We start from the raw sequence: 114862 nt of genomic DNA, 5'->3' as shown, positions 1-114862 counted from the left end.
GACAAGATCCTGCAGAACCAGGAGATCCAGGCGCTGATCTCGGCGTTCGGCACCGGGGTCCACGAGGACTTCGACATCGCGAAGCTCCGCTATCACAAGATCATCCTGATGGCGGACGCCGACGTCGACGGCCAGCACATCAACACCCTGCTGCTGACCTTCCTGTTCCGCTTCATGCGCCCGCTGGTCGAGGCCGGGCACGTGTTCCTGTCCCGTCCCCCGCTGTACAAGATCAAGTGGGGCCGCGACGACTTCGAGTACGCGTACTCGGACCGCGAGCGCGACGCGCTGACCGAGCTGGGCCGCCAGGCGGGCAAGCGGGTCCGCGAGGACTCGATCCAGCGCTTCAAGGGTCTCGGTGAGATGAACGCCGAGGAACTGCGCATCACCACGATGGACCAGGAGCACCGCGTCCTCGGACAGGTCACGCTCGACGACGCCGCCCAGGCCGACGACCTGTTCTCGGTCCTGATGGGCGAGGACGTCGAGGCACGCCGCGCGTTCATCCAGCGCAACGCCAAGGACGTCCGTTTCCTCGACATCTGAGTCGGTCTCAGCTGACCGCACCAGGAAGGATCTTCACCAGCAATGGCCGACGAGAACACTCCCGTGTCGCCCGAAGAAGGCGGCGAGATCACTCTGCGCGTCGAGCCCGTCGGGCTCGAGACCGAGATGCAGCGCTCCTACCTCGACTACGCGATGTCCGTCATCGTGTCGCGCGCGCTGCCCGACGTGCGGGACGGCCTCAAGCCCGTCCACCGGCGCGTCCTGTACGCCATGTACGACGGCGGCTACCGGCCCGAGAAGGGCTTCTACAAGTGCGCCCGCGTCGTCGGCGACGTCATGGGCAACTACCACCCGCACGGCGACTCCTCGATCTACGACGCGCTGGTCCGCCTCGCGCAGCCGTGGTCGATGCGGATGCCGCTGGTGGACTCCAACGGCAACTTCGGTTCACCGGGCAACGACCCGGCCGCCGCCATGCGGTACACCGAGTGCAAGTTGATGCCGCTGTCCATGGAGATGGTCCGCGACATCGACGAGGAGACCGTCGACTTCACGGACAACTACGACGGCCGCTCCCAGGAGCCGACCGTCCTGCCCGCCCGCTTCCCGAACCTCCTGATCAACGGTTCGGCCGGCATCGCGGTCGGTATGGCGACCAACATCCCGCCGCACAACCTGCGCGAGGTCGCGGCCGGCGCCCAGTGGTACCTGGAGAACCCCGAGGCCTCCCACGAGGAGCTCCTGGACGCGCTGATCGAGCGCATCAAGGGCCCCGACTTCCCGAGCGGCGCCCTGGTCGTGGGCCGCAAGGGCATCGAGGAGGCGTACCGCACGGGCCGCGGGTCCATCACGATGCGCGCGGTCGTCGAGGTCGAGGAGATCCAGAACCGCCAGTGCCTGGTGGTCACCGAACTCCCCTACCAGGTCAACCCCGACAACCTGGCCCAGAAGATCGCCGACCTGGTGAAGGACGGCAAGATCGGCGGCATCGCGGACGTCCGCGACGAGACCTCGTCTCGTACGGGGCAGCGCCTGGTGATCGTCCTGAAGCGGGACGCGGTCGCCAAGGTCGTGCTGAACAACCTCTACAAGCACACCGACCTCCAGACGAACTTCGGCGCCAACATGCTGGCGCTGGTGGACGGTGTGCCGCGCACCCTGTCGCTGGACGCGTTCATCCGCCACTGGGTGGCGCACCAGGTCGAGGTCATCGTCCGCCGTACGCGCTTCCGGCTGCGCAAGGCCGAGGAGCGCGCGCACATCCTGCGCGGCCTCCTGAAGGCCCTGGACGCCATCGACGAGGTCATCGCGCTGATCCGGCGCAGCGACACCGTGGAGATCGCTCGGGAGGGCCTGATGGGCCTCCTGGAGATCGACGAGATCCAGGCCAACGCCATCCTCGAGATGCAGCTGCGCCGGCTGGCCGCGCTGGAGCGGCAGAAGATCGTCGCCGAGCACGACGAGCTGCAGGCGAAGATCCGCGAGTACAACGCGATCCTCGCCTCACCCGAGCGCCAGCGCGCCATCATCAGCGAGGAACTCGCCGCGATCGTCGAGAAGTTCGGCGACGACCGGCGCTCCAAGCTGGTGCCCTTCGACGGCGACATGTCCATGGAGGACCTGATCGCCGAGGAGGACATCGTCGTCACCATCACGCGTGGCGGCTACATCAAGCGGACCAAGACCGAGGACTACCGCTCGCAGAAGCGCGGCGGCAAGGGCGTCCGGGGCACGAAGCTCAAGGAAGACGACATCGTCGACCACTTCTTCGTGTCGACGACCCACCACTGGCTGCTGTTCTTCACGAACAAGGGCCGGGTCTACCGCGCGAAGGCGTACGAGCTCCCGGACGCCGGACGTGACGCGCGCGGTCAGCACGTCGCGAACCTGCTGGCCTTCCAGCCCGACGAGGCGATCGCCGAGATCCTCGCGATCCGCGACTACGACGCGGTGCCCTACCTGGTGCTCGCCACCAAGGGCGGCCTGGTGAAGAAGACGCCGCTGAAGGATTACGATTCGCCGCGTTCCGGCGGTGTCATCGCGATCAATCTCCGTGAGACGGAGGACGGATCCGACGACGAACTGATCGGTGCCGAACTGGTCTCGGCAGAGGATGATCTGCTTCTGATCAGCAGGAAGGCCCAATCGATCAGGTTCACTGCGACGGACGACGCGCTGCGGCCCATGGGCCGTGCCACCTCGGGTGTGAAGGGCATGAGCTTCCGCGAGGGGGACCAGCTGCTCTCGATGAATGTTGTTCGACCCGGTACGTTCGTGTTCACTGCCACAGACGGTGGGTACGCGAAGCGGACCGCCGTCGACGAGTACCGCGTCCAGGGTCGCGGTGGCCTGGGTATCAAGGCCGCCAAGATCGTCGAGGACCGCGGCTCGCTCGTCGGCGCGCTGGTGGTCGAGGAGACCGATGAGATCCTCGCCATCACACTGTCCGGTGGTGTGATTCGTACGCGAGTCAACGAGGTCAGGGAGACGGGCCGTGACACCATGGGCGTCCAACTGATCAACCTGGGCAAGCGCGATGCCGTCGTCGGTATCGCACGTAACGCCGAGGCCGGTCGAGAGGCCGAGGAAGTCGAGGGCGCGGACGGCGCCGACATCGACGACTCGGACGAGGTCGAGACGGTCGCCGGCACGGACGAGGGCCAGCAGTCCTCGGACGAGTAGCGAGGAGTAGTCATCGTGAGCGGAGCCACGGGCGCCGGCTCGACCGGTACGGACAAGGATGGCGGCCGTGGCCCCGCCACGGAGGCGAATGACTCTCATGGATCCCAGGGGGGAACTGTGACGGACACCCGAGGCGCGCACACGCCGCAGTACGCGGCCGGTGCGGCCCCAGGCTCGGCGGTGCCCCAGGGCCCGGCGGGCCCTCCCGGCGCCGCGGCGCCGCCGGCACCGGGCTCGCCGCTGCCCGGTGAGCGGCAGCAGCAGCCCGCGCAGCCGTACCACCCGCCGCAGGCGTACCCGGCGCAGCAGCCCCCCTCGGGGGCGGTCCGCAGGCCGCGCACGGGGGCGCGTACGACGCCCCGCACGCGCAAGGCACGCCTGCGGGTCGCCAAGGCCGACCCCTGGTCGGTGATGAAGGTCAGCTTCCTGCTCTCGATCGCGCTCGGCATCTGCACGATCGTCGCCGCCGCGGTGCTGTGGATGGTCATGGACGCCATGGGCGTCTTCTCCACGGTGGGCGGCACGATCTCCGAGGCCACGGGCTCGAACGAGTCCAACGGCTTCGACCTGCAGTCGTTCCTGTCGCTGCCGCGCGTGCTCGTCTTCACGTCGATCATCGCGGTCATCGACGTCGTCCTCGCCACCGCGCTCGCCACGCTCGGGGCGTTCATCTACAACCTCTCCGCCGGCTTCGTCGGCGGCGTCGAGCTGACGCTCGCCGAGGACGAGTAAAACGTTGTCTTCACCGCTCGGGCACGGGAGCGCCTCCCCCTCCGGGGAGGCGCTCCCGTGCTGTTCGGGCAGGCGGGACCGGGGCGCGGATACCGATTTTGGGACTGACGCCGTCGTGCGCTAATCTTCAGAGGTCAGCGCGCGGGACATACACCGCAGAGCGCGGCGGGGCTATAGCTCAGTTGGTTAGAGCGCATCCCTGATAAGGATGAGGCCACAGGTTCAAATCCTGTTAGCCCCACCAGTTCGAAGACCCCCGGTCCAGTTGGGCCGGGGGTCTTCGGCGTTCGCGGCCCGGATCGGCGGCCGTCAAAGGCCGTTCGCGGTGGGCGGCCGGGGCCGTTGCTGCCCTCGTCATCGCCCGCCTTCGCGGAGGAGGCCGGGATGTGCCTGCTTGCAGAAAGCCGCGGCTCACAGGGCCGCTCCGGGCAGCCCGCGCGGGGCACCGGAGCCTTGTTCCGCCCGACCGTGGGGCGCAGCCCGTGACTTGGCCCTCCAGGGCCCTTCCGTGACCTACGGGGAGGCACTCCAGGGGCCCTCCCCGGCCTTCGGCGAAGCGGCCGGTGGTTCGGCGCCCGGGTGCGGCCGGACGGCCTTCGGGGAACGCGCAGCGCCCCCCTGCTGTCGATGTGCAGGGGGGCGCTCACAGTCCGGTCGACGTGCCTCCCGAGCGTGTCGGCCGGAGTTCGGGGGCCGGGGTCCGAACCCGGTCAGTCCTCGCGCCGGAGTTCCTCGACGACGCGGGCCATGTCGTCCTCCAGCGCCAGCATCCGCGTGTGGCGGTGGATGTGGGCGTACTGAGCCTCGATCTCCTCGAGGTCCCGCCACGCGCGCGTGTCGGGGTCCCTGGCCCAGCGCACGTGCTGGAAGAGCGGGACCTCACGGGGAGCCAGCGTCCACGACAGCGGCCTGCCGCCCGCGACGAGGGTCAGGACGTGCCAGCCGCCCGCCGTGCCGTCGGGGGCCGGTGCCTGCGACACGACGGCCGACGACGGGTGCAGGGCGGCCAGCCAGGCGAGGAGGTGGGCCCGCTCCCGCGCCATGTGCTCGCGGTCCCGGGCGTACGCGTCGGCGTGCCGCTGCCAGCGCGCGGCCTCCGTCCTGGACGTGTGCAGTTCGTCGCCCAGGCGCTGCAGTCGGTGGACCAGCCGGTCCGTGGCGTCGGGGCCGCCGGTTGGCGTGGGCGGGTCCTCGGGTGCGTCCGCGTCGGGCACGGCGGCCGCCTCGGCTGCGGGGGCCGCGGGGGCCGTGGCGGTCCCGACGGTCCTCGGAGACCTGGAGAGCGGGAAGCCGGGGGCCGTCGGCAGGAACGTGCCGAGGAGCCCGCGGGAGCGGCCCGACCGGCCCGCCGACGCGTGGGAACCGCGTCGGCGGAAGCGCCGGCGCCGGGGCTCGGCCACGGCCGCGAGGGCCGTCACGGGGGGTGGCGCGACGGGCGGCTCGGCGGACTGGACCGGAGGCGGTGCGGTGGCCGGCGCCGGGGGTGCCACGGTCGGTGCCAGGGCCGGGCGCGGGGGTACGCGGGCCGTCGGGGGCAGGGGAGGCAGTGGCGGGGGCGAGTCCGGGGAGGCGGCGGAGGGGGCCATGGAGTGCTCCGGGGTGAGGTGGGTCGGGGCGGTGGGACGGGCGGGCGCCGGGCCGGTGGGCGGCGGACCTGGTCCGCAGGCGGGCGTCCTGCGACGGGCTTCATGAGGGCTCCGGTGGGGCCGTGGGCGGCCTATCCGGTCGCGCGGAGGAGCGTGGTGCCCGTCCGCCTGTAGTGGCTCACGCTGCGGGCGTTGGCGACCCGGCAGGCGTCGTCCACGGGCTCACCCCTGCGTACGTGCCGCTGGTACGCGGCCCGCGTTCCGCAGGGAGCCGGTTCGCCGGGGAGCCGGGAGGGCCCGGTCTGCGACCTGGGTTCGGGCGGCAGCACCGGCGCCCGTCTGCGCCGTTTCTCCAGCGCGTGGCGCTGGGGGCCCGTCAGTCCCGCGACGATTCCCCCCCGGTCGCACTCCGGCAGGCCCTCCTCCCGGCGCATCACGGCCGCCCGGCACTCCTCGAGCACCTCGCACGCGTGGCACAGCGCTCTGGCGACGGCCCTGGTCCGGTTGGAGAACCACAGTTCCGGGTCCTCGTTGCGGCACAGCGCGTACAGCTCCCAGGCCCGGCTGCGGCCGTCGGCCCTGCGGTCCACGCTCCGCCACGACTGGTCGCGGTTCCGGCCGAGGGTCCCGCCCCCGGTGGTCGACGTGTTCATTCCTGTCGCTGTCCCCATCGTCATCGCCGACTTCGCCTGTCCCGTCCGTTCCGGCCACCGGTCATGTGTCGCTCCGCGCCGCCGCCCGTTCGGCGGCCTCCCAGGTGGCCGGGCCGGTCCGTACGAGCCGTACGCGCCGGGCGTTCGGGACGTGCGGCCCGGTCGGCGCGGACGCCAGGGCGGCCGCGGCGGGAAGGGCGGCGGGCAGGGCGCGTGCGGTCAACTCCCTGGGCGCGGCGGGCCTTCCGGCCGCGGCCGGCTCGGCCGGCGGGACGGGCGCGGCGGGTGCGACGGGGGTATGCGGCTCGGCCGGTGCCGGTGCCGGTGCCGGTACCGGTCGCCGGGACGGACGCGTGGCTTCCGGCAGGGCGGTGGGCCCGAGGCGGACGACCGCGAGGGCCTTGGCGGCCGGGGGGCCGGCGGGGGCCGTGACCGGACCGTCGGCCGGCGGAGCCGCAGCGGACGCGGCGGCCGGTCCGGAGGCGGGCGCGGCCACCTCTGCGGCCACCTCTGCGGGCGCCACAGCGGGCAGCTGTTCGGCGGCCGGGGGGACGGACTCCGTCGTCGGAACCGTCGCCGGAGTCGTGGCCGGAGTCGTGGTCGGAACGCCCGTCGGAGCCGTCGCCGGAACGCCCGTAGGAGCGGTCGGCAGCGCGGTCGGCGTCGGAACGACGGTCAGCCGCGCGGCGGTCAGCCGGATGGCCCGCGACCTGCGCGCCGCGGGCAGCGACGGGAGGGTGGCGGCAGCGGCGGCCGGAACAGCGGGAACGGCCGGAAGGGCCGGGACCGGCGGTGCGGCGGCCGGAGCGGCCGGGGGCCACGTCGCCGAGGGAGCCGAGAGGGCCGAGGGAGCCGAGGGAGCGGCTGGCCGCGCCGGGGCTGCCGTGGCGGCCTCCGGCCGGGCCGTCCCCGCCCTGTCGGCCGACCACGGCGCCGGTGGCTCCAGCGCCGTCAACGGCCCGAGCAGGGAGGTCACATTGGCGAGCGAGCACCGCTCGGAGCGCCCGTCCAGCGAGAGCAGGGGCATGCCCCCCGGCGTCCGGCGGCCGTGGAAGTACCAGACGTCTCCCTGTACGTCCCGCTGCGGCAGCGTCAGGTCGTACGTGACCCCGTCGTACTCGTACACCCGGGAGTCGAAGCCGGCCACGGCGCCCGTCCCGGCCCTCGCGCCCGTCCCGGCACGGACGCCGGACGCGGCGGCGGGAGTCCGGACCGGGGCGTGAGCCGTACTCGCGGCAGCGGCGGGCGCGGTGGCCGCCGGAGCGGCGGGCCCCGGAGCGGCGGCCGGAGGCACGGGGGCCGACCGCCGCTCGTGCGCCAGGACCGAGACCCGCACGCCGGCGTGGCGGCTCTCCCCGATCACCGCGTGGGGCAGGGGCGCCTCGGCGTCGCGCCTGATGCCGAAGTGCGCGCGCCACCGCCTCCACTGCTCCTGGTCGGTGACGTGGAGTTCGATGCGTACGCAGTCCCCGTCGGCCCGGATGCTGTGGAAGTCGGGGTGCCTGCCGATGTTCTGCTCGATCGTGGCGGCGACCAGCCTGGCCCGCTCGCACGAGTGGTCCCAGGCGAAGGCCTGCTGCTCCAGTTCCGTCAGTTGTCCGGGCACACGGGCCCAGCCGCCGCTCGGGGTGCGGTGCAGGACGAACCCGAACGTCCGCTCCGGGTCGACCAGGAGGCGTGCCACGTCCAGCGCGTGGGCGACCGCCCTGGCCTGGTTCGAGGTGCTCACGGAGAGCGCCGTACGGATGACGCGTTCGGCGTGGGGCAGGTTCCTGTTCATGCCGCGGCCTCTCTCTCCGACGCCGTGCGCAGCTTCTGCATCGCCCGGAAGGTGAGGGCCTTGACCGCGCCGACGGTGCGCCCCATGGCGCAGGCGGTCTCCTCGGGCGACATCTCGCCGATGAACCGCAGCTCCATGCACTGCCGCTGATGGGCGTTCAGCGTGTGCAGCGCGTTCCACACGGCCTCGTGGGTCTCGACCGCCTCCAGTGCCCGCAGGGCGGCGAACTCGGCGCTGCGGTCGTGCGCGTCGCTGTCCCGCAGCTCGGAGACGAGCGTCTCCACCCGGGAGCGTTTGGTCTTCACCTCGTCCAGGTGCAGGTTCCTGGCGATGGTGAGCAGCCACGCGGTGAAGGCCGAGCCCTGCCAGGTGAAGCTGTCGATGTGGCGCAGCGCCCGTACGAAGACCTCCTGGGTGAGGTCCTCGGCCAGGTGCCGGTTCCGCGTGCGGAAGAGGAGGTACCGGTACACGAAGCGCTGGTGATCGACGTAGAGGGCCGCGAACGCCTCGCGGTCGCCGGCCCGGGCGCGGTCGACCAGGTCGTACTCGGCCGTCTGCCGGGGCGGGCTGGTCTCTCGTCTGATCTCTGCGGACACGGGCGGGGTGCTCCTTCTGTGCGTGGGCGTGCGGGTTTCGTCGTGGGCTTCCGGGTGACCGGGCTGCCCTGCCGGGGTGTCCTCCCGGCTGCGATACTCAATATTCATGTAGATGTAGATTCTTGAGGCGGAGTGGGGTGCGGGAAGGTGCGGAGGGGGCGGCGCGTGGCTGCCGGATTCTGCGGAACGGTGACCGGGTGACCGGCGTACTGCTGATGTGCTGCGATCGGTCCACCCGGCGGCCCGTGCGGACGTTCCGTCCTGCGGGCGCTGTGGGGTTCCAGGGGGGGCGAGTGATCGATGTTATCTACAGTATGCATGTAGATGTAGATTAGTCAAGCCGCGGTGTCAACGGCGCTGAAGGCGTGAATCGGGGGCGCGTAGTAGCACTGGAATGTGACGGGATGCTTCCTGTTTGCGGAAATTCGACCTATCGATCTGCGATCTACTTGCGCATGTAGATGTCCATGGCCGATGCTTGATCGTGTGACCAGGAACCTTCAGCCGAGCGGTGAGCCCGAGGCGGGCGAACCGGAGTCCGGCGAGGCCTTCGCCGTCGAGGGCGAGGATCTGCCTGTGCTGCTCGAGCGCCTCCTCGGTGAGTCGGGGGGCAGGACCCAGAAGGATCTGGCCGCGGAAGCGGGCATCTCCTATCCGACCCTCAACGCCTGGATGAACCGGACGCGCGGCACTTCCCGCATCGATCCGGAACGGCTGCGTGCGATGGTCGAGGTGTTCCGCCGCTGGGGGGTCCGCACCACGCCGCGGGAGTTCTTCGCCTCCGTCGGCCGGCCGGTGCCCGGACCCAGTGGGGACGAACGCGAGGCCCAGTTGCTCAGGCTGTACCGGCAGTTGCCCGAATCGCGGCAGCGCGCTCTGGTCAAGAACGCCGAAGCGATGCTCCAGCTCAGTCGCGCCACTTGACGGTCCCGCCGGTTCACCGGCGGATCGGGGTGATTCGTCCCTCTGGCCCATCGGGCGGAGGGGCGGTTTTCGGACTGGCAATTCTCAACGGAATATCCCAACAACCCTCACGCAGCGAATACACACGGGTACGATCGGTATGCCGCTGGCCTCCCGGAGCGGGATTTCTGCATGCCCTCATGCGTCCCTGGGGAGATTCCTGTGTGCATCGTGATTTCTGTGGCTGACGATCTTCCGAAGATCGCCATCTGGGACCCCGACGAAGTGAGCATTCTCGTGGCTCGCGGCGCGGCCGTCGGAGAGTTCCTTCGCGAGGTCGAGGCGATCCTGACGATCGACCTCGGTGCGCCGGCCGCGTCCGACGACCGCTTCGTCTGCTTCTGCGGTACGCGGGTGGAGCTGCCGGGTGAACTGGCGTCCCTGGTGGCCGTCACCGCCTGCGAGTCCGTCTGACCCGAGTCCGGATCCGTCTCCCGTGGCCGTCGGGGGGCGCCGGACGACAGGTCTTCGAACTGCTGACCGTCGAACCGCCGGCCGTCGAACCGCCGGCCGTCGAAGTCCGGATCGCCGGGGTGCCGGACGCGGGCCGGGTCGGGTGCGATCGGTCCGGGACGGAGTGCTCGTGCGGGGGGCCGGTGTGCCGTGATCGCGTGCGTGCGCCGGTGGCGGCACCGGAGGCCGGGGGTCGTCACAGCGCCGCTGTGCCGGTGGCGGCGAGGGCCGGCGCCGGGGCCGGGACACGGGCCGGGGCCGAGGCCCTGACCGGAGCCGGAGCCGAGGTCTGGGCGGGGAGGACGACGGCGCCGAGGGGCGGGGTGGCCGTGCCGTGGGCGGTGGGGCCGGCGGACGTCGACGCTGCCGTGGAGGCGCACGGAACGGCTGCCCGGTGAGCGGGGAGACCACCGCCGGACGCCGTGGCCGGCCGGGCCGCGGTGATGCCGTCGTGCAGGACGCCCGTGGCCGCGCGGGTGGTGCCGGAGGGGTCGGCGGGGGCCCCGACGGCGGTCTTCGGGATGGAGGTCCTCGGGGCGGTACCGGGGTCCGTCGCGCCTACGAGCGCCGCCGCGGAGGCTGTCGCGCCGAGGACGGCCGCGGACAGGGCGTCGTTCGCGTCGACGGCTGCCGGGGGCACGGTCTGCGCGGTGGCGACGGGGCTCGCGCCGCGGGCGGGGGCCGGGACGCTCTCCAGTGCGGCGGCGCCGTCCGTGGCCGTGGTGTCCGTGGGGCGGCGGTGCCGGCAGGACGGTGAGGAGCCGTGCGCCTCGGCGTGGATGCGCTGCTTCATCGTGGGCGGCAGCGAGCGCTTGTGGGGCCGTCCCCAGTCGGGCTCCTCCTTGGCCGTCGCGTCCTGCGGGACGGCGTTGCCGCGGGTTCCCTCCGCCTCCGTTCCGGAGTCCGCGCCGGGTACCGCCGCGGCGGCGGTCGTCGTGATGAGTCCGAGCGACGTGCACAGCGCGAGGAAGGCGGTGACGATCGCGGTCCACAGGTTCATGACCGGATTGCGGGTCATGGTCCCTCTCTTTCGGTCGGGTCTTTCAGTTGGGTTGATTTGCGTACTTTCCTCATGATGTGTATGTCGGCTGCGGCGTCAGGGACCGACGCCCGTGGCGCGGCGATCTTCTGATGAACACCACTCAGATGGGTGCAGGGCCCGGGAAAGGGGCCTGCGGGTGGCGGGAAAGGGGCGAAAGAGGGGCGAAGCAACCATCCGTGAGGATGTGATCACCCTCCGATCGGAGTGGATCGCTCCGGTCCTACTGCGCCTTTCCGGAGGTCAGTTGGGGTCCCGACGCAGGTCACTGATCGGTATCGGCCGGTGTGTATAGTCGGGCGCCAGAAGTCCCCTACGCCAAGGAAAGACGAGGTCGCGCGGTGAAGAAGCTTCTCCTGGTCGCACTGGCCGCCATCGGCGGGCTCCTCGTGTACCGCCAGATCCAGGCGGATCGCGCCGAGCAGGATCTGTGGACGGAGGCGACCGACTCGGTGCCCACGGGTTCGTGAGCGTCGACGACAGTCCGAGTACAGACCCCGGCCGCCTCGCGGTCGGGGTTTTGTGTTGTCCGGGCCCCGGAGACCCGGACCGCCGTGCGGAAGCCGTACGGGAGTGGTACGGGGTGCACCGCGCCTGAGGCGGGCCCTTGTTCCGCGCCCTGCCGGGGCCCGGGCGGCCCCGTAGGCCCCGATCGGCCCCGTGGGACCTGCCGGACGAGGTGCGGACCCCGTGCCGCATCCGGTACGGACTCCTGCCCGGCCGCCCGCCGCCCGCCGCCGGTCGCCCGCCGCCGGGCGGAGGCGAAGTAGAGGACGTCACAGGAAGCGCTTGCGTCCTCGAACACGTGATGGCGCGGCGGCCGGCGGGGCAGGATGGTCGCACGCTCGCGTGGTCGGTCGACGCCGGACAGTGAGGGCGTGCGCCGGGCGGGACGACGGGCAGGGCGACGGACGGATGGCGGGACCGCTGGTGGGCCGCCGGTCCGGCCGTGGGCGACAGGGCTCTCCCGGGACCTGGACGGAACCGATGGGATCGGTCCGTACGGGATCGGTCCGTACGGGACCGGCTTGCACGGGTCCGGACGGTCCGTACGGTCCGGAGGGTCCGCGTGGTCCGGAGGGTTCGGACCGTCCGGGCAGGGAGCCGGTCCTGCGGGACCGGCGTGAGCCGGACCAGCGGCGGTCCGCGGCTCGGTATCCGGCGGTCCGGTGCGTGACGGCGGCGGTTCGCGGAAGCCCGGTGGGCACGGCCCGGGCACGACGACGAGGGGGGCGCGTGATGGGGCGGCGCACGGGAGGACGGGGCGCTCGTACGGTGACGGCGGGAGCCGCCCTGCTGCTGGCCGCGGTGCTGCCGGGGCGGGCCGTGGCGGCGGACGCCCCCGCTCCGTACGGCTTCGCCGCGGGCGCGGAGCGGATCGAGGGCGCGGCCGACGCCGCCGACGCCGTACCGCTGGCGCCCGGCAGGACCTACCGCAGCTCCATCGGCGAGAACGCGAAGATCCACTACGGTCTGCGGCTCGACGGCGCGTCGACCGCGTACGTGTCGGCCACCGCAGTGCCCCGGGCGGGCGCGAAGGTCGTGTACTCCGACGGGATCAAGGTGTCCCTGCGGGACGCGCAGGGCAACAAGTGCTTCTCCGGGGACGCCGGTTCGGCCCGTTTCGGGCCCACCGAGAGCCCGCGCCCGCTCACCGCCTGGGCCTCGCGCGGGACCGGTCCTGGCACCTACACCTGCAAGCGCGCGGGGACGTACTCCGTACTCGTCGAGCGCATCAGCGGCGCCCGGTCGTCGCCCGGCGACTGGGACCTGGAACTCCAGTACGTGTCGGAACCGGCCCTGCGGAGGGCCGCCCCGACCGGCGCTCCCCGGTCGTGGGACTCCGCCACCCCTGAGGCTGTGGAGGGCACGGCCCGTACCCGCAGGGGCGGCACGAGCTTCAACGAGGCGCGCTCACTGGAGCGGGGCGTCTGGAAGGACGGCATAGGGGCCGGGCAGACGCTCTACTACCGCGTCCCCGTGGACTGGGGGCAGCGGCTGCACGCCACCGCCGAACTGGGTCCCGCGGACGGCGACGGCTACCTGGGCACCGCGCTCGTCATGTCACTGCACAACCCGGCGCGCGCCCTGGTGGACGACGTGGACACCCCGTACGACGGGAGCAGGAGGACGGCGGTGCTGGAACCGCTGCCCGCGGTCGCCTACGAGAACCGGTACGCGGTCGACGACCAGGTCGGCGGCATGCGCTTCGCGGGCTGGTACTACCTGGCCGTGCACCTCGGCGCCGGGACGAGCGGCAAGTTCGGTGACGGTCCCTTCGAGCTGACCCTGCGGGTGCGGGTGGACGGCACTGCCGCAGCCGCGCCGGAGTACGCGGGTTCCGCCGCCCCTCGCGAGGTCTTCGCCGTGACCGCGGGGGACAGGGCCGAGGCGGCCGACGGAGCGGCGGCGACCGGGGACGGCGGCGGGGCGGGCGGGAGCACCGCGATGAAGGCCCTGGCCGCGGGCGGGATAGGGACGGGCTGCGCGCTCCTTCTCGGGCTGGGGGTGTGGACGTTCGCGGCGCGGCGGCGGGCGGCCGCGGCTCCCGTGGCGTCGGTGCCCTACGCGCCGGGGGCCGCGACGGCCGGACGGCAGAGCGGTGCGCCCGGGCAGGCGGTCGACGGCACGGATCCGGGGGGCCACGGCCCCCCGCGGGCCTGGTAGCCCACTCGGCGCGGGGCGGTCGACGGCACGCCTCAGATCCGCGTCAGCGCCCAGAACCCGACCGCGAGGCAGACCAGCGCGAGCACCAGGACCGGCACCGCGACCTTCGCGGGCGGGCCGGGGCGGCGCCGTGCCCGGCCGGCGCGGTGCCGTGCGGCCGGCTGCCCCCGGGAGGGAACCCGGACGTCCTGAGCGGTGTATGAAGCAGTGGAGGACGATTCGTCCGGGTTCGGCGAGGTCCGCTCCCGGGGCCGTGGGGGGAGCGCGGGGGCACGGGCCGGCGGGTACGGGCCCGGGAGGGAGGGCGCGTGCGGGGGCGGGGAGGACGGCGACGCGAAGTGGGCGGGAGGTGCCGGCAGGCGCGAGGTGGGGGGAGTGGGCGGCTGCTCCGGTTGAGGCTGGGCGTGCGGCCGCGGGTGGGGCTGCGGGGAGGCCTGGGCCTGCTGGACCTGCTGGACCTGTTGGTCGGCCGGGTGCCGGTCGTGCCTCGGGGTGGTGGTGGCGTCCCCGGGCGGCGGCGGGAGGTGGAAGCTGCCGGTGTCCGACATGCCGGTGTCCGAGATGGCGGAGTGCGGGGAGGAACCGGGGGCCGAGGCGGGGGGAGGAGGCGTCCGGCCGGCTGCGGGACGGCCCGGGGCGGAACCGGTGCCGTGACCGGAAGGGTCCCCGGCGCCCTCGCCGGGGACGGACCGAGGCGGCGTGCCGTCGGTGCGGCCGTACCGGGGAGCGGGTCCAGGAGCGTCCGGTCCCGTGGAGTGCCGTGCCGCGGCTGCTCCCGTGGGGGCGTCCGGCGGGACGGCGGCCCTGGGGTCCGGAGGCGTGGCCCCTGTACGGGTCCGGGGCCGGGCCGCGTCCGTATGGGCCCGCTGCCACCCGTCGCCTTCCAGGCCCGCGTGGCCCGCGTGGCTCTCAGGGCTCTCAGGGCTCGCAAGGGCGTTGCCGTCCGCCGACGGCGGAGGTGTCGGCGACTGCGGCGCCCCGGCTCCATGTATTCGGGCCTGCGCCTGCGCCTCCGCCTGCGCCCGTGCGCGGCCCGAGGCGGACGTGGGGGGTGCCGCGTCGGGCCCCTCCGGACCGAAACCCGTGGGGAGCGGGCCGAGTTGGTCGAATATCTCGATCAGCTCGTCGTCCGGTCCGGGCTCGGGGAGCAGCTCCACGGCCGAGGCGAGCGCCTTCCGGGCGCCGGTGGCGGTACGGAACCGGGCCTGCGGGTCCGGCTGAACCAGCGTGGCGACGACCTGCCACAGGGGCTCGGGGACCCCCTTCGGCGCACCCGGCGTGCCGTGCGCCTCGAAGTGCTCGACGAGTGCCTTCGCGTCGGGCTTGGCGCCCTCCAGGAGGTACAGGGCGACCAGGCCCACGGCGAAGAAGTCGGCGGGGAAGTCCGGCTCGGTGCCGAGCAGTTGCTCGGGCGCGAAGTAACCGGGCGTGCCCACCACGTAGTTGGTCTCCGTCAGCCGTGGTTCGCCGAGCCGCATGGAGATGCCGAAGTCGGACAGCCGAAGCCGTGGCCGGGCCGTGCCGGTCGCCTCCAGAAGGATGTTGGCCGGCTTGATGTCCCGGTGCACGACGCCCTCCGCGTGCACCGCCGCGAGCCCCGCCAGGAGCTGGTCGAGGAGCGTGCAGACGAAGGCGGGCGGCAGAGGGCCGTAGTCCCCGACCAGGTGTACGAGGGAGCCGCCGCCGACGAGGTCCATCGTGAAGAGGACCTTGTCGTCGTCCGCGGCCCAGCTCGCCGGAGCGAGCACGTGGGGATGATCGATCCGCAGTGCCTGCTCCCGTACGAAGCGCAGCAGCGAGTGCGCGTCGCGCTGCTGGAGCACCTTGGCCGCCACGTACCGGCGCCGCCGGTGGTCCCAGGCGCGCCAGACGGCACCGACTCCCCCGCGTCCGATCGGGTCGACCAGTTCGTACCGGCCGGCGAAGACCTCACCCATGGTCGTACGTCGCTCCCCCTTCGGCGGTCGGTGCGGCTGCCTCTCCGAGGTGCCCGGCCGCCGCGCCCCCGGTGGACCGGAGGCTCAACGGGCCTCCTTCGCCGGGATGTTCAGCTGCCGGGCGGCATGCTCAGTTCTGGTGGGACTGGTAGTGGGCGACCGCGTCGGACGTGCGACCCGCGCCGTACACCCGGAGGAACTCTGCCAGTTCCGGGTGGGTCGGGGCGAGAGTGTCCGCAGCGTCGATGATGTCGCCCGCGGCGGCCACCGAGCGCAGCAGCGACTGGATCTCGCGGACCACGCGCTTCACGGTGGGCGCGCCCGAACTGGTCGTCGTCTGCGTGGTGTTGCTGAGCACCGAGCCCCCTTGCGACTTCTTGATCTCGTCCATGCGCTCGGTGGCCTCGGCGGCGCTCACGCTGCCGTCGGCGACCTGGCCCGCCAGATCCTGGAGCAGCTGGACGCGCTGGACCACCGCGGGGTTGCCGATCTTGGCCCGTTGGCCGCTCATCAGCTGCGACAGCATGGGCGCGGACAGACCGAGCACCCCGGCGAGGCGCGCCTGGTTGAGACCCAGGTCATCTATGAGTCTGCGGAAGAGCGCCCCCAGCGGCTCCCCATACCAGTTCCGCTGCAGCTCCCGTGCTCTCGCGGTCGCTTCCTGCTGTGCGGCGTCCATCGCGTCTCCCCATCGCTTCCCCAAGTACCGCGGTTCGCTGTAGCGAACCACGTCGAGCATCTTACGGAGCGTGGTCGTGCGCCGGGACCCCCCATCTTTTTGCGGGATACCGGGGGTGACCCGGTACTCTGGTCTGCGGCACTGGCCATGAGGGCGTCCTCACGGTCGCAGCCACCCTTCCGGGGCCTTAGCTCAGTTGGTAGAGCGCTGTCTTTGCATGGCAGATGTCAGGGGTTCGACTCCCCTAGGCTCCACGTCGCGAACCCCCTCCGATCGCCTTCATGGCAGGTCAGAGGGGGTTTTCGTATGCGGTGCGGGCGGGTGCGGCGCGGTCGGGACGGCCTCCCCTCGCCGCCGGCGGCCCCTCGGGCGCGCAGGTCGGGCGCCCCGCCCTGCGCACGTCGCGGCCCTCCGCTCCCGGGTGCGATCCGGGCGTCGCGACGCCGCTGGGCGAGCTTCAACGCATCTTCGGCGAGGGGGACTTGGGCCGGAGTGTCCCCTGACGTGCCCGCATCAAGATCGGCGTCCGCGGCCCTCCGGGGTGCCGGGCCGAATCGGGACACGCCCGGTGACGTGCGTCACAGGAGGGCGTTGCGATGTTTGCGATTGTTTGCGCAAAGAGTTGGCGTCCGCCGGTGCGAAACGGTCGCTCCGCAGGTCGCCGCGGGCGCGTGAGGGTCCCGGGCGGGATACGTGAAGGCTTGTGTGAGCTGCTGTGAACGAAGATACGTAACCAGAACACTGCGCTCCGTTAAGAAAGTGTGTGCGGTGGTTGCACGCCTCGTCCGTTGCAAACGTCATCGTGAACGGAGGGTGTGAAGAGGGCGTCCTCCCGAGGCCGCCCCGGACGGGACCAGGCCTCGTCCTCCGCGGGGAGAGGCGGCACCGCACGTGGAACCGGACGACGCCGGCGATGTGGTTCCGGCGGTACCCGCCCCGAGGATGTTCGGCGGGGCAGCGTCCGGGACGGAGCGCCGGACATGAGCCAGGACCTCCCCCGCCACGCGACGGATGCCGGACCGACGGGGCAGCTGCCGCTGGACTTCGAGGCCTTCCACCGGATGTACCGGCCGATCTACGTCCATTGGGCGGAGGTCAGGCTCGGCAGCCGGGCCGACGGGGAGGAGGCCGTCGACGCGGCCTTCGAGAAGCTGCTCAAGGCCTGGCCCGCCGTGCTCACCAAGGAGAATCCGACCGCGTACGCCTGGCAGGTGCTCAGGCACGCCGCCATCGACCTCTCCAGGGCACGCGACCGGCGGCCCGCGCTGATGGGCGAGGCCGCCTTCGAGACGGTGGCCCTGAGGCAGGCGGTCGACCCCATCGCCCAGTTCGAGGAGAGCCTGAGCCTCTACGAGGCGATCGGGCAGCTTCCCCCACGTCAGATGGACGTCATGCTCCTGCAGTTCGGGCAGGGCTTCACCGTGGAGGAGGTGGCGGCCGCGCTCGGGATCACCCCGGCCGGTGTGCGGTCCACCGTCCGTCACGCCCGGCGGAGGCTGGAGCAGGCGTACGGAGTCCGCAGGCGGGTCGGGGCCCCGAGGAGCGGGAGCGAGGAGGGCCGTGCCGATGACCTCGCCCATTGACGAGCTCCTCGCCCGGGCCAGGCTGCGGCGCAGGCCCTACACCGAGGCCGACATCGAGGGGGCGGCCGCCCGTCTCGCGGCCCGGGCGGCGCTCCCGCGGGAGGTCCCGGGCGATCTCCCGTGCCGTGCGTACCGCCTGCGCCCCGACCCCTGCTCCGGCTCCGGGGTCCTCGACGGCCCCATGCCCCGCGGGGGAGCCCCGTGGCGGCCCGGCGCCCCGGCCAGCGGGGGAGCGGGCGAAGGCCTCCCCGCATCGGGGGGACCAAGGCCGGGTGGTGCGGACCGGCCGCTCGAAGACCTGCTCCCCGAGGGCGCGGAGCGCGGCGGCTCACCGTACGAGGGGTCCGCCGCCGCGGAGGATCTCCGGACTCTCTGCGAGACCGTCGTCACACACGCCGGGGCCTTGGCCGACCTGGGGTTCTTCCTCGCCGGGGCCCTGCCCGAACCGGCCGGGGCGCGTGTTCTCGGATGCATGCTCCACATCGCCGGGAGCGAGGAGTCCGCACGCTTCTGGTGGCAGTACGCGGGGGGAGCCGGGGACCCGGTCGCCGGCTACTGCCTCCATCTGCACCACCGGGCCCTGGGCGAGCACGGTGCCGCCGACTGGTGGCACGCCCAGCACGTGCAGGCCGGCTTCCCGGGCGGCGGCGCCGCGCCCTTTGGCCTCGCGATCCCCACCGTGCTGCGGATTCTGAGGGCACTCAGGCCGGACGGCTCACCCGTGTCCGAGGCCGTCGAGGCGGTCCTGCACTACGTGCCCGCCGCCGTCGCCTTCGTGGACGACGACCTGGACCTTCCCCTGCCCGACCCCGACTTCGCCGACCGCGTACGCGCGCTCGCCGCCACGTGCCCCGCCGAGGACGCGGCCGCCGATCTGCCGGACGGGCCCCGCCGCTCCCGACGGGGCAGGCCGTTGCCGGAACGCCGGCGCGTCGACCGGGCGCACCACGACAGGCCCGACCGCTCTCCCCCGCGGAGACGTTCCACGTGAAACATCGGTGTGGGGCGGAGGACAACTGTCCTCCGCCCCACACCGACGGTTCCGCCCGAGGGCGCGTCAGGCACGCTCGTCGCGTTCGGCGGCCTCCGCCTCGGCCTGCTTGGCCTGGACCTCGGGGTCGAGGGCGTCCTGCCCACTGCCGTCGACCGAGGTCAGACGACCGTTCTCCGGCACCTCGGTGGCGGCCGGCGGCTCCACCAGCCAGTCCGGATTGGCCTGCTTGTCCCACCACTTCCACACGGCGTACGCGCCACCGGCCACGATGCCCACAACAGCCAGACCCTTGGCGAGGCGGCCGGCCCTGGCCCGGCGGCGGTGCTTGCGGGCCAGCTTCTCGACCTCCTTGGCCGTGACCTGGCCGCGCAGCGCCGCGATCGCGGCCACACTGCGCGAGGCGGCCTCGTCGCGGACCGGTCCGGCGGCGGCCCTGGCCTGTTCGATCCTCGGCCGGGAGTAGTCCGCCGCCTGGCGGGCAGCCTTGCGGGTACGGAGGGCGGCCTCGTGCGCGGCGGAGTCGACCTTCGGCGGTACATGGGTGAGCGCCTGCTCAAGACGCGGGGCGAGATGAGCGTCGTACTGAGTGCGTGCTTGTTCGGCGGCCTGCAGAGCGGCGGCCGACACCTTGGGCGCGATCTTGACGCGCGCCTCCTGTGCGTAGTGCGTGGCTCGGTCCATCGTCGTGTCGGCGTAGGGCGCCACCACTTCCGCGGCGTGCCGCACGCTGTCCCTCGCCGACTCGGCCGCTGCGCGCACGCTTTCCTTGCGGGTCACGGGATCCTCCTCCTCGGTGGCGTACGTGGGCTTCAGGGGCATCCCCCAGAAAGTCACAGTTCACCTTTCCACCCTTATCGGGATCATGCCTGCCGGAGCGATTCGGGGCATGCGAGGCAGGGCATCCGGGGCATACGTACCGGTTTCAGGCATGCTCGGGCGATAGATGATCAATGCGATGGAACGGGAACTTGCGACGACAATGCCATGGATCGGCACGGCTGCGCCCTTGTTCGGCACGAAGCGTCCGAAGAAGCTCCGAACGGCGGTGACGGGCGGTCGCCGAGGCGGACCGTGCGAGGATCGGGGCCTCACAGTGGACGAAAGAAGGCACACCGTGGCCGAGCAGCTCTACGCCACCCTGAAGACCAACCGCGGCGACATCGAGTTGCGGCTGCTGCCCAACCACGCGCCCAAGACGGTCCGGAACTTCGTCGAGCTCGCGCGGGGCGAGCGCGAGTGGGTCAATCCGGAGACGGGCGTGAAGTCCACGGAGAAGCTCTACGACGGCACGGTCTTCCACCGGGTGATGAGCGGATTCATGATCCAGGGCGGTGACCCCCTGGGCACCGGCATCGGCGGCCCCGGCTACCAGTTCGAGGACGAGTACCACCCGGACCTGGCCTTCACCAAGCCCTATCTGCTGGCCATGGCCAACGCCGGCCCGGCCACCAACGGATCGCAGTTCTTCATCACCGTCTCCCCGACGGCGTGGCTGACCCGCAAGCACACCATCTTCGGCGAGGTCGTGGACCCGGCCAGCCAGAAGGTCGTGGACGACATCGCCTCCTCCGAGACCAACCCGCGGACCAAGCGTCCGGTTGTCGACGTGGTCATCGAGTCGGTGGTCGTCGAGACCCGCTGAGCGGGCCTTTCCGCAGTGAGCCGGGCGGAGGTCGCCGGGGGAACCAAACGCCCCGCCCATCCGTAAGGATGAGCGGGGCGGCGCGTTGCGTTCCCCATGCGTACAGAGGATGAGGGGACCCCATGGACCAGGCGCCAGGCAGCCCGCAGGGACCGCAGGGTGCCGCGAGCCTGCCCACCTGCTACCGGCACTCGGACCGCGAGACCGGTATCCGCTGCACCCGCTGCGAGCGGCCGATCTGTCCCGAGTGCATGATCAGCGCCTCGGTCGGCTTCCAGTGTCCGGAGTGCGTGCGGAACGGGTCGGGGACGGGGCACGCGCCGAACGCCTCCCAGCCGCGCACCCTCGCCGGCGGCACGGTCTCGGCGGACCCGCGTCTCATCACCAAGGTCCTCATCGGGCTCAATCTGGCGGTCTTCCTGGTCCAGCTCACCGTGGGCGACCGGTTCACCGACGCCTTCCATCTGCTCGGCCGTGCGTACGTGCCGAGCCTCGGAGGGGTCGAGGGCATCGCCGAGGGGCAGTGGTACCGGCTGGTCACCGCGATGTTCCTGCACAGCGGCTATGTCCACCTGGCGTTCAACATGTTCAGCCTGTGGTGGATCGGCGGTCCTCTGGAGGCCGCGCTCGGCCGTGCCCGCTACCTCACGCTGTACCTGGGGTCCGGGCTCGCGGGCAGCGCGCTCACCTATCTGATCGCGGAGCCGAACCAGCCCTCGCTGGGCGCCTCCGGCGCGATCTTCGGCCTGTTCGGCGCGACGGCCGTCCTGATGCGGCGGCTCAACTACGACATGCGCCCGGTGATCATCCTGCTGGTGATCAACCTGGTCATCACCTTCGGCTGGAGCAACATCGCCTGGCAGGCCCACATCGGCGGCCTCGTCGGCGGCTTCCTGATCGGGTACGCGATGGTCCACGCGCCGCGCGAGCGCCGGGCGCTGATCCAGTACGGAGTGTGCGGGCTGGTCCTGCTCGCGGTGGTGGTCACCACCTTGCTGAGAACCGCGCAGCTCACCTGAGCCGTCTCCGCCCCGCCCCCCCGCCCGGCACCCCTTGGGTTGGGCCCTGAGCCTGTCCCCGGCACCCCCCTGCGGGCAGCCTGAGCCGGGCCGGGAAACGAACACAAGCGCACGTTGTCCACAGACCGTGGCGGATCTTGTGCATGCTGTGCGTGAACAACTGTGCCCCCTGTCACTGACCTGGGTTTTCCCAGGCAGGACAGGGGGCGAACAGGCTTCCGGATCCCGGTAGGTCAGTCACACCGGCGTCAACATCGAGCGGGTTATCCACAGATCTTCTGACCTTTTCCCCACTGTGGAAATCGCTGTGGATAACTCAGTGGAGAACTTGGGCCAGGGCTTGCGGACAGAGGCCCGTGCGGGGTCCGCGCGGACCCCGTACCCCCTGGAACCGCGCTACTTCCACTGAGTGGAGACGCCGAACCCCGCTGCGATGAAGCCGAAGCCCACCACGATGTTCCAGTTGCCCAGGGCGTCGATCGGCAGCGAGCCGTCCGTCACGTAGAACACGACGATCCAGGCCAGGCCGATCAGGAACATGGCCAGCATGACCGGGGCGACCCAGCCGCGGCTGTTCAGCTTGATGTTGGTCGCCTGCTTCGCCGGGGGCGGCGTGTAGTCGGCCTTCTTGCGGATACGTGACTTCGGCACGAGGGTCTCTCCTGTCGATGCGCTGCGTGGCCGCGCAGGGTACGTGGGCTGGCTCCGGGGCAGCGTACAAGGGGAGTCTCAGCGCTCCCCCGGGCGTCCGTTAGCGTAGTGCTTCCGAGGCGCCGAAGGAGATAAGGGTACGTTGAGCAATTCTGCCGACTCCCCACAGCCGGGTTCCAGCCCTGCCCGTATCCGGCGATTCCGGCCGGTACGGCTGCTGACCGTGGCCGTGTTCGCCCTGGCCGGGCTCATCTTCTTCACCAGTTTCGACACTGCCAAGGGTACGAACATCCGCACGGACGCGTCGCTGCTGAGGCTCTCCGACCTGATTCAGGAGCGCAGCCACAAGAACGGGCAGCTCGACGAGACCAACGGCACCCTGCGCGAAGACGTCGAGTCGCTGGCCGAACGGGACAACGGCAGCACCGACGCGGAGGCGGCCGAACTCGCCGCCCTGGAGAAGAACGCCGGCACCCGGAAGCTCAGGGGCGAGGCCCTCACGGTCACGCTCAACGACGCCCCGCCGAACGCCACCGCCAAGCTGCCCGGCTATCCCGAGCCGCAGCCCGACTACCTGGTCATCCACCAGCAGGACCTCCAGGCCGTCGTGAACGCGCTGTGGCAGGGCGGCGCCGAGGGCATCAAGGTGATGGACCAGCGGCTGATCTCCACGAGTGCCGTGCGCTGCGTCGGCAACACGCTGATCCTCCAGGGCCGGGTCTACTCGCCCCCGTACAAGATCCAGGCGGTCGGCGACCCCGAGAAGCTCCAGAAGGCGCTCTCGGCCTCCGCGGCGATCCAGAACTACATGGTCTACGTGAACGTGTACGGGCTCGGCTGGAAGGTCGAGGAGGACGGGGCGGTGACTCTTCCCGGCTACTCCGGCACAGTGGATCTCCACTACGCGAAGCCCGTGGAGTAGCGGCTCTGGACCGGCGCGCCGCGGGGTAGGAGCCCCCGAGTGGGGGAGCGGCTGCCGCTGGGGGGCGTTGTGTCGGTACGAGTGGTCGTCAGGACGGTCAGCGAACTGTGCATCACGGTGGGGATGCTGATCGTCCTCTTCGTGGTCTACGTGCTCTTCTGGACGGGCGTGAAGGCCGACACCGCGATGGACGACCAGATCGCGATGCTCCAGGACCAGTGGGCGAGGGGCCCGGTCGCGACCGGGTCGCCGGCCCCGGGTCCGTCGGCCGCCGCGGGACCGGACGAACCGGAGGGTCCGGGGAGAACGGGCCCCTACCGGGACGGAAAGCCGTTCGCCGTGATGTACGTCCCACGGCTCGGTTCCTCGTGGCACAAGCCCGTACTCGAGGGGACGCGGACCGGCACCCTCAAGAAGGGGCTCGGCCACTACGCGCACACCGCCCGGCTCGGGGAGCGGGGCAACTTCGCGGTCGCCGGCCATCGGCGCACGTACGGGGACCCGTTCAAGGATTTCCCCAGGCTGCGGCCGGGGGACGCGGTCGTGCTGACCGACGGAACGACGTGGTTCACGTACCGCGTCGACAGCAAGCCCTATCGGACGACCCCCCGTGACACCGCTGTCGTCGACCCCGTACCGAGGAAGTCCGGGTACACCAGGCCGGGCCGGTATCTCACGCTGACCACCTGCGAACCGGAATGGGGACACAGCCACCGCTTGATCGTCTGGGCGCATCTCGACGGAACTCAGCCCGTGGAGGCTGGGAAACCGGAGGCTCTACGCCGTTAGTCTGGTTGGGTACGGCGTGAGTCTGGCGCCGTGGGTGCGACGGAAGGGACGGCATGTACGGCTTTATCTGGCGGCTTCTGCCGGGGAACGCGTTGATCAAGGCGCTGCTCTCCATCGTGCTCGTCCTCGCGGTGGTCTACGTGCTCTTCCAGTACGTCTTCCCGTGGGCCGAACCACTGCTGCCCTTCAACGATGTGACGGTGGACAACCAGTGAGCCCACGGATTCTCGTCGTCGACAACTACGACAGCTTCGTCTTCAACCTGGTCCAGTACCTGTACCAACTGGGTGCGGAGTGCGAGGTCCTGCGCAACGACGAGGTGTCCACGGCGCACGCCCAGGACGGTTTCGACGGCGTGCTGCTGTCGCCCGGTCCCGGCGCTCCCGAACAGGCAGGCGTCTGCATCGAGATGGTGCGGCACTGCGCGGCGACCGGAGTGCCGGTCTTCGGGGTCTGCCTCGGCATGCAGTCGATGCAGGTGGCCTACGGCGGAGTCGTGGACCGCGCCCCCGAACTGCTGCACGGCAAGACGTCCCTCGTCGAGCACGGCGGCCGGGGCGTGTTCGCCGGCCTGCCGTCCCCCTTCACCGCGACCCGCTACCACTCGCTGGCCGCCGAGCCGGACACCGTGCCGGCCGAGCTGGAGGTGACGGCCCGCACGCACGACGGGATCGTCATGGGTCTCAGGCACCGTGAACTCCCCGTCGAAGGAGTGCAGTTCCATCCCGAGTCGGTGCTGACCGAGCACGGCCACCGCATGCTGGCCAACTGGCTGGCCGAATGCGGGGACCAGGGGGCCGTGGCGAGGTCGGTGGGGCTCGCCCCGGTGGTGGGCAGGGCCACGGCGTGACCGCCCTGCGCCCCGAGCGCGACAGTGCCGCCCCGTACGGCGAGGACGCCTGGTACGGGGGTGCTGCGGCGTTCGAGGCGCCGGGTGCCGGGCGCACGGGCGGTTCGATGCAGGCGGCCGTCGACGGGCTCGCCGACCCGCTGAGCGATCCGCTGCCCGGGCAGCGGCCGCCCGCGCCGCCGGAGCAGGAGTGGTACGACCCGCAGGGCTACCAGCGGGACTGGGCCGCGCAGCAGCCCGGCCAGGGTGCCGCGCCGTACGCGGAGCCGGTACGGCGGGCCGACACGGACCCCGTCCACGGATACGCCCAGCCGCAGCCGCAGCCGCCGTACGTCGACCCGCTGCAGCAGCGGTACCAGGCACAGCAGATGTACCAGCAGCAGGCCCAGGCGCAGGCCGAGGCGCAGGCCCAGGCGCGGTCGGCGGCGTACGGGGCCCAGGGGTACGCGCAGCCCCCCGGGACCCCGGTGGCCGACCCCTCGTACGGGACGGCCCAGCCCTCCTACGGCACGGCGCCGCAGCCGTCGTACGACGAGCTGTACGCGCGCCCGCAGCAGCCCGCCCCCGACACCCGTCCGTCGGCCCCCCGGTACACCCCGCCTCCCGCGGACGACGAGACCGTGGGACTGCGGCTGGCCGACACCGCGTTCATACCGGGGTCGCCGCGTCCGGGGACCCGCCCGGCCGCCGCGTCGCCCACGGGAGCCCCAGGAGCCCCAGGAGGCGCCGACGTCCCGGCCGGTGGCCGTGCGGCCCGGCGCAGGGCCACGAGGGGCCAGGGGCGCCACGGAGGGCCCGCGGAGGACGTCGAGGGGTACGAGGAGCAGTCGGGGTCCGGAGCGGCCCTCTCGCGGGTCGCCGCGCGGCGGGCGGCGCGGGAGCGGAAGCCGGGCGCCGCCGTGGTGGCCAGCCGGGCCGTCGGCGAGGTGTTCATCACCGCCGGCGTGCTCATGCTCCTGTTCGTGACGTACCAGCTCTGGTGGACCAACGTCCGTGCCGAGGCGCAGGCGGGCAGCGAGGCGAGCAGCCTGCAGAACGACTGGGCGAGCGGCAAGGGCAAGCCGGGCACGTTCGAGCCAGGTCAGGGCTTCGCGCTGCTGCACATCCCGAAGCTGGACGTCGTGGTGCCCATCGCCGAGGGCATCGACAAGAAGAGCGTCCTCGACCGCGGCATGGTCGGCCACTACTCGGAGGACGGTCTGAAGACCGCCATGCCGGACGCGAAGAAGGGGAACTTCGGGCTGGCGGGGCACCGCAACACGCACGGCGAGCCGTTCCGGTACATCAACCGTCTGAAGCCGGGCGACCCGATCGTGGTCGAGACGCAGGACAAGTACTTCGTCTACAAGATGTCGTCGATCCTCCCGGCCACCTCGCCGAGCAACACGTCCGTCCTGCTGCCGATCCCGAAGGGCTCGACCTTCACCGAGGCGGGCCGGTACATCACCCTCACCACGTGCACGCCGGAGTTCACCAGCAAGTACCGGATGATCGTCTGGGGCTCGATGGTCGAGGAACGGCCGCGCAGCAAGGGCAAACCGGGCGTGCTCGTCAACTGAGGGCGCGTCGGGACGCCGGCCGCGCCGCAGGGCGCGGGAGGCCGGGCCGACGCGTGTGAGACTCCCCGGGACAGCCCGGGCCGCGCAGACGTGCAGGACGCGCGAGACGGGCAGGACAACGCAAGACATCCCAGATTCCAGAAGAGACCAGACGGGGCGAACGCAGTGGCAGCGACGACCGACCACGAAGAGCACACCGACGCGCCCGCGTCCTCGCGCCCGCGGCGGCGCCGGGGCGTCGGCCCGATCGCGGCGGCCGTCAGCGTCTTCGGGGAACTCCTCATCACGGCCGGTCTGGTCCTCGGCCTGTTCGTCGCCTACTCGCTCTGGTGGACGAACGTCGTGGCGGACCGCGAGGCCGGCAAGCAGGGCGACAAGGTCCGCGACCACTGGGCCGAGGACCGGGGACCGATCGGCCTGGACACCAAGGACGGCATCGGCTTCCTGCACGTCCCGGCGATGAGCGGCGGCGAGGTGCTGGTCAAGAAGGGGACCTCCGCGAAGCTCCTCAACGACGGTGTCGCCGGCTACTACACGGACCCCGTCAAGTCCGCGCTCCCGCAGGACAAGAAGGGCAACTTCTCGCTGGCGGCCCACCGTGACGGCCACGGCGCGAAGTTCCACAACATCGACAGGCTCAGGAAGGGCGACCCGATCGTCTTCGAGACCAAGGACGACTGGTACGTCTACAAGGTCTACGCGATCCTCCCCGAGACCTCGAAGTTCAACGTCAAGGTCCTCGCGCCCGTACCCCGGGAGTCGGGGAAGGAGAAGGCGGGCCGCTACATCACGCTGACGACCTGCACGCCCGTCTTCACCTCCCGCTACCGGTACGTGGTGTGGGGCGAGCTGGACCGCGTGGAGAAGGTGGACGACGAGCGCACCCCTCCGGTGGAACTGCGCTGACCCGGCACCCGGGGCGGCGCGTGGCGGGCTCGGGCCCGGCGTGACCGCCGGCGCACGCCCCGGCACCGAGGTGCGGCGCCCGCCCTCGAGGACGGCCGGCCCCCGGCGCCGTGAGGCCGCGGACCGACGACGAAGCCCCGGCACCCTTCCAAGGGTGCCGGGGCTTCGTTCAGGGCCCTGCGGGGCTCCGTGGACCGGGCTTCGGCCTCCGCCCGGTCCGCGGTGCGGAAACGGCTAGTCCTCGCTCCGTACCGTGCCGCCGGTGCCGCCTCCGAAGAAGCCGCCGCCGTTGTTGCCGCCGTTGTTCTGTCCTGCGTCGACCGTGACCAGGTTGACCCTGTCGCCGGCCTTCACTTCGGAACCCTCCCGTGGGTCGCTGGCCAGGACGATGGAGTTGTCGTCCTGCGAGCCCTGGACGTTGCCGAGCTGGAGCTGGCTCTGTGCGAGCACCTGCTTGGCCTGGCCGAGAGTCATCTGGGTCACCTTCGGCATGGCGAACTTCTGCTCCTCCGCCTTCTTCTTGCCGATCTGGATCGTGACCGTGGAGCCGGGGTCGACCGCGGAGCCGGCCTGCGGGCTGATGGAGACGACCTTGCCGACGAGGTTGGCGTCGTCGGTCTCCACCTCGGTGCAGTTGCCCGTGAGGTCGTTCTGCTCCATCTGCGCCTTGGCCTGGTCGCAGTTCTTGCCGCTGACGTCGGGAACGGTGGCCTGTTCCTTCTCCTTGGCGACGGTGAGGGTGATCGTGGAGCCCTTCTCCACCTCCTCGCCGGAGCTCGGGTCCTGGTCGAGGACCGTGCCGGCCTCCACGCTGGACTCCTTGCGCTTGATCTCGACCTGGAACTGGTACTTCTCGGCCTCGAGCTTCTTCGTCGCGGACTCGATCGAGTCGTCGATGACGTTGGGCACGGCCACCTTGGGCGCTCCCGTGGAGACCGTCAGCGTGATCGTGTCGCCCTTGTTTACCTGGGTCTTCGCGGCCGGCGTCTGCTCGCAGACACTGTTCTTCGGAGTGTCCTCGCAGGGCTTCTTGTCGATCGTCAGCTTCAGCTCGACGTTGCTCGCCATCCGCTCGGCCTCGGCCTGCGTCCGGTTCACGAAGTTCGGCGCGGGGAACGCCTCGTTCCCCGTACCGCCGTTGCCGCTGAAGGCCCACTTGCCGATGAGGATCGCGCCGATGAGCACCAGCACGCCCGCGACGACCAGCAGGATCGTCGAGGTGTTGTTCTTCTTCTGCTGGCGACGGCGCCCGGGTCGGTCGTCGTAGCCGTAGCCGCCGTCGTCCGGGTTCATCGGGGGCAGCATCGTGGTGTGCTGGCTGTCCGACGAGCGCAGGGCCGTGGTCGGCTGGTCGTCCGGGTAGCCGCCGTAGCCGACGGAGCCCATGGCCGCGCTGGCGGCGACGGGCTGCCCGTCGAGGCACGCCTCGATGTCGGCCCGCATCTCGTCGGCCGACTGGTAGCGGTAGTCCGGGTCCTTGGTCAGCGCCTTCAGGACGATGGCGTCCATCTCGGGCGTGATCTCGGGGTCGAAGACGCTCGGCGGCTGCGGCTCCTCGCGCACGTGCTGGTAGGCGACCGCGACCGGGGAGTCCCCGATGAAGGGCGGGCGGACCGTCAGCAGCTCGTAGAGCAGGCAGCCGGTGGAGTACAGGTCGGAACGGGCGTCGACCTGCTCGCCCTTCGCCTGCTCCGGCGACAGGTACTGCGCCGTGCCGATGACCGCCGCGGTCTGCGTCATCGTCATGCCGGAGTCGCCCATGGCGCGGGCGATGCCGAAGTCCATGACCTTGACCTGGCCGTTGCGCGTCAGCATGACGTTGGCCGGCTTGATGTCACGGTGCACGATGCCCGCGCGGTGGGAGTACTCCAGCGCCTGGAGGATCCCGATGGTCATCTCCAGCGTGCGCTCGGGCAGCAGCTTGCGCCCGGAGTGCAGCAGCTCGCGCAGAGTGGACCCGTCGACGTACTCCATCACGATGTACGGGATGGAGATGCCCTCGATGTAGTCCTCACCCGTGTCGTACACGGCGACGATCGCGGGATGGTTGAGCGAGGCGGCCGACTGGGCCTCCCGGCGGAACCGGGCCTGGAACGACGGGTCACGCGCGAGATCCGCACGCAGCGTCTTCACCGCCACTGTGCGGCCGAGCCGTGTGTCATGGGCGAGATGTACCTCCGCCATGCCACCACGGCCGAGCACATGGCCCAGCTCGTACCGGCCGCCGAGGCGACGCGGCTCTTCCATAGCTACCTACCAGCCCTCTCCGACGGTCCCGACCACACCACGTGTGGTCCGGCGGTGTGCTGTCCGGGCATACCGTACCCGGCTCGCCTTCACTGACCTGGCCACATTCGTCACCCGATACAGGACCGGTATCGCAACGTGCACCGATGTGTGGGAGACGTGAGCGGCATCACTGCTTTTTACGGATGAGGGTGCGCCGCACGCTCATCACGATCCCGACTTGCCGTCGAGGACCGCCTTCATCACGTCCCTCGCGATCGGAGCGGCCAGGCCGCCACCGGAGATGTCGTCGCGGTTGGCGCTCTCGTCCTCGACCACCACGGCCACGGCGACCGGCGAGCTGCCGTCCTCGACCTTGGCGTACGAGATGAACCAGGCGTAAGGATTCTCACTGTTGTCGACACCGCGCTGGGCGGTGCCCGTCTTGCCGCCGATGGTCACGCCGCCCTCGTTGATCTGGGCGTTGGTGCCGGTGCCCTTCTCGACGACGGTCTCCATGATCGACTGGAGGATCTGGGCGTTGTCCTCGGAGAGGGGCTTGCTCATCTCCTCCGGATCGGTCTGCTCGATGACGTCGAGGTTCGGCGCCTGGAGCTTGTCGACCATGTACGGCTTCATGAGCGTGCCGTCGTTGGCGACGGCCGAGGCCACCATGGCCATCTGGAGGGGCGTCGTGGCCGTCTCGAACTGGCCGATCGAGCTGAGCGCGGTCTGCGGCCGGTCCATCTTCTCGGGGAAGATCGAGGCACTGGAGCGGATCGGCACGAACTGCTCGGAGTTGAAGCCGAACTTCTTCGCCGTCTCCAGCATCTGCTCCTTGCCGACGTCCACGCCCAGCTTGCCGAAGACCGTGTTGCAGGACACCCGCAGCGCCTCGCGCAGCGTCGCGTCCTTGCAGGGGATGTTCCCCTCGTTCTTCAGCTCGGTCGTGGTGTCCGGCAGGGTGTACGGCAGCGGGGAGTCCGTCTTCTCGTCCGCGCTGTCGACCACACCGTGCTCCAGCGCCGCGGCGGCCGTGACGACCTTGAAGGTCGAGCCCGGCGGGTAGATCTCGCGCAGCGCCCGGTTCAGCATCGGGTCGTCGGGGTTGTTCTTCTTCTGGAGCTTGGTCCAGGCCTTGCCGTCCACCTTCGTGGAGTTGCCGGCGAAGGTCGACGGGTCGTACGACGGGGTCGAGGCCAGCGCCAGGATCGCGCCGGTCTCCGGGTTGATCGCGGCGACCGCGCCCTTGCCCTGCTTCAGCAGGCCCTTGTACGCGGCCTTCTGCGCGGCGGCGTTCAGCGTGGTGACGACATTGCCGCCCTCCTGCTTCTTGCCGGTGATCATGTCGAGCGTGCGGCGGAAGAAGAGCCGGTCGTCGTTGCCGGTGAGGATGCCGTCCTCGATGTTCTCCAACTGCGTGGCACCGAAGGCCTGCGAGGCGTAGCCCGTGACGGGGGCCCACATCGCGCCGTCCTTGTAGGTGCGCTTGTACTCGAAGTCGTTGTAGCCGTCGCCGTTCGTCTTGGTCGACCCGGTGATCGGGTTGCCGTCGACGATGATGTCCCCGCGGGGGGTGCCGTAGCGGGCGATGGCGACCCGGCGGTTCTTGGGGTCGTTCTTGAGGTCGTCGGCCATCACGTACTGGAGCCAGTTGTCGCGGATGAGCAGGGCGAGTACGAGGAGCCCGCAGAAGATCGCGATCCGGCGCAGGGGCTTGTTCACGGGCGGACCACCTGGGTCATCTCGGCGTCGGGGTTCGGGGCTGGGGCCGGGGCCGGGCGGCGCGCGGTGTCGCTGATACGGATCAGGATGGCGATCAGCGCCCAGTTGGCGATCACTGAGGAACCGCCCGAGGCAAGGAACGGCATCGTCATGCCCGTCAGCGGGATCAGGCCCATGACGCCGCCCGCGACGACGAACACCTGGAGTCCGAAGGCGCCGGACAGACCGACGGCGAGGAGCTTGCCGAACGGGTCGCGGGCGGCCAGGGCGGTGCGGATGCCGCGTTCCACGACCAGGCCGTAGATGAGCAGGATCGCCATGACACCCGCCAGGCCCAGCTCCTCGCCGAAGGTGGCGAGGATGAAGTCGGAGTTGGCGGCGAACCGGATGAGTTCGGAGTGGCCCTGGCCGAGGCCGGTGCCGAGTGTGCCGCCGGAGCCGAAGGCCCACAGCGCCTGCATGGCCTGCTCGGAGTGGACCACGCCGTCCTGCACACCGGCCTGGCTGAGCGTGTACTCGTGCATCGGGTCGAGCCAGGCCTGGACACGGGTCTGGACGTGCGGCTCGAAGCTGGCCACACCGACGGCGCCGGCCGCGGACATCAGCAGGCCGAACACGATCCAGCTGGTCCGCTCGGTGGCGACGTACAGCATGATCACGAACATGCCGAAGAACAGCAGGGAGGTACCCAGGTCCGTCTCGAAGACGAGGATGAGGATCGAGATCGCCCAGACGACGAGGATCGGGCCCAGGTCGCGGCCGCGCGGCAGGTAGAGGCCCATGAAGCGGCGGCTGGCCAGGGCCAGCGCGTCGCGCTTGACCATCAGGTAGCCGGCGAAGAAGACGGCCAGCACGATCTTCGCGAACTCACCGGGCTGGATCGAGAAGCCGGCGACCGAGATCCAGATCTTGGCGCCGTAGGTGAGCTCGGCACCGAGGCCGGGGACCAGCGGGAGCAGCAGCAGGACCAGCGCGCCGACCATGGAGATGTACGTGTAGCGCTGCAGGACGCGGTGGTCCTTGAGGAAGATCAGCACGACGACGAACAGGGCGATCGCCAGCGCGGTGTACAGCAACTGGCGGGGAGCCGCGTTGCCGGCCTGGTTGATCGACTGGAGCAGCTTCGACTGGTCGAGCCGCCAGATGACCACGAGGCCGAGCCCGTTGAGGAGCGTGGCCAGCGGCAGCAGCAGCGGGTCCGCGTACGGCGCGAACTTCCGTACGACGAGGTGGGCGACGCCGGCCAGCAGGCCGAGGCCCAGGCCGTAGCTCAGCAGGCCCGTGGGCACCTTGTCGTCGATCGCCAGGCCGACGTTGGCGTAGGCGAAGACCGGGATGACGACGGCGAAGACCAGCAGGGCCAGTTCGGTGTTGCGTCGGCTGGGTGCGCCGATCGATCCGATCGTGGACGTGTGGTGCGTCGGCGTGTTCGTACTACTGCTCATCGTGTGACAGGGCCCCTCACGGCTGCTTACTGCTTACCGCACAGCGAGACCAGCTTCTGCTCCTCGTCGGAGAGGCTGGGGCCGGGTGTCGGAGTGGGTGCGGTCGTGGACTTGGACGGGTCGGCGGACGGGGAAGACCCGGACGGTGTCGGCGTGGGTGTCGCCTTGGACGCGGCGGAGGTCCGGGTGGTTCCCGTGACGCCGCCGGCCTCGCCCTCGCCGGTCTTCGCGTTCTGCTCGCTCTCGGCCCTGCGGCGCTCGGCGTCCTTCTTGCACGCGGACGCCTGCGTCTCCAGCTCGGCGATCTTCGATTCGGCGTCGTTCAGGCCGCCCTCGGTGATCGTGGCCTTGACCTGCTTCTGCTGGTACGGCGGCAGGTACTTGAGTTCGATCTTCGGGTAGTCCTTCTCCACCTTGGAGAGCGAGACCCAGGCCAGGTCCTGGCTGATCCCCCGGTACAGCGCGACGTGCTCGTCGTTGGTGCCGACGTAGTACTGCGTCTGCGTCCAGCGGTAGCCGCCGTACAGCCCGCCGCCGATGACGCCGAGCGCGAGCGCGATGTAGAAGGATCTCTTCAGCCACTTCCGGCCGGTGCGCGGCTTGACGAAGTCGTCGTCGGTGTAGTCGCCGAAACTGTCGGTCGACACATAGCCCGTGGTGTCGCCGCTGCCGGGCGGGCCGAACTCCCCGCCGCCGCCCTGCCCCGGAACCTGCCGGCCGAGGCTGGAGGCACGGCCCGCGGGCGTCTGCATGGCGCCGTTGTCGTGGAGCTGGTGCTGCTGGTTCTCGGCGACGGCCCCGACGACCACGGGGGTGTCGGAGAGCTGCGCGGCGAGCGTGTCACCGGAGTCGATGTCGAGGACGTCGGCCACGATGACCGTGATGTTGTCCGGGCCGCCGCCGCGCAGCGCGAGCTGGATCAGCTCCTGCACGGTCTCCTGCGGGCCCTGGTAGCTGGCGAGGGTGTCCTCCATCGTCTGGTGGGAGACGACCCCCGACAGCCCGTCGGAGCAGATCAGGTACCGGTCGCCGGCCCGCACCTCGCGGATGGAGAGGTCCGGCTCGACGTGGTCGCCACTGCCCAGCGCGCGCATCAGCAGGGAGCGCTGCGGGTGGGTGGTGGCCTCCTCCTCGGTGATGCGCCCCTCGTCCACGAGTCGCTGCACCCAGGTGTGGTCCTGCGTGATCTGCGTCAGGACGCCGTCCCGCAGCAGGTACGCGCGCGAGTCGCCGACGTGCACGAGACCGAGGCGCTGACCGGTCCACAGGAGCGCGGTGAGGGTGGTCCCCATGCCTTCGAGCTGGGGGTCCTCCTCGACCATCATCCTGAGCTGGTCGTTGGCCCGCTGCACGGCGGTGCCCAGCGAGGTGAGGATGTCGGAGCCGGGCACGTCGTCGTCGAGCGCGACGATGGTCGAGATCACCTCGGAGGAGGCGACCTCGCCGGCGGCCTGGCCGCCCATTCCGTCGGCGATCGCGAGCAGACGGGGCCCGGCGTAGCCGGAGTCCTCGTTCCCCTCGCGGATCATGCCTTTGTGCGATCCGGCGGCGAAGCGCAGTGACAGACTCATGCGCACCTCGCCCGTCGGCTCCGGGTACATCCGCACGGTGCCCACCCTCCGGTCGGGAGCGCGCCGGGGTCCCTCGTGTGGACCGCCGCTGCTCGCTCGCTCCGCTCGCGCTCATTCATGACGTGGTACTACTTCCGCAGCTCGATGACGGTCTTGCCGATGCGGATCGCTGCGCCCAGCGGGACCGGCGTGGGAGTCGTCAGTCGGGTCCGGTCGAGATACGTGCCGTTCGTGGACCCGAGATCCTCGACGATCCACTGGCCGTCACGGTCCGGGTAGATCCTGGCATGCCTGCTGGAGGCGTAGTCGTCGTCCAGCACGATGGTGCTGTCGTGCGCGCGGCCCAGGGAGATGGTCTGCCCCTGGAGGGCGACCGTCGTGCCCGTGAGGGTGCCCTCCGAGACGACCAGCTTGGTGGGCGCACCGCGGCGCTGGCGGCCGCCGGTGCTCGGTGCCGCCTGCTGGCGCTGCGGCGGGGGCGCGGTCTGGCGCGCCGCCTGCTGCGGTCGGTTGGCGTCCCGGCGCGAGCCGCGCTGTGTGACGCGCGTTCCGAACAGGTCGCTGCGGATGACCTGCACGGCCACGATCACGAACAGCCACAGTACGGCCAGGAAACCCAGCCGCATGACCGTGAGGGTCAGCTCTGACATTGCCCCCGCTTCACCCTTCGGCTTGCCGGTAAATGATGGTGGTGCTGCCCACGACGATCCGCGAGCCGTCGCGGAGCGTAGCGCGGGTGGTGTGCTGCCCGTCCACCACGATGCCGTTGGTGGACCCCAGATCCTGGATCGTCGAGGGCGTTCCGGTCCGGATCTCGCAGTGCCGGCGCGAGACGCCGGGGTCGTCGATCCGCACGTCGGCTTCGGTGCTGCGCCCCATCACCAACGTCGAGCGGGAGATCTGATGGCGGTTGCCGTTGACCTCGATCCAGTGCCGCGTACGTCCGCCCGCGCCCGGCTGCGGGGCGGCCGGGGGCCGCTGGCCCATGGGTGCGGCACCGGGACGGCCGCCCGGCGGCGGCGCGGCGGGCATCGGAGGAGCGGCGGCGGGCGGGTAGCCGTAGCCGCCGGCCTGTCCCCGGCCCCCCGGCGGCGGACCGCTCGGCGCGCGGTCCGGAGCCCCCTGCTGGTTGGCGGAGGAGGCGAGCGTACGGCTTCGCACCCGGTACAGACCGGTGTCGAGGTCGTCGGCCTTCTCCAGGTGCACCTTGATGGTGCCCATGAAGGTGTACCGCTGCTGCTTGGCGTAGTCGCGGACCATGCCGGCCAGCTCGTCGCCGAGCTGGCCCGAGTACGGGCTGAGCCGCTCGAAGTCCGGTGTGCTCAGTTCGACGATGAAGTCGTTGGGCACGACCGTCCGGTCGCGGTTCCAGATGGTGGCGTTGTTGTCGCACTCGCGCTGGAGCGCTCCGGCGATCTCCACGGGCTGGACCTCGGACTTGAACACCTTGGCGAAGGTGCCGTTGACCAGACCTTCGAGACGTTGCTCGAACTTCTTCAGGACTCCCATGGGGCACCTCCTCCTATGTCGTCGCCCTGGTACTGCTTACTGATCGTATCCACGCGCCGGGAAATCGGCTGGTTCCCCCTGTCGGCACGCTCGACAGGTGTCGATGCCCACTGAAGTCCTCCCGCACGTTCCCTCCGGAGCGCCTCTTCGAACTCCCCCGCGACCACTCCGTACGGGATGGATCGTAGAGGTGGCTTCACCACAGTGTCCCGCACCCGGCTGCGGACCTCTGCCTCCTCGTGGGGAGAAGGCCGTGACCGGTACGAGGTTGATACGTGAACCGGTTCTCGCTGATACGTGGAACGCGGGGACCGTGGGGCACGGGCGCCCGGCGGGGTGTTCCCACGGGTTCCGCCGGGCCTGCGCGAAGGTCCGCTGCCCTGCGGTTGCCCCTCGGAAACGGATGTGAATCCACCCGCGGCACCGTGCTAATCTTCTGCATGTCGAGAGGCGCTCACCCCCACGGGGCGGGAGCCCGGGACACACCCAATGCGCGGGTGGCGGAATAGGCAGACGCGCTGGATTCAGGTTCCAGTGCCCGAAAGGGCGTGGGGGTTCAACTCCCCCCTCGCGCACCATACGGAAGACGGGTCTCCGTCAGGACGAAAGTTCTGACGGAGGCCCGTTTCTCGTTGTCCTGGTCCGCTTCGGGGGCGGGTCCCGCGGGTGCCCCGCGGCTGTGGCGGGTCTCTCCAGGGACGGGGCCCCGTGGTGAGGTATCTCACGATGGATCATGGGCCGGCCCAGGGCGGGAGGCGGCGCCGCGGTTCCCGGCGCCGGCCCCCCACGTGCCGCTCAGGTCCTGGCGGCCGCCCGGTTGATGTCCGCGGTCTCCAGGACGGTCGCCGCGGCCCGGGGCGTCCCGCACGCGGCCCCGCCCCGGGCCGCGGCGACCGTCGCCGGCCCCGGCCGCGCGGTCGTGGCGATGCGGTCGCCCGACCCGGGTTTCCGGGCCGCGTGCGGGACGCCCCTCACCCGCCCGTGCCGTGCCGCTTCCTCATCCAGGCCAGACAGGCCCACCGGGCGAGCCCGCCGACCAGGGCGGCGAAGACGACGGCGCCCCAGTCGAAGACGTGGGGAAGCCCGGGAAAGACGGCGAGGAGGACGAGCGTGGCCACCAGCCCGAGGCCGAAGGCGGCGCCCGCGGCCCGGCGCAGCCGCTCCTCCCGGGCGGCGTCCTGTCCCTGCTGCTGCTCGACCATGGGGCGGCTCACTTCGTGATGTGGTGGCACTGGCTCACGCGACGTACGCCGTTGACGTACAGGTGCGCACACGCCTTCCCGAAGCGGGGCAGCTTCTGAGGCGCGTTGTTCCGCATGGGGTCGATCTTGCATTCAGGGTGCGTCCGCCCTCGGGACGTCCGGTACGTCCTGTTGCTGGTGTTGGCGTAGGTGAAGTCGATGCGCCAGTTGCAGAAGCCCGTTCCGAGGGCCGCCACGAAGGCGCAGTCGACGCCGGCGTTCTGGTAGGTGATCTTCTTGCCGCCGCCTCGCACGACGTGCGTGAACATGCAGCCGGTGGGGATCTTCATCGGCATGCCGCCGATGCTGTACTGGAAGCTCTGGACGGGGGTCGACCCCACGGCACTGGCTTCGGCCGCCGTTGAGTTCGACAGCACGAGCGCTCCGGCGGCGGCAAGGGCGACGAGGTACCTGGACCCGCGCATGACCATGATCGGAATCTCCTTCGATATGGCTTGGGTTTCAGTCGCACCAACCGGGAACACCGGGTCATGGTTCTGCCGGAGCAGATGGTTCACTGCCTTGAGTGATCATGGTTGCGATGCGCTGACCTGCGGATTCGTTTCCTCAGGTTCACTCTTCGACGGGGCTTCCCCTTGAACGCTTCCGGAAGCCGTGGAGGCCGTCCGGAGTGCTCACCGGAACCCTCCGGGGTGGTCGCGGGGGGCTCGGCCCGGGGCTGCGGGGCCTTCCTTGCTGAGCTGCGGGTTTTCCACAGCCGTGGAGTTGTCCACAGGGGCTCACGCGAATCGGTGCCCGGTTGTACGGTCGTCACGAGTTTGATGTTCGTGCGCGGGGGAGGCGGTTCGGATGAGCGGGAGCGGTGGCGCGGCGGCCGGGACGACAAGGGTTCCGGGGGTTCGCGGGTTCGGCCAGTGGCCCGAGGAGGGCTCACCCAAGGAGGAGGGCAAGGCGCTGCGGGATTCGGTCCCGCGCGGCGCGCACGCCTCCATCGAGACGAACGGCGGCCGCCCGGGTGCCGTGAGCGCGGTCGAGGAGTCCAACCACGGCCGCATCCCCGGGCTCACGGCCATGCGGGTCGGGAGGATGGCCGCCACGCCCTTCGCCTTCCTGCGCGGTTCCGCCGGCCTCATGGCCTACGACCTCACCCGCACACCCGTCACGGGCGTGGGCGCGCAGATCTGCGGCGACGCGCACGCGGCGAACTTCGGCCTGTACGGAGACGCGCGCGGCGGCCTCGTCATGGACCTGAACGACTTCGACGAGACCGTGCACGGGCCGTGGGAGTGGGACCTCAAGCGCCTCGCGGCCTCGCTGGTGCTCGCGGGACGCGAGGCGGGGGCGGACGAGGACACGTGCCGCAAGGCCGCGCACTTCGCGACCGGCTCCTACCGGCGCACGATGCGGCTGCTCGCCAAGCTTCCCGCCCTGGACGCGTGGAACGCCATCGCGGACGAGGAACTGGTCTCGCACGCCGACGCCCACGACCTGCTGGGCACCCTCGAACGGGTCTCGGAGAAGGCGCGGGGCAACACCAGCGGGCGGTTCGCGGCGAAGTCGACCGAGGTCGTCGAGGGAGGCGGGCGCCACTTCGTCGACGCCCCGCCGGTGCTGCGGCGGGTCCCCGACGCGGAGGCCGCCGCGGTCGCCCTGTCGCTGGAGGACTACCTGGGCACGCTCTCCGAGGACCGCCTGCCCCTGCTCGCGCGCTACACGGTGCACGACGTGGCGTTCCGCGTGGTCGGCACCGGAAGCGTGGGCACCCGGTCGTACGTGGTGCTGCTGCTCGACCACCGCGGTGAGGCGCTCGTCCTCCAGGTCAAGGAGGCCCGGCCGTCGGTCCTCGTGCCGCATCTGGAAGCGGTCGGACTCACGACCCCCGACATGGGGCACGAGGGGCGCCGGGTCGTTCTCGGGCAGAAGCGCATGCAGGTCGTCAGCGACATCCTGCTCGGCTGGACCACCGTCGAGGGGCGGCCCTTCCAGGTGCGGCAGTTCCGCAACCGCAAGGGCAGCGTCGATCCGGCGGCGCTCGCCGCGGACCAGATGGACGACTACGCCCGGATGACGGGAGCGCTGCTGGCACGGGCGCACGCCCACAGTGCCGATCCCCGGCGGATCGCCGGGTACTGCGGAAAGAGCGAGGAGCTGGACGAGGCGATCGCGGACTTCTCCGTGGAGTACGCGGACCGGACCGAGGCGGACCACGCGGAACTGGTGAAGGCCGTGCGCTCGGGCCGGATCGCTGCGGAACTGGGGGTCTGAAGGGGCTGACGGACCGGCTGGCCCCGTCGTGGCGGAGCCGCTTCGGGCCGGCCGGTGTCCTCGCGCATCCCGTCCGGGCCGTCCATGCGGCCGGAAGGTGGCGTTCCGGCCACCTGGAGAGGATGGGGGAGGCCCTTGTTCCGGTGCTTCGAATGGGCGGCCGGAGTGTGGCCTAGGCTGAGTGGGTGACGACCCCGGAAGCTGAGCAGTCCCCCTCCGAGCCCACCACGGAGCCCGGCGCCGACGAACCGCGCGTCGACGAGGTCCCCGCCCCCGATGCGAGCGCCGTTTCGGGCGCCGAGCCGGGCGTGCCGGACGCCGAGGCGTCACAGGGCGCCGCCCCGGACGGGGCGGACGGTACGGAGACGGCGACCACCGCCGCGACGGACGGGCCGGCGGGTGCGCCGACCGACGCGCCGACGGACGGACCGGCGGCCGGCACTCCCGGAGAGGGCTCCGCGCCTCGGGCCGAGTCCGACTCCGAGCCGCAGGCCGAGGAGCGGCCGGAGGAGCGGCTGGAGCGGGCCGTACGGGCTGCCGAGCAGGCGTTGATCGAGTTCGAGATCGCGGTGGAGACGTTCCGCGTCGAGGTGGAGAACTTCTCGCGGCTGCACCATCAGAAGCTCGGACCGATGTACTCGCGGCTCGACGAACTGGACGCCCAGATCGCCGAGGCCCGCGCCGCCCGGACCGGCAACCCCGACGACGTGCGCGCCGCCAAGGAGGCGCGGGCCCGGGTCATGCCCATGCCGGGCATCGAGGAGCTGTTCCACGACTGGCTCGACTCGGACGGGCTGTCCCCGGAGGCGTCGGCGATGCTGACCGAGCAGCCGGTGCGGCCGCCGCAGCGGGTCCGGCCCAGCGACGAGGCCCGCAAGCTCTACCGGGACCTCGTCCGCAAGGCGCACCCCGACCTGGCACCGGACGACACCGAGCGGGCGCGGCGGGACGAGTTCATCGCCCGGGTCAACTCCGCGTACGGGCGGGGCGACGAGGCACTGCTCCGCGAGCTGACCGCGGAATGGGCCGCGGGCCCCGTGCGTGAGGAGTGGCGGCCCAGCCGCGGCGAGGAGCTGTACGCCCGCCTCGAATGGCTCGCCCAGCGCAAGGAACTGCTCGCGTTCGTGGCCCGTGACCTGGAGGAGAGCGCGATCGGCGCGATGCTCAAGATGGCGCCGGACGACCCCGACCGCCTCCTGGAGGAGATCGCCGAGCAGCTGCTGGCGCAGGTGAGCGAGCGCGAGGCCCACCTCATGGGCCTCCTCGGCGGTGATGCGGGAGCGCAGGCGTCGGGCTGAGCCCCTGCGCGCCGAGCCCTCGCGCGCCGAGCCTCTCGCGGCTGAGCCCCCCGCGAGCCGAGCCCTGAGTCCTGGGGCCGAGCCCTCGGGCCGAACCGCGGCACAGCCCCCGGCATCCGGAGTTCCTGGACGGCGGGCGGCCCCGGTGCCGAGGGCCCGGTCGAGCGGGCGGGCCCGGGTGGGGGCCGCGCGTCGGGTAGCGTCGGGGGCATGCATTTCGGAGCTGGTGTGCCCACGGTCGAGGTCGGGGATCTCGCGGACGGAGACTTTCTGCTGGACGTCCGGGAGGACGACGAATGGCAGGCGGGTCACGCCGAAGGGGCACTGCACATCCCCATCAGTGATTTCGTCGCCCGTTACGGCGAGCTGACCGAGGCGGCGCCGCAGGACGGCAGGGTGAACGTGATCTGCCGTTCCGGCGGACGTTCGGCCCAGGTCGCGATGTACCTGGTCCAGCAGGGCGTCGACGCGGTGAACGTCGACGGCGGCATGCAGGTCTGGGCGGCCGCGGGGCGCCCCGTGGTGAACGCGGAGGGCAAACCGGGCTTCGTGCTGTAGCGCGCCCGGCCGGGGCTCCGGCCGGGTTCAGCCCAGGGGATGGGCCGCCAGCAGGTCTCCCAGCGCCTCCTCGTGCGCCGCCGCCGGACCGAGCGAGAGCTCCAGGTGCTTGGCCCACGCGTGGTAGCGGTGCAGGGGGTACTCGACGTCCGCGCCGAAGCCGCCGTGCAGGTGCTGTGCGGTCTGCACGACGCGGCGTACGCCCTCGGAGGCCCAGATCTTGGCGACGGCGACGTCGCCCGACACGGGCAGCGCCCCGCCGGCCCCCGTGCTGATCCGCCACGCGGCCTGCCAGAGGGTCGCCTCCATCGCGCGCAGGTCGATGTAGCGGTCGGCGGCCTGCACGGCCACGGCCTGGAACGTGGCGATCGGATGGCCGAACTGCTCCCGCTTGCCGGTGTAGTCGCTCGTCATCCGCAGAACGCCCTCCCCCAGGCCGAGCGCCAGCGCGCAGGTCCCGGTGGCGAGGAGGTCGCGCAGCGACTCCCAGGCCCCGTCGGCGTCGATGACGTCACGGGCGGGGATGCGGACGGAGTCCAGCCGGAGTTCGCCGAGCCGTTCCCCCGTCGTCGAGACCTGCTCGGCGAGTGACGAGCCCTCGTGACCGCGGGGTACGAGGGCGAGCACGGGGCGGCCCGAGCCGGTGCTCTGTGCGGGCACGAGAACGAAGTCCGTGCCCTGGGCCCACGGGACGGCGGTCTGGACCCCGTCCAGGACCCATGTGTCGTCCTCGCGCCGCGCGGTCACGGCGAGTTCGGCACTGTCGTGGCCGGTGCGTCCGCCCGCGGCCACGGTCAGCACCGTCTCGCCCCGGCCGGCCCGGGCGAGCAGGTCGGCGGCCAAGTCCTCGCCGCCGTAGGCCTGTACGGTCACCGCCGCGGCGGTGTTCTCCAGGAGCGGTACCCGCGCGAGCACCCTCCCCGCCTCGCGCAGCACGAGGCACAGCGCGACGGCGTCCAGGCCCGCGCCGCCGTGGCGGGCGTCGAGCAGCAGGCTCAGCAGGTCCGCGTCGGCCAGTCCGGCCCACAGGGCGCGGTCGAAGTCGTCCGCGACGGCTCCCGCGGTGAGCGAGGGGCTCGGCACGCCGTCCGGCGCCACCCCGCCGAACACCGCCTTCGCCGCCTCCACGGCCGCCTGCTGCTCCTCGGTGAAGGTGAAGTCCACGGTCCTGTCCTCCCGGCCCGGCGGATCCGTCGGTCTGACGGAGCGTCAAGATAGAACAGGTTCTACAAGAAGGGAACGGTCCGGAGGGCGCCGCGCCCGTGCCGGACGCGCCCGTCGGAGGCTCCGGGGCGTTCGGTACGTTCGATTCGAGGGCTGGACAGTGGCCGTAAGGTGTCAGCCGCTGTGGACAACCTTGTGACCGCCGGGTCTGCTGGGGCTGTGCCGGGCGGGTGGGTCTGAGTACGGTTCCCCTGCGACGCCCGTGGTGCGGTGCCCCGGGGTGTCGCAGCCCCGCGGAGCGGCGGGTGGGATCGGCAGACATCGGGGAACGGGGCGGAATGGACGCGTACGACGAGGGCTCGGCCGCCCTGCCCGTGCCGGGCGGGCCCGCTGCCGCCGCCCCCGACGCCGCTGCCGTGTCCGGCGACGACGCCGAGACCGACGCCGGCGCCGACACCACTGTGGGGCCTGACGCGGACACCGCCGCCGTGACCGCCGCCGACGATGCTGAGACCGACGCCGGTGCAGATGCCGGCACAGACGCCGATGCCGATGCCGACGCCGTGAGTCCGATCGCGGACGCCCCCGCGGAGGGTGCCGCCGGTCCCGCGTCCGCCGCTGGGCCCACGCCCGCCGCCGTGTCGGCCGCCGTGCCCGCCCTCGTCGCAGCCGCCGCTGTCGACCCGGCCGACCTCGACTCGGTCGACCCCCACCCGCTCGCCCCCCGCCCGCTCGCCCCCCGCCCGGTCGGACCGGACCTGTTCGACGAAGCCTCGGTGCGGGTTCCGCGGCAGCCCAGCGCTGCGGTGCTCGCCGGGGCAGCGTTCCCGGGGGACCCGCCGCAAGGTCGCCGTACCGGCATCGCCGCCCTCTCCCTGCCGTACCAGATCGCCGCCGCGCTGGCCCTCGCGCTGGTCGCGGTCGCCGCGTGTGCGCACGTCCTCCTCGTCTTCCTGCACGTCGCCCCGTCGAACACGGTCAGCAAGGAGCACGGGCGGACGATCGACGAGTGGGTCTATCCCGAGTTCGAGCAGAACTGGAAGCTCTTCGCGCCCAACCCGCTCCAGCAGAACATCGCCGTCCAGGTCCGCGCCGAGGTGGCGACGGCGGACGGAGGCGTCTCCACGACCCGCTGGTACGACCTCTCGGCGCTGGACGGCGCGGCCATCGACGGCAACCTCCTGCCGAGCCACACGGAGCAGAACGAGTTGCGCCGCGCCTGGGACTTCTTCATGGCCACCCACGACAACGAGAACCGTCCGAGCGGCCTGCGCGGCTACCTCTCCGAGCGCTATCTGCGCCGGATCGTGGTCTTGCGCCTGGACCGGGAGGAGGCGGGCGGCCGGGGTGCCGTGGTGCGCCAGGTCCAGGTGCGTTCGCGTACGACCAACGTGCCGCCGCCCCAATGGAGCGAGGAGCAGGTGTCGGACAAGCCCATCGTCCGGCAGCTTCCCTGGTGGCAGGTGACCTCGGCGGACCGGGCGGCCGGTACGCGGTCCGCGGAGGCCGACCGGCCCGCAGGGTCCACGGGGGCGGCCGGGCCCGACGGAACCACCGGAGCGACGCGTACGGAGGCGAGTGCCCGATGAGCAGCCCCGACCCGAGCCGGGGGCACGGCACGGCGGGCGGCCCCGGACGGGACCGGCTCGCAGGCCGGATCCGCCGGTTCGACCGCAGCCACCGCGTCGACCGGGTGCTCGCGCGGGCGATCACCCGCGTCACCGGCGAGGCGCTCGGCCCCTACCAGGCCGCTGTGGTCCGCATCGGCTTCGCGGGCACCTGGCTGCTGTTCCTGTTGCGCGAGTTCCCGCACCGGCAGGAGTTGTACGGGCCCGACGGCCCCTGGAGCTGGGACCTCGCCCAGCAGCTCATCGCGAGCAACCACGCCTTCACCGTCCTGATGTGGGCGGACAGCCAGGTGTGGTTCGAGATCGTCTACGCGCTCGCCGTGCTGTCCAGCGCCCTGCTCCTGCTCGGCTGGCACACCCGGGCCGTGTCCGTGGTCTTCATGGTCGGGGTGCTCTCCCTCCAGAACCGCAGCATCTTCATGGGCGACGGCGGCGACAACGTCATCCACCTGATGGCGATCTACCTGGTGTTCACGCGCTGCGGCCTCGTGTGGTCACTGGACCGCCGCCGTGCGCGCCGGGAGCGCGAGGCGGCGCACTCCGCGGACGCCCACGACGCCGACGCCCACGACGCCGACGCCCACGACAAGGGAGCCCACTCCGGCGAAGTCCGCCCGGTCGTGCGCCCTGACCGTGCCGGGCCCGTGCTGTGGGGCGTGCTCGGGTTCGTCCTCGCCTGCGCCTCGCTCGCGGGGAAGGTGGACGGCGGCCTGCTCGGCGGCTGGTGCACGCTCTTCTGGGGGCTGTGGGCCGTGCACGGACTGTGGTGGCTGGCCGGCCGGTCCGCCCGGAGCGCCCAGCCGCGCATCCTGCTGGACGTCGTCGCCAACCTGGTCCACAACGCGGCCCTGTTCGTGATCATGGCCGAGGCCTGCCTGATCTACGCGACCGCGGGCTGGTACAAGATCCAGGGCTCGCGCTGGCAGGACGGCACCGCCGTGCACTACCCGCTCCACCTGGACTACTTCTCCCCCTGGCCGGCCCTGTCCGACGCGCTGGCCGCGCACGGCACGCTCGTGATGATCGTGACGTACGGGACGGTGTTCGCCCAGGTCGCCTTCCCCTTCACGCTGTTCAACCGGCGTGTGAAGAACGTGCTGCTGGCGGGGATGATCACCGAGCACGCGGTGATCGCCGTGGTGCTCGGCCTGCCGTTCTTCTCCCTCGCGATGATCGCCGCCGACGCCGTGTTCCTGCCGACGTCGTTCCTGCGCCGCCTGGGCCGATGGGCGGCACGCGCGCGCGGCCGGCTGGTCCCGCGCACCCGCCGTACGCCGCCGGGGCCGCGCGCGGGGGCCGAACGCGTCCCGGAGCCGGCCGGGCGGACGCACGTAGGCTTCACCGCATGACGGACTCCGTGAGCGACTGGCACCGGCTCGCCGGCACCTCCGTGCTGCTCGACGGCTTCCACGCCGTCAAGCACGCCGTACGGTTCGGGGCGGACATCCCGGTGGCGGTCTCCGTCGACCGCGCGGCCGCGCTCGCGCTCGCGGACGAGCTGGCCCCGGACGTACGGGAGGCACTGGCCGGGCTCCTGGTGGAGGTCCCGCAGGACACCTACCGGGCGCTCGTCCCGCGTCCGCACCCCACCGCGGTGGCCGCCCTCGCCGTGCGGCCGGCCAGGGAGGCCAATCTGCGGGCGCTGGCCCGCACGCCCCGTACCGCGCCCGTGATCGTCCTCGACCAGCCGCGCAACCTCGGGAACGCGGGTGCCGTGATCCGGCTCGCGGCGGGCTTCGGGGCGACCGGGGTCGTGACGACCGGGACCCTCGACCCCTGGCACCCCACCGTGGTGCGCGGCGGGGCGGGGCTGCACTTCGCGACGGCCGTGGAGCGCCTGACGGTGGACGAACTGCCCCCGGGGCCCGTGTTCGCCCTCGATCCCGAGGGCGAGGACATCCGGGGGCTCAAGCTTCCGGACGACGCGGTGCTCGCCTTCGGCTCGGAGCGCACGGGACTGTCCGCCGAGCTGCGCGAGCGCACCGACCACCTGGTGTCCCTGCCGATGAGGCCCCAGGTCTCCAGCTACAACCTCGCCACCAGTGTCGGCATGACGCTGTTCCACTGGAGCGCCTCCTAGGGTGACGCGGCCGGCCGCGCGCTCGGCGGCCGGCCGCGTCCACACCCGTCCGGGGACTCAGACCTCGCTGCGGACCTCCACCACGCGGAAGCGGTTGGCGACGAACGCCCCGTCGCACAGGGCCGCGTTGGCCGCCGGGTTGCCGCCCGAGCCGTGGAAGTCCGAGAAGCCGGCGGTCTGGTTGACGTAGACCCCGCCGGTCAGGTTCAGCGAGAGCTGGGCGCACTCCTCAAGGCAGGCCTCCCGCACGGCCTCCTCGACCTCCTCGGAGGTCGTGTACGCGCCGACCGTCATCGCACCCTTCTCACGGATGGTCCTGCGCAGCAGCTCCACCGCGTCGGCGGCCGAGTCGACCGCCACGGCGAACGCCACCGGGCCGAAGCACTCGTTCATGAAGGCGGTCTGGTCGTCGGGCTTGGCACCGTCCAGCTTCACGATGACGGGCGAGCGCACGACGGCCCCGGGGAACTCGGGGTTGGTGATCTCCCGGGAGGCGAGGGCGACCTCGCCGAGCGCGGAGGCCGCCTCGACGCGGGCCTTCACGTCGGGGTTCACGATCGCGCCCAGCAGGGCGTTCGCCCGTGCGTCGTCCCCGAGGAGTCCGCCGACCGCGGCGGCGAGGTCGGTGACCACCTCGTCGTACGACTTGGGGCCCTCGTCCGTGCGGATGCCCTGCCTCGGGACGAGGAGGTTCTGCGGGGTGGTGCACATCTGGCCGCTGTACAGGGACAGGGAGAAGGCCAGGTTGGACAGCATCCCCTTGTAGTCGCCGGTCGACTCGACGACCACCGTGTTGACGCCGGCCTTCTCCGTGTAGACCTGCGCCTGGCGGGCGTTGGCCTCCAGCCAGTCGCCGAACTCCGTGGAGCCCGTGTAGTCGACGATCCTGATCTCGGGGCGGGTGGCGAGCGTCTTGGCGATGCCCTCGCCGGGCCGCTCGGCGGCCAGGGCCACCAGGTTCGGGTCGAAGCCCGCCTCGGCGAGCACGTCGCGGGCCACCTGGACGGTGAGCGCGAGCGGGAGCACCGCGCGCGGGTGCGGCTTCACGAGCACCGCGTTGCCGGTGGCCAGGGAGGCGAACAGGCCCGGGTAGCCGTTCCACGTCGGGAAGGTGTTGCAGCCGATCATCAGCGCGATGCCGCGCGGCACCGGCGTGAACCGCTTGGTCAGCGCGAGCGGGTCCCGCTTGCCCTGCGGCTTGGTCCACTCCGCCGTCTCCGGGGTGCGGACCTGCTCCACGTACGCGTACGCCACCGCCTCCAGGCCGCGGTCCTGGGCGTGCGGTCCGCCGGCCTGGAACGCCATCATGAAGGCCTGGCCGCTGGTGTGCATGACCGCGTGGGCGAACTCGTGCGTGCGGTCGCTGATCCGCTTGAGGATCTCCACGCACACCAGCGCGCGCGTCTCCGCGCCCGCGTCGCGCCACGCGCGCTGACCCCGGCGCATGGCGGGCAGCAGCGTGTCGACGTCCGCGTGCGGGTAGGTGATCCCGAGGTCGAGGCTGTAGGGGGAGACCTCGCCGCCCACCCAGTCGTCCGTGCCGGGCTGGCCGAGGTCCAGACGGCCGCCCAGGAGGGCGTCGAAGGCGGCCTTGCCCTCCGCCGCGCCGAGGCTGCCGTTCTCCCCGTACGCCTTGGGGTGTTCGGGGTGCGGCGACCAGTACGCGCGCGTGCGGATCGCTTCCAGCGCCTGGTCGAGAGTGGGCCGGTGCTTGGCGATCAGCTCGTGCGCGGTGAGTTCGGCGGCCATGAGGGACCAACTCCTCGTCTCGAGAGCTCTTCGTCGGGCTCTCGACCTGGGCAGGAATGGGCGGACAGAGTTAGAGTAACCGAACGATCGGTCGGGACAAGGGGGTCCGCTGAGTCTGTGGAAAACCCCGTACGGGAGGATCGCGAGCATGACAGCACTCGACCTCGCCGGCCCTGTGGCCGTCGTCGGTACCGGCACCATGGGCCAGGGCATCGCACAGGTCGCGCTCGTCGCCGGCCATCCCGTGCACCTGTACGACGCGGTGCCCGGCCGGGCGTCCGCCGCCGCCGAGGCGATCGGGGCACGCCTCGACCGGCTCGTCGAGAAGGGCCGGCTGACCGGCGCGGAACGGGACGCCGCCCGCGCCCGGCTGCGCCCCGCGGCCGGCATCGCCGACCTCGCCGACTCGGGTCTGGTCGTCGAGGCCGTCCTGGAGCGCCTCGACGTCAAGCAGCAGCTCATGCGCGAGCTGGAGGACGTCGTCCCGTCGGACTGCCTGCTCGCCACCAACACCTCCTCGCTGTCGGTGACCGCGATCGGCGGCGCCCTGCGGGAACCCGGCCGCTTCCTGGGCCTGCACTTCTTCAACCCGGCGCCGCTGCTGCCGCTGGTCGAGGTGGTCTCGGGGTTCGCCACCGACGTCACGTCGGCCACGCGCGCGTACGAACTGGCACGGGCCTGGGGCAAGACGCCGGTCGCCTGCGCCGACACCCCCGGGTTCATCGTCAACCGCATCGCGCGGCCCTTCTACGCCGAGGCCTTCGCGGTGCACGAGGCCCAGGCCGCGGACCCCGCCACGATCGACGCGGTCCTGCGCGAGTCGGGCGGCTTCCGGATGGGCGCCTTCGAGCTGACCGACCTGATCGGCCAGGACGTCAACGAGTCCGTCACCCGCTCGGTCTGGGAGGCCTTCTTCCAGGACGTGCGGTTCACGCCCTCGCTGGCGCAGCGCCGGCTCGTCGAGTCGGGGCGCCACGGCCGCAAGTCGGGGCACGGCTGGTACGACTACGGCGACGGTGCCGAACGGCCCGAACCGCACACCGCGGAGAAGGCGCAGGCGCCCGCGTACGTGGTCGTCGAAGGCGATCTCGGGCCCGCTGCCGAGCTGGTCGCGCTGATCCGAGAGGCGGGAATCCAGGTCCGCGAGGACGAGGAGGACCACGGCACGCGGCTGGTGCTGCCGAGCGGCGGCCAGCTCGCCCTCGCGGACGGCCAGACCGCCGTCGAGTTCCGTGACGTCGTCTACTTCGACCTTGCCCTCGACTACCGCGGGGCGACCCGGATCGCCCTGTCGCACTCGCAGGACACCCAGACGCAGACCCTGGCCGAGGCCACCGGGCTCTTCCAGGCGCTCGGCAAGGACGTCAGCGTGATCGGGGACGTGCCCGGCATGATCGTGGCCCGCACGGTGGCCCGCATCGTGGACCTCGCGCACGACGCGGTGGCCAAGGGCGTGGCCACCGAGGAGGACATAGACACCGCGATGCGGCTGGGCGTCAACTACCCGCTCGGCCCCTTCGAGTGGAGCCGCAGACTGGGCAGGAGCTGGGCCTACGACGTCCTGGACGACCTGCACATGCGCGATCCCTCGGGGCGGTACGCGCCCTCCCTCGCCCTCTACCGCCACGCGTACGCGTCGGAGAAGCGCGAGGGCACCCCGTGACCACCGCCAGACGCGACACCTACACCCCGGAGACCCTGCTCTCCGTGGCCGTGCGGGTCTTCAACGAACGCGGCTACGACGGCACGTCCATGGAGCACCTCTCCCGGGCCGCCGGCATCTCCAAGTCGTCGATCTACCACCACGTCACGGGCAAGGAGGAGCTGCTGCGCCGTGCGGTGAGCCGCGCGCTGGACGGGCTCTTCGGCATCCTCGACGAGGAGCACGCGCGCGTGGGGCGTGCCGTGGAGCGCCTGGAGTACGTCACGCGGCGCATGGTCGAGGTCCTCACCTCCGAGCTGCCGTACGTGACGCTGCTGCTGCGGGTGCGCGGGAACACCGACACCGAGCGCTGGGCGCTGGAGCGGCGGCGGGAGTTCGACCACGAGGTGGCCGAGCTGCTGCGGGCCGCGGCGGCCGACGGGGACGTACGCGGCGACGTCGAGGTCAGGCTCGCGACGCGGCTGGTCTTCGGAATGATCAACTCGATCGTCGAGTGGTACCGCCCCGACGTGCGGGGCATGGCCGCGCGCGAGGTCGCCGACGCGGTCGTACGGCTGGTCTTCGCCGGGCTCCGCCAGGAGGACTGAGGGCCGGGCCCGGGGCCGTCACGGACCGGCGGGCTCCGGTCGTACGCGGGCCGTGCGCGAACCTGTCGGGGTGATCCGGGCGGGGCGATCCGGGCGGGCGGCGCGAACCGGGCGGGCGGTGCGATCCGGGCGGGGCGATCCGGGCGGGCGGCGCGGCCCGGGCCGATGAAGGCCGGGCAGGAGCGGCTGCCGGGGCGGTGGTCAGCCCTGGGGCTCCAGGTCCTCCTCCTCGAACACGAGCAGCGTCCGGGTGCTGAGCACCTCGGGTATGGCCTGGAGGCGGGTGAGCACCAGCTCGCGCAACGCCCTGTTGTCGGGCGTGTGCACCAGGAGCAGGACGTCGAAGTCGCCGCCCACCAGCGCGATGTGGGAGGCGCCCGGCAGGAGTCTGAGCTGTTCGCGGACGGTGCGCCAGGAGTTCTGCACGATCTTGAGCGTGATGTACGCCGAGGTGCCGTGTCCCGCCCGCTCGTGGTCGACGCGGGCGCCGAAACCCCGGATGACGCCGTCCTCGACGAGGCGGTTGATCCGCGCGTAGGCGTTGGCGCGGGACACGTGGACGCGTTCGGCGACGGACCGCACGGAGGCGCGGCCGTCCGCCTGGAGCATCTGCAGGATGTCCTGGTCTATGGCGTCGAGAGGGCGCGGCGGCGGCAGCGGGGTCCCGGGCTCCGGCCCTTCGGCCATTTGTTCAGGTGCCATGTCCCCCCGCCTCCCTACTATGGACGTACTGCATCCATCTCAGGCTGTGGAGAACCGTTTGTCCACAGCCTGGCGGTGCCTGTAGCCAAAATGTGCCGACGACCGAACAATCGGTAGGTGAGGCGCGTCACCCTCGACGGGCCTCTCGAAGTCGCTCCCACGAGGAGGTGCCGACATGACGGTCATGGAGCAGCGAGGCGCATACCGGCCGACCCCGCCGCCCGCCTGGCAGCCCCGCACCGATCCCGCGCCGCTGCTGCCCGACGCGCTGCCCCACCGCGTGCTCGGTACCGAGGCGGCCGCGCAGGTCGATCCGGATCTGCTGCGCCGGCTGTACGCGCAACTGGTGCGCGGACGCCGCTACAACACGCAGGCCACCGCGCTCACCAAGCAGGGCCGGCTTGCCGTCTACCCGTCCTCCACGGGCCAGGAGGCCTGCGAGGTGGCCGCCGCGCTGGTCCTGGAGGAGCGCGACTGGCTCTTCCCCAGCTACCGCGACACCCTCGCCGCGGTCGCCCGCGGGCTCGACCCCGTCCAGGCGCTGACGCTCCTGCGCGGTGACTGGCACACGGGCTACGACCCCCGCGAGCACCGCGTCGCGCCCCTGTGCACCCCGCTGGCGACCCAGCTCCCGCACGCCGTGGGCCTCGCGCACGCCGCCCGGCTCAAGGGCGACGACGTGGTCGCGCTCGCCATGATCGGCGACGGCGGCACCAGCGAGGGCGACTTCCACGAGGCGCTGAACTTCGCCGCCGTCTGGCAGGCCCCGGTCGTCTTCCTCGTGCAGAACAACGGCTTCGCGATCTCCGTGCCGCTCGCCAAGCAGACCGCCGCCCCGTCGCTGGCCCACAAGGCCGTCGGCTACGGGATGCCGGGCCGACTGGTCGACGGGAACGACGCCGCGGCCGTGCACGAGGTGCTCGGCGAGGCGATCGCCCACGCCCGCGCGGGCGGCGGGCCGACGCTCGTCGAGGCGGTGACGTACCGCATGGAGGCGCACACCAACGCCGACGACGACAAGCGCTACCGCGACGACGCCGACGTCGAGGCCTGGCGCGCGCACGACCCGATCGCCCTCCTGGAGCGCGAGCTGACCGGGCGCGGACTGATCGACGAGGCCGGCATGGCCGCCGCCCGCGAGGACGCCGAGGCGATGGCCGCGGACCTGCGCGAGCGCATGAACCAGGACCCGGTGCTCGACCCCATGGACCTCTTCGCCCATGTGTACGCCCGCCCCACGACACAGCTCCTGGAGCAGGAGGCGATGCTGCGGGCCGAGCTGGACGCCGAGACCCGTGGGCACGACGACCCCGAAGGAGCCACCCGATGACCACCGTCGCGGTGAAGCCCGCCACCATGGCGCAGGCCTTCGGGCGCGCCCTGCGCGACGCGATGGCCGAGGACCCGACCGTGCACGTCATGGGCGAGGACGTCGGCGCCCTGGGCGGTGTCTTCCGGGTCACCGACGGGCTCGTCAAGGAGTTCGGCGAGGACCGCGTCACGGACACCCCGCTCGCCGAGGCGGGAATCCTCGGCACGGCGGTCGGCATGGCGATGTACGGGCTGCGGCCGGTCGTGGAGATGCAGTTCGACGCCTTCGCGTACCCCGCGTTCGAGCAGCTCATCTCGCACGTGGCGCGCTGGCGCAACCGCACCCGCGGCGCGATGCCCCTGCCGATCACCGTGCGGGTTCCGTACGGCGGCGGCATCGGCGGCGTCGAGCACCACAGCGACTCCTCCGAGGCGTACTACATCGCGACCCCGGGGCTGCACGTCGTGACGCCCGCGACGGTCGCCGACGCGTACGGACTGCTGCGGGCCGCCATCGCCTCCGACGACCCGGTCGTCGTCCTCGAACCCAAGCGCCTGTACTGGTCGAAGGACGCGTGGAACCCCGACGAGCCGCAGGCCGTGGAGCCGATCGGCCGCGCGGTCGTCCGGCGCCGCGGACGCAGCGCCACGCTCATCACGTACGGCCCGTCCGTGCCCGTCTGCCTGGAGGCGGCCGAGGCCGCCCGGGCCGAGGGCTGGGACCTGGAGGTCGTCGACCTGCGCTCCCTGGTGCCGTTCGACGACGAGACGGTCTCCGCGTCGGTGCGGCGCACCGGCCGCGCGGTCGTGGTGCACGAGTCGGGGAGCTTCGGCGGACCGGGCGGCGAGATCGCCGCGCGGGTCACCGAGCGCTGCTTCCACCACCTGGAGGCGCCCGTGCTGCGTGTGGCCGGGTTCGACATCCCTTACCCGCCGCCGATGCTGGAGCGGCACCATCTGCCCGGCGTGGACCGGATCCTGGACGCGGTGGCGCGTCTGCAGTGGGAGGCGCGGAGCTGATGGCCCAGGTCCTCGAATTCAAGCTTCCCGACCTCGGGGAAGGGCTCACGGAGGCCGAGATCGTCCGCTGGCTGGTCCAGGTCGGCGACGTCGTCGCCGTCGACCAGCCCGTCGTCGAGGTCGAGACCGCCAAGGCGATGGTGGAGGTGCCCTGCCCGTACGGCGGCGTGGTCACGGCCCGCTACGGGGACGAGGGCACGGAACTGCCCGTCGGCGCGCCGCTGCTGACGGTCGCGGTGGGCGCGCCCGCCTCCGGCGCACCGCTCGCCGACGGCACCCCGGCTCCCGAAGGCGACGCCGAGGGCTCCGGGAACGTGCTGGTGGGATACGGCACGCAGGCGGCCCCGGCGCGGCGCCGCAGGGTCCGTCCGCCCGAGACAGGGGCGGGCGCGGTCAGGCCCGCACCGGGCGGCCCGCACAGCGCGGCGCCCACCGGTCCGGGCGGGGCGCACCCCGGGACCGGCGCGGCCCGCGCGGCCTCCGCTCCCGGCACCCTGGTTTCGGCGGGCGCACCCGGCACCGCGACCGGCACGGCACCCGGCACCGCGACCGGCACGGCACCCGGCACCGCGACCGGCACGGCACCCGGCACCGCGAACGGCACGGCACCCGGCACCGCGAACGGCACGGCACCCGGCACCGCGAACGGCACGGCACCCGGCACCGTGGACGGTGCCGGTCGCGGGACGGACGGTCCCGTGCCGGTGATCTCGCCGCTCGTGCGCAGGCTCGCCCGGGAGAACGGACTGGACCTGCGGGACCTCGCCGGCTCCGGCCCCGAGGGCCTGATCCTGCGCGCCGACGTGGAGCGGGCGCTGCGCTCCGCGGCCGCCCCCGCGGGCGTGCCCGGGGCCGCGGCGCAGGACACGCCCCTTCCGGAAGGCCGGGCGGCCGCCGCCCCGGGCGTCACCCGCGTCCCGCTGAAGGGTGTCCGGGGCGCCGTCGCCGACAAGCTCTCCCGCAGCCGGCGCGAGATCCCGGACGCGACCTGCTGGGTGGACGCCGACGCCACGGAACTGATGCGGGCGCGCACGGCGATGAACGCGGCCGGGGGACCGAAGATCTCCCTGATCGCGCTGCTGGCCAGGATCTGCACCGCGGCGCTTGCCCGGTATCCCGAGCTCAACTCGACGGTCGACACGGAGGCCCGCGAGATCGTCCGGCTGGACGCGGTGCACCTCGGGTTCGCCGCCCAGACCGAGCGCGGGCTCGTGGTTCCGGTGGTGAAGGACGCGCACGCACGGGGCGCGGAGTCGCTGGGCGCGGAGTTCGCCCGGCTCACCGAGTCGGCCAGGACCGGCACGCTCACCCCGGCCGAACTCACCGGCGGGACCTTCACGTTGAACAACTACGGGGTGTTCGGCGTCGACGGTTCCACCCCGATCGTGAACCACCCCGAGGCGGCGATGCTCGGTGTCGGCCGGATCATCCCCAAGCCCTGGGTGCACGAGGGCGAGCTGGCGGTGCGGCAGGTCGTGCAGCTCTCGCTCACCTTCGACCACCGGGTGTGCGACGGCGGCACGGCGGGCGGTTTCCTGCGGTATGTGGCGGACTGCGTGGAGCAACCGGCGGTGCTGCTGCGGACCTTGTAGCCACTCGGCCCCCCGGGGCCTCGTCCCCACCCCCGTCCACATGCTGTGCGCGGGGGTGGAAATGATCCACGGGACACTCATACTCGTGGGGTGACCGCGTACGAGTCCCCCAACGCGCCCGGCACGGACGGCCATGACGCCGTCGTGCTGGCGGGCGGTGCCGCCCGCCGGCTCGGCGGAGCCGACAAGCCCGGCGTGCGCGTGGGCGGACGCGCCCTCCTCGACCGCGTCCTGGCCGCCTGTTCCACGGCCGGCACCACCGTGGTCGTCGCGGAGCCCCGGCCCACCGCGCGCCCGGTCGTGTGGGCCCGCGAGGACCCGCCCGGCGGGGGACCGCTGGCCGCGCTCGACGCGGGGCTCCGGCTCACCACCGCCGAGTCCGTCGTGGTGCTCTCCGCCGACCTGCCGTTCCTGGCGGGGGAGACGGTGCGCGCGCTGCTGACCGTCCTTCAGCGGGAGGGCGCGGACGGCGTGCTGGCCACCGACGCCGACGGCCGCGACCAGCCGCTCGTGGCCGCCTACCGTGCCTCGGCACTGCGCCGCGGACTGGCGTCCCTGCGCGCCGAGCACGGCGAACTGACCGGTCTGCCGCTGCGGCGGCTCACCGGCTCGCTCCACCTGACCCGCATCACCGACCCCGTCGCGTCCTTCGACTGCGACACCTGGGACGACATCGCCGCCGCCCGGGCACGTATCAGGGAGCATGGGCACGTGTTGGATGAATGGATCACCGCAGTCAAGGACGAACTGGGCATCGACCTGGACGTCGACATCGGCATCCTGCTGGACCTCGCCCGCGACGCCGCACACGGCGTGGCCCGGCCCGCGGCCCCGCTGACGACGTTCCTCGTCGGCTACGCGGCGGCCCGGGCGGCGGGAGGACCCGAAGCGGTCGCGGAGGCCGCCCGCAAGGCCACCGCCCTCGCCCTGCGCTGGGCGGCCGAGGAGGACGGCCCGAAGGCCTCCCCCGGACCGCCGGCCCCCGCGGGCACGGCCCCGGCGACCGGCGCCGGCGCGGCCACCGGCTCCGAAACCGTCCCGGGCGGCTCCGACACCCTTCCGGGCGGTACCGGCACAGTGCCGGGTGGTACCGACTCCGCCGGGACGGGCCCCGGCGGCAGCGCCCCCGAACCCCGGCCGGACGCCGGATGACGGCCTCCGGGCAGTACGAGGAGGTCGACCTCGACGTCGAGGAGGCGCTCGCCCTGGTCAAGGAAGGCGGCGCCCCGATGTCCGAGCACCCGGGAACGCACGGCGTGCCCCGGTCCGCGCAGCCGCCGACCTCCGGGAGCGCCGGCGAGGAGCACGTCCACGCCGCCACACCCTGGGGGGAGGCCCGGGCCGTCGCCGCGCGGGCTCCCCGCGGACCCGACGCCGCCGTCTCGGTGCCGCTCGACGCGGCGCTGGGGCTCGTCCTCGCCGCCCCCCTCGACGCCCTCACGGACCTCCCCTCGTTCGACACCTCGGCGATGGACGGCTGGGCGGTCGCTGGACCGGGTCCCTGGGGCGTCCGTGCCGAGGGTGTGCTCGCTGGCCACTCCGCACCCCGGCCCCTCGCCGACGGCGAGGCGGTCCGCATCGCGACCGGTGCCCGGATTCCGCACGACGTCACCGCGGTGATCCGCAGCGAGCACGGCCGCATCGACGAGAAGGACCGGCTCCACGCGACCCGCGAGGTCGTGCCGGGCCAGGACATCCGGCCCCGGGGCCAGGAGTGCCGTTCCGGCGACCCCCTGCTGCCCTCCGGCACGCTGGTCACCCCGGCCGTGCTCGGACTCGCCGCCGCCGCCGGATACGACACCGTCGCCGCGTTTCCCCGGCCGCGCGTGGAAGTCCTCGTCCTGGGGGACGAGTTGCTCACCGGGGGGCTGCCGCGCGAGGGCCTCATCCGGGACGCGCTCGGCCCGATGCTGCCGTCCTGGCTGCGCGCCCTGGGCGCGGACGTCGTCGCCGTGCGCAGACTCGGTGACGACGCCGAAGCCCTCCACACCGCGGTACGGGACTCCGGGGCCGACCTCGTCGTCACCACCGGCGGCACCGCGGCCGGCCCCGTCGACCATGTGCACCCCACACTGCGCCGCATCGGAGCCGAACTGCTGGTGAACGGCGTCGGAGTACGTCCCGGCCATCCCATGCTCCTGGCCCGGACCCGTGAGAGGCAGCACCTCGTGGGACTGCCGGGCAACCCCCTGGCCGCCGTCTCCGGCCTGCTCACGCTGGCCGAGCCGCTGCTGCGTACCCTCGCCGGACACGCGGCCCCGGAGACGTACACACTGCCGCTCCAGGACACCGTGCACGGGCACCCGCGCGACACCCGGCTCGTACCCGTGGTCCTGCGCGCCGACCGGGCCGTCCCGCTGCACTACAACGGTCCTGCCATGCTGCGGGGTGTCGCGGCCGCCGACGCGCTCGCGGTCGTCCCGCCCGGTGGCGCGCGCCCCGGCCAGGAGGCCGAGATCCTCGACCTGCCCTGGGCCGCGGCCGGGATCGGAGTGTGTTTCACGTGAAACTTCCCGGCCAGGACGCGATCGCCCGGCAGGCGGACGAACGGCTCGTCACCCGGCGCATCGCGTTGCCCCGCCGCCGGGTGGAGCACCCGCTGCGGCAGGTCACCAAGCGGGTCGTCATCGCCCTGCTGGTGCTGGTGGCGACCGCGCTGATCGTCTACGCCGACCGCGGCGGCTACACCGACAACTCCGACCAGTCCATGGACCTCCTGGACTGCTTCTACTACGCGACCGTCACCCTCTCCACGACCGGTTACGGCGACATCACCCCGGTCAGCGACGGCGCTCGGCTGACCAACATCTTCCTGATCACGCCACTGCGCGTGCTCTTCCTGATCATCCTGGTCGGCACGACTCTCGAGGTCCTCACGGAGCGCACCCGGGAGGAGTGGCGACTGAACCGCTGGAGGGCCACCTTGCGAGAGCACACCGTTGTCATCGGGTTCGGCACGAAGGGCCGCTCGGCGATCGAGACCGTGTGCTCGACGGGGCTGAAGAAGGAGCAGGTCGTCGTCGTCGACCCCAGCTCGAAGGTGATCGAGGCCGCGACGTCGTACGGGTTCGCCGGCGTCCTGGGCGACGCCACGCGCAGCGACGTTCTGCTCCGCGCCGAGGTGCAGAAGGCCCGGCAGATCATCATCGCGACCCAGCGGGACGACACGGCCGTGCTCGTCGCGCTGACGGCCCGGCAGCTCAACCGCAAGGCGAAGATCGTCGCCGCCGTGCGCGAGGAGGAGAACGCGCCCCTCCTGAAGCAGTCCGGCGCCGACGCCGTCATCACCAGCGCGAGCGCCGCGGGCCGGCTGCTCGGGCTGTCCGTGCTCAGTCCCAGCGCCGGCATGGTCATGGAGGACCTCATCCACCAGGGCAGCGGGCTCGACATCGTCGAGCGGCCCGTCATAAAGGCCGAGGTGGGCAAGGGGGTCCGCGAGACCGACGACCTGGTGGTGAGCGTCGTACGGGGGCACCGCGTCCTCGGGTACGACGATCCGGCCGTCGGGAAGCTCCAGTTGATGGACCGTCTGATCACCATCGTGCGCGTCACCCCGCACACCCAGGTCGCGCCCGACATGAGGCCGCTGCCGCAGGACTGAACCGTTGCCGACGGACGCCGCGGCGTCCCGCGGGTGCCGCCCCGGGGTCCCGTCCGGACCGGCCCCGGGGCGTTTCGTTCGGATGGAGGACCCGGACCACCCGGAGTAGCCTCGCCCGCATGCGAGCGATCACGATTCCTGAACCCGGTGGTCCCGAGGCGCTGGTCTGGGACGAGGTGCCCGATCCCGTGCCCGGAGAGGGCGAAGTGCTGGTCGAGGTGGTGGCGAGCGCGGTGAACCGCGCCGACCTCCTCCAGCGGCAGGGCTTCTACGATCCGCCGCCCGGCGCCTCCCCGTACCCGGGTCTGGAGTGCTCCGGGCGCATCGCGGCCGTCGGCCCCGGTGTCGCGGGGTGGACCGCCGGTGACGAGGTGTGCGCGCTGCTGTCGGGCGGCGGCTACGCCGAGAAGGTGGTCGTGGCGGCCGGACAGCTGCTGCCCGTGCCCGAGGGAGTGGCGATCGACAGGGCGGCCGCGCTGCCCGAGGTGGCCTGCACGGTCTGGTCGAACGTCTTCATGATCGCCCACCTGCGCCCCGGGGAGACGCTCCTGGTGCACGGCGGGGCGAGCGGCATCGGCACGATGGCGATCCAGCTGGCCAAGGCCGTCGGCGCGAAGGTCGCCGTCACCGCAGGCAGCAAGGAGAAGCTCGACTTCTGCGCCGGGCTCGGCGCAGACATCCTGGTGAACTACCGCGAGCAGGACTTCGTCGAGGAGATCAGGGCCGCCACCGACGGGGCCGGCGCCGACGTCATCCTCGACAACATGGGTGCCAAGTACCTGGACCGCAACGTCAGGGCGCTCGCCGTCAACGGGCGGCTCGCGATCATCGGCATGCAGGGCGGCGTCAAGGGCGAGCTCAACATCGGCGCCCTGCTGGGCAAGCGCGCGGCCGTCACGGCGGCCTCGCTGCGGGCCCGCCCCGCCGGGGAGAAGGCGGAGATCGTCGCGGCCGTGCGGGAGCACGTCTGGCCGCTGATCGCCGCGGGGCACGTCCGTCCGGTGGTGGACCGGGAGATCCCGATGCGCGAGGCCGCCGCGGCGCACCGGGTCCTGGAGGAGAGCGGGCACATCGGGAAGGTGCTGCTCACGCTCCCGTAGCGGGTCGGGCGGCCGGGGCTCAGGGCCGTCGGGCGCGCAGCCCGAGGAACGCGAGTCCGAGGCCCAGGCCGATGAGGACCAGGCCGCTGCCGAGAGGCAGCACCCGGAAGACGGGTTCCGAGCCGTTGCCCTCGGGTCCCGCGGCCTTCTCGGGGGGCCGGGGGTCGAGGTCCACGGGGGGTTCGGCGACGGCCGTCGCGGGGACCTCGCCGGACCCGTCGGGGCCGTCCGGGTGAGTCGGGGCGGTGTCCTCGTCCGTCGGGGGCGCCTCCCGGCCGGGGCGCTCGCGCCCCTGACCGGGCCGGCTGCCGGCCCGTGACTCGGTGGGCTCGGGCCGGACCAGGGCGCTGTGCCCGGCGGCGGAGGGCCTGGCCGGGGCGGCGTACGACGGGTGGGCCGGGCCTGCCAGCAGGACCAGCAGCAGGCCGGCGACCTGCAGGGGGCGGAGCCGTGGAGCCACGTCGGTGACCCCCCTCCCGGTGCGGAGGAAACACGATCAGCGCGATCAGCCTCACACGGGGTCGCCCCGACGGCATCCCGGTACGGGGCGGCGCGGGCGCGGGGCGGGCCCGCGGACATGGTGGATCACCCCCGGGAGGGGGCGCGAAGGTGATGGAGTGTGCGGGTGCGAGAGAATGGCGGCATGGAGATGCCGAGGAACGAAAGGTCGCCGGAGAACCCCCAGATCCTGGTCGTGGGCCAGGACGGGATGGCTCTCGGCGGCGGAGGAGACGAGGACTCCCGTGAGGTCCCGGTGACGGAGATGGTGGAGCAGCCCGCCAAGGTCATGCGCATCGGGAGCATGATCAAGCAGTTGCTGGAGGAGGTGCGTGCCGCACCCCTGGACGAGGCGAGCCGGGTCAGGCTCAAGGAGATCCACGCCAGCTCCGTGAAGGAACTGGAGGACGGTCTCGCCCCCGACCTCGTCGACGAACTGGAGCGGCTCTCGCTGCCGTTCACCGACGAGGGAATCCCGTCCGACGCGGAACTGCGGATCGCGCAGGCCCAGTTGGTGGGCTGGCTGGAGGGCCTCTTCCACGGGATCCAGACCACGCTGTTCGCCCAGCAGATGGCGGCCCGCGCCCAGTTGGAGTCGATGCGCAGGGCCCTTCCGCCGGGTATCGGCGGCGGCGAGGAGGAGATCGACCCGAGAACGGGCGGCCGTTCGGGCGGCCCCTACCTGTGACGGGAGCGGTGCGCCGCCGGTGATCCGGGCGGCGCGCCGATGAGGTGTGCGCGCGTCGGCCGTCCGGCCGGCGGTCGGACGGACCGGGCCCGGCAGCCGATGCCGGGCCCTTCGCACGTCCGGGGCCGGACCGTGCTCAGGCGGGGTCGCCCGTCGACACGTACAACTGGATCTTGGGCATGTCCTTGGGGTCGACGTCCGTGTCCGCGGCAGGGATCTGGTTCATGACCGTGCCCTCGCCGTAGGCGTTCTCGTCCTGGGGCTCGCGCTCGTACTGCCAGCCCGCCGCCTGGAGGCAGGCCTTCACCGAGTCGATGTTCTTGAACCGGAAGTCCGGGACCTTGATCTGGTCGGCGTCGTTGTACGACTCGTCGGGCTCCGTGCACTCGGTCTTCTCGATCACCTTGGTGGTGTCGGGACCCCGGTGCCCGGGCTTGGTGCTCTCCGTCCGGTCGGCGCTGACGGTCGCCCCGCCGCCACCGTTCCGGTCGTCGTCGTCGCCACCGCCGCTCATCGACAGGGCGGTGATCAGTCCGCCGACGGCGATCAGGGCGACGACGATCGAGCTCACGATCACGGGCATGTTGCCCTTGCCGCCCGCCGCCCCCTGCGGCCCGTTGTGCCCCTGGGCATGCGGGGACATCGTGTACGGGGGCGTCGGCAGCCCCTGCTGCGGCGAGTACGCGGCGGTCTGGGGCGGGGTCGGATAGCCGCCCTGCTGCGGGTAGCCGTAGGAGGGGGCGGGAGTCGGCGCCGGGGTCGACGGACCGTAGGGGCCCGGCTGGTACGGCGTCTGGACCGAGCCCTGCGGAGGCCGGGCCGACTGGTCGACCGGCGGGAACACCGCCGCGCTGACACCGGCACCGCTCGACGTCTGCGCGCCCGGCACGATGCTCGGCGGCGCGGCCTGGACGGACTGGGCCACCCGCAGGCACTCGTCGCGCATCGCTTCGGCGCTCACGAAGCGCTCGTTCGGGTTCTTCTTCAGCGCGCGGGCGATCAGCGCGTCCACGGCCGGCGGCAGCGAGCGGTTGACCGAGGAGGCCGCGACGGGCTCCTCCTGTACATGGGCGTAGGCGATCGCGAGCGGTGAGTCCGCCTCGAACGGCAGCCGTCCGGTGACCAGTTGGAACAGCATGATGCCGACCGAGTACAGGTCGGACCGGGCGTCCACACCGCGTCCGAGGGCCTGCTCGGGGGAGAGGTACTGGGGGGTTCCGACGACCATGCCGGTCTGCGTCATCGACGTGACGCCGGACTGCATCGCACGGGCGATGCCGAAGTCCATCACCTTGACGACGCCGCGCTTGGTCATCATCACGTTGCCCGGCTTGATGTCGCGGTGGACCAGGCCCATCTCGTGGCTGATCTCCAGCGCCGCCAGCACGTCCGCGGTGATCTTCAGCGCCTTCTCCGCGGGCATGGCGCCCTGCTGCGCGATGTCCTGGTCGAGGACCGAACCGAGCGGGCGCCCCTCGACGTACTCCATGACGATGTACGGGGTGGTCACCCCGTCGAGGTCGTCCTCGCCGGTGTCGAAGACCGAGACGATGTTCGTGTGCGTGAGCTTGGCCACCGACTGGGCCTCGCGGCGGAAGCGCTCGCGGAAGGCCTGCTCACGGCCGAGTTCGGTGTGCAGGGTCTTGATCGCGACCTGGCGGTCGAGCACCGAGTCGTAGGCGAGGTGCACCGAGGCCATGCCGCCCTCACCGAGCACGTCGCGCAGCTGGTAGCGCCCGCCGGCGACCGAACGCCCCGCGTACCGTCCGTGTGCGCCGTCCTGGCTCATGATCTGCGTCCCCCATCGGCCTGCGCCGTCACGGGGGTGGAAGCCGAACGGTGTCGCTCCCGCGCCCCGGTGATCCTTTGTGTCATTCCCGGCCAAGTCTGCCGGAGGGCACCGACACGTCAAGCTCGGTGCCCGTTCCGTGACCGTACGCGGCACAAGCGTCGCGGAAGCGTTACAGGTGCTGTACGGCCAGTACACAGAATTTGCACCCGCGGACCGGGTACGGGTTTCATGGCCCGTCCATCCGGACCGCCGCCTCACGTGGAGGCTGTAGCGTGGCCCGACGGAGACCGTAACAAGCACCGCGCGTGACTTCGACCGGTGCGGACAGAAACGACGGCGAGGACTGATGGCACAGCAGCAGCGCGCTCAGGGCCCGTCCGACCCCGAGGCGACTGGCGCCGGAATGTCGGACGCGCCGGAGATGTGGGGCAACGGCGGACTGGTCGGGGACGGCCGGTACCGGCTGACCCACAGACTCGGCCGGGGCGGCATGGCCGAGGTGTTCGCCGCGGAGGACGTCCGTCTCGGGCGGCTGGTCGCGGTCAAGCTGCTCCGCTCCGATCTGGCCGAGGACCCGATCTCCAAGGCGCGCTTCACGCGTGAGGCGCAGTCCGTCGCAGGCCTCAACCACCATGCCGTCGTGGCGGTCTACGACTCCGGCGAGGACGTCGTCGGCCACCACACCGTCCCGTACATCGTGATGGAGCTCGTCGAGGGCCGCACGATCCGGGACCTCCTCATCAACGCCGAGGCCCCCGGGCCCGAGCAGGCGCTGATCATCGTCTCCGGGGTCCTGGAGGCGCTCGCCTATTCGCACCAGCACGGCATCGTGCACCGCGACATCAAGCCCGCGAACGTGATCATCACCAACAACGGCGCGGTCAAGGTGATGGACTTCGGCATCGCGCGCGCCCTGCACGGCGCCCAGTCGACGATGACCCAGACCGGCATGGTCATGGGCACGCCCCAGTACCTCTCGCCCGAGCAGGCGCTCGGCAAGGCCGTCGACCACCGCAGCGACCTGTACGCGACGGGCTGTCTGCTGTACGAACTCCTCGCGCTGCGGCCCCCGTTCACCGGCGAGACCCCGTTGTCGGTGGTCTACCAGCACGTCCAGGACATTCCGGTGCCGCCCTCCGAGGCCTCGGACGCCGCTCCCCCGGAGCTGGACGGACTGGTCATGCGCTCGCTCGCGAAGGACCCGGACGACCGGTTCCAGACCGCGGAGGAGATGCGCGGGCTCGTCCAGTACGGGCTCCAGATGCTGTACGACCAGGGGGGCCACACCGGCACCTGGAACACCGGGCCCGTGGACATGCACGAGAGCCCGAACACGCCGGCCATGGGCTTCGCGGGCAGCGGGCTGCCGCACCCCGGCGACATGGGCACCACGCAGATCCCGTCCCCGATACTGCCTCCCCACCGCGGTGGCGGTGGCGGCGACGACGGCGGCTTCGAGGGGCACGGCAACCGGGGCAGCGGCCGCGGCAAGCTGTGGATCCTGGCCGTCCTCGCGGTGATCGCGATCGCGGCGGGGGTCGCGCTGGCGCTCAACGGTGGCGGCGGCGGTGGCGGCGAGGGCTCCACGACGCAGTCGCCGACCGTCGCGGAGACCGAGAAGGACTCCACGCCGAGCGAGTCGGAGACCGACGAGCCCACGGACGAGGCGACGGAGGACGACTACGGCACGGGCACCGACCCGGACTACACGCCGTCGTACACGCCGTCGTACACGCCGTCGGCCACCGCGACCGGCAAGCCGAGCCCGGACCCGACGAAGCCCACCAAGGAGCCGACGACCGCGAACCCGACGACCGCGGACCCGACGGACGACCCCACGCCGCCGGACCCCACGGACGAGCCGACGGGCGGCGAGGTCCCCGAGGACTGACGGGCGGCACCGGAACGTTCTCCACGCGCGCGTGGACCCCGAGGACGGGGTCCGCGCGCGCGTGCCGTTTCCGCGCCCGGACGCGGTGGGGGCCTCCCCGGCCCGTCACCGCCCTCAGTCCACGAAGGCCTCGCACACCGCGTCGTACTCCCGCGTCCACCACACCGCCAGCGCGGAGGCCGCGGGGAACTGCGGGTCCGCGCGGCCGTCGCCGCGCTCGTAGTGCCAGCGCAGTATCCAGAAGTCGTTGAGGCGCTCCCACCACACCCGGTGCACGGCGGCGGACAGCTCGGACGCGGTGGCCCCGGCGGAGCGCCGGTAGGCGCGCGCGTAGGCCCGCACCCTCGTCAGATCGAGGGTGCCGACGGGCCGGACGAAGAAGATCACCGCGGCCCGCACCGCCTCCTCGGCCCGCGGCTGGACCCCGAGCCGGTCCCAGTCGACGATCGCGGCGGGTGCCTCGCCCCGGTAGAGCACGTTGAACGGGTGGAAGTCCCCGTGCACCCAGCCCGCGGGCCCGCCGCGCGGTGGGCGCCGGTCGCGGTGCCGCTCCAGCAGGGTCCGGCGTTCCAGCAGGCGGTGGCGGGCCAGCTCGTCGAAGGCGTCGGCCGGGCGGTGGCGGCGGATGCGGGCGAGCAGGTCGTCGATGAGCGCGAACGTGTCCGCGGGGTCGGCGCTCCTCGCCCGCTCCCCGGACGGCCGGGGCGGCATCACCCGCTCCAGGGACGCGTGGACCACGCCGAGAAGCGCCCCGAGACGTCGGCACTGCTCGGGCGTCAACTGGGCTCCGCTGCGGTGCCGTCCGTCGATCCAGGGGTGCAGCGCGTAGGCGTGGCCGCCGACGACGGCGACGGTCCGGCCGTCGGTGCCGGCCAGCGGCGGGGCCACCGGGACGCCGAGGTCGGCGAGGCGCTGGGTCGCCCGGTGCTGGCGGGCGATCGCGGCGGGGTCGGCCGTCTCGGGGTCGAAGTGGTGCTTGAGGAAGTACCGGCCCTCGGTGGTCGCGAGCCGGTAGCCGCGGTTGAGCAGTCCCTGGTCGACGGGTTCGCAGGCCAGCGGGGTCCCGGCGGCGTACCGCCGCAGCAGGGCGTTCAGCGGGGGCGCGGAGGAGGGGACGGGTGAAACAGATGAGCGCGGCACGCGCCAGATGTTAGGGCACCCGGGGGAGCCTCGGCCGCGGGTTCGTCACACGCAGTGCCCGTACCGCTGCGCCAAGGCGCCGTCGGTCGAGTGCACGGTCACGAACTGCGGGGCGATGCCCAGGTAGACGGGCTCGAAGGCGGTGCCGTCCACGCGGTGCGGGGCGGGACCGAAGCGTGCGAGCTGGTCGACCGTCGGCTCGACGGATTCGCACACCCCGACGACCTGCACCGACCACTCGCCCTCGTCGCCGCGCGCCGAGTCCAGGTTGTCCACGCCGTACGCGACGACGCTGCCGGCGCACGCCCGGTGGTGGCCGTGGCCCCCGTGCATGCGCAGCAGGAGCCGACCGTCCGCGACGATGTGGCGGGCGGTGGCGAGGAACGGCAGTGCGCGCATGCTGGCGGCCACGCGGCCGTGGGCGACGCGGCCGAGGAGTCCGGCGGCGAGCTGGTGGTCGGTCGGCATGTTTCCACTGTGGGGCACCGCGCGACCGCGGCGACAGGGGCGCCCGGCCCTCGCGGAAAGGACATAAGTCCCGAGTAAGCGGAACCTGTGAGGGGGAGCCGGTGCGGTGCTCCCCGCGAGGGCTCCGTGGCTTTCGACCGGCCGGGACGCCCGCGTCGGCGAGGGCTCCCGCGGTGGCCGTGCCCGCGACCGGAGCCCGGCGGTGCCTCCGCGCCCGTGGCCGGGTGCAGCACCCCGGCGACGCGCCCGCGACCGGGTACGGGCTCCCGCCGGGCGCCCGGCGACCCGTGGACGAACATATGAGGGCCTGCCCCGACCGCGTACGGGCCCGCGTGCGCCGCGCCCCCGTCGGCCGGGTCCGGCCGCACACCACCGGCACCCGGCGAGGGCCGGGTCCGTCCGGCGCTCGGGACGGACCCCTCCGGGAGGCCCCGGCAGCGCTCGTGGCTCCGGGAGCCGCCGTGCCCCCCCCCGCAGACACCGGCGGACCCCGGATTACCGCCCGTCCCGGCCGGGAAGCCCGGGGGCCCGGGGGCCCGGAGACGCGGGGGCGCGGAAGCCCGGAGGCCCGGAAGCGCGGGGGCGCGGAAGCCCGGAAGCCCGGAAGCCCGGAAGCCCGGAGGCCCGGAGACGCGGGGGCGCGGAGGCGCGGAGGCCCGCAGGCCCGGAAGGCGGGAGGCTCGCAAGCCCGGAGGTCCGACGGCCTGGAGGCCCGCAGGCCCGCAGGCCCGCAGGCCCACAGGCCCGTAGGCCTGGAGGCCCGGAAGGCGGGAGGCGGGAGGCGCGGGAGGCGGGAGGCTCGCAGGTCTAGCGGTCCTTCTCCGCCTGGAGGCGGGCCACATAGGCGGCGGCCTGCGCGCGGCGCTCCATGCCGAGTTTCGACAGCAGGCTGGAGACGTAGTTCTTGATCGTCTTCTCCGCGAGGTGCAGCCGGTCGCCGATCACGCGGTTGGTGAGCCCCTCGCCGATCAGGTCGAGGATCCTGCGCTCCTGGTCGGTGAGGCTCGCGAGCCGGGTGTCGCCCTTGGCCCCGCCCCCCTCGCGCAGCCGTTCCAGCACCCGGGCCGTCGCCTCCGGGTCGAGCAGGGACTTCCCGGCGGCGACGTCTCGGATCGCCGAGAGCAGTTCGTCGCCGCGGATCGCCTTCAGGACGTAGCCCGAGGCGCCCGCCATGATCGCGTCGAAGAGGGCCTCGTCGTCGGCGTACGAGGTCAGGATGAGGCACTTGATGCCCTCGTCCCGGGATCGGATGTCGCGGCAGACCTCGACCCCGCTGCCGTCCGGCAGCCGTACGTCGAGCACGGCCACATCGGGGTGCGTGGCCGGGATGCGGGCCAGCGCGTCGGCCGCGGTGCCGGCCTCGCCCACCACCTCGATGTCGTCCTCCATCGACAGCAGCTCGTGGACTCCCCGGCGGACTACTTCGTGGTCGTCGAGAAGAAATACAGTGATTTTTCCTTCTTCGCGCACGGAGCAAGTCTCACACACGATGTTTCCGAACGCCCCAGTTGAACTCTTCCCGTCATCGGGGTGACCGGGATAACGTGCCGGTGTTCCGGCCCCCTGCAAGGCTGTGACCAGTGCCGTGACCAGCGGCTGCTTCCGAAGTCTGCTACTTGCTTGGACCTCCTGGTGGAAAGTACTTGGAAATCCAATCAAAAACGCAGGTCAGAAGGGGTTTCACAGAAATGTGGAGCACTGGGTAACGTGATTGTTGCAGGGCGCTCGCCGGGGCACCTGTCACGCCTGTTCCCGGCCGAGGGCACCCACCCCGTGCGCGGGTACGGAATCAGGCGAGCCGCTCCCCCGGGCTCAAATTCGAGCAGGGGGAACCCAGCCACCCGGCAACCCCGGGGGCCGGACCGACGGAGGAGCACACGTGACCGTGGAGAGCACTGCCGCGCGCAAGCCGCGACGCAGCGCTGGTACCAAGCGCACCGCTGCGAAGAAGCCGCCGGGCTCGCAGCCCGATCTCGTACAGCTGCTGACCCCAGAGGGACGCCGCGTCGAGAGCGCCGAGTACGACGCGTACGTCGCCGACATCACCCCTGAAGAGCTGCGCGGCCTGTACCGCGACATGGTGCTCACCCGGCGCTTCGACGCCGAGGCCACCTCTCTGCAGCGCCAGGGCGAGCTGGGCCTGTGGGCCTCGCTGCTCGGCCAGGAGGCCGCCCAGATCGGTTCGGGACGGGCCACCCGCGAGGACGACTACGTCTTCCCGACCTACCGCGAGCACGGCGTCGCCTGGTGCCGCGGGGTCGACCCGACCAACCTGCTCGGGATGTTCCGGGGTGTGAACAACGGCGGCTGGGACCCGAACAGCAACAACTTCCACCTGTACACGATCGTCATCGGCTCGCAGACCCTGCACGCCACCGGCTACGCCATGGGCATCGCCAAGGACGGCGCGGACTCGGCCGTGATCGCGTACTTCGGCGACGGCGCCTCCAGCCAGGGCGACGTGGCCGAGGCCTTCACGTTCTCCGCGGTGTACAACGCCCCGGTCGTGTTCTTCTGCCAGAACAACCAGTGGGCGATCTCCGAGCCCACCGAGAGGCAGACCCGCGTCCCGCTCTACCAGCGCGCCCAGGGCTACGGCTTCCCGGGCGTGCGCGTGGACGGCAACGACGTCCTCGCCTGCCTCGCCGTCACCAAGTGGGCCCTGGAGCGGGCCCGCCGGGGCGAGGGGCCGACCCTCGTCGAGGCGTACACCTACCGGATGGGCGCCCACACCACCTCCGACGACCCGACGAAGTACCGGGCCGACGAGGAGCGCGAGGCGTGGGAGGTGAAGGACCCGATCCTGCGCATGCGCGCGTACCTGGAGGAGTCGGGCCAGGCGGACGAGGCGTTCTTCACGGAGCTGGAGGCCGAGAGCGAGGCTCTGGGCAAGCGGGTGCGTGAGGTCGTCCGCGCCATGCCGGACCCGGACCGGTTCGCCATGTTCGAGAACGCGTACGCGGACGGGCACGCGCTCGTCGACGAGGAGCGGGCCCAGTTCGCCGCCTACCAGGCGTCGTTCGCGGACGAAGGGGAGGGCAAGTAGCGATGGCTGCGGAAAAGATGGCGCTGGCCAAGGCGATCAACGAATCGCTGCGCACGGCCCTCGAGTCCGACCCCAAGGTCCTGATCATGGGCGAGGACGTCGGCAAGCTCGGCGGCGTGTTCCGGGTGACGGACGGGCTGCAGAAGGACTTCGGCGAGGACCGGGTCATCGACACCCCGCTCGCCGAGTCGGGCATCGTGGGTACGGCGATCGGTCTCGCGCTGCGCGGCTACCGCCCCGTGGTGGAGATCCAGTTCGACGGGTTCGTGTTCCCCGCGTACGACCAGATCGTCACCCAGCTCGCGAAGATGCACGCGCGTGCGCTGGGCAAGATCAAGCTCCCTGTCGTGATCCGCATTCCGTACGGCGGCGGCATCGGCGCGGTGGAGCACCACTCGGAGTCCCCCGAGGCGCTGTTCGCGCACGTGGCGGGCCTGAAGGTCGTCTCCCCCTCCAACGCGCACGACGCGTACTGGATGATGCAGCAGGCCATCCAGAGCGACGATCCGGTGATCTTCTTCGAGCCGAAGCGCCGCTACTGGGACAAGGCCGAGGTGAACCGCGAGGCGATTCCCGGTCCGCTGCACAGGGCGCGCGTCGTGCGGGAGGGCAGCGATCTGACGCTGGCCGCCTACGGCCCGATGGTGAAGGTCTGCCTGGAGGCCGCCGCGGCGGCCCAGGAGGAGGGCAAGTCGCTGGAGGTGCTGGACCTGCGGTCCATGTCCCCCATGGACTTCGACTCGATCCAGGCGTCGGTGGAGAAGACCCGCCGGCTGGTCGTGGTGCACGAGGCGCCGGTGTTCCTGGGGACGGGCTCGGAGATCGCGGCCCGGATCACGGAGCGCTGCTTCTACCACCTGGAGGCCCCGGTGCTGCGGGTCGGCGGCTATCACGCGCCGTATCCGCCGGCCCGGCTGGAGGACGAGTACCTGCCGGGTCTCGACCGGGTGCTCGACGCCGTCGACCGCTCGCTGGCGTTCTGAGGAGAGGGTCGTGACGACGATGACTGATACCGCCTCGGGGCTGAGCGAGTTCAGGATGCCCGACGTGGGCGAGGGTCTCACCGAGGCGGAGATCCTCAAGTGGTACGTCCAGCCGGGTGACACGGTCACCGACGGGCAGGTCGTGTGCGAGGTGGAGACGGCGAAGGCCGCCGTCGAGCTGCCGATCCCCTTCAACGGAGTGGTGCACGAGCTGCGCTTCCCCGAGGGGACGACGGTGGACGTCGGCCAGGTGATCATCGCCGTGGCCGTGGGCGGCGGGGCCGCTCCGGCCGCCGCGCCCGAGGCTCCGGCCGCCGCCGCCCCGGCGGTGGCGCCAGCACCGCCCGAGGCGCCCGAGGAGGAGCCCAGGTCCGAGGGCCGGACACCGGTGCTCGTCGGCTACGGGGTCGCCGAGTCGTCCACGAAGCGCCGGCCCCGCAAGGGGGCCCAGGCACAGCAGCCGGCCGGCGCCGCCGCGGCGGTGCAGGCGGAGCTGAACGGGCACGCGGCCCCGGCCGCCCGCCCGCTGGCCAAGCCTCCGGTGCGCAAGCTGGCCAAGGACCTCGGCGTGGACCTGGCGACGGTGGTCCCGTCCGGGCCCGACGGGATCATCACCCGCGAGGACGTGCACGCGGCGGCCGCCCCGGCCGTCGTCCCCCAGCCCGTGGCCGCCCCGGCCGCCCCGGCCCCCGCCGCCGTTCCGGCTCCCGCTCCGGCCGCGGCTCCCGTCGCGACCGCCCCCGCGGTCCAGGACGGCGTCCGGGAGACCCGGGTGCCGGTCAAGGGTGTGCGCAAGGCGATCGCCGCCGCGATGGTCGGCTCGGCGTTCACCGCGCCGCACGTCACCGAGTTCGTCACGGTCGACGTGACGCGCACGATGAAGCTGGTCGAGGAGCTGAAGCAGGACAAGGACATGCAGGGGCTGCGGGTGAACCCGCTGCTGCTCGTCGCCAAGGCCCTGCTGGTCGCCGTCAAGCGCAACCCCGGGGTCAACGCGTCGTGGGACGAGGCGAACCAGGAGATCGTCCAGAAGCACTACGTGAACCTGGGCATCGCCGCCGCCACCCCCCGCGGTCTGATCGTGCCGAACATCAAGGACGCGCACACCCGGACCCTGCCGCAGCTCGCGCAGGCGCTCGGCGAGCTGGTCGCCACCGCCCGCGAGGGAAAGACGTCGCCCGCGGCCATGCAGGGCGGCACGGTGACCATCACCAACGTCGGCGTCTTCGGCGTCGACACGGGCACGCCGATCCTCAACCCCGGTGAGTCCGCGATCCTCGCCGTCGGGGCGATCAAGCTCCAGCCGTGGGTCCACAAGGGCAAGGTGAAGGCCCGCCAGGTCACGACCCTGGCGCTCTCCTTCGACCACCGGCTGGTCGACGGCGAACTGGGTTCCAGGGTCCTCGCGGATGTCGCGGCGGTCCTGGAGCAGCCCAAGCGGCTGATCACCTGGGCCTAGGCCGGGCCGTTCCCGCCGCGCGGCCGACGCCCGGCGGGAACTCCGGTGGACCCCCGGTCCCGAACGCACTTCCGGCGCGTCACCCCGAGGGTGACGCGCCGGTCGTTCGTCCATCACCCCGAGGAGTGACGGACCAGTTGTTCGCCCGCTTCACCCCGAGGGGGGACGGGCCGTGCGATGCCGCCGTCCCGCGCCCCCTGGGGCGCGGGAGGCGCGGCTACTTCGCGAAGCCGTAGTTGAGGAGCTTCGTGGCGTCCGAGGCGCGCACGGTCGCCGACGTGGAGGCCAGGACCGTGCCGATCACGGTCTTGCCGTTCCGGGTCGCGGCGAAGACCAGGCAGTACTTGGCCTCGGGGCCGGAGCCGGTCTTCACGCCTATGGCGCCGCTGTAGCTGCTGAGCAGCGTGTTCGTGTTCGTCCACGGCTGCATGGTGCGGATGCTGCCGGTCTTGGTCACGGTCTTCGCCGTGTACGACTTCGTCTTCACGATCGCGCGGAAGTTGGCGCTCTTCATCGCGCTGCTGGCGATCTTCGTGAGGTCGCGCGGCGTGGAGTAGTTCGCACCCTTGCCGATGCCGTCGAAGGAATCGAAGTGCGTGTTCGTCAGGCCGAGGTCCTTGGCCTGCTTGTTCATCTTGCCGAGGAACGACTTCACGCGGGCGCCACGCGTCGAGCCGGAGCCGAACTTGTCGGCGAGCGCGTACGCGGCGTCGCAGCCGGACGGGAGCATCAGGCCGTACAGGAGCTGGCGGACGGTGACCTTGTCGCCGACGATCAGCCGGGCCGACGAGGCGTTGTTGCTGACGATGTAGTCGCTGTACGCCTTCTGGATCGTGACCTTGGTGTCCAGGTTGAGGTTCGGCTGCGACAGCACGACCTTCGCGGTCATGATCTTCGTCGTGGAGCCGGTGGAGCGACGGGTGTCCGCGGCCTTGGTGTAGAGCGACTTACCCGTGCTGTTGTTCATCACGAAACCGCCCTTGGCGGCGATCGTGGGGGTCGTGAGGGCTTGCGCGGGAGCCGTGGTGAGGGCCCCGCTCGCGAGCACGGCTCCGGTGGTGATGACCACGGCGGCAGCTCTGCGAACACGTCCGCGTACGCCCGTAATACCGGTTATCAAGTCGATTACCCCGATTTGGTTGAAAGAACCGAGCGGGTGCCAAATGCCCCAGTACGACAGCCACTTGGGAGTGGCGCCTTCTGGTGTGACATGCAACCGGTGGAAAAGGATGTACGTCAAACGAGTGGCCTGGGTCACGTTTCGAACTCCTCTCCGGAATCACGGGACTTGGCGGGCCTCCCCGGCGCGCGGACCGGTCCGCATCCCGGACGGGACGTGTCATGCGTACGTGTTGTATCTAAGCTGTCGCCATGTCTCTGGCCGTGAAGCAACCCCCCGCCGCCGACCGTGTCTACGCCCACGTCAAGCAAGCCGTGCTGGAGCGCCGCTACGAGGGCGGGACGCTGCTGACCGAGGGCGAGTTGGCCGAGGCCGTCGGTGTATCGCGGACCCCGGTGCGCGAGGCTCTGCTCAGGCTGGAGGCCGAGGGCCTGATCCGGCTCTACCCGAAGAAGGGCGCCCTCGTCCTGCCCGTCTCCGCGCAGGAGATCGCGGACGTCGTGGAGACCCGGCAGCTCGTCGAGGAGCACGCCATCCGCAAGGCCGTCCCGGCCTCGCCCGCTCTCGTCGCCAGACTGACCGAACTCCTCGCGAAGCAGCAGGAGCAGGCCGCCGCGGGCGACCTGGCCGGAGCGGCGGTCACCGACCGGTGCTTCCACGCCGAGATCGTCCGCAGCGGCGGCAACGAGATCCTCTCCCGGCTCTACGACCAGCTCCGCGACCGGCAGTTGAGGATGGGCGTCGCCGTCATGCACGCCCACCCCGACCGGATCACCAAGACGCTCACCGAGCACCAGGAGATCCTGGACGCGCTGCGCTCGGGCGACGCCGAGTCGGCCGTCGCCCTGATCCACCGGCACGTCAGCTGGTTCTCCAACCTGGCGCGGGGTGACGTCCGATGAGCTCGTACCGGTCCACCGCGCCCGCCCTGCCGGGCGATCCGCCGGGCGGCCGGCGCGCGGTCACGGTGTGGTCCGTCGGTGTCTCCGTGTACTTCGTGGCGGTCATCTTCCGCACGTCGCTCGGGGTCGCGGGTCTCGACGCCGCCGACCGCTTCCACGTCAACGCCTCGGCGCTGTCGACGTTCTCGATCCTGCAGCTCCTCGTCTACGCGGGCATGCAGATCCCCGTGGGCCTCATGGTCGACCGGCTGGGCACGAAGAAGGTGCTGACCCTCGGGGTCGTCCTGTTCACGATCGGCCAGCTCGGCTTCGCGCTCTCCCCCTCGTACGGGACGGCGCTCGCCTCGCGCGCGCTGCTCGGCTGCGGCGACGCGATGACCTTCATCAGCGTGCTGCGGCTGGGCACCCGCTGGTTCCCGGCCCGGCGGGGGCCGCTCGTCGCGCAACTCGCCGGTCTGGTGGGCATGGCGGGAAACCTCGTGTCGACGCTGGTCATCGCCCGGTTGCTGCACGGCGTCGGCTGGACGGCGGCCTTCGCGGGCAGCTCGCTCGCGGGCGTGGTCGTCCTCGTCCTCATGCTGGCGTTCCTGAAGGACCACCCCGAGGGGCACGAGCCCGAGCCGTTCCCGCACAGGGGAGCCGCGTACGTACGCCGTCAGATCGTCGCGTCCTGGCGGGAGCCGGGAACCCGGCTCGGGCTGTGGGTGCACTTCACCACGCAGTTCCCGGCGATGGTGTTCCTGCTGCTGTGGGGGCTGCCGTTCCTCGTCGAGGCCCAGGGCCTGTCACGGGCGGCGGCCGGCGAGCTCCTCACGCTCGTGGTGCTCTCCAACATGCTGATCGGCCTGGTCTACGGGCAGGTCGTCGCCCGGCACCACGCGGCCAGGCTCCCGCTGGCCCTGGGCACGGTCCTGTCGACCGCGGTCGTGTGGGCCGCCGTGCTGGCCTGGCCCGCCGACCACGCGCCGGCGTGGCTGCTGACCGTGCTGTGCGCGGTGCTCGGAGCCTGCGGGCCCGCCTCGATGATCGGTTTCGACTTCGCCCGCCCGGCGAACCCGCCCGAGCGCCAGGGCACCGCCTCGGGCATCACCAACATGGGCGGCTTCGTCGCCTCGATGACGACCCTGCTCGCCGTGGGTGTGCTGCTGGACGCCACGGGGGGCGACTACTCGGTCGCGTTCTCCGCGGTCTTCGTCCTCCAGGCGCTCGGTCTCACCCAGATCCTGCGGCTGCGCGGGCAGGCGGCCCGCCGCGAGCGCGAGCGGCTGGTGGCGAGCCGCGTGGAGACCGTGCACGTCCCGGTGTGAGGCCTTCCCCGCACGGCGGGGCCGCCGGGCGCAGGCGGGTGGGCCACGTCGGCGGCGCGGAACACCGCCGGTGCCGCCCGGGCACCGGTCGCGTCCGTTCCGTGCCGCCGGTGACGGCTACGGAGTGACGGTGAACGACCTGAGGATCGCCGCCGTCAGTTCGGGGTCGCCCTCGGTCTTCAGCCGGTCCGACACCGCCTCCGGGGTGACCCGCCCGCAGGCCAGGCGGACGTACGTCTCCCAGTCCAGGGAGAGCGCCGCGGCCGGGCCGAGGGAGGGGGCGCCGTCTATCGAGCCCCGGCCCTCCGCGTCGACACGGACCGTGCGGAGGAACTCGACGGGCCCGTGGACGTCGAAGACGACCGCGGAGTTCGCCGGTGCCCCGGCGTCCTTGGCGACGACCTTCGGGAGCCGGGAGAGCAGCACGTCACGGGTGATGAGGGCACCGGGCGAGTCGAGGTTGCCCGGCTGCCCGAGCGTGACGCGCAGGTCCTGCTCGTGGACCCAGACGTCGAAGGCGCGGTTGCGCATGGCCTGTTCGAGGGTGACCTCGGTACCGAGCGGACCGCGCACGAGGGTGTCGGGCTGCCGCGACTCGTTGCGGAGCTGACGGTTGCGGCGGATGACCGTGTACTCCAGCTCGGAGGTCATCTCCGGCGCGGTGTGGTGACGGCGTACGTCGACCTGCATCTCCATGTACCGCTGGTGCTCGTTCGTCACGTGGTACAGGTCGCGGGGCAGCGTGTGGATCGGCCGCGGGTCGCCCAGCATCTCGCAGTCCAGGCCGATGACGTGCGAGACGAGGTCGCGCACCGACCAGCCGGGGCAGGGAGTGCGGCGGTTCCACTCGCCCTCCACCAGCGGCGACACCAACTCGGATATCGCATCGACGGAGTGGGCCCAGGCGTCGGCGTAGGACTGAAGGCTCGGATGCAGACTCACGGAACGGGACCCCTCGGGCGGTTGGGCGCGGGCAGTGCACAGGCAGCGGGTGTCTTGGGACGCTAAGTTACGCTGCTGTGAGGCACCCCGGCAGTGCTTTGGTGTGACGATCGTAGGCCCGTATCAAAGGCTCGAATGCCAGGACGGTGGTAGTGTGCGCGCCTCTCTGCTCCAGATCGCCGTAGACGAGGACGAATCGGTGCACTCCCGCAGGCGGAGAGTCGCCTCGCTGGTGAGGGAGCAGGCCGGTGCCGACCTGGTGGTCCTGCCCGAACTGTGGACGACCGGAGCCTTCGCGTTCGAGTCGTTCGAGGCCGAGGCGGAACCGCTGCACGGGCCCACGTACGAGCTGATGGCCGAGGCGGCGGCCGACGCGGGGGTCTGGCTGCACGCGGGCTCGATCCCCGAACGGGTCCCGGCAGGGGACGGCTCCTCCGGGGGCGGCGCCCTCTACAACACCTCCCTGGTGTTCTCACCCGACGGCGCACGGGCCGCCGCCTACCGGAAGATCCACCGCTTCGGCTTCGACAAGGGCGAGGCCGTGCTGATGGGCGCGGGCTCCGAACTCGTCACGGTGGGCCTCCCGGAGACCACGCTCGGCCTCGCCACCTGCTACGACCTCCGCTTCCCCGAACTCTTCCGCGGGCTCGTCGACGCCGGGGCCGAGACCCTGGTCGTCCCGGCCGGCTGGCCCGAGCGGCGCCGCGCGCACTGGACCCTGCTCGCCCGGGCGCGGGCGGTCGAGAACCAGGCGTACGTCCTCGCCTGCGGAACGGCCGGAGCGCACGCGGGGGTTCCGCAGGCCGGCCACTCGATCGTGGTGGACCCCTGGGGCGAGGTCCTGGCGGAGGCGGGCCCCGGCGAGCAGGTGCTCACGGTCGAGTTCGACGCCGCGAAGGTCGCCGCCACCCGTGAGCAGTTCCCCGCGCTGAAGGACCGCCTGCTGGGCCTGGAGACACCTCGCCGCTGACGGCCTTCCCTGACGGCCCCTCCTGACGGCTCGGCGCTGATGCCTCGTCGCTGACGGCCTGTTGTCGGCGGCCCCGCCGCGAGGGCCGACGCCCGGCACCGGGCGGGACCGAGGCCGGACGGCTCGCGCCCCGGCGGCCGGGGCCGAACGCCCGGACGGCCGAACGCCCCGGACGCCGGACGGCCCGAAGCCCCAGGCCCGCTGCCCCGCTGTCCCGCCGCCGGGTCGGCCGGACGCCCCGACGGCACTCCCTCACGCGGCGACGCGCCCCGCACCTCCTTGAGCCCGACGCGTCGCCCATGGGGTCACCGTCCGTGCGCGGGCCGGACCCCCCGACCCGGGGCCCCGGCTCGTGGAGCGGCGGCGTCCCGGCTTCCGGCTCCGCCGGTCGGCGCCCCCCCGGCCGGGTCAGTCGTCCTCGCGCTCCTTCTCCGCGAGGTGGATCACGCACACCGCCACCGCGATGAGCAGCGCCGGGTCCGCGTCCTCCCGTACGACGTCGACGCCGTACGTCTCCCGCACCCGCAGCCATCGGCGCGAGATGTGGGCCAGCAGCTCCCCGTCGTACTCGACGACGAACTCGCGGTCGAGGACCTTCCCGCTGACGTCGAGTTCGGAGCCGTCGGCGAGTGCCACGCGGTAGTGGTTGCGCAGCAGCGACAGCCGCTTCCTGCGGATGGTCGCCAGGGGCTCGCCGTCCCGCTCGACGACCATCGTGTCCCGCAGGGCGAGCATCTTCTTGTGGAAGTCGATGAGGACCCGGCCCCGCGGATCCTTCAGCTCGAAGGTGTCCCGCAGCCGCATCGCCTTGCCGTCGACGAGGAAGGCCTTGCGGCCCTGCTCGTCCTCGATCCAGTAGTCGTCACCGAAACCCAGGAGCCGGTCGCGCACGAGATAGGTCATGCCCTCAGCGGTTCCCCGTGGGCCGGGCCGAAACGCCGCCGATAGGCCGACGGGCTGAGCCCCGTCTCCCGCCGCAGCCGTTCGCGCAGGTTGGCGGCGGTGCCCAGGCCGCTGCGCCGCGCCACGACGTCGAGCCGTTCCTCGCCGCGCTCGATGAGCCGGCAGGCGAGGGTCACCCGTTCGCCGGTCAGCCAGCCCAGCGGTGTCGTGCCCAGCTGGGCACGGAAACGCCGGTGCAGGGTGGCCGGGCTGACCGCCGCCCGTGCCGCCAGGTCCGCGACCGTGAGCGGCTCGCCGATCCGCTCACGGGCCCACGCCAGCAGCGGCGCCAGCGACGCGTCGGGCACGTCGGGCACGGGACGCTCGACGAACTGCCGCTGCCCGCCGCCGCGATGGGCGGCGAACACGAGCCGCCGGGACACGGCGTTGGCGATCTCCGCGCCGTGGTCGCGCCGCACGATGTGCAGCCCGAGGTCCAGCGCCGCCGCGCTGCCCGCCGCCGTCAGCACGGCCCCGCCCGCCCCGCCGTCGTTCCCCTCGTCGACGAAGAGCACGTCCGGCTCGAGGAGGACCTTCGGGTGCAGCCTGCGGAACAGGGCCGCCCAGCGCCAGTGCGTGGTGGCCCGGCGCCCGTCGAGCAGTCCGGCCTCCGCGAGGGCGAAACTGCCCGTGCACAGGCTCACGACGCGGGCGCCCCGCGCGTGGGTGCGCCGGATCGCGTCGAGCACGGCCGGGGACCGCGGTACGACGTTGTCGGGGCGGCCGGGCACGACGAGGGTGTCGGCGTCGTCCGCCGCGTCCAGTCCGGGCACACCGCTCAGCGTGAAGAACCCGTGGTTCATGCGCACCTCGGGCACGGGCGCGCACAGCGTCAGCGCGTACAGCGGCTCCGGCAGGCCGAGTTCGGGCCGCGGCAGCCCGAACAGCTCTGTCGCGACGCCCACTTCGAAGGGGTTCGTGCCCTCGTCGACGACGACGGCGACCCGGTGGGGCCGCGCGGGCCGAGAGGATCGTTGCGGCATGCGCGATTTCTAGCACTGGCCGGGCGCGGGCCGCCACGCGGACGATGGGGCCATGACCGACGAACCCGTTCCGCTCGCCGCCGCCCTCGCCTCCTTCGACGCCCTGTGGAGTCCCCGCATCGTCACCACGGTCAACGACTACGACGTACGCCTCGCCAAGGTCGAGGGCGACCACGTCTGGCACACCCACGACCACACCGACGAGTTCTTCCTGGTGCTGGAGGGCGAACTGCGCATCGCGCTGCGCGGGCCCGGCGGCGAGCGCACGGTGGTCCTGCCGCGCGGCTCGGTCTTCACCGTCCCGCGCGGCACCGAGCACCGGCCGAGTTCCCCGTCCGGCGCCGCGATCCTGATGTTCGAGCCCAGCGGAACCCTCACGGTCGGGGACCGCCACGACGAGGTGCCGGACCACGTGGACGCGACGACGGGCCACGGCCTGCCCCCGGGCCTCCGCGCTCCCTGAGGGCCGCCCGGGCCGCTCCGGGACCGCCCTCGCGGACGGGCCCGGGGCGCCCCGCCCGCCCCGGTGGCACCCTTGTCGTATGAACGCCTCCACGCCCGCGCCCGCCCCCCGCCGCGTCCGCGTCCGGGCGCCCGAGCTGGTCGGCAGGGGCGGCTGGCTCAACACGGGAGGGGACGACCTCACCCTCGCCGGCCTGCGGGGACGTGTGGTCGTGCTGGACTTCTGGACCTTCTGCTGCGTGAACTGCCTGCACGTCGTCGACGAGCTCCGGGCCCTGGAGGAGAAGCACCGCGACACGCTCGTGGTCATCGGCGTGCACTCGCCGAAGTTCGCCCACGAGGCCGAGCACTCGGCGGTCGCGGACGCCGTCGAGCGGTACGGCGTGGCGCACCCGGTCCTCGACGACCCCGACCTCGCGACCTGGAAGCAGTACGCCGTGCGGGCCTGGCCCACGCTCGTCGTCGTCGACCCCGAGGGGTACGTGGTCGCGCAGCACTCGGGCGAGGGGCACGTGGACGCCATCGACGGGCTCGTGACGGAGCTGGAGGCCGAGCACGGGGCGAAGGGGACGCTGCGGCGGGGCGAGGGGCCCTACGTGGCGCCGGAACCGGAGCCGACGGTCCTGCGCTTCCCGGGCAAGGCGCTGCTGCTGCCGTCCGGCACCCTCCTGGTCAGCGACACCACGCGGCACCGGCTCGTGGAGCTGGCGCCGGACGGGGAGACGGTGCTGCGGCGGATCGGCTCGGGCACGCGGGGGTTCGCCGACGGCCCCTCCGGTACGGCGCGGTTCAGCGAGCCGCAGGGGCTGGCCCTGCTCGACGACGGCGCGGTGGTCGTCGCCGACACCGTGAACCACGCGCTGCGCCGCTTCGATCCGGTGTCCGGCGTGGTCTCGACGCTCGCCGGGACGGGGCGCCAGTGGTGGCGGGGCTCGCCCACGTCCGGTCCGGCCCGCGGGACGGATCTGTCCTCGCCGTGGGACGTGGCGGTGTTCGGCGGGAGGGTGTGGATCGCCATGGCGGGCATCCACCAGCTGTGGGCGTACTCCCCCTCGGAGGGCGCGTCGGGAGAGGGGACCGTCGCCGTCGTGGCGGGCACCGGCGACGAGGGGCTGGTCGACGGTCCGGCCGGCGAGGCGTGGTTCGCGCAGCCGTCCGGTCTCGCGGCGACCCCGGACGGGCTGTGGGTGGCGGACTCGGAGACGAGCGCCCTGCGCCGGGTGGGCCTCGACGGCGAGGTCCGTACGGCCGTCGGCACGGGGCTGTTCGACTTCGGCCTCCGGGACGGTCCCGCGGAGCGGGCGCTGTTCCAGCACCCCCTGGGCGTCACCGCGCTGCCCGACGGCTCGGTCGCCGTCTGCGACACGTACAACGACGCGGTGCGCCGCTACGATCCGGCGAGCGGCGAGGTGACCACCCTGGCCACGGACGTGCGGGAGCCGTCGGGCGCAGTGCTCGTCGGCGACGACCTCGTGGTCGTGGAGTCGGCGCGGCACCGGCTGACCCGGCTGCGGCTCCCGGAGGAGGCGGTACGGGCCGGGTCGGACGCGCGGCGCACCGGACGCGAGGTGACGGAGGTGGCGCCCGGCCCCCTGCGGCTGGACGTGGAGTTCCGGGCCCCGCAGGGGCAGCGGCCCGACACGCGGTACGGCCCGTCGACCAGGCTGCTGGTCTCGTCCACCCCGCCGGACCTGCTGGTCGCGGGCGGCGGCGCCGGCACGGACCTCGCCCGGGTCCTGGAGCTGGACCCCGCGGTCGCGGGGGGCGTGCTGCACGTCTCCGCGAGCGCCGCCTCGTGCGACGACGGCTCCACCGGGGAGGAGCATCCGGCCTGCCGCGTCCACCGGCAGGACTGGGAGGTGCCGGTCCGCACCGCCGGGGGCGGGACGGACCGGCTGCCGCTCGTGCTCACCGGGACGGACGACTGACGCCGCCGCCCGGGAACTGCCGGAGCCGCGAGCAGTGGACCGACCGCGGCGCGGTCGGCGCTCCGGCGCCGGGGGACGGTCAGGCGCCGTAGCCGTCGCTGTAGCCGGTCCGGTTGGTGTGGCCGGTCTCGTCGATCACCGTGGTGGTGGTCGGCGCGACCCGCCGCCGCTTGGCGATGCTGGTGAACGTCGCCACACCGATCAGGCCGACGATCATGAAGATGATGCCGACCAGGTCGAGGTTGACCCCCTGCATGTCCCAGTCGGTCGCGAACGTGAGGATCGCTCCTGCGGCGATCAGAATGATGCACCCGCCCAGGCCCATGGGTGTCGCCTCCTGTTGAACACGGTCTCGCTCCGGGCCCGGGACCGTGTGGTTCCCGGGTCCGGTCCGGGTACCCGGACCCGGCCCCTCCATGCGGCGGGGGGCCGGACAGGTGTTCCCGGAGCGGACCGGCGGGCGGGCCCGACTAGCCCTCCAGGAAGGCGACCAGGGAGTTCGCGAGCAGGAACGGGTCGTCCGCGGCGCACAGTTCGCGCGCGCTGTGCATCGACAGGATGGCCACACCGATGTCGACGGTCTTGATGCCGTGCCGGGCCGCGGTGATCGGGCCGATGGTGGTGCCGCAGGGCATCGAGTTGTTGGAGACGAAGGTCTGCAGCGGCACGCCGGCCTTCTCGCAGGCGGCGGCGAACACGGCACGGCCCGAACCGTCCGTCGCGTAGCGGTTGTTGACGTTGACCTTGAGGATCGGACCGCCGCCCGCGCGCGGGTGGTGCGTCGGGTCGTGCCGCTCCGCGTAGTTCGGGTGGACCGCGTGCCCGGTGTCGGAGGACAGGCAGACCGTGCCCGCGAAGGCGCGCGCCCTGTCCTCGTACGAGCCGCCGCGGGCGAAGACAGAGCGTTCCAGCACGGTGCCGAGCAGCGGGCCGTCCGCCCCGGTGTCCGACTGCGAGCCGTTCTCCTCGTGGTCGAACGCCGCGAGGACCGGGATGAAGCCGGGTGACCCGCCCGCGGTCGCGACGGCCGCCAGCGCCGCCGTGGCGGCGTGCACGGACAGCAGGTTGTCCATGCGCGGGCCCGCGAGCAGTTCCTGGTCGCGGCCCAGGTAGGCGGGCGGTTCGACGGAGTGGACCATCAGGTCCCAGCCGCTGGTCTCGCCCTCGGCCACTCCCGCCTCCTCCTCCAGGAAGCGGACGAGGTCGCCGTCGCGCACGGTGTCGCCCAGGCCCCAGACGGGCTGGAGGTGGCGCTGCTTGTCGAGCTTGAGGCCCTCGGCGCTGACGGAGCGGTCGAGGTGGATGGCGAGCTGGGGGACGCGCAGCAGCGGCCGGTCGACGTTCACCAGCCGGGTGGAGCCGTCGCGCAGCGACAGGCGCCCGGAGAGGCCGAGGTCGCGGTCGAGCCAGGAGTTCAGCAGCGGGCCGCCGTAGATCTCGACGGCGACCTGGCGCCAGCCGTGGGCGCCGCTGTCCGGGCGGGGCTTGACACGCAGGTTGGGGGAGTCGGTGTGCGCCCCGACGATCCGGAAGGGGGTGTGGGGCAGGGCGCCGTCCGGCACGTACCAGGCCACGATCGCGCCGCCGCGCAGTACGTACTTCCCGCCGCTGGTCCCGTCCCACGCGTCGGTCTCGGCGACCTGCCGGAAGCCCGCCTTCTCCAGCCGCTCGGCGGCGTTGGCCACCGCGTGGTACGGGGACGGGCTCGCCGCCAGGAAGGACATGAGGTCGTCGGTGTGTCCGCGGTCGAAGCGGGGCGGTGTGCGCATGGGTTCACCTTAACGACGTACGAGGGCCCGTTCCCGGGGACGGGAACGGGCCCTCGTGGGGGGTGTGTGCAAAGGGGATGGCCGGGGGGTGTCCGCCGCCGGTGGGGTGGCGGCGGCCCGGCCGCGGGGCTAGAAGGCGGCCTCGTCCAGCTCCATCAGGTCGAGCTCGACGGCCTCGGCGAGCTTGCGCGCGCCGGTGACGCCCGGCAGGACGTTGGCCGCGAAGAACTTCGCCGCCGCGATCTTGCCGGTGTAGAAGGCCTTGTCCTTGGCCGGGGCGGTCTCCAGCTTCTCGGCGGCGACGGCCGCGCCCTTGAGGAGCAGGTGGCCGACGACGACGTCGCCGGAGGCCATCAGGAGGCGGGTGGTGTTGAGGCCGACCTTGTAGATGTTCTTGACGTCCTGCTCGGTGGCCGCGAGGTCGGTGAGCATCAGTCCGACGATCGCCTCCAGCTCGACGGCCGCCTTGGCGAGGTGCTCGCGGGCGCCGGACAGCTCCTCGCCGCCGGTGCCGAGCGCCAGGAACTTCTTGATGTCCTCGGCGAGCGAGTTCAGCGCGGCGCCCTGGTTGCGGACGATCTTGCGGAAGAAGAAGTCCTGGCCCTGGATCGCGGTCGTGCCCTCGTACAGGGTGTCGATCTTGGCGTCGCGGATGTACTGCTCGATCGGGTACTCCTGCAGGAAGCCGGAGCCGCCGAAGGTCTGCAGCGACTGGGCGAGCTGCTCGTAGCCCTTCTCGGAGCCGTAGCCCTTCACGATCGGCAGGAGCAGGTCGTTCATGGCTTCGAGGGCCGAGGCGTCCTCGCCGCCGGCCTCCTTGACCTGGATCTCGTCCTGGATCGCGGCGGTGTGCAGCACCAGGGCGCGCATGCCCTCGGCGTACGCCTTCTGCGTCATCAGCGAGCGGCGCACGTCCGGGTGGTGCGTGATGGTGACCTTGGGCGCGGTCTTGTCCATGAACTGCGCGAGGTCGGGGCCCTGCACGCGCTCCTTGGCGTACTCCAGCGCGTTCAGGTAGCCGGTGGAGAGCGTGGAGATCGCCTTCGTGCCGACCATCATGCGGGCGAACTCGATGATGCGGAACATCTGGCGGATGCCGTCGTGCTTGTCGCCGATGAGCCAGCCCTTGGCGGGGTGGCGGTCGCCGAAGGTCATCTCGCACGTGTTGGAGGCCTTGAGGCCCATCTTGTGCTCGACGTTCGTGGCGTAGGCGCCGTTGCGCTCGCCCAGCTCGCCGGTCTCGAAGTCGAACTCGTACTTGGGCACGAGGAAGAGGGAGAGGCCCTTGGTGCCGGGGCCGGCGCCCTCGGGGCGGGCGAGGACGTAGTGGAGGATGTTCTCCGACATGTCGTGCTCACCGGACGTGATGAACCGCTTCACGCCCTCGATGTGCCAGGAGCCGTCCTCCTGCTCGACCGCCTTGGTGCGGCCGGCGCCCACGTCCGAGCCGGCGTCCGGCTCGGTGAGCACCATGGTGGAGCCCCACTGCTTGTCGACGGCGATCTTCGCGATGTGCTTCTGGACCTCGGTGCCCTCCTCGAAGAGGATGCCGGCGAACGCCGGGCCCGAGGAGTACATCCAGACCGCCGGGTTCGCGCCGAGCACCAGCTCCGCGTACGCCCAGATGAGGGAGCGGGGCGCGGTGGTGCCGCCGATCTCCTCGGGCAGCCCCAGCCGCCAGTACTCGGAGTCCATGAAGGCCTGGTAGGACTTCTTGAAGGACGCCGGCACGGGCGCGGTGTTGGTCTCCGGGTCGAAGACCGGCGGGTTGCGGTCGGCGTCGGTGAACGACTCGGCCAGCTCGTTCTCCGAGAGGCGGGTCAGCTCGTCGAGGATGCTCCTGGCGGTCTCGGTGTCCATCTCCGCGAACGGGCCGGTGCCGTACAGCTTGTCGCGCCCGAGCACCTCGAAGAGGTTGAACTCGATGTCGCGGAGATTCGACTTGTAGTGCCCCATGGCGACGGCTCCGTAAAGGGATCGGGGAGGTGGTGAGTCCTCGTACCTGGTTCGACTCTGGTGCGCATCTGGTTCGCGTACCAACCAGTAGCCAAGATGATGCTACCCGCCGGTAATAAGAATCAACCCCTGGTTGCCCAAGTGTGAGCAGGGTCTACCTTCGGGCGCGCCCGGGGACTCCGCCACCTGTTCGAGCAAATCCGGCGTGCACGTCCAGGTGCGGCACCGCGTCGGTAGGCTTGCGCCCATGTACGGCTATGACCAGAACGTGGGACCGGGGCAGCAGCAGTACGCGCAGCCCCAGCCGCCGCCGCAGCAGCAGATGCCCGGTGGGGTCGGCGGGGTCGGCGGGTACGGCCAGCAGCAGCAGCCGCCGCTCTACCCGGAGCCGTCGCCGCCCTCGCTCGTGGACGCGGTGCGCGCCTTCACCACGGGGTCGCTCACCCCCGAGGACTTCCAGCAGGTCTTCGCCGGTTCCAAGGTGTACTGCCCGCGGGGGGACAACCCCGGCTTCCTCGCGCTGCACAACACGCAGCAGCCGGTGATCCCCATGTTCACCTCGCTCAAGGAGCTGCGCCGGTACGCCGGCAAGGAGTCCAAGTACTTCGTGATCACCGGGGCCGAGGTGATCGACCTGCTGCCCACCGGGTACGGGTTCGTGCTCGACATGGAGGGCGACCACCGCATCGTCTTCGACGCGAAGGCCGTCGAACAGATGGTCGACTTCGCGATGCGCCGGATGTACGGCTAGACCCTGTCCCGGCGCCCGCGCGATCACCGGACGGCGGGCCCGCGGGTCCCCGTGCCGCGTACGCCGGCGCACCCCGACAGAAGGACGCCCGGAGGGAATGCCCTCCGGGCGTTCTGTGTTCCCGGTGGCAGAAAGTTCTACGTTCAACTAAACTTCGAGCACAAGGAGGTACCGACATGCCTGCAGTGACCGTCGAGAACCCGCTCACCCTGCCCCGTGTGGCGGCGTCGGCGGAGGCCGTCGCCCGCCCGATCGACGGAGTCTTCGACCACCAGGACTCCAACGGCGGTGGCGGGACGATCACGAACGGTGACACCCAGTGGATGACGGCCGGAAGCGGCCTGCTCCACATCGAGGCCCCGCCGGAGTCGCTCGTCGTGTCGGGCGGTCTCTTCCACGGACTCCAGCTGTGGGTGAACCTGCCGGCCAAGGACAAGATGATGGCGCCCCGCTACCAGGACATCCGCGGCGGCCAGGTCCAGCTCCTGTCCACCCCCGACGGCGGCGCGCTGCTGCGCGTCATCGCCGGTGAGCTGGACGGCCACGAGGGCCCCGGCATCACGCACACCCCGATCACCATGATCCACGCGACCGTGGCGCCGGGCGCCGAGCTGACGCTCCCGTGGCGCGAGGACTTCAACGCCCTCGCGTACGTGATGGCGGGCCGCGGCAGTGTCGGCGCGGACCGGCGGCCGGTGCGCACCGGCCAGACCGCCGTCTTCGGGGCGGGCTCCTCGCTGACCGTCCGGGCGGACGAGCAGCAGGACTCGAACACCCCGGACCTGGAGGTCGTCATCCTCGGCGGCCGGCCGATCCGGGAGCCGATGGCGCACTACGGGCCGTTCGTGATGAACACCCGCGAGGAGCTGCAGCAGGCCTTCGACGACTTCCAGAAGGGCCGCCTGGGCACGGTCCCGGCCGTCCACGGGATGTCCGAGGGCGGGCTGTAGGACCCGTCCGGCACCACGAGAGGGCCCCGTCCGGCACGGACGGGGCCCTCTCGCCGTCGAGGGGGCGCCGGTCAGCCGCGGGCCCGCAGGCGGACCCGGGCGGGCCCCGTCGCCAGGAGCGTGATCCCGGCCGTCACGGGCACCTCGGTGTCCACCGCCTCCAGCTCGTACGAGCGCAGCAGCGCCGCGACGGCCAGTACCGACTCCAGCATCGAGAAGTGCCGGCCGATGCAGGCGCGCGGGCCGCCGCCGAAGGGGAACCAGGCGTAGCGGTGGCGGGCCGCCTCCCGCTCGGGGGTGAAGCGGTCCGGGTCGAAGCTCTCCGGGTCGTCCCACAGACCGGGGTGCCGGTGGGTGACCCACGGCAGGACCACGACGTCCGCGCCCGCCGGGATCGGACGGCCGTCCACCTCCGCGGCCGCGACGGAACGGCGGCCGATCACGGGGGCCGCCGGGTACAGCCGCATGGCCTCCTTCAGCACGCGCGTCAGGTACGGGAGCGCGTCGAGGTCGGCGGCCGAGGGCGCCCGCCCGGACGGCAGCCGGTCTGCCTCCGCGCGGGCGCGCTCCTGCTCCCTCGGATGGCGGGCCAGCAGGTGCAGCGCGAACGCCATGGAGGTCGCCGTCGTCTCGTGGCCCGCGAGAAGGAAGACGAGCACCTGGTCGCGGAGTTCGGCGGCGTCGAGGCGGCCGTCCTGCTCGCTGCCCGCGCGGGACAGCAGGGAGAGCAGGTCGTCGCCCTCGGCGGAGCCCTCCGGAGCCGCCCGGCGCTCCGCGATGATCCGGTCGCAGACCGCGTACACCGCGCGCGCCGCCGCCGCGGCCCGTCGGTTGGCGGGCAGCGGCCAGGACCGCGGCGGGCTGACCGGGGAGTACCCGCGCCGGGTCACGTACGCGCTCACGACGGGGAAGTTGTCGTGCACGACGTCGACGGCGGCCTCGACGTCGGCGCCGAAGAGGATGCGGGAGACCGTGCGCAGCGCGAGCCTGTCCATCTCCCGCACGACGTCGACCACGCCGCCGGGCGCGTCCCGCCAGCGCTCCACGGTGCCGTCCGCCTCCCGCGTCACCGCGGCGGCGTAGCCGTCGACCTGGCGCTTGGTGAACAGCGGCTGGATCAGGCGGCGCTGGCGCTGGTAGTCCTCGTCCTGGCTGGTGAGCAGGCCGTTGCCGGCGGACAGCCGCAGCTCCTCGTAGAAGCGGTTGTCCTTGCGGAAGTTGGCCGCCTGCGTGGCCAGTACCTGCTGGGCGCCCTCCGCGGAGAAGACGCAGTGGAGCACGGTGCGCAGGCCCGGCGGACCGGCGGACAGCCGTACCACGTCGCCGTGTTCGCGCCGGACCCGCAGGAAGGTGCCCAGGGCGTCGCGCTGGAGGTCGAGCGCCGAGCCGAGCAGGGGAAGGCCCTTGGGCCCGGGTATCTCAGTGATGGCGGCCATGGGGCGCATCATCGCCCACGGTCGCGCCGGCCGGGACGGGGCCCCGCGGATGCCGTCGTGCCGCGCCCCCGGGGCGCCGCCCCGCCGCACGCCTGCTCGGCCGGGACCCGCGGTCCCTCTCCCCGAAGCCCTGCTGCCCCCGGGGCCCTCCCGTCCTCAGGTCCCGCCCTCGGGTGCTCCCGGCACCGTCGGCCGCTGCCCGGCCCCGTACCCCGGGCGGCCGCCCGGGGACCTGGGCGGTGGTCGCCGCGGGCGCGTCGGGGGCCGGCGTCCGCGTGGGGCCGGGCTACGCGTCCGCGGACGCCGCCTCGCCGAGTTCGAACCAGATGCTCTTGCCCTCGCCCCTGGGATCGACGCCCCACCCGTCCGCGAGCAGCTCCATCAGCACCAGGCCCCGGCCGGAGGACGCGAGTTCGCCGGGATGCCGCCGGTGCGGCAGGTCGTCGCTCCGGTCGGTGACCTGGACGCGCAGCCGCCTGCCGCCGGCCCCGCCCGTCACCTCGGCGACGAGCAGCGCGTCCGCGTCCGTGTGGACGAGCACGTTCGTGACCATCTCGGAGACGAGCAGCACCGCCGAGTCGACCTGCTCGTCGCAGGACCAGTCGTGCAGGAACTCGCGCAGCTGCTGCCGGGCACCCGCGACCCGCTGCGGCTCCGCCTGCGCGACGGTCAGCACGGTCCGCCGTACGGAGGGCTGTTCGGTCACCGTGTCGCCGCGGCTCTCCCCCGCCCGGCACAGCAGCAGTACCGCGATGTCGTCCTCGCGGCGGTCCACGAGCGGTCCGGTCGTGTGGTGCGAGGAGGGCCCGTGCACGGCCTGGACCAGCGCGTCGGCGAGCGACTCCAGGTCGCCTTCGTGGTTCTCCAGGGTGGCGCGGACGCGCTGCCAGCCGGTGTCCAGGTCGTGGCCGCCGGTCTCGATGAGGCCGTCCGTGCAGAGCAGCAGGGTCTCGCCCCGCTCCAGCACCAGCCGGGTCGTCGGGTAGTCGGCGTCGGGGTCGATGCCGAGCGGCAGTCCGCCCGCGGTCGGCCGGGAGAGCACGGTCCCGTCGGCCATGCGTATCGCCGGGTCCGGATGCCCGGCCCTGGCGATCTCCAGGACCCCGCTCTCCGGGTCCACCTCGACGTACAGGCAGGTCGCGAACCGCAGGTCGGCGCCCGCGGCCTCGTCGTCGGCGTACGTGATGCCGTACAGGAAGCGCGAGGCGCGCGAGAGGACCGCGTCGGGCCGGTGGCCCTCGGAGGCGTAGGCCCGCAGCGCGATCCTGAGCTGGCCCATCAGCCCCGCGGCGCGGACGTCATGGCCCTGGACGTCGCCGATGACCAGCGCGAAGCGGCCTGCACCCGGGCGGCTGCCGGACGTGCCGCCCGGCAGCGGGATCATGTCGTACCAGTCGCCGCCGACCTGGAGGCCGCCACCCGTCGGCACGTACCGGGCGGCGAGGCTCATCCCGGGGATCCGCGGCCCCAGGGTGGGCAGCATCGAGCGCTGGAGGCCGTCCGTCAGCTCCCGCTCGGACTCGGCGACACCGGCCCGCGAGAGGGCCTGGGCCAGCATCCGCGCCACCGTCGTCAGTACGGAGCGCTCGTCGGGCGTGAACGTGACCGGGTAGGTGAAGCCCGCCATCCACGCGCCCATCGTCCGTCCCGCGACCGTGAGCGGGAGGAACGCCCAGGACTGGCGTCCGAAGGGCTGGGCGAGCGGCCAGGTGGCGGGATAGCGGCCGCGGTAGTCGTCCGGCGAGGACAGGTAGACCGCCCGGCCGGTGCGGACGACCTCCGCGGCGGGGTAGTCGGTGTCGAGCGGCATCTGCACGAACGGGCCCTCGTCCCCCGGCTGGTGCCCGTGGTGCCCGACGACCGTCAGCCGGTCGCCCTCGGCCCCGAAGACCGCGAGCCCGTCGGGCGAGAAGCCGGGCATCGACAGTCCGGCCGCGACCCTCAGCACCTCCTCCGTGGACCGCGCCTCGGCCAGCGCCCGGCCCGCGTCCAGCAGGAACGCCTCGCGCGAACGCCGCCAGTCGCCCGTCACGGGAGTGCGCGAAGCGGTGCCCGGCGGCTGCTCGCTGACCTCCTGGAGGGTGCCGATCAGCTCGTACGCCCCGGTGTCCGGGTCGATCGACGGCTTGGAGCGGCTGCGTACGGTACGGACCACGCGGCCCCGGTCGTCCATGATCCGCAGCCGTGCCTCGGCGAGGGTGCCCTCGGCGAAGGCCAGCTGCACGATGCCGTCGACCTCGTTCCAGTCGACGGGGTGGAAGCGGGCCCGTACCTCGGTCTTCGTGACCACGGCCGACGCGGCGGGCAGGCCCAGCAGCCGGGCGGCCTCGGAGTCGAGGGTGATCTTCCCGGCGGTCTCGTCCCACCTCCACAGACCGGTGGCGAGACTGGCGAGGACATCCCCCAGGGGCGGGAGGGGATCACCGATGCGCATTGCCCCACTGTATGAACAGGTGCGCGAAGGTTGCCACCGAGAACGGTCGCGGGTCCCGCACCCCCCGGCCGGCGCCCCCGTCCGGCCGCGGCCCGCCCCATTGCGGGCGGCGATCTCGGGGCGGCCGGTACGCTTGGGAGAGTTTCACGTGAAACAGACCCCGATACGCGAAGACTGGATGAACGACGATGCATCGGTACAGGTCCCACACCTGCGGCGAGCTCCGCGCCTCTGACGTCGGCACCGACGTCCGGCTGAGCGGCTGGCTGCACAATCGCCGAGACCTGGGTGGCATCCTCTTCATCGATCTGCGCGACCACTACGGCATCACGCAGCTCGTCGCCCGCCCCGGCACCCCCGCGTACGAGGCCCTCGACAAGGTCTCCAAGGAGTCCACGGTCCGCGTCGACGGCAAGGTCGTCTCGCGCGGAGCGGAGAACGTGAACCCGGACCTCCCCTCCGGCGAGATCGAGGTCGAGGTCGGCGAGGTCGAGCTGCTCGGCGCGGCCGCCCCGCTCCCCTTCACGATCAACGCCGAGGACGGCGTCAACGAGGAGCGGCGCCTGGAGTACCGCTTCCTCGACCTGCGCCGCGAGCGCATGCACCGCAACATCCTGCTGCGCACGGCCGTCATCTCGGCCATCCGCCACAAGATGACGGCGCTGGGCTTCAACGAGATGGCGACGCCGATCCTCAGCGCCACCTCGCCCGAGGGCGCGCGCGACTTCGTCGTGCCCTCGCGCCTCAACCCCGGCAGGTTCTACGCGCTGCCGCAGGCCCCTCAGCAGTTCAAGCAGCTGCTGATGATCTCGGGCTTCGACCGGTACTTCCAGATCGCGCCCTGCTTCCGGGACGAGGACGCCCGCGCGGACCGCTCGCCCGGCGAGTTCTACCAGCTCGACGTCGAGATGTCGTTCGTCGAGCAGGAGGACGTCTTCCAGCCGATCGAGAAGCTCATGACCGAGCTGTTCGAGGAGTTCGGCGGCGGGCGGAACGTCACCTCGCCGTTCCCGCGCATCCCGTTCCGCGAGTCGATGCTGAAGTACGGCTCCGACAAGCCCGACCTGCGGGCCCGGCTGGAACTCGTCGACATCACCGACGTGTTCGAGGGCTCGGAGTTCAAGGCCTTCGCGGGCAAGCACGTGCGCGCCCTCGCGGTGCCGGACGTGTCCGCGCAGCCCCGCAAGTTCTTCGACCAGCTCGGCGACTTCGCGGTCTCGCAGGGCGCCAAGGGCCTGGCCTGGGTGCGCGTGGCGGAGGACGGCTCGCTCACGGGCCCGATCGCCAAGTTCCTCACCGAGGAGAACGTGGCGGAGCTGACCAAGCGCCTCGCGCTGGCGGCCGGACACGCGGTGTTCTTCGGCGCGGGCGAGTTCGACGAGGTCTCGAAGATCATGGGCGCGGTCCGGGTCGAGGCGGCCAAGCGCGCCGGCCAGTTCGAGGAGAACGTCTTCCGCTTCTGCTGGATCGTCGACTTCCCGATGTACGAGAAGGACGAGGAGACCGGCCGGATCGACTTCTCGCACAACCCGTTCTCGATGCCGCAGGGCGGTCTGGAGGCTCTGGAGAGCCAGGACCCGCTGGACATCCTGGGCTGGCAGTACGACATCGTCTGCAACGGTGTCGAGCTGTCCTCCGGCGCCATCCGGAACCACGAGCCCGACATCATGCTCAAGGCCTTCGAGATCGCGGGCTACGACCGTGAGACCGTCGAGGAGCAGTTCGCGGGCATGCTCCGCGCCTTCCGCTTCGGCGCCCCGCCGCACGGCGGGATCGCCCCGGGCGTGGACCGCATCGTCATGCTCCTGGCCGACGAGCCGAACATCCGGGAGACCATCGCGTTCCCGCTGAACGGCAACGCGCAGGACCTGATGATGGGCGCGCCCACGGAGCTGGACGAGACGCGGCTGCGCGAGCTGAGCCTCTCGGTGCGCAAGCCGCAGCCCAAGTAGCTCCCGCGGCAGACCCCGACGGACCCGAACGGCCCGGAACCGACGTCGGTTCCGGGCCGTTCCGTTGCGTGCGGCGCCGGAGGACCGCGGGTGTGCGGACGTCCTGCCCGGCGCGGAGTCCGGCGGGGCCGTCGAGCACGTCACGTCACGCCGCGGGCGGGCCGATCGCGGCGCGGCTCAGGTGTCGTACGTGCCGTCCCAGGGCGGGCCGAAGCCCAGCCGGTCCGGGTACAGCTCGGCCCAGGGCTCGCCCTCGTCCTCGCCGGTCAGCATCCCGAAGAGCACGCCGTCGACGGTGAGCTGGAAGGGCCGGACGGCGATGTCGGTGTAGCGGCGCCGGGGCAGGCTCCTCAGGAGCTTCGCCAGATGCGCCTGGGCCTGGGCGAGGACCGAGTCCGGGCCCTCCGGGGTGCGCTGCTGCTCCGCCCAGGTCCCTGCGCACCAGATCTCGGAGTCCCGGTGGCGGCCCTCGGAGTCGAAGGTGTGGAGCACGGTGAAGAGCCGCTTGTGCTCCTCCCAGCCGTCGTCGGGACGGAACCCTTCGGGGAAGGCGTACGTGACCGAGCCCAGGAACTGGCCCTCCGCGTAGTGGCCGATGGCCTGGGTGCGGTGGCGCGGTTCATAGACGATCGGAACGACCTCGGGGACTGCCATGGCGAAACCATACGGATGAACCGTGCCCACGCCATAGCCGGGGCCCTCGACGAGGGCGCTCCGGGACGGAAGTGCGCCGGTCAGCGGGCTTTCAGCAGCTTTTCCGCGAACTCCCGGTTGGTGACCGTCTGGCGCCGGTGGGCCTCCGGCAGGTCCGGCATCGACAGCAGCCGGTCGCAGGCCCGGAGCGAGGCCTCCGGGTCGCCGGTCCAGTAGGACGTGATCGAGAACTCGAACAGCAGGCCCCACCGGTACACCCACGGCTGCACGAACAGCAGGTCGTCCGGGGGCTCCTGGTCGAGCCCGGCGCGCACCACGGCGTGCGCCGCGTGGTGGCGGCGGTCGCGGCGCAGCCGGGAGGCGAGTTCGTAGCAGGCCTCCAACCGCGCCGGGCGCGCCTCCCAGGCGCGGGTCAGGGCGTCCAGGGCGGCCGGCCACTGCCCGCCGCCCTCCCCGGGCGCCGACTCGGCGCGCAGGACACCGGACTGGAGGAGCGCGTAGTACACCTCCTCCTGCCAGCCGCCCATCGCGGCACGGCGCTCGTAGAGGTCGATCGCCTCCGCGGTGCGGCCCATGTCGCGCAGGGTCTGCGCGAGGTAGAAGACGGTCCGGGGGTTGCCGGGGTCCCGCTCCAGCTCGGCCCTGAGCAGTCGGGCGTCCCGTTCGAACTTGTCGTGCCGGGAGCCGCCGTCGGCGAAGTCCTCGACGACCAGGGCGTCCAGGTTCTCCTGGCCGTGGTCGCGGTCGGCGGTGAGGTACTCGTGCGTGACGCCCTCGTACCGCCAGGGCAGACCGCCGCGGACCAGCCGCTTGATGCGGTACTCGGTCGTCCCCTCGTGGCGGATCATGTACGCGTCGGCGGTGAGCGGCGGGAGGGGGCCCTCACGGCGCAGGACGTGGTCGGCGTCGAGCAGGAGCAGGTAGTCCGCCCTGTCCCGGGCGTGCCCGATGTTCAGGCTGCGGTTGTGCCCGAAGTCGACCCACGGCTCCTCCCGGAGTTCCCCGGGGACGCCCTCCAGCGCGGCACGGACCAGGTCCTGGGTGCCGTCCGTCGACCCGGTGTCGGAGATGACCCAGGTGTCGATCAGGTCCCGTACGGAGGCGAGGCATCGTTCGATGACCTTCGCCTCGTTCTTGACGATCATGCAGAGGCAGATGGACGGCTTCACGGCAACACCACTCCCGGCGACTCGGCCGGGGCGACCGTACGCACCGGACCGGGTCCGCGATGGCGCGGCTCGCCGAGGACGGGCGGATGATGCACCGACGCGCGGGCGCCCATTGGTGTTCGCGCTGTGGGACGAGCTGTTGATCATGTCGGCGGGGTTCACGGGCCGACCGGTACAGGGAGGACCACCCGGTCACCTGGGACGCCGTGAACCGCCCGGACGAGGGCGGGCCGCGCCCCCGCCGCCAGGACGGTCCACGCGCGAGCCGTCCGGTGACGGCTCGCGGGGTCCCGGGCTACTTCAGCGCGACACCGTCGCCGTAGGCCGTCGCGGTGCCGGTCGTGCCCGTGCCGGCGAACTTCCAGCGCCAGGTCCCGGCGGAGTTCGCGGTGACCGTCGTACGGAGCCTGCCGCTGTTGTCGGTGGTCACGTGCTTGACCGTCGAGTAGGTCGAGCCGCCGGACTTCTTGAACTGCAGGGCCACCGACTGCGAGGCGTGGCCCGCGTAGACGTTGGTGTCCCAGTTGGCCCGGGTCAGCGTCCCCGTGACGGTGAGCGTGCCGCCCCTGGCGACCGGCTCGGGCGAGGCCTGGGTGTTCGACAGCTTGGCGTACCGCTTGACCCTGACGGGGGCGCTGTCCTCGAGGTCGTAGAAGTCGGTGTCGTTGGCGGCGGCCTCCGCGGTGAAGTGCCAGGTGCCCGCAGAGCTGTTCCTGAGGTCGTAGTAGTCGGTGCGGTCGGAGTCGAGGGTGTACCCGTACACGCACTTCATGGTCGTCGACGTGGGCCGGGTGCAACTCGAGGAGCTCGCGTGCACGATCCGGTCGTCGGGGCTGACGAGCTTCGGCCCGTAGATGCCCTTGATCCCGGAACCGTCCTTGGCGGTGGCCGTCACAGTCACCTTCTGCGCCGTGCCGGTACCGACGTTGACGGTCGTCCTGCTGAAGTCCAGCGAGGTGAAGACGGTGTCGCCCTTGGCGGTGTCGGCGTGGGCCGGGGTCGCCGGGAACGAGAGCAGGGCCAGGGTGCCGAAGGCGGCACCTGCGGCGGCGCGGATACGCATGTTTCTCCAGAAGCGGGTGAGCCGGAACTCTGTCCGGGCCGAGAGGAGACTCGCTGCGGCCCCGCTTGGTTGTACGGTCCGGCCCCGCAGGTCGGTGGCGCACGGACCGCCCGCGGGGCCGGACCCGGCGAAGGCCGTCCGGAGGTCCTTGTCCGAAAGATGGTGCACTTCCCCTATGTCACGGACATAACGGGCCTCGACGTCTGGCACCTGGACGCGTCAATCGATGTCGGGCCGATCGGCCGCGCACCGGGAAGTACCGCGCCCCCTCCCGCTGCGGCGCCCCCCGCCCGCGTCCTGGGGCGACGCGGATTCCGACCTCACCCGCCCGTGTGAGTCGCCATCGCGCGCGCCCGCGGTGGAGCGCGCCGCCCCCCACGTGCGGCGTTCCGGCTGCGGCTGCGGCCGTGCGGGAGACGGAGAAAGGGGGTGGCCGACGTCGTAACGCGTACGACGTCGGCCACCCCCTTTCAGGGAACGCGCGGTGCTACTCCGGGGCGCCGCCGAAGCGCTCCTTGTACGCCTCCAGGTCCTCGTCCGTGATCTTGGCGAAGAGGACCGGCGGGACGGTGAAGGCGGTGCCCGCGGGAACCGAGTCCAGGGACCTCGCCCCGTCCGCGGTCACCCATGTCGCCGTGTCGTCGGCGAGGGCGAACGCCGAGCGCATGGCCTGGGCCGAGGACGGGATGAAGGGCTGCGAGACCACCGAGTACAGGTGGATCAGGTTCATCGCCGTACGCAGGGTCAGTGCCGCGCCCTCGGGGTTGGTCTTGATCTCCAGCCAGGGGGCCTTCTCCTCCAGGTAGGAGTTGCCCGCCGACCACAGGGCGCGCAGCGCCGCCGCGGCCTTGCGGTACTGGAGGGCGTCCATCTGGGTCTCGTACTCGGCGAGCAGGCCGGCGATCTCCTCGCCGAGCCGCGTCTCGGACTCGCCCGCCGCCGCTCCCGCGGGGACCTCGTCGCCGAAGCGCTTCCTGGAGAAGGAGAGCACGCGGTTGACGAAGTTCCCGAGGGTGTCCGCCAGGTCCTTGTTCACCGTCGCCGTGAAGTGCTCCCAGGTGAAGGACGAGTCGTCCGACTCCGGGGCGTTGGCGATGAGGAAGTAGCGCCAGTAGTCCGCCGGGAGGATGTCCAGCGCCTGGTCGGTGAAGACACCGCGCCGCTGGGAGGTGGAGAACTTTCCGCCGTAGTACGTCAGCCAGTTGAAGGCCTTGACGTAGTCGACCTTCTTCCAGGGCTCGCGCACGCCGAGTTCGGTCGCCGGGAACATCACCGTGTGGAACGGGACGTTGTCCTTCGCCATGAACTGCGTGTAGCGGACCGGGTTCTCGCCGGTGTCCGCCTCGTACCACCAGGACTTCCAGTCGCGGTCCTGCGGGTCCTGGTCCGCCCACTCCTTCGTCGCGCCGATGTACTCGATCGGGGCGTCGAACCAGACGTAGAAGACCTTGCCCTCGGCGGCCAGCTCGGGCCAGGTGTCGGCCGGGACCGGCACGCCCCAGTCCAGGTCACGGGTGATGGCACGGTCGTGCAGGCCCTCGTTCAGCCACTTGCGGGCGATGGACGAGGCGAGCTGGGGCCACTCGTCCTCGTGCCGGGCCACCCACTCCTCGACCTCGTGCTGGAGCTTCGACTGGAGGAGGAAGAGGTGCTTCGTCTCGCGGACCTCCAGGTCCGTCGAGCCGGAGATCGCCGAACGCGGGTTGATCAGGTCCGTGGGGTCGAGGACACGCGTGCAGTTCTCGCACTGGTCGCCGCGGGCCTTGTCGTAACCGCAGTGCGGGCAGGTGCCCTCGACGTAGCGGTCCGGGAGGAAGCGGCCGTCGGCCGGGGAGTAGACCTGGCGGATGGCCCGTTCCTCGATGAAGCCGTTCTCGTTCAGCCGGCGGGCGAAGTGCTGGGTGATCTCGCGGTTCTCCGGGCTGGAGCTGCGGCCGAAGTAGTCGAAGGCCAGCTCGAAGCCGTCGTAGACCGCCTTCTGCGCGTCGTGCGCCTGCGCGCAGAACTCGTCGACCGGCAGGCCCCGCTCCTTCGCCGCGAGTTCGGCGGGTGTGCCGTGCTCGTCCGTGGCGCAGATGTAGAGGACGTCGTGGCCGCGCTGGCGGAGGTACCGGGCGTACACGTCGGCCGGGAGCATGGACCCCACCATGTTGCCCAGGTGCTTGATCCCGTTGATGTACGGAAGGGCGCTGGTGATGAGGTGTCGAGCCATTGCGGGCTGCTCCCAAGTCGCTACACGGGGTGACGGATTCGTTGTGCTTCGACCGTCTACGAACCTTGAAATCGTAGCCGACACGGGTGGGCCGCCCGCTCCTCCTTTTACGGGGTGGGAGCGGGCGGCCCGGGGTGTGCCGTGGGTCCGTCGGGGGTGTGTGCCCCGTTACGGGCGCCAGTTCGCGAGGACGCCCTCGAAGATCTCCGCGTCGGTCAGTTCGCGCGGGGTCGGACCCGCGTGGAAGAAGGCGGTGTTGTCCGTCTTCAGCTTCCGCAGGTAGTCGAAGGCCTTGTTCTCGTGCTCGCCGAACGCGACGAACGAGAAGAAGACGGCGGCATGGGTCTTGGCCGCGTCCGTGAGGGCCTGGGTGGCCGGGGTCTTGGCGTCCGGGGCGCCGTCCGTCTGGAACACCACGAGTGCGGGCGCCGCCGGGGTGTCCGACCGGTCGTGCTGCGCGAGCACCTCCTCGACCGCGACGTGGTAGCTCGTGCGGCCCATGCGGCCGAGGGAGCCGTGCAGCTCGTCGACCCTGTTCTCGTGGTCGGCGAGGGTGAGTTCGCCGGTGCCGTCCAGTTCGGTGGAGAAGAAGACGACGTGGACGGTCGACTCCGGGTCGAGGTGGGCGGCGAGGGCGAGGGTCTGCTCGCCGAGGGCCTGGGCGGAGCCGTCCTTGTAGTACGGGCGCATCGAGGACGAGCGGTCCAGGACGAGGTAGACCTTGGCCCGGGTGCCGGTGAGGTCGTGCTTCGCCAGGGCGGCGGAGGCGGCCTCGTAGGCGGAGGCGAGACCCGGGGCACGCGAGGTGACGCTGTCGAGCGGGGTCGCGGGGACGGCACCGTCACCGGCCTCGGCGGCAACGGGCTCGGGGGCGACCTCGGCCACGACGGGCTCGGGCTCGACCTCGGCGACGGGCTCGGCCACCACCGGCTCGGCCACGACGGCGACCGGCTCGGGCTCGGGGGCGACCTCGGCCACGACCGGCTCGGGCTCGACCTCGGCCACGACGGGCTCGGGAGTGGGCTCCGGGGCGGTCTCCGGCTCGGGGGCGGCTTCCGCGACGACCGGCTCGGGGCTGGGCTCCGGCTCGACGACGGGCTCCGGCTCCGGCTCGGTGACGGCGACGGGCTCGGGGGCGGCCTCGGCCACGACGGGCTCCGGCTCGACCTCGGCCACGACCGGCTCGGTGACGGCGACGGGCTCGACCTCGGCCACGACCGGCTCGGGCGCGACTTCGGCGAGAGGCTCGGCCACGACGGGCTCGGGCTCGACCTCGGCGACGGGCTCGGGCTCGGCCACGACCGGCTCGGGAGTGGGCTCCGGCTCGGCGACGGGCTCGGGCTCGACCTCGGCGACCGGCTCGGGTTCCGGGGCGGCCTCGGGGGCCACCTCCGCGACCACGGGCTCGGGCTCGACCTCGGCGACGGGCTCGGCCGCTACGGGCTCGGCCACGACGGCGACCGGCTCCGGCTCGGCGGTGGCGGGTTCCGGCGCGGCCTCGGCCACGACGGGCTCCGGCTCCGGCTCGGCGGCGGGGGACGGCCCGTCCGTCGCGGCAGCCTGCTTCGGGACCGTCACGTTGTCGAACGCGGCCGAAACCAGCTCGTCGACCACGGAGGCCTTGGACTCGGTGGCGGGTGCCGGCACCGGGACGTCCGGCTCGGCTGCCGCAGGCGTGGGCTCGGGAGCCGTCTCCTGCCGGGCGGCCGGCACGCTCGCTTCGGAGGTGGCGGCAGCGGTGGTGGCGGAGGTGGCGGCAGCGTCCTCCTTGCGTGACTTTCCGAACGCATTCCGCAGGAGGTTGAGAATGCCCATGTGCGCAACCCTTCGCATGAGTTGTTCCGTCAATCCCTGGCCAGGACGGACACGTAAGGTTAGCCGCCAGGATCGAAGATCTTTATCCGGCCCGAACAACGATCTGGGTCCCGTACGGACGTCGGTGTCAACACCCCTTCGTCCAGAGCCGGTTCACTCTCCGTTCACCTCACGTCCGCGCCCCCGCACGCGCGTCCCCATAGCGTCACGCCCGACACAGAGATAGGGGAGGGAACGTGCGCGACCTGCTGCCACTGATCGGCCCGACCGGCTCACACCCGGGCGGCCGCTCCGCGATGACCTGCCGGTACCGCTGCGGTGACGCCTGCTTCCACGCGGTGCCCAACACCAGCACCAACGAATACGCCGGCGACGTCATCGCCGGAGCGCTCGGCCGCCGCTCGATGATGCGCGCGGCCGCCGCCGTGACGGTCGCGGCGGCCGCGGGCACCGCGGTCGTCGGGGCGGGCGCCGCACCGGCCGCCGCCCGGACCGCCGAGCGGGCCCCGGGCGCCGCCCCGGAGTCCTTCACCGGCGGCAGGGCGGCACGGGGCCTGCGCTTCACCCCGGTGGCGCCGAACACCGCCGACGCCGTGACGGTCCCCGAGGGATACGGCCAGAACGTGGTGATCCGCTGGGGCGAGCCCATCCTGCGGGGCGCCCCCGCCTTCGACCCCGACCGGCAGACCGCCGCGGCGCAGGCCGGCCAGTTCGGCTACAACAACGACTTCCTCGCCCTGCTCCCGCTCCCCGGCGAGCGCGGCCGGCAGCTGCTCGTGGCGAACCACGAGTACACGGACGAGATCCTGATGTTCAAGGGGTACGACCCGGCCGCCCCGACCCGTGAGCAGGTGGAGGTGGCCTGGGCCGCGCACGGCCTCGGCGTCGTCGTGGTCGAGGAGGACCGCAGGAGCGGCAGGCTCACCGCCGTGCCCCGGCACCGGCTGAACCGCCGGGTCACCGCGACCACGGAGTTCGAGGTGACCGGCCCGGCCGCCGGCTCGGCGCTGCTGCGGACCTCCGCCGACCCGACCGGCAGGAAGGTCCTCGGCACGCTGAACAACTGCGCCGGCGGCGAGACCCCGTGGGGCACGACGCTGCACGGCGAGGAGAACTTCAACCAGTACTTCGCCAACGCGAGCCGCACGACGGACGCCCGCTACGGCATCGGCACGGGGGCCACCGAGCGCAAGTGGGAGCGCTTCGACCAGCGCTTCGACGTCGCGCGCGAGCCCAACGAGGTGCACCGCTTCGGCTACATCGTCGAGCTGGACCCGTACGACCCGGGCTCGAAGCCCCGCAAGCGCACCGCGCTCGGCAGGTTCAAGCACGAGGGCGCGACCATCCGCCTCACGGACGACGGCCGCCCGGTCGCCTACTCCGGCGACGACGAGCGCTTCGACTACCTGTACAAGTTCGTCGGCAGCAAGCGGATGCGCCACGGCAGCAGCCGTGCCGCCCGCGAGCACAACCTGACCCTGCTGGACGAGGGCACGCTGTACGTCGCCAGACTCACCGGCGACTCCCCGGCGATCGAGATCGACGGCACCGGCAGGCTCCCGGCCGACGGCGAGTTCGACGGCGGCGGCACCTGGATCCCGCTGGCCACCGCCACCGCGAAGGGCGCCGTCTCGCACGTCGAGGGCATGACCGCGGAGGAGGTCTACGTCTTCACCCGCCTCGCCGGCGACAAGGTGGGCGCCACGAAGATGGACCGCCCCGAGGACGTCCAGCCGTCCCCGCGCACCGGCAAGGTGTACGTCGCGCTGACGAACAACACCAACCGCGGTGTGGGCTCCAACGCCAAGGCGGACGAGGCCAACCCGCGCAACGCCAACAAGCACGGGCACATCCTGGAGCTCACCGAGCGCCGCAACCGCGCCGACGCCACGAGCTTCGGCTGGTCGCTGTTCCTCGTCGCCGGCGACCCGAAGGACCCCGCCACGTACTTCGCGGGCTTCCCGAAGGACAGGGTCAGCCAGATCTCCTGCCCGGACAACGTGGCGTTCGACCCGCACGGCAACCTGTGGATCTCCACCGACGGCGCACAGCTCGGCTCCCACGACGGCCTGTTCGGCGTGGCGACCACGGGCGGGCGGCGCGGTGAGCTGAAGCAGTTCCTGACCGTGCCGAAGGGTGCCGAGACCTGCGGCCCGATCGTCCAGGACCGCCGTGTCCTCGTGGCGGTGCAGCACCCGGGGGAGATCACCGGCGCGACCGTCGAGAACCCGGCGAGCACCTGGCCCGACGGCCCGGGCCGGATCGTGCGCCCGGCGGTCGTCGCGGTCTGGCGCAAGGACGGCGGCGACATCGGCGTGTGAGCGGCCGGGCGCCCTCACGAGGGGAGGGCGCCCGGCCCGGCCGCGTCCCTGCCCGTCCGCCGGGGCGCGGCCCATGACCCGCCCGCCGTCCCGCCGAGCCGGCCCGGGGGGGCGTCACACACCGGCCTCTTCCAGCCACTCCCGGTACCCCGGCGCCTGCCGGGCGACCTCCTGGTACGCCTGCGACAGCTCCGGGTAGACGGAGTCCAGCTCGGCCTCCGTACGCGCCGCGAGCAGCAGCCGCACCCCGAGCGGGTCGCCGTGGATGCGGCGTACCGCCATCTCGGGCCGGGGCTGGCAGGTCGGCTGGCAGACCGTGACGACCTCGCCGGTCGCCACCAGGGAGGCAGCCGTGTGGTAGTCGCCGTGCAGCACCCGGGGACTGATCCCGGCCCCGCGCAGCATGCGGTGCACGGCGTCCCACTCGCCGTCGACCGTGGGGTCCACCATCCAGCGGTCCCCGGCCAGCTCGGAGAGCCGTACCACCGGGTGGACCGCGGCCGGATGGTCGGCGGGCAGCGAGACGAACTGCGGCTCGCGTTCGACCAGGACGCGCAGCCGCAGACCGTCCGGGACGCGCAGCGGACTGCCCTCCACCTCGTGCACGAAGGCCACGTCGAGGCGGCCGTCGGCGAGCATGCGCAGCAGGGAGTTCGCGGACACGTCCATCTGGAGGAGCGGTTCGCGCTTGCGGGCGCGCAGCCTGCGCAGCCAGCCCGCGAGGGCGCGGCTGGCGGTGGAGCCGATACGGAGCTGCGGGCCGTCGTCGTCCATGGCGGCGGCCCGCGCCTCGGTGACCAGGGCGTGCATTTCGGCCACCAGCGGGCGGGCGCGGCCGAGGACGACACGGCCGAGCCGGGTCGGCCGGCAGCCGGTGCGCTCCCGCAGGAAGAGCGCGCCGCCGAGCTCCTGCTCGATGCGCTTGAGCTGGGTGCTCAACGACGGCTGGGCCACCCCGAGCTGGCGGGCCGCCCGGTGCAGGCTGCCCGTGTCGGCTATGGCGCACAGCGCGCGGAGGTGCCTCACCTCGAGGTCCATGCCGCCGGAGCCTAAAGCGGAACAACGGCGTACACCAGACGCACAAACCCCATCCAAAACAGCCGAGTTGGGCGGCCGAACGCGATCCGATAGCAGCGTCCTATCGCCGTTTGCCATCATCACAGCCGCCGCACAGGCGCCGAAACTCACCGGTGACGACTTCACCCCCCACTCAAGGAGTCATCGATGAGACCGTCCCTGCGTGTGTCCCCGCGCTCCCTGCCCCGCGCCGTGTCGGCCCTGGCCGGCCTCGGTCTGGCGGCAGGTGTGCTCGGCGCGGTTCCCGCCTCCGCCGCCCCCGCGGCGCAGGCCGCGCCCGTCGTCGGCTACCACGGGTCCGCCGAGGAGACCGAGGCCAACGAGGCCTTCTTCGACGCCGTGCTGACGTCGGTGGCCGAGAAGCGGGCGGCGAACCCCGGGGCCGCCGCCGTCACCGTGGTCTACAACGCCTCGGCGGCGCCGACCTTCAGCGCCCAGATAGCCCGCAGTACGCAGATCTGGAACAGCTCCGTCACCAACGTCAGGCTCCAGTCGGGGTCCAACGCCGACTTCACGTACCGCGAGGGCAACGACTCGCGGGGCTCGTACGCCTCCACGGACGGGCACGGACGCGGCTACATCTTCCTCGACTACGCCCAGAACCGGCGCTACAACTCCACGCGGGTCACCGCGCACGAGACCGGGCACGTGCTCGGGCTGCCCGACCACTACTCCGGACCGTGCAGCGAGCTGATGTCGGGCGGCGGGCCGGGCACGTCCTGCACCAACGCCAACCCCGACGCGCGCGAGCGGGCCCGGGTGAACCAGCTCTGGGTCAACGGGCTCGCGAAGGCGCTGGAGAAGGTGAACCAGGACCGCTAGGTCCCACGAACCGCACGACCCACCCCCCACCGGCGTGGGCCGCCCCTCCTGCACAGGGGCGGCCCACGCTGCTTTCACCGGCGCCGGTGCAGCGTCAGGTCGACGACCAGGGCCCGGTGGTCCGTGTCCGCCAGGTCGAGGAAGCGGGCGCGGCTCGCCGAGAAGTCCCGGGACACCAGGACGTGGTCGATCTGGGCGCCCAGGGGCGGGGCCGTCGCGGCGGGCCAGCTCGGGGTGCGGGCCGCCCCGGTGAGCCGGGCGGCGTCCTCGTACCCCGCGTCCAGGATGCGGCGGAAGGCGGCGTGGTCCTGGGTGGCGTTGAAGTCGCCGGCGAGGACGGTCGGGCGGGCCCGGTTCGCCGCCGCCCGGTCGCGCAGCGCGGACAGCTCCGAGCGCCAGGTCGACAGGTGCCCGGGGAGGGGAGGCATGGGGTGCGCGAGCTGGAGGCGGATCCGGTGGCCCCGCACGTCGGCCGTCGCGCCGGGCATGCCCATGGTGGCCGGGATGCCGGCTGCCGGATCGAGGGGGTGGCGGCTGAGGATGACGGAACCCTCGGAGCCCGCGCCGACGACCTCCTGCCGGTAGGGGTAGCCGCCGTCCCCGTCCCCGGAGAGGGTGCGCCGCAGTGTGTCGGCGCAGCCGTGGTCGCACTCCTGGACGAACACGATGTCCGGGTCCTGCCGGCCGATCGCCTCGACGAGCGGGTCGGTGGCCCGGCCGAACTCCACGTTCGAGGTCAGCACGCGCACCCGCGCGACGGCGGGACCCGGTGGCGCCGAGGTCTTCCCGTACGGCTCGATGAACCAGGCCACCGCGGCGAGGGTCGCCACTCCCCACACGAGGCCGGTGCGCCAGCGGGCGAGGGCGGCCAGCAGGAGGGCCGCGGCGGTCGGCGCGAGGAGCCAGGGGAGGAAGGCGAGGAGCTGCGGCACGGGCGTGACGGCGTCGGTGTCCGCGGCGCGGGAGCCGACGACGGCACCGACGCCGGTGAGCAGGAGCGCGGCGGCCGCGCGGACGGCCCGGGCGCGGCCCCGCCGCCGCGTGGGGAGCACGTCCCCCGTTCCCGCGCGCCCCGTGGACGCACCCGCCGCCGCGCTGCCCAAGTCCGTCCCTTTCGTCTGCCGGTTCCCCCGTGAGGACGGGAAACGGGGGGCGGGGGTTGCGAGCGGTGCCGGGTCGCGCCCCGGCACGGCCGGCCCGCGCCCCGCGCGGGTGCCCGCGTTCAGCGGGTCGCGCGCGGGGCGGCGATCAGCGCCCAGATCACGAAGACGGCCACGGCGATCGAGACGGTGGACCAGACGGGGGCGTACGGCAGGAACATGAAGTTCTCGACGAGGTACAGGGCGGCGAGCCCGACCCCGAAGGCACGGGCGGCGTCGAAGCCCTTCAGGATGCCGAGGCCGGTGAGGGCGACCAGCGCGCCGACCACCACGTGGATCCAGCCCCAGCCGGTGAGGCCGAGCGAGTAGACGTAGTCCCCGACGGGCTCGTAGACGTCGTCCCCCGCGATGCCGGCGATGCCGTTGAGGACGTCGAGCACGCCGCCGACCGTCATCAGGACGCCGGCGAACGCCGTCCCCGCGTTGGCCCATACGGAACGGGCCGGGAGCGGTTCCCCGGTGGTGCTGCGCGGGGTCATGGTGCCTCCTCACGGGTCAAGCGCATGGTCGCCCGCCCCGGCCGCCCGCGCATCCCGGGGACGCGGACGGGCGTACTCACAGACCCTCCAGCAGTCCCGCGAGTGCCGCGTCGAACTCCTCGGGCCGCTCCAGGTTCGGCAGATGGGCCGCCCGCGCGACGACCCGGAGCACGGAGCCCTCGATCGCCTCGTGCATGGCGCGGGCCTCCGCCACCGGGGTGTACGTGTCGTCCTCGCCCACCACGACCAGCGCGGGCACCGCGACACGGGTCAGCAGCGCGCGGTAGTCGGGGCGTTCGGCGCGGCCCCGCAGCGCCGCCGCCGCGCCCTCCGGGGGCGCGCCCGTCATCATGCGGTGGACGTGCGCCGCCACGGCCGGATCGGCGTACGGCGCGACCATCCGGTACAGGACCTCGTCCGCGTACGGGCCCATGCCCTCGCGCAGGAGCCGGTCCGCCGCCGCGTTGCGGGCCGCCCGGCCCGCCGGGGTCTCCGCCGCCGGGAAGGTGTCCGCCAGCACCAGCGCCCGGATCCGCTCCGGGAACCGGGCGTAGCACTCCATGGCGATCTGGCCGCCCATGGACAGTCCGGCCAGGGCGAACGCGCCGACCCCGAGGTCGTCGAGGAGCGCCGCGATGTCGTCGGCGAACACGGAGAGCGGGGTGACTCCGGGGACCACCGGGGAGGCGCCGTAGCCCCGCAGGTCCGGGACGATCACCCGGCGCCCGGGGGCGAACGCGGCGACCTGCGGGGCCCACATCGTGCGGTCGAAGGGATGGCCGTGGATCAGGACGAGGGGCAGCGCGTCGGAGGAACGCACCCCTTTGTCCTCGAATGCGAGGAAGGGAGCCATGGAACGGACCCTAGGACGGCCCAACTGCTCGGTGCAATAAAATCTTTGCTCTCGGTGCAATGCGGGAAGACGCCGAACGACACGGAAAGACGCCGAACGACACGGAAAGACGCCGAACGACACGGGAAGACGCCGAACGACACGGGAAGACGCCGAACGACACGGGAAGACGTGGGAAGAGGGGCGGGATGGACGTGGCGGACTACCGGCGGATCGCCGACCGGCTGGCCGAGGAGATCCTCTCGGGGCGGCTCGAAGCGGGTCAGCGGCTGCCCCCGCAGCGGGTGTTCGCCCGCCGGCGGCGCATCGCGGTCTCCACGGCGGGGCGCGTGTACGGCGAACTCGTGCGGCGCGGTCTCGTCGTCGGCGAGGTCGGGCGGGGCACGTTCGTGCGGGCCTCGCCGGTGCCGTCGGGGCGGGCCCTCGCCGAGGCCGCGACGACCGCCACCGTCAACCTGGAGCTCAACTACCCCACCGTCGAGGGGCAGGAGGAACTGCTCGCGGAGGGACTCGCGCCGCTGCTGCGGCCCGGCGCTCTGGGCGAGGCGACCCGGACCGTCCCCGCCGCCGGGACCCCGGAGGCACGCGCCGCGGCCGCCGGGCTGCTGGCCGGTCCGGGCTGGCGGCCCGCCCCGGAGCGGCTGCTGTTCGCCGGGAACGCGCGCCAGGCCGTCGCGGGCCTGCTCGCCGCGCTGGTGCGCCCCGGCGGGCGCGTCGGGGTGGAGGCGCTGACGTACCCGCTGGTCAAGGACATCGCGGAGCGGATCGGCCGCACGCTCGTGCCACTCGCGACCGACGAGGAGGGGCTGCGGCCCGACGCCGTCGCCGCCGCCCACCGGGCCGCGCCGCTCTCCGCCGTGTACTGCCAGCCGACGCTGCACAACCCGACCTCGGCGACGATGGGGGACGCCCGCAGGCGCGCTCTCGCGGAGGTGGTCCGGGAGGCGGACCTGCCGGTCGTGGAGGACCGCGTCTGGTCCTTCCTCCACGAGGGCGGCGTGCCGCTCGCCGCGTACGCCCCCGAGCGCGTCCACGTGGTCGACGGGCTGTCCAAGCGGGTGGCGCCCGGACTGACCGTCGGCTTCCTGGTCGTGCCCGAGGGGCGGGCCGAGCCGGCCGAACGCGCCCTGCGCGCGGGCGGGTGGACGGCGGGACGGTTCGCGCTGGAGGCGGGGACGCGATGGATCCGGGACGGCACCGTCGAACGGCTCGCCGGGCGCAAGCGGGCCGACGCGGCCCGGCGGCAGCGACTGGTCGCGGAGCACCTGGGAGCCTTCACGGTCCGGGCCGACCCGGGCGCGTACTACGCCTGGTGGGAGCTGCCCGCGCCGTGGCGCGCGGACACCTTCACGGCGGCCGCCGCCGCGCAGGGCGTCGCCGTCACGCCCGGGCCCGCCTTCGCGGTGGGCCCCGGGGGCGCCCCGGACGCCGTCAGGCTCGGGCTCGCGTCCGTTCCGGTGCCGGTGCTGGGGAGGGCCCTGCGGACGCTGCGCGACGTCGCGCGCGCCACTCCGTGAGCCAGGTCGCCGCGGCCACGGTGAGGCCGAGGGCGAGGATGAACCAGGCGGCCGTCAGCAGGGTGGCCGTGAGGGCGTCGTAGACCGCGCCCGCCGCCGCCCGCGAGACGTGCGGCGGCAGCCCGGCGAGGGTCAGACGGCGGCCGACGACGGTGGCGAGGGCCAGCAGGGCGGCGCCCAGGGCCATCCCGAGGGCGGTGGCCGTGACGGCCCGCCGGCGGCGGACCGCCAGGAGGATGCCGCCGAAGGCCAGGGCGACCGCCGCGACGGGCAGCCAGAAACCCGCGAACTCCAGCATGTGGAACCCCTTCCGGAGCGTGGTCAGCTCCCGGGCGTCGAGGACCGTGATCTCCGTGTGCGCGACGGGGATGCGGTCCGCCAGCGGCACCCGGTCGTCGGTGAGCCGGGTGCGCAACTGCTCGGTGACGGGCGCGAGGTCGAGCGTGACCGCGCCGTCGCGCCCGCTGCGCAGTGCCCGCAGGACGGCGTCGTGCGCCGTGCGGTTCGCCGTGCTCCAGGCGGCGCGGAAGGCCTCCGTACCGGTGAAGGACCGGACCGCCCTGCGGACGTACGCGCGGACCTCGCCCTCCAGCGAGCCGACCCGGACCTCGCGCATGATGCCGTCCGTGACCGTGTCGGTGACCGCGCCCCGCACGTCGGGTCCCGCGGCGAGCGGCGCCACCGCGGCCACGTACCGCCCGGTGTCGCCGATCTCGTACGTCGCCCACGCCGAGAGGCCGCCCAGCGGCCAGAGGACGCAGGCGAGCACGATCAGCACCGCCGAGAGGACTTTCCGCACCCCTCAAGCAGGGCCCCCGGCCGCGCCCCCCGCCATCGGGGCACGGCCGGGTGGACGCATCCGGAGGCGGGACTCCAGTCCTGCGGGGGACGCACCCGGGGCTGCTACTTGCGGTTGTAGAGCCGCATCGTCACCGGTCCGAAGACCGCGATCAGCAGGGCGGCCCAGCCCAGCGACCAGGCGATCTCCATGCTCGGCCAGGAACCCTGCATCAGCCCGCGCACGGCGGCGGCCACATGGGTGACCGGGTTGTTGTTGACGAAGGCCTGGAGCCATCCCGGCATCGTCTCGGGGCGCACGAAGATGTCGCTGAGGAAGGTCAGCGGGAACAGCACCATCATGCTCACGCCCATGACCGACTTCTCCGTGCGCAGCAGCAGGCCGAACATCGTCCACACCCAGGAGAAGGCGAACGAGAAGACCAGGAGCAGGAGCACCCCGGCCGCCACCCCCATGAAGCCGCCGTCGGGCCGGAAGCCCATCAGCAGGCCCACCGCGAGCATCACGATCGACGCGATCGTGTAGCGCAGCGCGTCCCCGAGCAGATAGCCGACCATCGTCGAGGGGCGCCAGATCGGCAGCGAGCGGAAGCGGTCGAAGACGCCCTTCTCGATGTCCGTGTTGACCGAGACGCCCGTGTACATCGTGATCATGACGACGGACATCACCAGGATGCCCGGCAGCAGGTACTGGAGGTACTGCGTCGGGGAGCCCGCCAGGGCCCCTCCGAAGAGGTACGTGTACATCAGCACCATCATGATCGGGAACGCCGTCACGTCGAAGAGCTGCTCGGGCACGTGCTTGATCTTGAGCATCGCCCGCCAGCCGAACGTGAGGGACGTCCGCAGCGCGTTGGGGCGCGGCGGCCTCTCCCCGGCGACGAGCAGCCGGGCCAGGCTCTCGGCGTGGACCGGGGCCGGCTCCGCCGTCTCGGCGGTCGTGGTCGTGGCGCTCATGCCGTGGCCTCCTTCGTCTGCTCCGCCGGGGAGGTCGCCCCGGTGTGCTCGTGCTTTCCGGTGAGGGCCAGGAACACCTCGTCCAGACTCGGCTGGCCCAGCGAGAAGTTGTCGACCGTGATGCCCGCGCGCGCCAGCTCGGCGAGGGCGCGGGACGCCTTCTCGGCGACGGCGCCGCCGTCGCCCGAGTCGTTGCCCACCCGGGCCGTCAGCGCCACCGGGTCCGGCTCCGGCTCGACCTCGGCGTCCAGGGCCCGGCGCAGCAGGCGTTCGGCCTCCGGCCGCCGGTGCGCGTCCCGCAGCCGTACGTGCACGGCTCCCGCGCCGACCGACGCCTTGAGCTCGCCCTTGGTGCCCTCGGCGATGACCCTGCCCTTGTCGATGACGGCGATCCGGGACGCCAACTGGTCCGCCTCGTCCAGGTACTGGGTCGTCAGCAGCACCGTCGTCCCCTGCGCGACGACGGCCCGGACGATCTCCCAGACCTGGTTGCGGCTGCGCGGGTCCAGACCCGTCGTCGGCTCGTCGAGGAAGAGCAGGTCCGGGGTGTTGAGGATGGACGCGGCGATGTCGATGCGGCGCCGCATCCCTCCCGAGTAGTTCTTGACCTGGCGGTCCGCGGCCTCCGCCAGCCCGAAGGCGTCCAGGAGCTGTCCGGCGCGGTCGTACGAGGCCTTCTTGGAGTGGCCGGTCAGCCGGGCCAGCAGGACGAGGTTCTCGGTGCCCGTGAGGTCCTCGTCCACCGAGGCGTACTGGCCGGTCAGGCTCACCCGGCTCCTCACGGTGTCCGCCTCCCGTACGACGTCGTGGCCGAAGACATGGGCCTCTCCGCCGTCGGGGCGCAGCAGGGTGGCCAGCATGCGTACGGTCGTGGTCTTGCCCGCCCCGTTCGGACCGAGCAGGCCGTACACGGTGCCCGCCTCGATCCGCAGGTCCACGCCGTCGACCGCGCGGTTGTCGCCGAAGGTCTTCACCAGGCCCGCCGTCTCGATGGCCGGCCCCGACCAGGGGCCGGTGCGGTTGCTGCTCGTCATGTCGGTCCGCCCATCCGCTTCGTTCTCGTGGTCGGCCGTCGCCGGCCGTGACTGCTGTCGTGCTCCCGCGAGGTCCTCCGGCGCCGCTTCCGCGTCCCCTCGGGCCCGTCCGCCGCCCCGGGGGGGGGGCCGCGGGGCCGGGCCCGTTCCCCCGGCAGTGCCCGGGTCGTGGTCCTCGACCGGTCTGGAGGTGCAGACCTCCGGCGGCGCGGGAACTCATCGGCGGAACGGCGGGGAATCCGTGCGGGCCCTGTCCTCCGGGCCCGTGGGGGCCGCGCTCCCGGTCCGTACGGGTCGCCCCACCGGGCCCGCACGGCCGCGGTACGGGGTTCCGCGGACCCGCGCCGCCGGATGCTCGGGTGCGCTCGCGTCCGCCGGGGCCTGCGGGTCGGGTCCCGCGTCCTGCGGGCTCTTGCGGGTCGGGTCCCGGGCTTCCGCGGGTCGTGCCCCCGGTGCGTACTGGGGCCGGCGCACGGCCCGTGCGGTCGGGTCGGCGGGCCGGTACGAGCCGGGTCCCGAGGCCCGTACGGTCGGGTCGACGGGCTCGTACGAGCCGGGTCCCGAGGCCCGTACGGTCGGGTCGACGGGCTCGTACGAGCCGGGTCGCGGGGTTCGTACGAGCCGGGTCCCGAGGCCCGTACGGGACGGGTCGCGGGGTTCGTACGAGCCGGGTCCCGAGGTCCGTACGGGACGCGTCGCGGGGTTCGTGCGGGACGTGGTGCCGGGCTCCGCGGGGCGGGCCGGCCGGTGCCGTGCGGGCCGGGGCCTGCGGGCCTCCGGTGGAGGGTTCCCCCGAACGGGTGTTTCCTGGTTCTGGGGAGAGCAGGCCGGCCGGACACGGTCCCCCGGCCCCGCGCTCCCCCAGGAACCGCCAGGCGGCGGCGCTGCCACGCCGCTCCGGCCCCGGTGTGCGGGCCCGGAGGGCGGCGGTTCCCCAGACGCCTCGGGTTCGGGCCGGGAGTGGGTGCCCGGCAGGCGGAGAACCCGGGGAACGGGTGGTCCGGGACGGGGAGTTGTGGGTGGTTCCCGGACCGTCCGTACGATTCCGGGGCCCCGGCTTGGGGGCCGGGGCCCCGGAACCGCGTAGGGGGTCCGGGAACCGTCACAGGTCGTGCGGCGGTCAGGCCTCGTGTGTGTAGGAGCGGTAGAACACCACCCCGCCCACGCTCGCCCCCACCAGGCAGGCCAGGGCCGCCGACTTCACGACCGAGGCGTCGGTGAGGCTGTAGATGAAGCCGAACGCGCAGCCCGCGAACGCCGCCCACGCGAAGGCGCGCAGTTCGCGCGGCAGTCGTGGGGAGACGGCCCGGACGGCCTGGAAGCCCACGGCGAAGGCGATCGCCGTGACGAAGCCCAGCAGGACGTTCCAGCCGGTGATCGGGCCGGCGTCGCGGCCGATGGCCGCGGCCCACAGGCCGTAGACGATGGCGCCCAGCACGGGCGCCGCCAGCCGGGAGACGGCGGGCGTACGGGTGGATGACGCGGGTGCCGCATGAGCCATGACAGCACTCCTCTCTCCTTGTTTCCCTGCCTTCCAGGGCACACCCGGGGGAACGCGCGGGCAACTCGGTGGGGGCCGCCGCGGCCCGTCCGCGCGGCGGCCCGGAGCGCGGCCCGGTGTGCGGCCCGCACACCGGGCCGCAGGGCCGCACGGAGCGCGTGAGCTGCCGCTTCCCGGCGTGCGGCCCCCGGCGGGCCGTGCTTCGCTGAGCGGGTGAGCGGCCACGACGTCGCCGGTGACGGCACGCGTGGGCGTGCCCAGCGGCAGCACCCCCTGCGCGTACGTGGGCGCAGCGTCGCCTGGCTGCCCCCGCTGGTGCTGCTCCTCGCGATCGCGACGATCGACTGGAACAGCTCGGGGGAGTTCAGGATCATCTCCTGGATCGTCCTGGTGCCCGGCATCGCGGCGGCCATCTGCGGAGTGCGGGGCACGGCCGTCTTCGCCGTGCTGGCGCTCCTCACGTACATCGAGATGGACAACGCCTGGCCGCACCAGTACCAGTCCGGGCTCCCCGACTTCATCCTCGTCGCCGTCGGCGGGGCGCTGGCCACCCTGGCCTGCGCGGTGCGGGTGCGCGGCGAGCGGCGGATGCTGCACATGCGGGACGTCGCCGACACCACGCGGCGCACCGTGCTGCGGCCGCTGCCCACGCCGTGGGCCGGTCTGGAGCACGCGGCCGTGTACCTGGCGGCCGACAGCGAGGCCCGCGTCGGCGGCGACTTCTACGACATCCAGCCGGGCCCGCACGGCACGAGGGTCCTGCTGGGCGATGTGCAGGGCAAGGGCCTGCCCGCGGTCGAGACGGCGGCCGCGCTGCTCGGCACGTTCCGGGAGTCCGCCTACCACGAGGCGTCTCTGGCGGTGGTCGCCGAACGGCTGGAGATCCGGATGGGCCGCCACCGGAAGTACCTGGAGGACCTCGCCGAACAGGACTCGGACAGCGCCCGGGGCGTCGAGCGCTTCGCGACCGCCGTCCTCGTCGCCTTCCCGCTGCCCGGCGCCCCCGGCGGCCGGGTCGAGGTCGTCAACTTCGGCCACGAACCGCCGCTGGTGGCGGGCTCCGCGGGGGTGCGCGCGCTGCCGCCCGGTGACGGCCTGCCGCTGGGGCTCGGGTCGCTGGCCAGGTCGGGGCCGGGCCTGCCGCCGGTCCGCCCGGTGGTCCTGGGAGCCGACGAGACGCTGCTCATGTTCACCGACGGGGTGACCGAGGCCCGGGACGCCGAGGGCGTCTTCTTCCCGCTGCACGAACGGGTGGCGCTCGCGGTCTCGACCGACCCCGCGTCCGCGCACCCCCGGCGGCTGGTCGAACTGGTCCGTGACGGCACCCTGCGCCACAGCGCCGGACGCCTCGGGGACGACACCACGATCTTCGCGGTGCGCCGGGTCCGGGAGTGACCGGGCGGCCGCCGGCCGCCGCCCGGTCACCGGCGGACACCCCCCTTTGCAGCCGCACCCGTTACGGTGCTGCCGTGGTGATCGAGGGGGAGGAGACGACGGCCATGCCCGGAACCGTGCTGCTGATCGCGGCGTCGCCGGTGGGCAGGGGGTGCCTGGTGGACGCCGCGTCGGTGCTCCCCGTGCTCGCGGCGGTGGCGCCCTCCGTGCTCGCGGGCACGGAGACGGCGAACGTCGTCGAACTCGCCGACCCGCTGGAACCCCAGGCCGTCCTGACCAGGCTGCGGGCCGCCGCGACCGCGCCCGGACCGCTCACCGTCTTCCTGACGGGCCAGCTCCAGCTCGACCGCCGCCAGCGGCTGCCGCACCTCGCGCTCGCCCGCACGACCCCGGCGACCGTCCGCTACACGGGCTTCCCCTGGCACTGGATTCCCGAGGAACTCCGGCTGCGCGCCCCCGGCAGTACGACCCTCCTGGTCGACCTGCACGCCGACGCGGAGGCCTGGCGGCACCTGGTCGCCCGGCCGCTCGGCGCCGGGCCCGGCACCCGGCTGTTCGGCCGGGTGGCCCCGCCTCCCCCGCGCCGCTCGGTGGCGGCCCCCGCGTACATGAGGGCGCTGGCCACGTTGTTGCGCAGTGGTCTGCGCCCGCCCCTGGCGGACCTCCACGAGCAGGCGCTGGCCCGCTCGACCGCGGAGGAGCCCGGGGCCGCCCGCCGCGATCTCGTGCTGGCGGTGGACCCGGCCGCGCCGCCGCCCGGACCGTTCGCGGTGCCGGGCCGGCCCCCGGCCCCGTTCGCGCCCGTGACCGCCCCGGTCCCGGTGCCGGGCCCCGGCTCCGTGCCCGCACCCGGCCCCGCGGCCGTGCCCGCGCCGGAGCCGGCCGCGGCGCCCGCCCCGGTCCCGGCCGCCGTCCCGCCCACGGCGCCGCGTGTCCCGGCGGTCGGGACCGCCCACGCGAAGGCTGCCGGGCCCGCCCACACGACGACGCCCGGTCCGGCGGCCGCGTTCCTGCCCTCACCGGCGCAGGCGCCCGTCCCCGATCCGCCCGCGGCGCACCCTGCCCCCGACCTCGACCCGCCCGCGGCGCACACCGCCGCGGTCCGGCCCAGGGCGCACCCCGTCGTCCCCGCGCCGGTGTCCGAGCCGGTGCCGATCGAACCGGCGCTGGTGCGGGTGCCCGAACCCGAACCCGAGCCGGGGCGCGTGCCTTCCGACCCGCACGCCGAGATCAGTGCCGCCGTCGAGGGCGGCCGGCACGACGAGGCCGACGCGTTGGCCGAGCGGTGGGAGCGGGCCGCGCGCGGCGAAGGGGGACCGGGGGCCGGCGGGGCCGTCCACTGGATGGAGGTGCGGGCCGACCTGGCCATGCTCGCGGGCGACGCCGAGCGCAGCTGCCGGACCTGGCTCGCGGTGGCCGACGCGCGGCTGGCGGCCGGGCAGGCCCCGGACGCCCCCGGCGTCGAGGCGGCAGTCGACCGGGCCCACCACCAGTGGGGCCGGATCGGCGACGCGGCGCGGGCCCGCGAGCTGGGGGTGGCGCTGGCCGCTCTGCGCCGACGCGTCCCGGGCCGCACGCGGGGGGCCCTGGACGACGTCCGGCGCCACCTCGACCGGCTGGGGACCCGGGTGTGACCCGGGTCCGCCACTCCCGGGTCCGCCACTCCCGGGGCGCGCGGCCGCCGAGGTGGCAAGGACCCGTGCCGGGGGACGCTCAGAGCGGCGGGTGCGCCGGTGCCGGGCCGAGGGTCGTGGTGCCCGGCGCGGTCCGGTGGCCGAGGCCCGTGCGGTAGGCGTCCAGCGCCGCCTCGATCCGCCCCGTGCGTCTGAGCAGGTCGCCCAGCAGCCGGCAGAGGTCGGCGAGGTCGCCCGCCGCGCCCGCCCGTTCGAGCAGGCTCAGCGCGCGGACGTAGTGCTCCTCGGCCGTCTCCGTGTCCCGGGCGTGCTCCGCGATGATCCCGAGCAGCCGGTGGGCGGCAGCGGAATGGACCGCGCCGCGCTCGGAGTTCAGGTCGCCGAGGACGTCGTGCAGCAGGGCCGCCGCCTCGTCCGACTTGCCCCTCCGGTGCAGGACGTCCGCCA

The 114862-nt window shown here is 72.6% G+C and carries 96 protein-coding genes, 3 tRNA genes and 2 pseudogenes (2 of these 101 running past the window's edge); 53 read left to right on the top strand and 48 right to left on the bottom strand.

What is annotated here, in order from left to right; genetic code table 11:
- From gyrB to IE265_RS25690, 4 genes are all read left to right on the top strand, one after another.
- Positions 1 to 546, top strand: the final stretch of a protein-coding gene (gyrB, locus tag IE265_RS25705) for a DNA topoisomerase (ATP-hydrolyzing) subunit B (protein ID WP_308434817.1). It extends 1539 nt beyond the left edge of the window; only the last 546 of its 2085 coding nucleotides appear in the window; its start codon lies beyond the left edge, outside the window; it ends in the stop codon at positions 544 to 546.
- A gap of 42 nt (positions 547 to 588) precedes the next feature.
- The gene (gene gyrA / locus IE265_RS25700) at positions 589 to 3189 is read left to right on the top strand and encodes a DNA gyrase subunit A (protein ID WP_190038047.1); all 2601 of its coding nucleotides are present in this window, start codon (positions 589 to 591) and stop codon (positions 3187 to 3189) included.
- Between the two features lie 15 nt (positions 3190 to 3204).
- Positions 3205 to 3921, top strand: coding sequence for a DUF3566 domain-containing protein (locus tag IE265_RS25695; RefSeq protein WP_190038046.1), 717 nt, complete (start codon positions 3205 to 3207; stop codon positions 3919 to 3921).
- Between the two features lie 167 nt (positions 3922 to 4088).
- Positions 4089 to 4165: transfer RNA gene (locus tag IE265_RS25690), tRNA-Ile, on the top strand.
- 466 nt (positions 4166 to 4631) lie between these two features.
- On the opposite strand, the gene IE265_RS25685 is transcribed toward IE265_RS25690, so the two are convergent.
- The 4 genes from IE265_RS25685 to IE265_RS25670 form a co-directional block, all read right to left on the bottom strand.
- Positions 4632 to 5321, bottom strand: a complete 690-nt coding sequence (locus tag IE265_RS25685) for a hypothetical protein (protein ID WP_190038045.1) — start codon at positions 5319 to 5321, stop codon at positions 4632 to 4634.
- A gap of 317 nt (positions 5322 to 5638) precedes the next feature.
- On the bottom strand, positions 5639 to 6160 hold the full coding sequence (locus tag IE265_RS25680) for a WhiB family transcriptional regulator (RefSeq protein ID WP_190038044.1): 522 nt from the start codon (positions 6158 to 6160) through the stop codon (positions 5639 to 5641).
- A 61-nt stretch (positions 6161 to 6221) separates the two neighbouring features.
- Positions 6222 to 7940, bottom strand: coding sequence for a BN159_2729 family protein (locus tag IE265_RS25675; protein ID WP_190038043.1), 1719 nt, complete (start codon positions 7938 to 7940; stop codon positions 6222 to 6224).
- Entirely contained in the window at positions 7937 to 8536 is a 600-nt protein-coding gene (locus IE265_RS25670) for an RNA polymerase sigma factor (protein WP_229916513.1), read from the bottom strand. The genes IE265_RS25675 and IE265_RS25670 overlap by 4 nt, the downstream gene beginning before the upstream one ends.
- 486 nt (positions 8537 to 9022) lie before the next feature.
- On the opposite strand from IE265_RS25670, the gene IE265_RS25665 reads away from it, so the two are divergent.
- On the top strand, positions 9023 to 9460 hold the full coding sequence (locus IE265_RS25665) for a helix-turn-helix domain-containing protein (protein ID WP_229916511.1): 438 nt from the start codon (positions 9023 to 9025) through the stop codon (positions 9458 to 9460).
- A gap of 219 nt (positions 9461 to 9679) precedes the next feature.
- A complete protein-coding gene (locus IE265_RS25660) occupies positions 9680 to 9913 on the top strand; it encodes a hypothetical protein (RefSeq protein ID WP_229916509.1) in 234 nt (77 codons plus the stop codon).
- Between the two features lie 753 nt (positions 9914 to 10666).
- Here IE265_RS25660 and IE265_RS39360 read toward each other — a convergent pair.
- Positions 10667 to 10970, bottom strand: a pseudogene (locus tag IE265_RS39360) (DUF6344 domain-containing protein); the annotation flags it as partial.
- A 362-nt stretch (positions 10971 to 11332) separates the two neighbouring features.
- Between IE265_RS39360 and IE265_RS25650 the strand changes: the two are divergent.
- Together IE265_RS25650 and IE265_RS25645 are read left to right on the top strand one after the other, a co-directional pair.
- Positions 11333 to 11461, top strand: a complete 129-nt coding sequence (locus IE265_RS25650) for a DLW-39 family protein (protein WP_003999697.1) — start codon at positions 11333 to 11335, stop codon at positions 11459 to 11461.
- Between the two features lie 805 nt (positions 11462 to 12266).
- Positions 12267 to 13658 carry a hypothetical protein gene (locus IE265_RS25645; protein ID WP_190038038.1) on the top strand — a complete coding sequence of 464 codons (1392 nt, stop codon included), beginning with the start codon at positions 12267 to 12269 and terminating at the stop codon, positions 13656 to 13658.
- 32 nt (positions 13659 to 13690) lie between these two features.
- On the opposite strand, the gene IE265_RS25640 is transcribed toward IE265_RS25645, so the two are convergent.
- Positions 13691 to 15595, bottom strand: a complete 1905-nt coding sequence (locus IE265_RS25640; RefSeq protein WP_190038037.1) for a serine/threonine-protein kinase — start codon at positions 15593 to 15595, stop codon at positions 13691 to 13693.
- A 130-nt stretch (positions 15596 to 15725) separates the two neighbouring features.
- Positions 15726 to 16274 (bottom strand): helix-turn-helix domain-containing protein, encoded by a 549-nt coding sequence (locus tag IE265_RS25635; RefSeq protein WP_190038065.1) that lies wholly within the window; start codon positions 16272 to 16274, stop codon positions 15726 to 15728.
- Between the two features lie 181 nt (positions 16275 to 16455).
- Here IE265_RS25635 and IE265_RS25630 point away from each other — a divergent pair.
- The 3 genes from IE265_RS25630 to IE265_RS25620 all read left to right on the top strand — a co-directional run bounded on the left by IE265_RS25630 (position 16456) and on the right by IE265_RS25620 (position 18848).
- A tRNA-Ala gene (locus IE265_RS25630) sits at positions 16456 to 16528 on the top strand.
- A 726-nt stretch (positions 16529 to 17254) separates the two neighbouring features.
- The gene (locus IE265_RS25625) at positions 17255 to 17857 is read left to right on the top strand and encodes a sigma-70 family RNA polymerase sigma factor (RefSeq protein ID WP_190038036.1); all 603 of its coding nucleotides are present in this window, start codon (positions 17255 to 17257) and stop codon (positions 17855 to 17857) included.
- The gene (locus tag IE265_RS25620) at positions 17841 to 18848 is read left to right on the top strand and encodes a hypothetical protein (protein WP_190038035.1); all 1008 of its coding nucleotides are present in this window, start codon (positions 17841 to 17843) and stop codon (positions 18846 to 18848) included. Before IE265_RS25625 ends, IE265_RS25620 begins: the two co-directional genes overlap by 17 nt.
- Positions 18849 to 18914: 66 nt before the next feature.
- Here IE265_RS25620 and IE265_RS25615 read toward each other — a convergent pair whose 3' ends face one another.
- On the bottom strand, positions 18915 to 19628 hold the full coding sequence (locus tag IE265_RS25615; protein ID WP_190038064.1) for a DUF5324 family protein: 714 nt from the start codon (positions 19626 to 19628) through the stop codon (positions 18915 to 18917).
- Between the two features lie 337 nt (positions 19629 to 19965).
- On the opposite strand from IE265_RS25615, the gene IE265_RS25610 reads away from it, so the two are divergent.
- On the top strand, positions 19966 to 20493 hold the full coding sequence (locus IE265_RS25610) for a peptidylprolyl isomerase (protein ID WP_190038034.1): 528 nt from the start codon (positions 19966 to 19968) through the stop codon (positions 20491 to 20493).
- 122 nt (positions 20494 to 20615) lie between these two features.
- Positions 20616 to 21512 carry a rhomboid family intramembrane serine protease gene (locus tag IE265_RS25605; protein WP_190038033.1) on the top strand — a complete coding sequence of 299 codons (897 nt, stop codon included), beginning with the start codon at positions 20616 to 20618 and terminating at the stop codon, positions 21510 to 21512.
- Positions 21513 to 21908: 396 nt separating this feature from the next.
- On the opposite strand, the gene crgA is transcribed toward IE265_RS25605, so the two are convergent.
- Complete coding sequence (gene crgA, locus IE265_RS25600; RefSeq protein WP_190038032.1) at positions 21909 to 22163, bottom strand: cell division protein CrgA; 255 nt, start codon at positions 22161 to 22163, stop codon at positions 21909 to 21911.
- Positions 22164 to 22305: 142 nt separating this feature from the next.
- Between crgA and IE265_RS25595 the strand changes: the two genes are divergently transcribed.
- The 6 genes and pseudogenes from IE265_RS25595 (at position 22306) to IE265_RS25570 (ending at position 27189) form a co-directional block, all read left to right on the top strand.
- Positions 22306 to 23085 carry a DUF881 domain-containing protein gene (locus IE265_RS25595; RefSeq protein WP_190038031.1) on the top strand — a complete coding sequence of 260 codons (780 nt, stop codon included), beginning with the start codon at positions 22306 to 22308 and terminating at the stop codon, positions 23083 to 23085.
- A 69-nt stretch (positions 23086 to 23154) separates the two neighbouring features.
- A complete protein-coding gene (locus IE265_RS25590) occupies positions 23155 to 23874 on the top strand; it encodes a class E sortase (RefSeq protein WP_190038030.1) in 720 nt (239 codons plus the stop codon).
- Positions 23875 to 23890: 16 nt separating this feature from the next.
- A pseudogene (locus IE265_RS25585) lies at positions 23891 to 24089 on the top strand (hypothetical protein).
- Positions 24086 to 24724 carry an aminodeoxychorismate/anthranilate synthase component II gene (locus IE265_RS25580; RefSeq protein ID WP_190038028.1) on the top strand — a complete coding sequence of 213 codons (639 nt, stop codon included), beginning with the start codon at positions 24086 to 24088 and terminating at the stop codon, positions 24722 to 24724. Before IE265_RS25585 ends, IE265_RS25580 begins: the two are co-directional and overlap by 4 nt.
- A gap of 368 nt (positions 24725 to 25092) precedes the next feature.
- Complete coding sequence (locus IE265_RS25575) at positions 25093 to 26283, top strand: class E sortase (protein WP_229916519.1); 1191 nt, start codon at positions 25093 to 25095, stop codon at positions 26281 to 26283.
- Positions 26284 to 26448: 165 nt separating this feature from the next.
- A complete protein-coding gene (locus IE265_RS25570; RefSeq protein WP_190038027.1) occupies positions 26449 to 27189 on the top strand; it encodes a class E sortase in 741 nt (246 codons plus the stop codon).
- A 234-nt stretch (positions 27190 to 27423) separates the two neighbouring features.
- Here IE265_RS25570 and pknB read toward each other — a convergent pair whose 3' ends face one another.
- From pknB to IE265_RS25540, 6 genes are all read right to left on the bottom strand, one after another.
- On the bottom strand, positions 27424 to 29436 hold the full coding sequence (pknB, locus tag IE265_RS25565) for a Stk1 family PASTA domain-containing Ser/Thr kinase (RefSeq protein WP_190038026.1): 2013 nt from the start codon (positions 29434 to 29436) through the stop codon (positions 27424 to 27426).
- 207 nt (positions 29437 to 29643) lie between these two features.
- On the bottom strand, positions 29644 to 31140 hold the full coding sequence (locus IE265_RS25560) for a peptidoglycan D,D-transpeptidase FtsI family protein (RefSeq protein ID WP_190038025.1): 1497 nt from the start codon (positions 31138 to 31140) through the stop codon (positions 29644 to 29646).
- Entirely contained in the window at positions 31137 to 32585 is a 1449-nt protein-coding gene (locus IE265_RS25555; protein ID WP_190038024.1) for an FtsW/RodA/SpoVE family cell cycle protein, read from the bottom strand. The genes IE265_RS25560 and IE265_RS25555 overlap by 4 nt, the downstream gene beginning before the upstream one ends.
- Before the next feature lie 26 nt (positions 32586 to 32611).
- A complete protein-coding gene (locus IE265_RS25550; protein ID WP_190038062.1) occupies positions 32612 to 34186 on the bottom strand; it encodes a Stp1/IreP family PP2C-type Ser/Thr phosphatase in 1575 nt (524 codons plus the stop codon).
- Positions 34187 to 34284: 98 nt separating this feature from the next.
- Positions 34285 to 34806, bottom strand: coding sequence for an FHA domain-containing protein FhaB/FipA (locus tag IE265_RS25545; RefSeq protein WP_190038023.1), 522 nt, complete (start codon positions 34804 to 34806; stop codon positions 34285 to 34287).
- 10 nt (positions 34807 to 34816) lie between these two features.
- The gene (locus IE265_RS25540) at positions 34817 to 35665 is read right to left on the bottom strand and encodes an FHA domain-containing protein (protein ID WP_190038022.1); all 849 of its coding nucleotides are present in this window, start codon (positions 35663 to 35665) and stop codon (positions 34817 to 34819) included.
- 491 nt (positions 35666 to 36156) lie between these two features.
- Here IE265_RS25540 and IE265_RS25535 point away from each other — a divergent pair.
- A tRNA-Leu gene (locus IE265_RS25535) sits at positions 36157 to 36243 on the top strand.
- A gap of 393 nt (positions 36244 to 36636) precedes the next feature.
- On the opposite strand, the gene IE265_RS25530 is transcribed toward IE265_RS25535, so the two are convergent.
- Entirely contained in the window at positions 36637 to 36867 is a 231-nt protein-coding gene (locus IE265_RS25530; protein ID WP_190038021.1) for a hypothetical protein, read from the bottom strand.
- A gap of 8 nt (positions 36868 to 36875) precedes the next feature.
- Positions 36876 to 37331, bottom strand: a complete 456-nt coding sequence (locus IE265_RS25525; protein ID WP_229916506.1) for a hypothetical protein — start codon at positions 37329 to 37331, stop codon at positions 36876 to 36878.
- A 385-nt stretch (positions 37332 to 37716) separates the two neighbouring features.
- Between IE265_RS25525 and IE265_RS25520 the strand changes: the two genes are divergently transcribed.
- The 3 genes from IE265_RS25520 (at position 37717) to IE265_RS25510 (ending at position 40988) form a co-directional block, all read left to right on the top strand.
- Entirely contained in the window at positions 37717 to 39132 is a 1416-nt protein-coding gene (locus IE265_RS25520; protein WP_190038020.1) for a DUF2252 domain-containing protein, read from the top strand.
- A 185-nt stretch (positions 39133 to 39317) separates the two neighbouring features.
- Entirely contained in the window at positions 39318 to 40430 is a 1113-nt protein-coding gene (locus tag IE265_RS25515) for a J domain-containing protein (protein WP_229916505.1), read from the top strand.
- 228 nt (positions 40431 to 40658) lie between these two features.
- Positions 40659 to 40988 carry a rhodanese-like domain-containing protein gene (locus IE265_RS25510; protein WP_190038059.1) on the top strand — a complete coding sequence of 110 codons (330 nt, stop codon included), beginning with the start codon at positions 40659 to 40661 and terminating at the stop codon, positions 40986 to 40988.
- A 27-nt stretch (positions 40989 to 41015) separates the two neighbouring features.
- Here IE265_RS25510 and IE265_RS25505 read toward each other — a convergent pair whose 3' ends face one another.
- The gene (locus IE265_RS25505) at positions 41016 to 42152 is read right to left on the bottom strand and encodes an acyl-CoA dehydrogenase family protein (protein WP_190038019.1); all 1137 of its coding nucleotides are present in this window, start codon (positions 42150 to 42152) and stop codon (positions 41016 to 41018) included.
- A 305-nt stretch (positions 42153 to 42457) separates the two neighbouring features.
- Between IE265_RS25505 and IE265_RS39355 the strand changes: the two genes are divergently transcribed.
- From IE265_RS39355 to IE265_RS25490, 3 genes are read left to right on the top strand one after another with little or no spacing between them, the layout of a single operon-like run.
- On the top strand, positions 42458 to 43741 hold the full coding sequence (locus IE265_RS39355) for a DUF5819 family protein (RefSeq protein ID WP_373303011.1): 1284 nt from the start codon (positions 42458 to 42460) through the stop codon (positions 43739 to 43741).
- On the top strand, positions 43738 to 45129 hold the full coding sequence (locus IE265_RS25495; RefSeq protein ID WP_229916503.1) for an HTTM domain-containing protein: 1392 nt from the start codon (positions 43738 to 43740) through the stop codon (positions 45127 to 45129). The genes IE265_RS39355 and IE265_RS25495 overlap by 4 nt, the downstream gene beginning before the upstream one ends.
- On the top strand, positions 45126 to 45860 hold the full coding sequence (locus IE265_RS25490) for a TrmH family RNA methyltransferase (protein WP_190038018.1): 735 nt from the start codon (positions 45126 to 45128) through the stop codon (positions 45858 to 45860). The genes IE265_RS25495 and IE265_RS25490 overlap by 4 nt, the downstream gene beginning before the upstream one ends.
- 57 nt (positions 45861 to 45917) lie before the next feature.
- Here the strand turns inward: IE265_RS25490 and paaN are convergent, their stop codons facing one another.
- On the bottom strand, positions 45918 to 47609 hold the full coding sequence (paaN, locus tag IE265_RS25485) for a phenylacetic acid degradation protein PaaN (protein WP_190038017.1): 1692 nt from the start codon (positions 47607 to 47609) through the stop codon (positions 45918 to 45920).
- A gap of 148 nt (positions 47610 to 47757) precedes the next feature.
- Here paaN and IE265_RS25480 point away from each other — a divergent pair, with 148 nt between their 5' ends.
- Positions 47758 to 49272, top strand: coding sequence for a 3-hydroxyacyl-CoA dehydrogenase (locus IE265_RS25480; protein ID WP_190038016.1), 1515 nt, complete (start codon positions 47758 to 47760; stop codon positions 49270 to 49272).
- Entirely contained in the window at positions 49269 to 49859 is a 591-nt protein-coding gene (locus tag IE265_RS25475; protein WP_190038015.1) for a TetR/AcrR family transcriptional regulator, read from the top strand. The genes IE265_RS25480 and IE265_RS25475 overlap by 4 nt, the downstream gene beginning before the upstream one ends.
- A gap of 201 nt (positions 49860 to 50060) precedes the next feature.
- Here the strand turns inward: IE265_RS25475 and IE265_RS25470 are convergent, their stop codons facing one another.
- Positions 50061 to 50561, bottom strand: a complete 501-nt coding sequence (locus tag IE265_RS25470; RefSeq protein ID WP_373303009.1) for an Lrp/AsnC family transcriptional regulator — start codon at positions 50559 to 50561, stop codon at positions 50061 to 50063.
- Positions 50562 to 50736: 175 nt separating this feature from the next.
- Here IE265_RS25470 and pdhA (IE265_RS25465) point away from each other — a divergent pair, with 175 nt between their 5' ends.
- The 7 genes from pdhA (IE265_RS25465) (at position 50737) to IE265_RS25435 (ending at position 59185) form a co-directional block, all read left to right on the top strand.
- Entirely contained in the window at positions 50737 to 51891 is a 1155-nt protein-coding gene (gene pdhA, locus IE265_RS25465) for a pyruvate dehydrogenase (acetyl-transferring) E1 component subunit alpha (RefSeq protein ID WP_190038014.1), read from the top strand.
- Positions 51888 to 52892 (top strand): alpha-ketoacid dehydrogenase subunit beta, encoded by a 1005-nt coding sequence (locus IE265_RS25460; protein WP_190038013.1) that lies wholly within the window; start codon positions 51888 to 51890, stop codon positions 52890 to 52892. The genes pdhA (IE265_RS25465) and IE265_RS25460 overlap by 4 nt, the downstream gene beginning before the upstream one ends.
- The gene (locus IE265_RS25455) at positions 52892 to 54484 is read left to right on the top strand and encodes a 2-oxo acid dehydrogenase subunit E2 (protein WP_190038012.1); all 1593 of its coding nucleotides are present in this window, start codon (positions 52892 to 52894) and stop codon (positions 54482 to 54484) included. The genes IE265_RS25460 and IE265_RS25455 overlap by 1 nt, the downstream gene beginning before the upstream one ends.
- 90 nt (positions 54485 to 54574) lie before the next feature.
- The gene (locus IE265_RS25450; protein ID WP_190038011.1) at positions 54575 to 55636 is read left to right on the top strand and encodes an NTP transferase domain-containing protein; all 1062 of its coding nucleotides are present in this window, start codon (positions 54575 to 54577) and stop codon (positions 55634 to 55636) included.
- Positions 55633 to 56991, top strand: coding sequence for a molybdopterin molybdotransferase MoeA (locus tag IE265_RS25445; RefSeq protein WP_190038010.1), 1359 nt, complete (start codon positions 55633 to 55635; stop codon positions 56989 to 56991). Before IE265_RS25450 ends, IE265_RS25445 begins: the two co-directional genes overlap by 4 nt.
- Positions 56979 to 58085, top strand: coding sequence for a potassium channel family protein (locus IE265_RS25440; RefSeq protein WP_190038009.1), 1107 nt, complete (start codon positions 56979 to 56981; stop codon positions 58083 to 58085). The genes IE265_RS25445 and IE265_RS25440 overlap by 13 nt, the downstream gene beginning before the upstream one ends.
- 119 nt (positions 58086 to 58204) lie before the next feature.
- The gene (locus IE265_RS25435) at positions 58205 to 59185 is read left to right on the top strand and encodes an NAD(P)H-quinone oxidoreductase (protein ID WP_190038008.1); all 981 of its coding nucleotides are present in this window, start codon (positions 58205 to 58207) and stop codon (positions 59183 to 59185) included.
- Positions 59186 to 59204: 19 nt separating this feature from the next.
- Here IE265_RS25435 and IE265_RS25430 read toward each other — a convergent pair whose 3' ends face one another.
- Entirely contained in the window at positions 59205 to 59645 is a 441-nt protein-coding gene (locus IE265_RS25430; RefSeq protein WP_190038007.1) for a hypothetical protein, read from the bottom strand.
- Positions 59646 to 59828: 183 nt separating this feature from the next.
- Here IE265_RS25430 and IE265_RS25425 point away from each other — a divergent pair, with 183 nt between their 5' ends.
- The gene (locus IE265_RS25425) at positions 59829 to 60371 is read left to right on the top strand and encodes a bacterial proteasome activator family protein (protein ID WP_190038006.1); all 543 of its coding nucleotides are present in this window, start codon (positions 59829 to 59831) and stop codon (positions 60369 to 60371) included.
- Positions 60372 to 60507: 136 nt separating this feature from the next.
- Here the strand turns inward: IE265_RS25425 and IE265_RS25420 are convergent, their stop codons facing one another.
- Positions 60508 to 62160, bottom strand: a complete 1653-nt coding sequence (locus IE265_RS25420; RefSeq protein WP_190038005.1) for a protein kinase domain-containing protein — start codon at positions 62158 to 62160, stop codon at positions 60508 to 60510.
- A gap of 349 nt (positions 62161 to 62509) precedes the next feature.
- On the opposite strand from IE265_RS25420, the gene IE265_RS25415 reads away from it, so the two are divergent.
- Positions 62510 to 64054: a protein kinase domain-containing protein gene (locus tag IE265_RS25415; RefSeq protein ID WP_190038004.1), complete on the top strand. Its 1545-nt coding sequence runs from the start codon at positions 62510 to 62512 to the stop codon at positions 64052 to 64054.
- Positions 64055 to 64168: 114 nt separating this feature from the next.
- Here IE265_RS25415 and IE265_RS25410 read toward each other — a convergent pair whose 3' ends face one another.
- From IE265_RS25410 to IE265_RS25400, 3 genes are all read right to left on the bottom strand, one after another.
- Positions 64169 to 65194, bottom strand: a complete 1026-nt coding sequence (locus IE265_RS25410; RefSeq protein ID WP_190038003.1) for a phosphotransferase — start codon at positions 65192 to 65194, stop codon at positions 64169 to 64171.
- A 45-nt stretch (positions 65195 to 65239) separates the two neighbouring features.
- On the bottom strand, positions 65240 to 65662 hold the full coding sequence (locus IE265_RS25405; RefSeq protein WP_190038002.1) for a pyridoxamine 5'-phosphate oxidase family protein: 423 nt from the start codon (positions 65660 to 65662) through the stop codon (positions 65240 to 65242).
- A gap of 807 nt (positions 65663 to 66469) precedes the next feature.
- On the bottom strand, positions 66470 to 67132 hold the full coding sequence (locus IE265_RS25400; RefSeq protein ID WP_190038001.1) for a response regulator: 663 nt from the start codon (positions 67130 to 67132) through the stop codon (positions 66470 to 66472).
- Between the two features lie 409 nt (positions 67133 to 67541).
- Here IE265_RS25400 and pdhA (IE265_RS25395) point away from each other — a divergent pair, with 409 nt between their 5' ends.
- The 3 genes from pdhA (IE265_RS25395) to IE265_RS25385 are packed head-to-tail and all read left to right on the top strand — an operon-like array spanning position 67542 to position 71150.
- Positions 67542 to 68708 carry a pyruvate dehydrogenase (acetyl-transferring) E1 component subunit alpha gene (pdhA, locus tag IE265_RS25395; protein WP_190038000.1) on the top strand — a complete coding sequence of 389 codons (1167 nt, stop codon included), beginning with the start codon at positions 67542 to 67544 and terminating at the stop codon, positions 68706 to 68708.
- A 2-nt stretch (positions 68709 to 68710) separates the two neighbouring features.
- Positions 68711 to 69691, top strand: a complete 981-nt coding sequence (locus IE265_RS25390; protein ID WP_190037999.1) for an alpha-ketoacid dehydrogenase subunit beta — start codon at positions 68711 to 68713, stop codon at positions 69689 to 69691.
- A 10-nt stretch (positions 69692 to 69701) separates the two neighbouring features.
- Positions 69702 to 71150, top strand: coding sequence for a dihydrolipoamide acetyltransferase family protein (locus tag IE265_RS25385; protein WP_190037998.1), 1449 nt, complete (start codon positions 69702 to 69704; stop codon positions 71148 to 71150).
- 217 nt (positions 71151 to 71367) lie between these two features.
- Here the strand turns inward: IE265_RS25385 and IE265_RS25380 are convergent, their stop codons facing one another.
- Positions 71368 to 72270, bottom strand: a complete 903-nt coding sequence (locus IE265_RS25380) for a D-alanyl-D-alanine carboxypeptidase family protein (protein WP_190037997.1) — start codon at positions 72268 to 72270, stop codon at positions 71368 to 71370.
- Positions 72271 to 72521: 251 nt separating this feature from the next.
- On the opposite strand from IE265_RS25380, the gene IE265_RS25375 reads away from it, so the two are divergent.
- Positions 72522 to 73172, top strand: coding sequence for a GntR family transcriptional regulator (locus tag IE265_RS25375; protein WP_190037996.1), 651 nt, complete (start codon positions 72522 to 72524; stop codon positions 73170 to 73172).
- Entirely contained in the window at positions 73169 to 74479 is a 1311-nt protein-coding gene (locus IE265_RS25370) for an MFS transporter (protein WP_190037995.1), read from the top strand. Before IE265_RS25375 ends, IE265_RS25370 begins: the two co-directional genes overlap by 4 nt.
- A gap of 117 nt (positions 74480 to 74596) precedes the next feature.
- Here the strand turns inward: IE265_RS25370 and IE265_RS25365 are convergent, their stop codons facing one another.
- Complete coding sequence (locus tag IE265_RS25365) at positions 74597 to 75421, bottom strand: maleylpyruvate isomerase family mycothiol-dependent enzyme (RefSeq protein ID WP_190037994.1); 825 nt, start codon at positions 75419 to 75421, stop codon at positions 74597 to 74599.
- Between the two features lie 154 nt (positions 75422 to 75575).
- Between IE265_RS25365 and IE265_RS25360 the strand changes: the two genes are divergently transcribed.
- The gene (locus IE265_RS25360) at positions 75576 to 76391 is read left to right on the top strand and encodes a carbon-nitrogen family hydrolase (RefSeq protein WP_190037993.1); all 816 of its coding nucleotides are present in this window, start codon (positions 75576 to 75578) and stop codon (positions 76389 to 76391) included.
- A gap of 408 nt (positions 76392 to 76799) precedes the next feature.
- Here the strand turns inward: IE265_RS25360 and IE265_RS25355 are convergent, their stop codons facing one another.
- Both IE265_RS25355 and IE265_RS25350 read right to left on the bottom strand, forming a co-directional pair.
- Positions 76800 to 77294 carry an LURP-one-related/scramblase family protein gene (locus tag IE265_RS25355; RefSeq protein WP_190037992.1) on the bottom strand — a complete coding sequence of 165 codons (495 nt, stop codon included), beginning with the start codon at positions 77292 to 77294 and terminating at the stop codon, positions 76800 to 76802.
- Entirely contained in the window at positions 77291 to 78316 is a 1026-nt protein-coding gene (locus IE265_RS25350) for a GlxA family transcriptional regulator (protein WP_190037991.1), read from the bottom strand. Before IE265_RS25350 ends, IE265_RS25355 begins: the two co-directional genes overlap by 4 nt.
- A gap of 52 nt (positions 78317 to 78368) precedes the next feature.
- Between IE265_RS25350 and IE265_RS25345 the strand changes: the two genes are divergently transcribed.
- Positions 78369 to 78779 carry a cupin domain-containing protein gene (locus IE265_RS25345; RefSeq protein ID WP_190037990.1) on the top strand — a complete coding sequence of 137 codons (411 nt, stop codon included), beginning with the start codon at positions 78369 to 78371 and terminating at the stop codon, positions 78777 to 78779.
- Between the two features lie 79 nt (positions 78780 to 78858).
- Positions 78859 to 80706, top strand: a complete 1848-nt coding sequence (locus IE265_RS25340; RefSeq protein ID WP_190037989.1) for an NHL domain-containing thioredoxin family protein — start codon at positions 78859 to 78861, stop codon at positions 80704 to 80706.
- A 79-nt stretch (positions 80707 to 80785) separates the two neighbouring features.
- Here the strand turns inward: IE265_RS25340 and IE265_RS25335 are convergent, their stop codons facing one another.
- From IE265_RS25335 to IE265_RS25325, 3 genes are all read right to left on the bottom strand, one after another.
- Positions 80786 to 81031 carry a DUF6458 family protein gene (locus IE265_RS25335; protein WP_190037988.1) on the bottom strand — a complete coding sequence of 82 codons (246 nt, stop codon included), beginning with the start codon at positions 81029 to 81031 and terminating at the stop codon, positions 80786 to 80788.
- Between the two features lie 145 nt (positions 81032 to 81176).
- Positions 81177 to 82475: a M18 family aminopeptidase gene (locus tag IE265_RS25330; RefSeq protein ID WP_190037987.1), complete on the bottom strand. Its 1299-nt coding sequence runs from the start codon at positions 82473 to 82475 to the stop codon at positions 81177 to 81179.
- Between the two features lie 129 nt (positions 82476 to 82604).
- The gene (locus IE265_RS25325; RefSeq protein ID WP_190037986.1) at positions 82605 to 84431 is read right to left on the bottom strand and encodes an acyl-CoA dehydrogenase; all 1827 of its coding nucleotides are present in this window, start codon (positions 84429 to 84431) and stop codon (positions 82605 to 82607) included.
- 247 nt (positions 84432 to 84678) lie between these two features.
- Here IE265_RS25325 and IE265_RS25320 point away from each other — a divergent pair, with 247 nt between their 5' ends.
- Together IE265_RS25320 and IE265_RS25315 are read left to right on the top strand one after the other, a co-directional pair.
- The gene (locus IE265_RS25320; protein ID WP_190037985.1) at positions 84679 to 85182 is read left to right on the top strand and encodes an SseB family protein; all 504 of its coding nucleotides are present in this window, start codon (positions 84679 to 84681) and stop codon (positions 85180 to 85182) included.
- A 176-nt stretch (positions 85183 to 85358) separates the two neighbouring features.
- Positions 85359 to 86132 (top strand): pirin family protein, encoded by a 774-nt coding sequence (locus IE265_RS25315; protein WP_190037984.1) that lies wholly within the window; start codon positions 85359 to 85361, stop codon positions 86130 to 86132.
- A gap of 71 nt (positions 86133 to 86203) precedes the next feature.
- Here IE265_RS25315 and IE265_RS25310 read toward each other — a convergent pair whose 3' ends face one another.
- Both IE265_RS25310 and IE265_RS25305 read right to left on the bottom strand, forming a co-directional pair.
- Positions 86204 to 87568 carry a cytochrome P450 gene (locus tag IE265_RS25310; RefSeq protein WP_190037983.1) on the bottom strand — a complete coding sequence of 455 codons (1365 nt, stop codon included), beginning with the start codon at positions 87566 to 87568 and terminating at the stop codon, positions 86204 to 86206.
- A 286-nt stretch (positions 87569 to 87854) separates the two neighbouring features.
- Positions 87855 to 90002, bottom strand: coding sequence for a SpoIIE family protein phosphatase (locus IE265_RS25305; protein ID WP_190037982.1), 2148 nt, complete (start codon positions 90000 to 90002; stop codon positions 87855 to 87857).
- Positions 90003 to 90190: 188 nt separating this feature from the next.
- On the opposite strand from IE265_RS25305, the gene aspS reads away from it, so the two are divergent.
- Positions 90191 to 91954, top strand: coding sequence for an aspartate--tRNA ligase (gene aspS / locus IE265_RS25300; protein WP_190037981.1), 1764 nt, complete (start codon positions 90191 to 90193; stop codon positions 91952 to 91954).
- A gap of 177 nt (positions 91955 to 92131) precedes the next feature.
- On the opposite strand, the gene IE265_RS25295 is transcribed toward aspS, so the two are convergent.
- The 5 genes from IE265_RS25295 to IE265_RS25275 all read right to left on the bottom strand — a co-directional run bounded on the left by IE265_RS25295 (position 92132) and on the right by IE265_RS25275 (position 98867).
- Positions 92132 to 92608, bottom strand: coding sequence for a hypothetical protein (locus tag IE265_RS25295; RefSeq protein WP_190037980.1), 477 nt, complete (start codon positions 92606 to 92608; stop codon positions 92132 to 92134).
- Between the two features lie 80 nt (positions 92609 to 92688).
- On the bottom strand, positions 92689 to 93777 hold the full coding sequence (locus IE265_RS25290; RefSeq protein ID WP_229916501.1) for a glycosyltransferase: 1089 nt from the start codon (positions 93775 to 93777) through the stop codon (positions 92689 to 92691).
- 295 nt (positions 93778 to 94072) lie between these two features.
- Positions 94073 to 94840 (bottom strand): calcium-binding protein, encoded by a 768-nt coding sequence (locus IE265_RS25285; RefSeq protein ID WP_190037979.1) that lies wholly within the window; start codon positions 94838 to 94840, stop codon positions 94073 to 94075.
- A gap of 487 nt (positions 94841 to 95327) precedes the next feature.
- The gene (metG, locus tag IE265_RS25280; RefSeq protein ID WP_190037978.1) at positions 95328 to 97052 is read right to left on the bottom strand and encodes a methionine--tRNA ligase; all 1725 of its coding nucleotides are present in this window, start codon (positions 97050 to 97052) and stop codon (positions 95328 to 95330) included.
- A 168-nt stretch (positions 97053 to 97220) separates the two neighbouring features.
- Complete coding sequence (locus IE265_RS25275) at positions 97221 to 98867, bottom strand: VWA domain-containing protein (protein WP_190037977.1); 1647 nt, start codon at positions 98865 to 98867, stop codon at positions 97221 to 97223.
- A 236-nt stretch (positions 98868 to 99103) separates the two neighbouring features.
- On the opposite strand from IE265_RS25275, the gene IE265_RS25270 reads away from it, so the two are divergent.
- Positions 99104 to 101188, top strand: a complete 2085-nt coding sequence (locus IE265_RS25270; protein ID WP_190037976.1) for a PhoX family protein — start codon at positions 99104 to 99106, stop codon at positions 101186 to 101188.
- Positions 101189 to 101302: 114 nt separating this feature from the next.
- Here the strand turns inward: IE265_RS25270 and IE265_RS25265 are convergent, their stop codons facing one another.
- Entirely contained in the window at positions 101303 to 102226 is a 924-nt protein-coding gene (locus IE265_RS25265) for a LysR family transcriptional regulator (RefSeq protein WP_190037975.1), read from the bottom strand.
- A gap of 186 nt (positions 102227 to 102412) precedes the next feature.
- Here IE265_RS25265 and snpA point away from each other — a divergent pair, with 186 nt between their 5' ends.
- The gene (gene snpA, locus IE265_RS25260) at positions 102413 to 103087 is read left to right on the top strand and encodes a snapalysin (RefSeq protein ID WP_190037974.1); all 675 of its coding nucleotides are present in this window, start codon (positions 102413 to 102415) and stop codon (positions 103085 to 103087) included.
- A 74-nt stretch (positions 103088 to 103161) separates the two neighbouring features.
- Here the strand turns inward: snpA and IE265_RS25255 are convergent, their stop codons facing one another.
- From IE265_RS25255 to IE265_RS25245, 3 genes are all read right to left on the bottom strand, one after another.
- Entirely contained in the window at positions 103162 to 104139 is a 978-nt protein-coding gene (locus IE265_RS25255) for an endonuclease/exonuclease/phosphatase family protein (RefSeq protein ID WP_229916499.1), read from the bottom strand.
- A gap of 170 nt (positions 104140 to 104309) precedes the next feature.
- Positions 104310 to 104726 carry a DUF7144 family membrane protein gene (locus IE265_RS25250; RefSeq protein WP_190037972.1) on the bottom strand — a complete coding sequence of 139 codons (417 nt, stop codon included), beginning with the start codon at positions 104724 to 104726 and terminating at the stop codon, positions 104310 to 104312.
- A gap of 76 nt (positions 104727 to 104802) precedes the next feature.
- Positions 104803 to 105579 (bottom strand): alpha/beta fold hydrolase, encoded by a 777-nt coding sequence (locus tag IE265_RS25245; RefSeq protein WP_190037971.1) that lies wholly within the window; start codon positions 105577 to 105579, stop codon positions 104803 to 104805.
- Between the two features lie 194 nt (positions 105580 to 105773).
- Between IE265_RS25245 and IE265_RS25240 the strand changes: the two genes are divergently transcribed.
- Positions 105774 to 107096: an aminotransferase-like domain-containing protein gene (locus IE265_RS25240; protein ID WP_190038055.1), complete on the top strand. Its 1323-nt coding sequence runs from the start codon at positions 105774 to 105776 to the stop codon at positions 107094 to 107096.
- On the opposite strand, the gene IE265_RS25235 is transcribed toward IE265_RS25240, so the two are convergent.
- The 4 genes from IE265_RS25235 to IE265_RS25220 form a co-directional block, all read right to left on the bottom strand.
- Entirely contained in the window at positions 107011 to 107895 is an 885-nt protein-coding gene (locus IE265_RS25235; RefSeq protein ID WP_190037970.1) for a hypothetical protein, read from the bottom strand. The genes IE265_RS25240 and IE265_RS25235 overlap by 86 nt on opposite strands.
- Before the next feature lie 104 nt (positions 107896 to 107999).
- Positions 108000 to 108851 (bottom strand): ABC transporter permease, encoded by an 852-nt coding sequence (locus IE265_RS25230; protein ID WP_190037969.1) that lies wholly within the window; start codon positions 108849 to 108851, stop codon positions 108000 to 108002.
- Complete coding sequence (locus IE265_RS25225; protein ID WP_190037968.1) at positions 108848 to 109885, bottom strand: ATP-binding cassette domain-containing protein; 1038 nt, start codon at positions 109883 to 109885, stop codon at positions 108848 to 108850. The genes IE265_RS25230 and IE265_RS25225 overlap by 4 nt, the downstream gene beginning before the upstream one ends.
- Positions 109886 to 111005: 1120 nt before the next feature.
- Positions 111006 to 111386: a hypothetical protein gene (locus IE265_RS25220; protein ID WP_190037967.1), complete on the bottom strand. Its 381-nt coding sequence runs from the start codon at positions 111384 to 111386 to the stop codon at positions 111006 to 111008.
- A 213-nt stretch (positions 111387 to 111599) separates the two neighbouring features.
- On the opposite strand from IE265_RS25220, the gene IE265_RS25215 reads away from it, so the two are divergent.
- Complete coding sequence (locus IE265_RS25215; protein ID WP_190037966.1) at positions 111600 to 112781, top strand: PP2C family protein-serine/threonine phosphatase; 1182 nt, start codon at positions 111600 to 111602, stop codon at positions 112779 to 112781.
- Positions 112782 to 112855: 74 nt separating this feature from the next.
- On the top strand, positions 112856 to 114415 hold the full coding sequence (locus IE265_RS25210) for a hypothetical protein (protein WP_308434816.1): 1560 nt from the start codon (positions 112856 to 112858) through the stop codon (positions 114413 to 114415).
- Between the two features lie 79 nt (positions 114416 to 114494).
- Here the strand turns inward: IE265_RS25210 and IE265_RS25205 are convergent, their stop codons facing one another.
- Positions 114495 to 114862, bottom strand: the end of a protein-coding gene (locus IE265_RS25205; RefSeq protein ID WP_190037965.1) for a helix-turn-helix domain-containing protein. 976 nt of this gene lie beyond the right edge of the window; only the last 368 of its 1344 coding nucleotides appear in the window; its start codon lies off the right edge, out of view; its stop codon occupies positions 114495 to 114497.

The sequence above is a fragment of the Streptomyces fructofermentans genome (assembly GCF_014651055.1).
Taxonomy (GTDB): Bacteria; Actinomycetota; Actinomycetes; order Streptomycetales; family Streptomycetaceae; genus Streptomyces; species Streptomyces fructofermentans.
This window is presented reverse-complemented; position numbering and strand designations above follow the sequence as displayed.

Bases quoted from the DNA above. Each gene is read 5' to 3' on its own strand.
- IE265_RS25305 (WP_190037982.1), bottom strand. From the start codon at position 90,002: ATGCGCATCGGTGATCCCCTCCCGCCCCTGGGGGATGTCCTCGCCAGT.
- IE265_RS25340 (WP_190037989.1), top strand. From the start codon at position 78,859: ATGAACGCCTCCACGCCCGCGCCCGCCCCCCGCCGCGTCCGCGTCCGG.
- IE265_RS25530 (WP_190038021.1), bottom strand. From the start codon at position 36,867: ATGGTCGAGCAGCAGCAGGGACAGGACGCCGCCCGGGAGGAGCGGCTG.
- IE265_RS25225 (WP_190037968.1), bottom strand. From the start codon at position 109,885: ATGACGAGCAGCAACCGCACCGGCCCCTGGTCGGGGCCGGCCATCGAG.
- IE265_RS25245 (WP_190037971.1), bottom strand. From the start codon at position 105,579: ATGGCTCCCTTCCTCGCATTCGAGGACAAAGGGGTGCGTTCCTCCGAC.
- IE265_RS25540 (WP_190038022.1), bottom strand. From the start codon at position 35,665: ATGGGAGTCCTGAAGAAGTTCGAGCAACGTCTCGAAGGTCTGGTCAAC.
- IE265_RS25415 (WP_190038004.1), top strand. From the start codon at position 62,510: ATGGCACAGCAGCAGCGCGCTCAGGGCCCGTCCGACCCCGAGGCGACT.
- IE265_RS25545 (WP_190038023.1), bottom strand. From the start codon at position 34,806: ATGTCAGAGCTGACCCTCACGGTCATGCGGCTGGGTTTCCTGGCCGTA.
- IE265_RS25310 (WP_190037983.1), bottom strand. From the start codon at position 87,568: ATGGCCGCCATCACTGAGATACCCGGGCCCAAGGGCCTTCCCCTGCTC.
- IE265_RS25675 (WP_190038043.1), bottom strand. From the start codon at position 7,940: ATGAACAGGAACCTGCCCCACGCCGAACGCGTCATCCGTACGGCGCTC.
- IE265_RS25460 (WP_190038013.1), top strand. From the start codon at position 51,888: ATGACCACCGTCGCGGTGAAGCCCGCCACCATGGCGCAGGCCTTCGGG.
- IE265_RS25495 (WP_229916503.1), top strand. From the start codon at position 43,738: ATGAGCAGCCCCGACCCGAGCCGGGGGCACGGCACGGCGGGCGGCCCC.
- pdhA (WP_190038014.1), top strand. From the start codon at position 50,737: ATGACGGTCATGGAGCAGCGAGGCGCATACCGGCCGACCCCGCCGCCC.
- IE265_RS25425 (WP_190038006.1), top strand. From the start codon at position 59,829: ATGGAGATGCCGAGGAACGAAAGGTCGCCGGAGAACCCCCAGATCCTG.
- IE265_RS25555 (WP_190038024.1), bottom strand. From the start codon at position 32,585: ATGAGCAGTAGTACGAACACGCCGACGCACCACACGTCCACGATCGGA.
- IE265_RS25315 (WP_190037984.1), top strand. From the start codon at position 85,359: ATGCCTGCAGTGACCGTCGAGAACCCGCTCACCCTGCCCCGTGTGGCG.
- IE265_RS25370 (WP_190037995.1), top strand. From the start codon at position 73,169: ATGAGCTCGTACCGGTCCACCGCGCCCGCCCTGCCGGGCGATCCGCCG.
- IE265_RS25520 (WP_190038020.1), top strand. From the start codon at position 37,717: ATGAGCGGGAGCGGTGGCGCGGCGGCCGGGACGACAAGGGTTCCGGGG.
- IE265_RS25295 (WP_190037980.1), bottom strand. From the start codon at position 92,608: ATGGCAGTCCCCGAGGTCGTTCCGATCGTCTATGAACCGCGCCACCGC.
- IE265_RS25455 (WP_190038012.1), top strand. From the start codon at position 52,892: ATGGCCCAGGTCCTCGAATTCAAGCTTCCCGACCTCGGGGAAGGGCTC.
- gyrA (WP_190038047.1), top strand. From the start codon at position 589: ATGGCCGACGAGAACACTCCCGTGTCGCCCGAAGAAGGCGGCGAGATC.
- IE265_RS25680 (WP_190038044.1), bottom strand. From the start codon at position 6,160: ATGAACACGTCGACCACCGGGGGCGGGACCCTCGGCCGGAACCGCGAC.
- IE265_RS25635 (WP_190038065.1), bottom strand. From the start codon at position 16,274: ATGGACGCCGCACAGCAGGAAGCGACCGCGAGAGCACGGGAGCTGCAG.
- IE265_RS25285 (WP_190037979.1), bottom strand. From the start codon at position 94,840: ATGCGTATCCGCGCCGCCGCAGGTGCCGCCTTCGGCACCCTGGCCCTG.
- IE265_RS25490 (WP_190038018.1), top strand. From the start codon at position 45,126: ATGACGGACTCCGTGAGCGACTGGCACCGGCTCGCCGGCACCTCCGTG.
- IE265_RS25220 (WP_190037967.1), bottom strand. From the start codon at position 111,386: ATGGCTCATGCGGCACCCGCGTCATCCACCCGTACGCCCGCCGTCTCC.
- IE265_RS25480 (WP_190038016.1), top strand. From the start codon at position 47,758: ATGACAGCACTCGACCTCGCCGGCCCTGTGGCCGTCGTCGGTACCGGC.
- IE265_RS25625 (WP_190038036.1), top strand. From the start codon at position 17,255: ATGAGCCAGGACCTCCCCCGCCACGCGACGGATGCCGGACCGACGGGG.
- IE265_RS25620 (WP_190038035.1), top strand. From the start codon at position 17,841: ATGACCTCGCCCATTGACGAGCTCCTCGCCCGGGCCAGGCTGCGGCGC.
- IE265_RS25230 (WP_190037969.1), bottom strand. From the start codon at position 108,851: ATGAGCGCCACGACCACGACCGCCGAGACGGCGGAGCCGGCCCCGGTC.
- aspS (WP_190037981.1), top strand. From the start codon at position 90,191: ATGCATCGGTACAGGTCCCACACCTGCGGCGAGCTCCGCGCCTCTGAC.
- pknB (WP_190038026.1), bottom strand. From the start codon at position 29,436: ATGGAAGAGCCGCGTCGCCTCGGCGGCCGGTACGAGCTGGGCCATGTG.
- IE265_RS25390 (WP_190037999.1), top strand. From the start codon at position 68,711: ATGGCTGCGGAAAAGATGGCGCTGGCCAAGGCGATCAACGAATCGCTG.
- IE265_RS25335 (WP_190037988.1), bottom strand. From the start codon at position 81,031: ATGGGCCTGGGCGGGTGCATCATTCTGATCGCCGCAGGAGCGATCCTC.
- IE265_RS25350 (WP_190037991.1), bottom strand. From the start codon at position 78,316: ATGCCGCAACGATCCTCTCGGCCCGCGCGGCCCCACCGGGTCGCCGTC.
- IE265_RS25355 (WP_190037992.1), bottom strand. From the start codon at position 77,294: ATGACCTATCTCGTGCGCGACCGGCTCCTGGGTTTCGGTGACGACTAC.
- IE265_RS25320 (WP_190037985.1), top strand. From the start codon at position 84,679: ATGTACGGCTATGACCAGAACGTGGGACCGGGGCAGCAGCAGTACGCG.
- IE265_RS25525 (WP_229916506.1), bottom strand. From the start codon at position 37,331: ATGCGCGGGTCCAGGTACCTCGTCGCCCTTGCCGCCGCCGGAGCGCTC.
- IE265_RS25470 (WP_373303009.1), bottom strand. From the start codon at position 50,561: ATGGCACCTGAACAAATGGCCGAAGGGCCGGAGCCCGGGACCCCGCTG.
- IE265_RS25445 (WP_190038010.1), top strand. From the start codon at position 55,633: ATGACGGCCTCCGGGCAGTACGAGGAGGTCGACCTCGACGTCGAGGAG.
- IE265_RS25375 (WP_190037996.1), top strand. From the start codon at position 72,522: ATGTCTCTGGCCGTGAAGCAACCCCCCGCCGCCGACCGTGTCTACGCC.
- IE265_RS25640 (WP_190038037.1), bottom strand. From the start codon at position 15,595: ATGGGTGAGGTCTTCGCCGGCCGGTACGAACTGGTCGACCCGATCGGA.
- IE265_RS25405 (WP_190038002.1), bottom strand. From the start codon at position 65,662: ATGCCGACCGACCACCAGCTCGCCGCCGGACTCCTCGGCCGCGTCGCC.
- snpA (WP_190037974.1), top strand. From the start codon at position 102,413: ATGAGACCGTCCCTGCGTGTGTCCCCGCGCTCCCTGCCCCGCGCCGTG.
- IE265_RS25250 (WP_190037972.1), bottom strand. From the start codon at position 104,726: ATGACCCCGCGCAGCACCACCGGGGAACCGCTCCCGGCCCGTTCCGTA.
- IE265_RS25605 (WP_190038033.1), top strand. From the start codon at position 20,616: ATGGACCAGGCGCCAGGCAGCCCGCAGGGACCGCAGGGTGCCGCGAGC.
- IE265_RS25345 (WP_190037990.1), top strand. From the start codon at position 78,369: ATGACCGACGAACCCGTTCCGCTCGCCGCCGCCCTCGCCTCCTTCGAC.
- IE265_RS25435 (WP_190038008.1), top strand. From the start codon at position 58,205: ATGCGAGCGATCACGATTCCTGAACCCGGTGGTCCCGAGGCGCTGGTC.
- IE265_RS25325 (WP_190037986.1), bottom strand. From the start codon at position 84,431: ATGGGGCACTACAAGTCGAATCTCCGCGACATCGAGTTCAACCTCTTC.
- metG (WP_190037978.1), bottom strand. From the start codon at position 97,052: ATGGCTCGACACCTCATCACCAGCGCCCTTCCGTACATCAACGGGATC.
- IE265_RS25265 (WP_190037975.1), bottom strand. From the start codon at position 102,226: ATGGACCTCGAGGTGAGGCACCTCCGCGCGCTGTGCGCCATAGCCGAC.
- IE265_RS25550 (WP_190038062.1), bottom strand. From the start codon at position 34,186: ATGTACCCGGAGCCGACGGGCGAGGTGCGCATGAGTCTGTCACTGCGC.
- IE265_RS25275 (WP_190037977.1), bottom strand. From the start codon at position 98,867: ATGGGCATTCTCAACCTCCTGCGGAATGCGTTCGGAAAGTCACGCAAG.
- IE265_RS25420 (WP_190038005.1), bottom strand. From the start codon at position 62,160: ATGAGCCAGGACGGCGCACACGGACGGTACGCGGGGCGTTCGGTCGCC.
- IE265_RS25575 (WP_229916519.1), top strand. From the start codon at position 25,093: ATGTACCAGCAGCAGGCCCAGGCGCAGGCCGAGGCGCAGGCCCAGGCG.
- IE265_RS25330 (WP_190037987.1), bottom strand. From the start codon at position 82,475: ATGCGCACACCGCCCCGCTTCGACCGCGGACACACCGACGACCTCATG.
- paaN (WP_190038017.1), bottom strand. From the start codon at position 47,609: ATGGCCGCCGAACTCACCGCGCACGAGCTGATCGCCAAGCACCGGCCC.